Source organism: Shewanella woodyi ATCC 51908 (genome assembly GCF_000019525.1).
Lineage (GTDB): Bacteria > Pseudomonadota > Gammaproteobacteria > Enterobacterales > Shewanellaceae > Shewanella > Shewanella woodyi.
In genome coordinates, this window is record NC_010506.1 from 5,767,151 (window position 1) to 5,882,493 (window position 115,343).

The window sequence follows — 115,343 nt, forward strand, 5'->3', positions numbered from 1 at the left end:
ATCGCCACTAAAAACGACTCAAGTTCACCAATTGAATAAACAGTACTCATAAAACTCCTAATACCAACAAAATCGACGATCGATACTAAAGCCTTTCACCTGGTCATTCAGAGGTAGGGTCATTGTGATGCCCTTTTCACCTGTGACGAAACAGTCGAACATTCTGCCACAAGAGTTGAGATTTACGACTAATCTAATTTCGTATAAACGACTGATTTACGATGATTAAGATAGAGGTCACACTCTTGAGGGCTCACAGTTTGATCAAACAGAGGTTTTATCACTACAAATACACTCAATTGGCTAAATTTCACGCTCAACAAGCATAACAAAACCAGCTCTAAAGTAGAGCTGGCTTAATTAAATAAGCAAAATAGGCAGGTTTAGCCAATAAAACTGAGGTAACCCTGCAAGATAATGGCGTTAACGATATCGATAAAGAAGGCGCCCACAATTGGCACAACCATAAAGGCCTGAGGCGATGGGCCCGTCCTCGAAACAAGTGCTCCCATGTTCATCACAGCCGTAGGTGTAGCCCCCATACCAAAACCACAGTGGCCACCCGCCATCACAGCGGCATCATAGTTTCTACCCATTAACCTAAAGGTGATGAAGTAAGCGAACAACGCTAAGGTTACTGTTTGCACCAACAAAATAGCCAATAGAGGCAGTGCAAGGTCAAATATCTCCCACAGCTTTAAATTCATCAAAGCCATGGCTAAAAACAGCGACAAAGAGACAGTACCGAGTACATCGACACTCTCACTCTTTATTTTATAACCATGGGACAGCTCAGTAATATTGGTGATCACCACCCCGATAAACAGGGCATAGACAAATTCAGGCATCTTTAGCCAGCTAATGCCCGAGCTAGAGATAAGCGTCGCAACCCATTTAGCACCAGATACACACAGAAGCAGAATAAACATCACCTCCAAAATGCTTTTGGCTGTCACCCTATCCTCTTCCAACTGATCATAGGTCACTAGATCTGGATGATCTTTATGGTGATTACCACCGACACCGTAAGAGGAGACCAAATTATTCTTATTGATCAACCTTTGAGCGACTGGACCACCGATGATCCCGCCCATCACTAAGCCAAAGGTTGCCGCCGCCATTGCGAACTCTAAGGTATTGATCCCATAGTTCTCCTGGAAGGTATGCGCCCAAGCAACTCCAGTTCCATGGCCACCGGACAACGTAATAGAACCGGCAATCAGCCCCATTAAAGGCTCTAAACCCAACGCGGTCGCCATACTGACACCGACAGCATTCTGAATAAGAATAAACAGAGACGCGATCCCTAGAAATAGAAAAACCTTAGAGCCACCTTTAAGCAACAACTTATAGTTTGCGGCCAAACCTACGGTACTGAAAAACATCAACATTAATGTTTTCTGCATCGAAAGAGTAAACGCGAGGGTAATATTGTTGAAATGCAAAATGGTGATAATAGCCGCGACAATCAAACCACCAACGATGGGCTCAGGAATATTATACTTTCTGAAAAAAGGCACATGACGATTAATAGAGTGCCCAATAAAGAGCACTAAAATTGCGACTAAAAACGACTCAAGCTCGCCAATTGAATAAACTGTGTTCATGAAACTCCTATTTGAAGCTCTGCAGTTTTACTCCCTTCTATCAATCCCAACGCGGGCTCGATAAATAGATAAGTAAAATGCCGTTCTCCATTCGGTCATACTGAATACAAAAAATATACTCAGCACATAAGATGAGACAGCAGCACAAGGTGCTATAACTACTCGTTTTACGACATTGAATTTATTTGAGGAGAGGGGCGCTATATCTCAAATTGTGAGACCATCTTTCTCGGCCTCCGCGATACGTGCACGTTCAGCTTTAGAGATATATTTAGGTTTATTACTCGAATGAAGTTTGGCATTAGCTTTTTTAGCCTTACCCTTCAATGTTTCATTGATCTTCTTCTTTCTATTCATCTCTAACCCACTCTATTTGATTTTTACTCAATCCATCAGGATAGAGGTAAAGGCCGCGCATTATAGCGCATTTCACTGCCAGAATCGAAATTCAACCGAGTTCAAAGCCAATATAGACTCAATTTAACATGGAAAAACATGAGGCTAATTCTAGAGAAAGTTAATTAACTATTTAAAAAAATTGAAAAATATCCCTTAGATAATTAAGGGCAAAGTGATGCTTATCCCTGCAAAAAAAACCGCCACAGCAAGACTGAAACAAAGGCGCAAAAAAGACTTGTTTAACCTTACAATTCAAACAGGTAGCCAACAAAACAAAAACGCAGCCAGTTGGCTGCGTTTTTGTGTCTAAATAACTTAATTACCTATTGGTCTATAAGTTACTTAGTCACAACCCAAAGCGCATGTAGCAAACCTGGGATGAAGAATAATAGACATAGGATGATATTGATCAAAAGATCTTTACCCACACCTGATTTTAAAAATACAGCCACAGGTGGTAACAAGATGGCGATCACAACAAGTAACAGCTTATTGGTGTCCATTAACTAACTCCTTTAATAATTATTTCTGTTTAGGCCAATCTAACTTCTCAGGCTCTGACCACATTTGCAACTGCTTTATTGTATTAAGGGCAGTAAAACTCACTCCCTCACTAGGGTAATTGATGTATTGATACTCTTTACCGCTAAAAATAAAGTGCAAACTAAAGGCGTGCAAGTAGCCTCTGTCCGACTCCTCACCACCATAAAGTGTATCACCTAAAATAGGCACACCTATACTCGCAAGTGCAACTCTTAACTGGTGAGTCTTGCCACTTAACGGCTTTAGCAGATACAGACGTAGCCCCTCTGCCACCGACTGAGAGAAGAACTGCGTTTTAGCCGGATTATCCATAGTTCTCATCAATTTATACATGCTACGGCGAGACTTAGCCATATCACCAATAATCGAGCCTTGCTTCTTCTTTGGCTTTCCTTTCGCTAAAGCTAGATAATACTTCTGTACTCTATGCTCAGTAAACAAACGGGTAAACTCAGCAGCTGCTTGACTCGACTTAGCAAACAACAAAAGCCCCGACGTCAAGGTATCTAGTCTATGCACAGAAAAGAGTTTAACCCCTAAATCTTGCTCAAGCTTCGCCATCACACCAGCACTACCATCTTGACTATGAAAATGAACATTATGGGACTTAGCGATCACGATAAAATCGGTTTCATCGGCAACTATCTGGTACATCTATCTCTCATTAATTTCCAACTTTCAGTTAAAAAGTGATACTAACAATCAAGCCAGGCTCGTTATCCATCAGCTTAACTTGCGCATTGTGGCGAGCAAAAATTGCCTTCACCAAAGATAAGCCTAAGCCTGTACCCTGGTTATGACGACTGGGATCTAATCTCACCAAACGCTCGAACACTCGCTCCTTCTCACTATCTGGGATACCAGGGCCATTATCACGGATCTGGATCTCACTTCCCTGCTGAACAATCTCAATTTGAGCACCTTCGCCAGCATACTTAATCGCATTATCGACCAGATTAAATAGTGCCTGAAACAACAGAAACTTGTCCCCAGTCATCTCAACATCATCAGAAGTGGTTAAGCTCAATGTCTGCTCATTACTCTCCGCCATCACCTCAGCCATCTCATAGAGATCTTCACACAAAACCTTAAGATTAAAGTCCTGCAACTCCAATGTTTGTTGCCCCTCTTCGATACGGGTCAATGAGAGCATGGCATCAAACGTGGCTAAACAGTGATCTAACTTCTCAGTCAAAATGGCGCACGCTTCTGGTAATTCTTGCGCAGTTTTATCTGGCAACTGCTCTAAGCCTATTCTTAGATGTGATAATGGGGTTCGTAAATCGTGGGCAATATTATCGGTCGCTCCTCGAACAGCCAGCAAGTTATTCTCTAAGGTATCGAGCACCCGATTAAACTTACCCGCCAACATATCAAACTCATCTTGACGCCAACTCACCGGCAGGCGCGTGGAGTATTCCCCCTTCTCAATCAAACGACTCAGACGGTTGTACTGCACTAAACGGCGTAATATCGCTTTAGAGAATAGATAACCTAGGGCTAGTGTAAGTACGATAGTCAGCATCAATGCAGTGATCGCGGCGTTCACGAAGCGATCAATCAAGGTCGCAAGCTGATCCGTTCGGGTAGCAATAAGCACTGGGCCATAACGGGTCATCACTAAACCACCCGTTAAAATATGCAGTTTATCGGGGCCCGCTGTTAAGATGGGGAACTCTCGGGTTTTGGGCAGCATGGGCATATCATCGGGGATCAAACTTAACGCTCCCACGAGATCTAACGAGCTACGCCACACGACCAAAGCAGTTTTAGGATCGGCAGCCTTAACCTGCACAGCAAAGCTGCGCTTATCTAAGGTCAGCGCCATCTGTTGATAACGCGCCTTCTCTGCTGCCAAATGTTGATTGGTTTGTAGCTCTTGTTCATTCATCAGCTGACGATACATGCCAAGCAGTAAGGTACCTATGATGAGCGTAACAAGAGCCGAAAAGATAATAGTAATGCGCCAAGCACTACTCTGGTAGGGCTTAATTCCCTTGACGGAGACGATAGCCAGCACCCCTGACTGTTTCAATCAACTCGCCAAAACCTAGCTCTTCGAATTTACGTCTAAGTTTTGCAATATGAACATCAATCACATTAGTACGAGGATCGAAGTGGTAATCCCACACAGCTTCAAACAGCAAGGTACGGCTAATCACTTGATTCGGGTGTTCCATCAAATACTTTAATAACTGAAACTCTTTTGGCTGCAGCATCAACTCGTTCCCATCTAAGGTCACTTTGCGAGTCAACAGCTCCATCACCAGATTACCTACGGTTAATCCAGTTTCGGCTGGTTGTGATAAACCACGCTGCATCAATTTTTCGGCTCTAACCAATAGCTCAGAAAAAGCAAAAGGCTTAGTCATATAATCATCGCCACCAGCGCGCAGGCCTTTTACCCGCTCATCCACATGGCTTAAAGCCGACAAGATCAATACCGGAGTCTGGCTCCCTGTGGCTCTCAATGCCGCCAACAGCTTAAGACCATCGAGCTGTGGCAGCATACGGTCAAGCAAGATCAGATCATACTTCATGCTTGTAGCAAGCAGTAACCCCTGGTGACCATCTGAAGCCGTCTCAATATTGTGACCCTGTTCGGTAAATCCTTTAACCACATATTCGATAGTGGTTGCGTCATCTTCTACGAGTAATATCTTCATATGCTAATTTAATCCCAGGTTAGCAGCGGCAATGGGCGTTGATTTTGAATATCGAAGGCCAGCCTGTGCTTGCCAGTTTCGTCGATAAGTTTAATCTCAAGGTAACTGATCCCAAGATCATGATCGATTTGGGCTTCTAAGATATGACCATGACGACCGTCCATCGCCTTGTGGACTAAGGAGTAGAAACTCTGTCCGATATCTTCCATCAGGTTAACAGCCTTAAGACCGTCTTTATCATCAGCCTCTAAGGTTTCCACCTTTTGGTTGATTAGGTGACCGTCTTTAGCTTTAAATTCAAACTCGGTGATCGTCTCTCTTTGGGTATCGATAATCGACACCTCGTAGATCAACTCACCGTTCTCAACATCGATCTCAAATTCACAGATAACACCTGAGTATTGCTTCTCGATTTTGAGCATAAGGGACTGAGGAGAGAGGTTTTGTCGATCTGACAGCAGCTCTAGTACCGATTTTTCAGCCCAAGTTGGTGCTGAAAAACCTACACTTGAAAAAAGCACTAAACCCACTAACCAACGCGCCATGGATCCTCCCTTAATCATCACTATAACCTTCATCTTATCTCAATCGAAAAAAGCCGTCACCACGAAGCGGCTCTACCAAGGATTTTACTCACTTTACCCACATTATTGAAGATAAAGGATTTATATTTATCTGACCAGTACGCAATCTATACTAATGCATAGCTTCGTATTATTGAGCCACTAGCTTTAAGCTATCGATCTCAATCTCAATACCTTGCCACTCATCATCAACTTCGCCTTTAAGAGTCACTTTAGTATCACTGTTGACCTCGATATTACGCCAAAGTGCATTATCTATTTCCACTTCAACATCACCAGACTGATCGCGGAAAAGGTACTTCTCATCACCTAAGCTCTTAACTAGGTATCCAGTCAACTCAACAGGGGTATCATCGGTCGCGTGACTTGCATCTTTCGCACTCTTAACTAAGGTTTCGACGCCAGGGCCATTGTATGCAGCGAATGCTGGCAGAGTTAATACGCATGATAAAATAATTGAACCAGCTAATGCTTTAGACATCTTATTTCTCCTTTAGAAATTAACAGATATCTTAAAGGGTCGACCATATTGTAGAGATGGAATAAAGATTAACCTTTGATCATTAATTGTTACTTCTATCGCACTGCTCTTAAGGTTCTAAAATATGGATCAGCTCAGACTTAAACGCGACCTCTGTCACCACACCAACCACTAAGCCAATTTTATTAGAGTAATGCAGAGGAACCTCAGCATGTAACTGATGTTTAACCCCTTTAACACTGGCAATCAAGCGAACTGTCTCTCCCATGGTTAACATGGAATCTATAGTGATCTCTAGCTTATTAAAGCTGCGACAAAGACGCCCCTGCTTAATAGAGTTAAAACGTATCCCCTGATTAGGGATAACCCAACGCACTTTGGCGCCGACCTCTAAGCTATCAAAATAAGTACTAGCTATCAGATGCTCACCAAACTTCAACCAAGTGATCTGACGCTCCTCCTCTTGGGCGATAACGTAAGCATCGAAGATATTTCTCAGACCCATCTGTTTCGCCACAGCTTCGGTGCGCGGCCTAGTCAGCACTTCATGGGGGATCCCCTGCTGAAGCATCTTACCTTGGCTAATTAAGATCATATTATCGGCGAGCAGTAGTGCTTCATTGAGATCGTGAGTCACCATGATCACAGGAATAGAGAGCTGAGATTTAAGGCGAGCAAGCTCTAGATAGAGACGCTCACGGGTCTCCCTATCCACCGCAGAAAATGGCTCATCAAGTAGCAAGACTGAGGGTTCACGAGCTAGAGCTCTAGCCAGAGCCACCCTCTGTCTCTGGCCACCTGAAAGATTAGCGGGCAAGCGGTCGGGCAAACCATGAAGATTAACTCGCTCTAGCCACTCTTTCGCTCTGGGCTCACGCTCAGCTTTCGGAATATGATCAAGTGCAGCAACAACATTACCTAAGGCGGTCAGATTGGGAAATAGACCGAAATGTTGTGGCACATAGCCTAGGTGACGCTGCTGAGGCGTAAGATGAATTTTATCTCCATCGTTAAACCAATCCCTGTCACCATAGCGGATCACACCAGATTCTGGATGATTCAAACCGGCAATCATACGCAGTAGCGTTGATTTACCGCCACCGGAAGGGCCAACCACAGCCAGTACTTCACCCGCCTTACAGACAAACTCGGCATCTAGACGGATCTGTTTATCTTGTTTGATCTGACAATAGAGATCACCGACGTCTTGAGGCATGTCCTGCTCCCATACGTCTAGACAGACTGGTTGTAAATGCCAGTACCGTAACCGCAAAAATAAGTAATACCAATGACATCTGCCCTGCGCTGGCAAAATCGAAGGCCTGTACACTGTCATAGATGGAGATTGCTATGGTCTTGGTCTCTCCCGCAATATTACCGCCCATCATCAAAACCACACCAAACTCACCTAATACATGGGAGAAGCAGAGTACCAAAGCGGTTAACACGCCTGGCCACACCATAGGCAGCTCAATTTTAAAAAGCACCTTGAGCCGGCTCATGCCGCAACAGGCTGCTGCGTCACAAACATCTTCGGGTACAGCTTCAAATGAGCGCTGAATAGGCTGAATGGCAAAGGGGATATTCACCAAAATAGAGGCGATAACTAGGCCAGAGAAGTTAAATACCAACTGGTGACCAAACAGACTCTCTAGCGTCTGACCAAGCCAAGATTGGCTTCCCAGCCCTACTAAAAGGTAATAACCAATCACAGTCGGTGGCAGCACTAAAGGCACCATGATCAGCGCTTCAACCCAAGATTTACCTCTGAATTGTCGATAGGCTAGAAAGCGGCTCACAAAAATAGCAAAAGGGATCAAGATAAGCACAGTAACGCTACTGAGCTTGACCGATAGAAGTAGGGCTTGCCAATCCATCAACTATTCACCTTTGGCAACACCTGGAGGTAAGCCAAAGCCAAAATCACTGAAAACTTGGCGCGCTTTGTCGGTTTGCAGGTATTGATAGAAGGCCTTCGCTGTTGATCCAGCACTGTTTAGCAGCACCATACGTTGATAGATAGGTTCATGCAGTGACTCTGGCAGAGCCTTATAGCGTCCCAACTTCTGAAATTGTGGCGCTATTGCGAGCGAAAGCGCGATAATACCGCCCTGAGTCGAGCCGCTCACGGCAAACTGTGCAGCTTGCGATACATTCTCGCCGTAGATAAGAGCAGGGGTAATAGACTCCCAAAGACCAAACCCTTTTAGCAAGAAGCGAGCCCGCTCTCCATAGGGAGCATGATCTGGATTTGCAATAGCAAAACGTTTTAGCTCACCGCTATCGATTAAGCGCTTTAATCCTTTTAACTCAGGATCTAACTGAAGTGGAGAGTTTTTTGGCGCAGCTATCGCGAGTCTGCCAACAGCATAAAGTACGCCATCATCGAGCGTTCCGCCAGACTTAGCCAACTGCTCAATATATCTCTCATCCGCCGACAGAAACATCTGAAAAGGAGCGCCATGTTTTATCTGAGCAACAAAGTTACCCGATGATCCGTAAGAGAGACGCACCTTAAGACCTGTGTCTTGGGTAAACGCAGAAGACAGCTCATCGAGGGCAAACTTAATATTTGATGCAGCAGCAATAGCAGGTACATCCGCCGCTTTTGCCTGCATCACACTAAGCCCAAAAACTAAGATTATGCTAGCTAATGCCAGCCCTAATCCCCTCTTCAATCGAATCATGCTCATCCCTTAATTAGATGCTGTTAGGATCTGTCCCACATCTTGGCAGCTTGCTCATCGGCATCTTTAGCTTCAACCCAGCTCTTTCCCGTTTCGCCAGCTTCAAGCTTCCAAAATGGTGCCTTGGTTTTGAGGAAATCTATCAAAAACTCACAAGCAGCAAAAGCAGCTTTACGATGAGCACTAGTCACGCCGATAAATACAATCTGCTCCCCTAGGGACATAGTGCCAACACGGTGAATAATCGTCACCTTGTTAAGGGGCCAGCGCTCACGGGCTTCAGTAGCAATTTGGTTCAATACCGACTCAGTCATCCCTGGGTAATGCTCAAGGGTCAGATCTGTCACCGCACTGCCATCGTTAAAGTCTCTAACTTTGCCGACAAAGGTAACCACAGCACCATCACTATTATCATCAGCTATCAGTGCATACTCCTCAGGAACACTAAAATCCTGAGTTTGGACTCGCACCTTACTTACATTAGCGGACATGATTAACCTCCGGTTACCGGTGGGAAAAAGGCGACTTCATCACCATCTTGCACCTGAGTATCCCAACCACTGATGGTTTGATTGACGGCCACAAGCAGTTTATCTGAAGCTAATACCTTACCCCACTTCTCATCTTTTGATGCAAGCACAGCACGAAGCGTTTCAGCACTGTTTATCTCAGCGGTGGCTTCAACTTGAATAGCACTCTCACCTAACAGCTCTCTTACTTGAGCAAAAAACAAAACATTAATCATATTTTTATACCTTGAAATGACCAGACTTACCGCCACGTTTCTCTAACAGACGCGTCTGTGAGATCACCATATCTTTCTGCACTGCCTTGCACATGTCATAGATGGTTAACGCTGCAACAGAGGCTGCCGTCAACGCTTCCATCTCGACGCCGGTTTTACCTGACAGTTTACATAAACTCGTGATACGCACTCGGCTATGCTCAGGCTGGGCTTCAAGCTCAACTTCAACCTTAGTCAGCATCAGAGGATGACAAAGAGGAATGAGATCTGAGGTTTTCTTTGCAGCCTGTATGCCGGCAATACGCGCCGTTGCGAACACATCACCCTTATGGTGACTGCCACTCATGATCATCTCTAATGTTGCTGGAGCCATCTCGATAAAAGCTTCTGCGCGTGCTTCTCTTTCAGTTACCGCTTTCTCAGTTACATCCACCATATGGGCATTGCCATCGGCGTTAATATGGGTGAACTCATTACTCATTACATAAAACCTTAATCTGTTTCAGCTGTGACTTTACGATTGATTTTTTTACTTAATATTACTCAGCAGGCTTTTTTACATGCATCACAAAATTACACGGTCTGTGTCTGGCATCCAACTGCTCTTTGAGGATCTTTGTCCAGCCGGTTCTGCAGGCACCTGTAGATCCCGGCAGGCAGAAAATAGCCGTTTGATTAGCAAATCCACCCAGTGCTCTAGACTGTACCGTCGAGGTACCTAGCTCAGTAAATGTGATATGCCTAAATAGCTCACCAAAACCCTCAATCTCTCTATCAAACAGAGGCTTAACGGCTTCTGGTGTATTGTCTCGCTCAGTAAATCCTGTACCACCAGTGGTGATAACCACCTGCACCTCGTTGGACGCTATCCATTGAGACAGCTGTGAGCGGATCGCATATTTATCATCTTTGATCAGTTTACGATCAACAAGCTTATGCCCAGCCTCTATTAAGTTATCTTCGAGAAACTGTCCAGAGGTGTCTTGGGTCAAGTCTCTGCTATCAGAAAGAGTGAGTACCGCAATATTCAAAGGGATAAACTGGCTAGTAGTGCAATGGCCCATAGTAACTCTCTGTTTAATTATGTTTCGAAGAAGGCTGAGAAATTATACCCATGACAGTTAGCAAAATAGTTGCACTAGGTCATGGGATTAACTTTATAAACATGAATTTAGCCACCGATAGAAGCTAAATGCTGTGTCACACCTGTAATACCGTCGTGGAGGAAGTGTGTCTCTTTTTTCTGAGCAAGCTGGCCATGAAGCCGCTTAATCAGTTCAGGTCTGTGAGACTCATCTTGCAACAGATCTCTAAGATCGACACCGTTTTCGGTAAACAGACACAGATGTAACTTACCATTCGCCGATACACGTAACCGATTACAGCTGGCACAGAAGTGTTTGTCATAGGGCATGATTAAACCGATACGCCCTTTATGATCATCGCGACTAAAGTTTTGCGCAGGACCATCATCGACCGCAGATTGATCTAAACCCCAGCCATCGGCAAGCAACTGAGATTTAATATCCGCACCGGCAAGATGGTGTGCTTGGAAATAATCACGCCCAAGTCCCGTCTCCATCAACTCGATAAAGCGCAGATCTATGGGAGTATTTTTAATCCAGTGCAGAAAGCGGGGCAGATCTTTATCGTTCAAGCCTTTCAGCAGAACCGCATTGATCTTTACCCGTTCAAATCCGGCGTCTAGAGCAGCGTCTATACCACGCATCACCTCATCGAACTTATTCTCGCCTGTGATCTGATAAAACATCTTAGGATCTAGACTGTCGACCGACACATTGATGCGCCTTAAGCCTGCGTCGTACCACTCTTTAGCATGCTTCTCTAAACGGTAACCGTTTGTCGTTGTCGCGATGGTTTTAATCTTATCGTTATCAGCAACCGCACGAATAATATCGGTAAAGTCTTTACGCAGCGTCGGTTCGCCGCCAGTGATACGAATTTTTTGAGTACCGACTTCAGCAAAAGCTGCGACTAAGTTTTCAATCTCGCTAAGCGCCAAAAACTTAGAACGACCATTAGGTCGATAGCCATCGGGGAGGCAGTAAGTACATTTGAAATTACACACATCAGTGACTGACATGCGCAGATAGTGAAACCTTCGACCAAAATTGTCTTGTAGTTGAGACATGATCACCTTTCCAAGTAAGGGGAGGTGAGAGAATTTCTTATCACACCCCGGTGGCGATATTGCCACGGCTTAGCGTCCATATCTGTTGACGTAGGACAAAAAGCTCGGAGAACCGTCAGTGAGCAATTATAGGCCTATTTGGCCTCTGAACCCTAGCTTTAAAGCGTTATTTCTTGCTCAGGATCAATTGAGCGTTAACATTTTGTGACGACACTCACATTCAAAGCAGAGATGCGGTAGACTCATATCACTGTGCCATCGGCTTATTTTGTTGTAAGGTGGTGAGCATGATTAAAACACCCGTTTAACGGGGAAATGTACCTAGAGGTGAAGTGATGGAACGCGAATCGATGGAGTTCGATGTCGTTATTGTTGGAGCCGGTCCCGCGGGATTAGCCACAGCATGCCGACTAATGCAGGTGTCGAAAGACAGTGGACAGGAGATAACTGTCTGTGTGGTAGAGAAAGGTTCAGAGGTGGGGGCCCACATTCTTTCTGGCGCGGTATTTGAACCCACAGTACTCGAGGAACTCTTTCCCGATTGGCGTGACACAGGCGCACCACTACATACGGCGGTGGAAAGCGACGAGATCCATATGTTGAGTTCAGCCTCAGCTTCACGCGCCATGCCTAACGCGCTTCTGCCCAAAACCATGCATAACGAAGGCAACTATATTATTAGTGTCGGCAATTTGGCTCGCTGGTTAGCCGAACGTGCAGAGGAACTCGGTGTCGAGATATTCCCAGGTTTTCCCGCAAGCGGCCTGCTCTTCAATGAAGATCAAAGCGTTAAAGGCATACTAATAGGCGACATGGGCGTCGGTGCCGACGGTCAGGAGAAAGGAAGCTATGAGCCAGGTATGGAGCTGCATGCTAAGTACACAGTATTTAGTGAAGGTTGCCGAGGTCATTTAGGTAAGCAGTTAATAGAAAAATATCATCTGGATAATGGTAAAACCCCACAACATTATGGTTTAGGGTTTAAAGAGATCTGGAAAGTCCCCAGCGAACAACATCAGCAAGGTAAAGTGGTCCATACTGGTGGCTGGCCTCTCACCGATGGCGCTTCCGGTGGTGGCTTCCTCTACCATCTCGAAGATAATCAAGTGGCTGTGGGTCTTATTGTCGACCTTAACTACCAAAATCCACACCTTAGCCCGTTTGATGAGTTCCAGCGCTATAAAACACACCCAGTTATCGCTCAATACCTAAAAGATGGTGAGCGTCTAAGTTATGGGGCGCGAGCCATCACTAAGGGCGGCCTAAATTCACTGCCTAAGATGAGCTTCCCCGGTGGACTTATCATAGGCTGTAATGCTGGCACCCTGAATTTCGCCAAGATCAAGGGCACACATACCGCCATGAAGAGTGGTTTGCTCGCGGCAGAAACCATAGGTCAGGCAATTCTTGCTGGCGTTGAGGGTGGCAAAGATCTCGACTGCTTTGCTGAGAAGTTTGAGCAAAGCTGGCTACAGGAGGAGTTATATAAATCCCGTAACTTCGGTCCAGCTATGCACAAGTTCGGTACTTACTTAGGTGGCGCCTTTAACTTTATCGATCAGAACTGGTTCGGTGGTAAGTTCCCTATCACCTTAAGGGATGAGAAGCCCGACTATGCTCAGATGGCCGATGCCAGCGCTTACAGTAAAATTGATTACCCTAAACCCGATGGTAAGTTGAGTTTCGACAAGCTCTCCTCTGTGTATCTGTCCAATACCTTCCATGAGGAAGATCAGCTCTGTCACCTCAAACTACAAGACGTGCGTATCCCTATCGATGTCAACTTAGTGAAGTTTGATGAGCCAGCTCAACGATACTGCCCAGCTGGTGTCTATGAGGTGATCGAGGAAGAGGGTGAACAAAAGTTTGTCATCAATAGTCAAAACTGTATCCACTGCAAAACCTGTGATATTAAAGATCCAAGCCAGAATATCACTTGGGTAACACCAGAAGGTGGTGGTGGACCAAACTACCCCAACATGTAAAAAGCAGATAAACGCACTCTTATGAGTGCGTTTTTACTTTGCAATTGTAAATAAAACATTGCACTCATGTCAGAAAATAATCATAATCCAACTCTCTAATAAAGCGTAAATTTCATACCAAACGCTAAGTTTCTACCGAAACAACACATCCTACATTGTCACTCTATTTACTTTCGCCAACTGAGATAACATCAGCAGGTCGCTAACTATGAAATTTAATATGCTCACCATTAAACAGAAGATACTCCTCACGGTTACACTTGCCGTACTCCTATCAACCGCTTTAGTTGGCGTACTCAGCCAGCGCAGCGCAAAACACGTGGTGGAACAGCGAATGCTGACCTCTGAGCTGCCCAATATGCTGCAGCAGATCCGCAACAAGGTTGAGCTGGATATCAATAGTTTAATGAACGCTGCCGAACAGCTGGCTAATAACCATATGTTGATCCAATGGTTAGAGAATGATCGCCCGGTTGAAAGCGAGCATTTAGTCACCAAACAGCTACAGAGAATTAAGAGTCAATATGGGCTCGCTCAAGCTTCATTTGCCGATAGAGAGACAGCAGCTTACTACACGCAAGATGGCTTTTTACGCTTATTAAACCCCTCTCAGGACGGCTGGTTTTTCGATTATAAAAACAGTGGCCAAGAGCGCATGCTCAATGTGTTTACCGAAGCCAATGGTGAGGTAAAACTCTTTATCAATTATCAGCAACCCAATGGCCGTGGACTGGTGGGATTAGCTAAGTCTCTCGATGATATGGTTGCCCTTTTAGAGTCATTTAAAATTGAGGAGACGGGCTTCGTCTATCTTGTAGATGCCCAGGGACAGGTAAAACTGCATCCCGACACCAAGCAGATTGGAAAAAACTCTCTAAGCAACTTCTACCGTGAAGGGAACACTAATAGTTTACTCAACCGCAGTGATTTTAGCCTGCTAAAAACTGAGGTTGATGGTGAGTCCATGCTAGTAGCCAGTAGTTATATTCCTTCGATGAACTGGTACCTTGTTGCTCAAGTCCCAGAGGCTGAAATTTTCGCTCTACTACAGGAGTCTGCTTATCAGATCTTAATCTGGACCCTATTGATTGCATGCGCATTTATTATTTTAGCCATATTTGTCGCAGGCTCAGTAAGCCGACCAATCTCAGTTGTCGCCTCCATGTTGCAAGATATCGGAGAGGGTGAAGGAGATCTTCGTCAGCGTCTTCCTGTAGAGGGAAATGATGAGCTGACCTTACTGGCTAAAGGTTTTAACAGCTTTATCAGTAAGATCCAAAGCTCAATTATCGAAGTAACCGAAACCAGCGAACAACTAAGCCTCTCGGCAAAAGATGTCGCCACTCAGGCGCAGAAAACCCTCAGTGATAGCCAGCTACAGAAAGATCAAACCCTGATGGTCGTCGCTGCAATTAATGAGATGGGCGCAACGGTAAATGAGATTGCAGGTAGTGCCGCTCAAGCAGCAGATACCGCAAGAGATGCCGATACAGAATCCAGTTCAGGTCAGGTGGTTGTACTGCGCGCTAAAGACACCATTAATCAGCTTTCTGGCGATGTTGAATCTGTTGGCGAGGTGATCGAGTCTTTAGCCGTTCACACTAAATCCATCGGCGGTATTTTAGATGTCATTCGCGCTATATCTGAGCAGACCAACCTACTTGCCCTGAACGCAGCTATTGAAGCTGCCCGTGCTGGTGAAGCGGGTCGTGGTTTTGCAGTGGTGGCCGATGAAGTTAGAAATTTAGCATCACGCACAGCAACATCCACCAACGAAGTTCAGATTATGATCGATAAGCTACAAGCTGAGGCAAGCAGAGCAGTTGATGCTATGTCCCTGAGCCGCTCTCGCTCTCAAGAGGGAGTTATCGCGGTTGATGAAGCCAGTATGTCTCTTTCAGGGATCAGTGAGCAGATTGGTCAGATCACAGACATGAACATTCAAGTTGCAGCAGCAACTGAGGAGCAATCAACGGTTGTTGAAGATATTAATCGCAATGTCACAGAGATCAATGAGATAACCCAAAGAACTGCCGACACGTCAGAAGCCGTAGCCCAAGCAAGTCAGTCGTTGAATCAACTGGCTCATCGTTTGGATAGTTTAGTGGCAGGTTTTAAGGTGTAATAACATCGGAATGATATTGCCAGTTCCTAGACTCTTGAGCCTAGGAACTCGGCACTAAACCGATTAGTTTCGAGGCTTTAAAAACTTAATCGACATGGGATATTGATAACTTATCCCTTCGCTGGCTTTCATGGCTGCAATAATCGTAAACACGATATCGGCCACCGCAAGTATACCGATCAAGATAAACCCAATACCCACAAACATCAAAATGGCACTGATCATCATGTAGATCATTAAGCTTATCTTAAAATTTAAGCAGTTACGGCCACATTCATCAACAAAAGCTATCTCATCACGCTTCATCAACCAGACAATTAGCGGGCCGAGTATGCTACCAAAGGGAATGATATAACCTGCAAAACTTGAGGCGTGCACTGCAATCCCCATATTGCGTTCATCTTGGCTAAGCGCTTGTTGATCTTCTTGTACCTCTACCTGTGCTTCTTCTGTCACCTTTCCTCTCCTTGAATGATTTAACTCGCTTGTGGACCAAACAGACGCATCTGCCAGTTCTCAATCTTTTGGCTATCCAACCTTCTCTGTAAGCTATTCACCCAGGAGGTGGCGAGCCCTTCACTACTAATCAGACGATCATAAGCTGATGCATCAAACTCAGGTGCAAAGTAGATAGCCATAGCATCACGCACACTCATCTGTGTACGTCGCTCTAACAGGGTTACACTATCATCTTGTTGGATCACACCTGGTTTGAGCACTCGGTAAAACCAGCCGCACAGGCCGCTAGTCTGCATCGCAAGTGCAAACTCCTTATGGCCAAACTGTTGGTTTAACTTAAAACATGGCGATCTAGGTTGAGTCACCTGTAGCTGAACTTCACCGATAGCAATAATATCACCGATATTTACCTGAGCCTCATCTAGCCCCACGGTACTAATGTTTTCACCCATGGCAGGTCCATCCTTGAAGCCATTCATCATATCCCAGCGGCGGTACTGACCATAATGCTCTCGAGGAAAATGATGCAGCACCCTGTCTAATCCACCATGATGCTTAGGGTCGGCTTGAGCATCACCACTAACACGATCAATATTGACTTCTAACTTGATGGAGGACTTTTTATTGGCTATCCCACTAATAATCCCTGTCGACTCACTGAACTCTTCGCCCAGATATAGACCCGATAAACGTTTAACCAGTAATTGTTCCGACATCTAACCTACTCCTCAGTCACTTCTTCCCAAAAAGCTAACATGGCTAATGAGATAGCACCACCTGATCGCGTCCTCTATCTTTTGCCTGATAAAGTGCAACATCTACTCGGTTGATCAGATCGGCTCTTGGCTCACCTAGCTTATATTGTGCAACACCTGAGCTGACAGTTATGCCGATCTCATGTTCATTAACACTGATTTTTCGCTCGGCTATCGACTCCCTAATTCTCTCCGCCATATCCGCGGCATGACTAAGGTCGATATTAGGTAGAAGCAGTAGAAACTCCTCTCCGCCCCAGCGACAGACAATATCTTCGCTCCTTAATTGACGCCGGATTATATTTGCCACCGTCTTAATCACCAGATCACCAATACTGTGGCCAAAGTTATCATTCACACTCTTAAAGTAATCAATATCCAATAAAATAACCGACACAGGTGTGGCTGAGATTTCGGCGTTTTGTAGGGAGTGGGAGAAATACTCCTCAAACATCTGCCGGTTGGTAGCGCCAGTAAGCTTATCTGTCGACGCCATCACCTCTAACTTTCTCTGGTAACGACCTAAGGTCAAATTCGCAATCACTAAAATCACAACAATAACCATCAAGCCAAGCACTATGTTGACCCAGAAGGTATTTAAAATCTTCTTCTCTCCCTCTGCCTCCTCCTGCTCAACCATCAAGTACCATTTAAAATCAGACACCATACGTGAGTTCAGATAGACAGTTTTATTATCTCTAACATAGGAGAAAGAGGCGCTAGGGCTGGTCAAAATACGGGTGGCATACTTCTCGAGTCCCGGTGAGTTTTGCAGTGTCTGACTGCCTGAATACTGCTCTCCATGCAGGGTTACGTGCCCCTCGGTATCGACAAAATAAACTCGGCGGTTATAACGTTGCTGATAGAGTTTTATCAGCTTTTGCACCCGCTCTACCGCTAATCCAACACCAGTCACACCGATAAAATTCCCTTCAAAGTCATGTACTTTATAGTTAACGTAGACAACGGTACGGGTTCTATTTGCTGTATCAAGATCGATATTCACCTCATAGGATTCAGATGTTGGCAGCGAGCGAACACGAAAATACCAAGCATCATTGGGAGCTGTATCTTCAATCTTTTTTAGCACACCTGTGGAGTGGTAATACTTTCGACTTTTCTCTGAGACAAAAAAACTAGTGACGGTATCGTATTTATTTTGAATCTCTCTCAGATAACGGATCAACTGCTGAGGGTCCTCCTCATCATTGATGGTCCAATCTCTAACAAAGGTGTCTTGCGCCATTAATGAGGAGATAAAGATAGGTTGTAATAGATCTTGCTGGATCTCTGAATAGATATTGTCGCTGGTGAGAGGTAAAGTATTCTCTGAAATCTGCTCACTCAGAGAGTCGTGAGCAACTTTATAACTGATACCACTAGTAAAAATAAATGCCGTTAGCAAAAGAACCGATAGGATCCAGATAAACCGCTTCTTATCACTCCATACTGCCTTTCCCATTTACACCTACCCAATACTTTTAATTCATAGCCCTTATATCTGAGCTTTTAATTAACAACGCTTTGAAGCTTAACTTAAAAACAGAATTAATTGCATCAAAATTAAGCGAATAGTGAATTTAGAATAAAAAATGCCCCGCTGTTAGCGAGGCAAAAATAGGAAGGAAACCTAGGATAATGATCTGCATTGAGTAGATGTCATTAATATAAAAGCTAAACACTACAAATTGATGTCAGCGATATAACAGATTAATGACACTGATTCCTAATTGTTCAGATACTGCTTCAACCCCTCCCCAGGTATCGAGCTTTGTGTCGCAACCGCAAACCCAGCCCACACTCCGGCTTCTTTCATGGACTCAAGAATACCTAACCCTGTAGTAAGGCCATGTATCAAACCAGCCGCATAAGCATCTCCAGCGCCAGTCGTATCAATCACTTCAGACGGCGTAGCTTCCACCTGTTGGCAATCGTTCTCGGTATACAGATAGGCACCATCAGCACCATCGGTCACAATAAAATATTTAAGAGAGTCTCCAGCGATGGTTAAACCATATTCCCATGGAGAGAGTTGACTACGCCCCTGCATATCAGTTTTCGACGCAATCAAGATATCACAGGGCCTAGGACGTTCATCCTTGGCTAATTGAGCTAGTACCAAGCAGTTTTTCAGTGCTGTTTTAGCCCAACTAACACTTCCCTCAGCCGAGGAGTTGAAATATACCGCATCCCATTGCTGCCACACTGGTGGTGATGCCAGTTCAAATACAGGCCTTTGAGGGCGAATAATCGTGCGCTCTCCATCGGGAGTCATCACAAGTAGCATCTCACAGGAGTTCTCTTTATGACGTTGAATAAGGTGACAATCTATCCCTTGAGTGCTCGCTTCAGCAAGCAACCAGTCCCCCACCTTATCTCTGCCAACTTGACTCACAAGGGCAACCCTATGTTTGGCCCAAACCAATCCAATCCCTGTGTTGGCTCCACCACCACCCAGTCTTTGTCCACCATCTTGATAATGAAAACGCCCGCCCATCTGCAAGGGTCTATCCAGATTCAGAATACGATCACAGTTGAGGTTAGCCACGAGAAGAATATTAGCCATAATAGTTCCGAGAAGTTGGCGTCAGAAATCTATAATAGAGTAATACAGGCATAAACCGCATCCTCTTTTAGTCGAAAGGGTAGACTAGCGCTTAATGATAAACATACCTTCACTGGCTGGACGGCTAAGTTTAAAACCGAACTTTTCGTACAACTCAGGAACATCAGCCATTAAGGTAATATAGGCGCCCTTTGGTGCATCTCTTTCAAGGTATTCCATGATGGCTTGCATAAGCATTCTGCCATAACCTCTACCTTGATACGCAGGATCCACCGCGACATCGACAATCTCAAAATTCAGTGCTCCGTCACCCACAACTCTTCCCATACCAACGACATGTTGATGAACCAGCACCTGTACCCCAAACAAACTGCGCGGTAGACCCACTCTAGCGGCTTCAATTGGCCTTGGTGATAATCCAGATATATCTCTTAAACGGGTAAAATCTTCTGCTGACACAAGGGTTTCAATTAACTTTGCATCCATTCTGATCAACTCACTAACCTCCGTTACCACTACGCCATTCCGACGCTAACATCGCATACTGAAACTCACTGCCCCAAGCACCTTTAAAGAAGACGTTTTCGATAAAATGTGCCTCTCGTCGAAAGCCCACTCTTTCCAATAACAACCAAGAGGGAAGATTTTCGCAGTCAGTAGTCGCTATCACCCTATGAGGTTTTAAGGTTGAAAAGAGGTAAGTTAGCAAGCCAATTACCGCTTCAGATGCGTATCCTTGTCCCTGAAAATCTGGGGCAAACGTAAAACCAATCTCAATCTGCTCTCCATCAATAAAATGAACGGCCAGATCTCCCAACATCTGTTTAGAATCCTTAGTTAATATGGCCAGTTGGAACCAATGACCTAAACAACCAAACTCAACTCCCTTGATCTCATCAAATAGCGTAAGTGCATCCTGATAACTGTACTCGCTCCAACTTTGGTATTTGGCCACCTCAGGGAGAGCACGATAATCGGCAAACGCCTGTAGATCACCAGACTCAAATTGGCGACAGGTAATACGTTCTGTTTGAAATAACGGCTCCATGCACGGCTCCTCACTCACGGTAATATGTCCCTTTTGGCGCAGCACCAAAAAGTGGCATTGCAGCTTGCATCTGCTCAGGTGGAAAACCCTTTACCGACAGTTGATGATGCTCAACTGAATCCCACCTTTCTATCACTGCAAACTCATTAACCTCTCCCTCTTTACGTAACACTTGATAGGAGAGGCAGCCTTTTGAGCCTTGAATGTAAGGCGCAAGTGAAAGTAGAAACTGGTACAGAGCCTCAGCTTGTCCCGCTGCTGCTTGAAACTCTCCAACTCGAACAATCATACTCTCTAGCCTCATCTTAAAACTGATATCCACAAAACTACCTTAAATAGTCTCTTAAGCAAATACCTTAGGAAGTAACTCAAGCTTTCGTACTGCTAATTTTTTACTCGGCCATTTGGCTTGACGTGAAAGCCAATCGTTATGTAAGAGATCTCTCAAGCTTGTGTCAGAAAAAAGGCTGTCTTAAATATCCACATCGACCAAAAAACGATAAAGCATTGTTTTTAAATAAATATTACCACTGACTTATCTAAGTGAAAAAAATCACATCACATTCACTTTTTAACAGAGAATAACTCTTGATAAAATACAATCAAATATCAGGGAAGGTTAAGGTTATTGAATGGAATCAATAATTAGCATAGATGAATTACTGGGTAATATAGGCACACCAGAGAGTAAGTTAAGACGATACCAGGCCTGCCTTAATGAGTTCGACCGACTCAATTACGATGATCCCTTTATCAGACAGATCCGTGAGGAAGCAACGAGGTTAGAGCAGAAGATTAAGGAGTCTAAGACGCAAAATACTTGGTTCAAATTTAGGGAGTAGGGCGAATTTGCAATTGGCCACCAAACCTCTACTGCTCACACAAAATCACCAAGAGTGACGAAAATAATCGATAAAAGCACGGGTCTTCGCCGGCAGATAAGCCAACTGCTGGTAATAACCCCACATGGAAAACCGCTGACTTTCTACATAAGTTAAAACAGACATAAGCTCTCCACAAGCAAGCTCCCTCTCAATAATCATCCTAGGGATATAGGCAATCCCCATCCCCTGCACCGCAGCTTGAATGATGACCTCTGTATTATCACTCACCAACCTCCCTTTCACTTCGACACTCTCCTCACCTAAACACCAAAGGTAAGAGCGATTCTCCTTTCCATAACAGAGGCAACTATGTTGAACCAGCTCCTCAACCTTATGGGGGCTGCCATGCTTGTTAATATATTCAGGTGAAGCAAACAGGCCATTACGGTATTCACACAGCGGCACACCAACAAAAGTACCTGAATCGAACGCTTCTATATGCCTTGCAAGAGAGATATCGGCGCTGCGCAGTGGTAAGTCATCGTAATCAACCGACAATAACTCCAACTTAATCTCAGGGAAATTAGCATTAAAACCGGGCAACATAGGCATTAACACTCGACTTAAAACAGGGGCTGGTGCGGCTACAGTCAAGCGACCACTGGGGCTCTCTCCTAATGTAGCGGTTTCATCAACCAAAGACTGCCAACGTCCACTAAGTTCTCTCACTTCCTGATAAAAGTGCTCACCCGCTTCTGTGATTACAATGCTCCGTGTCGAACGCTTTAGCAGTTGTACCCCGAGCTGAGATTCCAACTCAGCCAAACGCTTACTTACCGCCGATGGACTGATGTTGAGAGCCTTAGCTGTCGCTACCATGGAACCCAGTTCAACGATTAACTTAAAGAGCTGTGCTCTCTCAAATGCCCCCACATTATTTCCCTTTAAGAAATTAATACTTTATGAAACCGTAGATTATCTACTTCAGAATAACAATTAAACTCTACAAAACATTGAAAAGATAAGTAAGGAAGATTACAGATGCTTATAGTGGAAACCGTTAGCTGGACAGCTAAAACTGGTGTAGAGGCAGAGCAGATGATTGACGCTGTAGAGAAAATGGTACCGGACCTACAAAAGGTGCCGGGGTTCAGGTACCAATCTCTCTGCTTAAAAGAACTGATGCCGGAGAGTGATGCAACAGACTCAAAAAGTCAGTGGCTACAGCTCTACTACTGGGACACGGTAGAGGCTGCACATAAATCCAATGCCATCATGGCACCTACTGACTCACTAAACCATTTAATCAGCCTAATAGAGCCAGATAGCATAGCCATTGATATCTTCACCCCTTTGCAGCAATCGTCCCCACTCACAATTGATTAGTAACAGACAACAAAAAAGGTTGAAGCTCAGCTTCAACCTTTTAATCAAAAAAATCTTAAAGGAAACTACATATCGCAAGGCTTCAGCGGTTTACGCAGCTGAGCGCGGACATTATCCATGCCCGAGTAAAACTCCTTCATCATCAATAGCCCCATCATCTTGCCGTTATCGGTCACAATCAGCTTATCAGGGTCGGTTGGGTCATTCTTAATTGCACCGATCACCTTCATCGAGGTCATCTCTTTAAAGAGTGCGGTATCTAAGTTTACACCAAAAGTTTCACGGAAATATTTACGGGACAAACGGCCTGAGAACATCCCCAGTAGGAAGCGATACTGCATCACATCCTTCTTGCTGTAATTCTTCTGCTGCTCAACACCCATGCGTCCTGCATTAATATTCTCATGGTACTTTCTAAGGGAGAAGTTATTCACATAAAGGGTGTCATCCAAGAAGCTAAATGACCCAGAGCCCACACCTAAATACTCATCATAATCGATAACGTACTCATCGAAACCTTCGTTGTTAGCCTTACCAAACGCCCATGCAGACAGTTGATTGTATTGTCCATTTAAACTATTGAGGATCTGGCGATACTGACGAGCCATATCTCCTTGGGACGCTGCCAGTTTACCTTTCACACTCTTACGTGTCTGATGCGTGATCATCAAGGGATAAGTGGTGATCTGACGAGGATCTAACTTAGAGGCCATATCTAAGTCATGTTGAATGATCTCATCGGTTTGGCCACGGAAACCAAAGATCAGATCGACGTTGATGATAGGAAACAGCTCTTTAGCCGCCATGATCTTATCAAATGTCTGTTGACCCGAGCCGAACTTATCCAGCCTATCTGTCATCGCTAGAATATCATCATTAAAGCTCTGCACCCCGATAGACATGCGATCCACTAAACCCTCGAGCTGTTTAAACTCTGGACTATCTAAATGTTGAGGATCCGACTCACATGAAACCTCTTTAATATTTGGAAACAGGGTTTTCGCATGCTCAATGGTACGGGCTAGCTCATCTTCCAACACCGTTGTTGTGCCGCCACCGATATACATGGACTCAAAGTCATAACCCAGCGCCTTCACCATATCCATCTCTTTACGCAGAGAGATAAAGTAAGCGCGAGCCTTATCTTCTTTAAACAGGAAACGGTGGAAGGTACAGAAAGAGCAGAGCGTGTGACAGAAAGGCACATGGGCATAAAGCATATACTTCTTACCCTCTACTGGTGCAGGCATCATATCTGCCGACTGAGTATCGAGTCGCAAGTTTCTATCAACATAGAACTGCATCACTCGCTCCATAGAGCTAAGCATCCAGTTAGGGACAGTAATATCAGCCTGATAAGGCTTAATAATTTCACTGCCAGCTGATTGAATAATTGACGACATATAGATCCTTAAATTAGCAGTTACAGAGTTTATCAACCGTGAAAAAAGTAGAGCTTATGCGATGGCACGGCCAAAATGCAGAGCACAAAAATACCACTTTAGAGTTAATCAAAATGTGAACTGGTTATAAGTTACTGCCACCTAACAGAGAAAACTGAGGAATTTTGTTAAGCGAGTCATGTTTTAGTTATTGCTCAATAAATAGCTAAAACCCAGATATAAAAACACCCCGCAAGTTTCCCTGCGAGGTGTGTTAAAAAGCTCTTAAGTACTCAACACTAAAGACTAGTCTTTGTATTTAAGCGTACCATTTTCTTTGATCTCATCGAACCAAAGGTTGTGGTGCTGACTTGCCCAAGTTTCGTCACAGTAGCCAGACACCATACACTCCATACCACCTTCAGACATAACCGTTGCCATAAAGATATGTACGATTGAGAAAGCAGTAATGATGATAGCAGCAACAGAGTGAAGCACTAATGCAATTAAGCTTAATGTACGGCTAGGCTCGAACAAGTTCGGGAATAGCAACAACATACCAGAGGCAGAGATCACTAGACCAAATAGGGCAAATGCCCAGAACCATAACTTCTCACCGGCGTTAGCAAAACCAGCATCAGGGTGTTTACCTTTGAATGGACCGAAGTTGATGTAACCACCAACCACCATCATCCACTTAAGGTCATACATCTTAGGTAGCTGATTCTTAGCCCATAAGGTGACCATCAATGCCCAACCTAACATGAACGGAATCGCCATGAAGTCATGCACCTGTTTGGCACCGTAGACTAAGCCTGCCCATAGACCTTCACCTATGTATGGCTGGAAGAAGAAACGCCCTGCCAACAGAGTCAGACCAGTCAAGATCAACAGCAGACATGGGATCGCACCTAACCAATGGATTGAGACATCAAACTTAGACCAGCGGTAGACCAACTTACCTGAGTAGCCACCATGTAGCTTAGAGATACCGTTAATCTTTATGAAAACCACAAAGATGATGATCATGCCAAATAGCGCAGCCATTAACGCTGGCGCTAATAGGTCGCTACGTAGCTCTAGAACACGAAGATCATAGGTATTGATCGGCTGGTTGTGGAACTCACCGTGAGAGGTAGTCTCACCTGTGGCGCCCGCTTGTAACTGAGACCAGATCTGACCATCAGTAGCAACAGGCTGCTCTGCTCCAGCTTGAGCTAGGCCGATAGCACTGAACATTAGCACTAAGATCAAGCCAATCTGTTTGAACCAATTGTTCATATTACATCCTTATCTTCCACACCATGTCGCCATGGTGTGGATAATTGGGCTGAATACAGGCTAGGGATTAACCCCAGATTGCATTTTTAGAGCCACGGTATGCAACACGCTCACGGAAGATTGAAGAGATAATCTCTGCATCACCCGCAAGTAACGACTTAGTCGCACATAGCTCAGCACACATAGGCAGCTTACCTTCAGCGATACGGTTAGAACCGTACTTCTGACGCTCAGCATCTGAGAAGTTCTCTTCTGGGCCACCGGCACAGAAAGTACACTTGTCCATCTTGCCACGGCTGCCAAATGCACCCTTCTTAGGGAACTGAGGCGCACCAAATGGGCAAGCGTAGAGACAGTAACCACAACCGATACAGGTATCTTTGTTGTGCAGTGTTAAGCCATCTTCAGTCTTGTAGAAGCAGTTTGCAGGACACACAGCCTGACAAGGAGCGTCGGTACAGTGCATACATGCCACTGATATAGATGCTTCACCTGGCACACCATCATTGATGGTAACAACGCGGCGACGTTGAATGCCCCACTCTAGAGCTGAGTCGTTTTCGTTCTTACATGCTGTGACACAACCATTACATTCGATGCAACGCTTGGTATCACACAAAAATTTCATTGTAGCCATAACGGCATTTCTCCTAGCTAATTCTGCACTTAGGCTTTAGTGATCTGACAAAGCGATGCTTTCGTTTCTTGCATCTGAGTCACAGGGTCATAACCATAAGTCAATGCAGTGTTAGCTGACTCACCAATAACATAAGGAACAGTACCTTCTGGGTAGTTAGGTGCTAAGCTTTCGCCGTGCATCTCACCCGCAAAGTGATAAGGCATCCATGTCACACCAGGTTTAACGCGAGGCGTCACCATGGCCTGGATCTTAATACGGCCACCTTCAGCACCCTCTAACCACACAGTGTCGCCGTTACGGATACCGCGATCGGCAGCATCAGCAGGGTTGATCTCAACAAACATCTCTTGTTGAAGCTCTGCAAGCCATGGGTTAGAACGAGACTCTTCACCACCACCCTCATACTCAACCAAGCGACCAGAGGTCAGACCTAATGGGTACTGAGCTGTGTTGTCATTGTCTTGCAATGTCTTGTACAGCGTCGGCAGACGGTGTACTTGCATATCAGCGTAAGTTGGATACTTAGCCACAAGATCACGACGTGGCGTATAGATAGGCTCACGGTGAACAGGTACTTGATCAGGGAAGGTCCACACAATACAACGCGCTTTAGCGTTACCAAATGGGATACAGCCGTGCTTCATAGCCACACGCTGGATACCACCAGAAAGGTCAGTCTTCCAGTTCTTACCGTCAGCTTCAGCTTTCTCTGTCGCTGTTAGGTCATCCCACCAGCCAAGCTGCTTAAGCATCTCTGCGGTGAACTCTGGATAACCGTCTTGAATTTCGCTGCCCTTAGAGTAGCTACCATCGGCAAGAATGTTCTCACCCTTATATTCCACACCGTAACGAGCACGGAAGTTACCACCACCCTGAAGCACATGTTTGTTTGTGTTATACAGGATCTGTGTACCAGGGTGCTTCTGCTCAGGCGTACCCCAACATGGCCAAGGTAGACCGTAAGTTTCACCCTTAGCAGGACCGCCCTCAGCTTCAAGTGTCTTGTTGCTGAACGTACCCCAGTTCATGGTGTGCTGCTTGATACGCTCAGGACTTTGACCTGACATACCAATTGTCCACATACCACGGTTAATCTCGCGAGTAATATCTTCAATAACAAGCAGATCGTTAGCATTCTTAGCGATACGCTTAGTGTACTCATCGGCGAAACCAAGTTTCTGAGATAGACGGTACATGATCTCAAGATCGGTCTTAGACTCGAACAATGGCTCGATAACCTTCTCACGCCACTGCTGACTACGGCCAGAGTTAGACACAGAACCTTCAGTTTCAAACTGAGTTGCTGCTGGTAGTAGATAAACACCATTTTGACGACGGTGCATAACACCCGCCATCGTTGGGAATGGATCCACAACAACCACAGTGTCCATCTTATCTAGTGCATCACGTACATCACTCTGACGAGTCGCAGTGTTCACTGACTGACCCCAGAAGAATGCCATACGAACACGGTCTTTCTGAGCTAGTTTCTCAGGTGTCTCAAGTACACCATCATACCAGCGAGAACATGGGATACCAGGAGTGTTCATAGGAACGCGACCTAGGTATTCATTTTGGTCAAAACGATTCTTAACCCAGTCAAAGTCCAGATCCCAAACATGGGTCCAGTGCTTCCAAGAACCAGTCTTAAGACCGTAGTAGCCAGGTAGCGTATCGAATAGCAGACCTAAATCGGTTGCACCCTGCACGTTATCGTGACCACGGAAGATGTTAGTACCACCACCAGACACACCCATGTTGCCAAGAGCAAGCTGAAGGATACAGTAAGCACGAGTGTTAGCATTACCCACGTGATGCTGAGTACCACCCATACACCAAACTACAGTACCTGGGCGGTTGTCGGCCATAAGCTTAGCGGCTTGATAAACTTCAGCTTCGCTAACGCCAGTAACATGCTCAACCTCTTTAGGTGGGAACTTCTTCGCTTCTGCGCGAATTGACTCCATCTCGAACACACGCTCTTTGATGAAAGTCTTATCTTCCCAACCATTTTCAAAGATGTGCCAAAGCATACCGTAGATAAATGGAATATCAGTACCTGGACGCAATGCACAGTGAAGATCAGAGTGAGCGGCAGTACGAGAGAAACGAGGGTCAACAACGATAATCTTGGCGTTGTTCTTCTCTTTCGCGAGCAGAATATGCTGCATAGCAACAGGATGCGCTTCAGCAGGGTTCGCCCCGATGAAGAAGATTGCGTTTGCATTCTGAATATCGTTGAAAGAGTTAGTTTGCGCACCGTAGCCCCAAGTGTTAGCAACACCGGCTACCGTGGTAGAGTGACAGATACGTGCAGAGTGATCGACGTTGTTCGTACCCCACATAGCTGCAAATTTACGATACATGTAGCAGCCTTCGTTCGAGAACTTAGCACTACCCATAAAGTAAACAGAGTCAGGACCTGATTCTTTACGAATGGTCTGCATCTGGTCGCCAACTTCGTTGAAAGCCTGCTCCCAAGATAGTTTCTTCCACTTGCCATCAACAAGCTTCATTGGGTACTTAAGACGCTTCTCACCGTGACCATGTTCACGAAGAGCTGCACCTTTTGCACAGTGACCGCCCGCGTTGAATGGGTGATCGAAAGCAGGCTCTTGACCTGTCCATACGCCATTTTGAACTTCAGCATATAGACCACAACCTACCGCACAAGCACTACATACAGTACGCTTGATCTCGATTGGTGCATCATGTGGGATATCTTTAGCTTCAGCTTTACGCATCATGCCAGTACCCAAAAGTGAAGCTGCAGCAATACCACCAGATGTGATACCAGCATGCTTCATAAACTGACGACGGCTAATACCTAGAGTCTTTTTCTCAACTTTAGGTGCCTCGTTGGATTTGCGAGTTAATTGCATCGCTCGAACACTCCTAATTTAGCTACGTAGGCTGTTGTAATAACTGCGAATATGATTTGTTTCGTGATAGCCGTCTGTGCTTTTGGCGCTCACATTACTCTCTGTTGCTTGCGCAGCACTGATACCAGTAGCGGCTAGGGCGACAGTCGCCGTTCCGCCAATGGTGAGTGCTTTCAGCAAAGATCTGCGGTTCAGATCAGGCTGTTGCTTTTTCATTCTTGCTCCTGGTGTGAATAGGGTTACTTTTTGTTATTTGTAATAGCCAGAACATCTTTATCGATTAACCTCTAGCGCGGTCACTTGTTATCCAAGTGTTATCTTTTAACGAATTGCTATGTACAAAGTTTTGATTATTAAAAGCATCCATAAATTTCATGGGCAATATAAGAGAATTGATAAGCGGAAAAATTGATCTAACCCCGATTCAGATCTCGAAAAAGAGGTTATTACCTCTAAAGTGTTAACCGAATCATGTTTTATAAAATACGAGTGGGGAGGAGGGTCAAAAGTAGCAACAAGAAAGCAAATAAAATGTTAACAACGGTAATAAGTTAAGTTGTTTTTAATTAAGGTAAATGGCAATTGAGAGTGATTACTACTTAACCGATTTACAGCAAAAATAGAGCCTAAAAACTTAGATAAAAGAGGGATAATAGATAAAAATATACCTGCTCTCTTGTGTACTCATTGATTAATAATACAGCTCCCATAAAAAAGCCCCAGCTAATGCTAGGGCTTTTGATCTTCAATTAAGACTGATAGCGTATAGCTAGTCTTTATACTCCAATGTGCCGTTCTCTTTGATCTCGTCATACCAAAGATTATGGTGCTGTACAGCCCAGTTTTCATCACAATAACCGGACTTCATACACTCCATACCACCCTCACTCAATACCGTCGCCATCCAGATATGCACGATAGTAAACGCGATGATAATAATGGCACTTAAGCCATGGATAAGCAGAGCAGCCATCGAGGCTTCGCGAGGAAGCTCTAGGCCAGGCAATACCAGCATAATACCGGAAACACTGATAAACAGACCGAAGATAGCTAAGGTCCAGAACCACATCTTCTCACCCGCATTGGCAAAACCACTGTCAGGGTGCTTCCCTTTAAATGGTCCAAAGTTGATGTAACCACCAACCACAAGGAACCATTTCAGGTCATACATCTTAAGCGTCTGCAGCGGCATCCACTTAACCACACATAAGATCCATGACACGATAAACAGCGGACCCACATAATCATGGATAGTCTTACTGCCGTATATCAGTGCGGCCCACACTCCTTCACCCACATAAGGTTGAAGAATATGTTTGCCCAGCATGATATTGATACCCGTGAATATTAACCCCAAACATGAGATGGCTAATACCCAGTGGATAATCAGATCGGCCTTCGACCAACGCAACACCATTTTACCGGAGAAGCCTTTGGTTAGCTTTGAAGGGCCGTTAACAAAATAGAAGATTAAGAAGGCAGCAAATACCCCAAGTACCGCCACTCCCATGGCAGGTGTCAGGTATTCATTCTTAATGTTTTTGCCTTCATTACCGACAACATTAATTAGTACGCCGGCCTCACTCCCTTGGGCAACGGTATAACCGGAATCACCGGCCTTAACAGCACGCCAAAGATCCGCATCACTGGTTTTTGCATTCGCAATTTGTTGGCTGTTTTGTCCATCTGCGGCTAAGGCTGATGTACTCAAACCTAAACCCATTAAGATAACGAGCGGTAAAACAAGCGAAGCAAACAGGCTGCGTAGTGATGTTAATTTCATAGTCACTCCTTTAAGAGTTGAGTTGTGAGCTAAGCTCACAACTCACTTCACTTACGCGCCAACCTTGGGAGTGTAACCCCAAATAGCACCTGGGTTACCACGTGCAGCAACACGCTCACGGTAGATGTTAGATACGATCTCAGCATCACCAGCGAGAAGAGACTTAGTGGAACACATCTCTGCACACATAGGTAACTTACCCTCTGCAATACGGTTTGCACCGTACTTTTCACGCTCAGCTTCTGAGAAGTTCTTCTCAGGGCCACCAGCACAGAAGGTACACTTGTCCATCTTGCCACGGCTACCAAAGGCACCCTTTTTAGGGAACTGAGGCGCGCCAAACGGACATGCATAGAGACAGTAACCACAACCGATACAGGTATCCTTGTTGTGAAGTACTATGCCGTCGTCGGTACGGTAGAAACAATCTGCAGGACAGACTGCCTGACAAGGTGCATCAGTACAGTGCATACAAGCCACTGATATTGACGCCTCACCTGGCTCACCATCATTGATTGTCACTACGCGGCGACGTTGAATTCCCCACTCAAGAGCGGAATCGTTTTCATTCTTACAAGCTGTGACGCAACCGTTACACTCGATGCAGCGTTTGGTGTCACACAAAAATTTCATGACTGCCATATTGGCTATCTCCTCATCAAGTTCAGTTAGGCTTTAGTGATCTGACACAAAGATGCTTTTGTTTCCTGCATCTGAGTCACCACGTCATAGCCATAGGTCAGTACCGTGTTAGCTGACTCGCCAATCACATAAGGTACGGTTCCTTCAGGGTAGTTTTTCTCTAAGCTCTTACCTTCGAATACACCTGCGAAGTGGTAAGGCATAAAGCACTCTCCCGCGATAACGCGTGGCGTCACCATGGCCTGAACTTTAATTTTGGCGCCTTCTGGACTGTGAACCCAAACTTCATCACCGTCACGAAGTGCACGATCCGCTGCATCAGCAGGGTTGATCTCGATGAACATCTCCTGTTGCAACTCGGCAAGCCAAGGGTTAGAACGAGTCTCTTCACCACCACCCTCATACTCAACTAAACGACCAGAGGTCAGTGCAATTGGGAAGTCTTTGGCAAAATCCTGCTCCTGAATAGACTTATACAGGGTAGGAAGACGCGCAACCATACGGTCATCATAAGTCGGGTACTTAGCCACCAAGTCACGACGAGGCGTATAGAGTGGCTCACGGTGCAACGGAATATCGTCAGGGAAGTTCCAAACAATACAACGCGCTTTAGCGTTACCGTAAGGGATACAACCGTGCTTAATCGCCACGCGTTGAATACCACCAGAGATATCTGTCTTCCAGTTTTTACCTTCGGCAGCCACCTTTTCTTCAGCTGTCAGATCGTCCCACCAGCCAAGCTGCTTAAGCATATCGGCGGTAAACTCAGGATAACCGTCTTGGATCTCACTGCCTTTAGAGTAAGAACCTTCCGCAAGAATGTTATTGCCGTTATGTTCAACACCATAACGAGCACGGAAGTTACCACCACCGTTTTTCACTTCACGACCTGTGCGGTACAAGATCTGCGAACCAGGGTGCTTCATCTCTGGCGTGCCCCAACATGGCCAAGGCAGACCGTAGGTTTCGCCCTTAGCTGGGCCACCTGGTGCTTCAAGGGACTTAATGTCGAAGGTACCCCAGTTTTCCTGATGCATCTTCAAACGCTCAGGGCTCTGGCCTGTGTAACCAATGGTCCACATACCCTTGTTGAACTCACGAGTGATATCTTCAATCAGTGGCTCGTCACCATTGACCTTAATATGCTTAAATAACTCTTTATCTATGCCCCATTTCTTGGCGAGCTTGCACATAATCACGTGATCAGGCTTAGACTCGAATAGAGGTTCGATAACTTGTGAGCGCCACTGCAGTGAGCGGTTAGAAGCGGAAACAGAACCGTAGGTTTCAAACTGAGTAGAAGCAGGAAGCAGATACACACCATCGGTACGTTCATGCATCACACCCGCCATAGTCGGGAACGGATCAACGACCACAACTGTGTCCATCTTATTCAGTGCTTCACGCACTTCACGACCACGGGTTTCGGTGTTAACTGATTGTCCCCAGAAGAAAGACATACGGATATTATCTTTCTGGGCAATCTTAGACTTGTCTTCAAGCACACCATCATGCCAGCGAGAACAAGGGATACCGGTTGAGTTCATTGGAACCTGACCTAAGTGCTCCTCTTGATCGAAGCGGTTTTTAACCCACTCATAATCAAGATCCCACACATTACACCAGTGCTTCCAAGAGCCTGTTTTCAGGCCGTAGTAGCCAGGAAGTGTATCAAACAGCAAACCAAAGTCGGTGGCGCCCTGAACGTTATCGTGACCACGGAAGATGTTAGTTCCACCACCAGAGACACCCATGTTACCCAGTGCAAGCTGGAGAATACAGTAAGCACGAGTATTGGCATTACCGACATGGTGTTGAGTACCACCCATACACCAAACAACGGTACCAGGCTTAGTCTCTGCAAGCATCTTAGCCACGCGGCGCATCTGCTTCTCTGGTACGCTAGTCACTAGCTCAACTTCGGCAGGGTTCCACTTAGCAGCCTCTTCGCGAATACGCTCCATACCGTACACACGTTGGTCGATAAAGGTTTGATCTTCCCATTTATTTTCAAAAATATGCCAAAGCAGACCATAGATGTATGGGATATCGGTACCTGGACGAATATGCACATATTCATCCGACTTAGCCGCGGTACGGCTAAAGCGAGGGTCAACGACGATAATCTTAGCGCCGCGCTCTTTACCCGCCAGAATATGCTGCATGGCAACTGGATGCGCTTCACATGGGTTAGACCCGATGAACATCATCGCCTTAGCATTACGGATATCGTTAAAAGAGTTAGTTTGCGCACCATAGCCCCAAGTGTTTGCAACACCGGCTACAGTGGTAGAGTGACAAATACGCGCTGAGTGATCGACATTGTTAGTGCCCCACATCGCTGCGAACTTGCGGTACAGATAAGCTTGCTCGTTTGAAAATTTCGCGCTACCCATGAAGAACACAGAATCTGGGCCTGATTCCTTACGGATATCTAATGCTTTTTGACCTACCTCTTCAATGGCTTGATCCCAAGAGATCTTCTTCCATTTGCCACCCTCGAGTTTCATTGGGTATTTAAGACGCTTCTCACCGTGACCATGTTCACGAAGGGCCGCACCTTTTGCACAGTGACCACCAGCGTTAAATGGATGATCAAATGCAGGCTCCTGACCAGTCCAAACACCATTTTGCACTTCAGCATAAACACCACAACCCACTGAACAGTGAGAACAGATAGTACGCTTAGTTTCGGTCGGTGCATCATGTGGCACCTCTTTCGCCTGCGCTTTACGCATCATTCCAGCGCCAAGCATAGATGCCGCGGCAATACCACCAGTTGCAAGACCTGCAGACTGAAGGAACTGACGACGATTAAGACCTAAGGCTGGTTTTTTTACCACTTCCGCCTGGTCTGCTTTGCGAGTTAGTCGCATCACACACTCCTCATATTATTATCTTTAGTTAGTGCTACTTAGTCTTTTAACGACGCGTAATAGCTACGAACATGATCCGTTTCCTGATAGCCGTCACCTTTAGCCATAACTGGCTCTTCGCTTGGTGATGCCGCCATAGCCTGTCCACTGACAGTCGCGACTGCACCAGCCGCACTACCTACAGCTAAGGCTTTTAGCAGTTGACGACGACCCATATCGGAAGCTTGCTTCTTCATAGTGTCTCCTAGATATTTGCTTAAATGAGGCCAACCTGAGATTGGCCCTATGATGGTTGAAGGTTACCCTTCGGTTTTTGCAACACCTGTTCTAATCAAGATAAAACAGGTGCTAATACTCAACCCAGCGCGATGAACTTAAGATGCAAGTTCGCTGGTACTAGGTTCAATCTTTTCCACGGCGCTTTCCGCCGCTTTCTTCTCCGCCTCAGAGCCTGGGCAGTTAACAGGAATATCCAGTTGTAGCTGCTCAAATTCGCTCTGTTCAACCTCAAAGAATGATTTAGCCAGTTGCGCCACAGTGGCATAAAACGCGGCGCTCGGAGCCTTGGCTAATGAGTCACAGAAACGCGCTATCCAGCTGCCGATATGACGCTGATAGAAAGCCAGTTGACGGTAACCTGGTGCTTCCAAAATCAACACGCCCATCACTTCACAAAGAGCGGCAACGTGATCCTCTGGCTCTTTAACGTTCTCTTCACGCTCAAAACCCAGTTGCATCAAATCTTGACGCAAAAGAGCTAGGGGCTTATCCATTAAAGAGCCAGTCATAAACCAGCTACCATAAGGCATGATCTCACCACTACCCACACCGTAGAAGATGTTGAAATACTCATCCTCTAGCTGCTCGCCACTAAACTGATTAGCCGCTAACTTAAGGGCTAACCACGCCTTGGTCATCTCACTGTCATCTTCGGTATCGATCTCAAGATCCGATAAAAACTGCAACAGTTCAGGGCTAGGCTGGCTACGTAACAAGGCAGCCAGAAGCTGATAAATATCGGCTCTTAACTGATCGTTTTCTGATACTTCTCTTACTAATTCGGTCATAGCTAAACTCTTATCGAAGTTGCTTTTCAGGATCTTGAAGGATGTCTTCAAACATATCTTTTACCCGGCAGTCGCTGCACATCTTTAATCTTTCGATGTTTGCACTAAAGGCACTATGACCTCCGACTACTTCCAGCATCCGATGCACCATGGATTGGGTGGCGAAAGGGGTTCCACAACGAACACAGTCAAATGGCACCTCCTCTTTCAAGGTTTGACGTTTTTGGCGCTCCGCCTTATCAAAATTCATTTGTGAGGTGAGGCTAATCGCTTTTTCAGGACAAGCTGACTCACACAGGCCACACTGAACACAGTCCTGTTCAACAAAATGCAGCGCTGGCTTATCACCACCATCAGTTAATGCTTGAGTTGGACAGGTAGAAACGCAGGATAGACAGAGCGTACAAGCTTGTGTATTGACACTCACTTGACCATAAGGAAGATTGCTCTGGCTCAAGCAAGTATCGACAGAGCCCGCTTGTTCATTGAGGTGATCGATAGCTGCATACAGGGTATTTCGCTTCGTCGTCGCGGCGAATTCACCTGGCACAATCACAGGCCAATTAGCACTGATCTCCAGAATACGACTGAGATCGCCTATGCTGGTTTCATCGAGAACTGAAACGCGCTGAGGTTGACCCATCTCGTCGAGAATGTCATTTGCCAGCTTATGCTCGCCCTGCAACATCTGGGTCAAGGTCGGCGCTGTAGCCTCAGTATTTAACACTAAGATTTGACGAGCCCCCCAAGCTAGCGCAGACATCCAGTGATCCATGCTGGCCACAGTGATCTCTTCTAGTTCAACAGGGATAACACTGCCGGGCAGATCTTCACCCACCAACTTGGCCCCGTTAGCGGCATCGTGAAATAGAATAACAGGCGCTATTTGTGCCTGCTCGCGAAAACGTGTCACTAACTTATGAAGGTAGGAGTGCAATGCTTGTGGTGTAGGTAGATCGTAGCTAATCGCCCCTGTAGGACACGCGTTAGTGCAACTACCAGCACCGTGACAAAGATAAGGGTCTATCTCAATCATCTTGTCGATGCTTTGAATCGCATCGGCTGGACAGAAGTTTAAGCAGCGGTTACAACCATCGATACCGTTACGATTATGAGCACATACCTCACTGTTAACCTTAACGTAGCGAGGCTTGTCGAACTCACCAATAAGATCTGGCAGTTGTGCTATCGCCTCTTCGAGCTTAGCTTCATCCTGACCTACGTAGAAGTAGCCAGGTGGTAACATCTCAAGGTTAATACAGGGAGATTGGCTTAAGTCTAAAATGAGATCGAAGTGGGCCTTTCGGATAGCGGCAAGACTCAAGTCTGTTGTCTTAGCGTCTCCCTCATCACCAGAGTCGACCTTAACCTGAAACTGACCTAAGAAACCTTTGATCTCTATAAGCTTGTTATAAAAGCTCTCAACATCCTCAGCCGCAGCCATTACTTTTTCAAGGTGGTCTTCATCTTGACTGGTGATCGACTCGTTGGCCAGAATCGCCAGCTTGCCCATATTAGAGAGTTTACCCGCCGCTAAACGAGCCAGATCTTCTGGCCCGATAACTAACACGTTTCCCTCAGTGGTATAGCTCACGGTTGGCGGGATCAGATTTTGGAGGATCTGAGTCTTTGCCAACACCTGTTGTCGAACTTCTTTAAGTTCAACGGTATCATTATTCAAATGTTTGCTCACGTTGCATTCCCGAACAGTTTTTGGCTGTTTCAGTCAGCTAGGCAGCTAGTTCTAATCATTAGTGCGCAATACTTATCTACGCTAGCTTACCTACTTCCCAAATATTGGCTCATCACTTCCAATACTCTAATGCCGACCTTGCTGCTTCTCTTTTCTTATACAGTTCGTACTTTTATTGATAGAAAGATAGCAATTCACATACCAAAGTTATGGATATTAAACTTCTCTAAAGTGACGTTAAGAAACACTCGGCTTCACTTCGTCACATGGCTCTGGTTCATTTTGGGACACCTGAACATGATCGCCGTCCAAAATGTCCTCAGTGGTTTCACTTAGTAAATTTGTCTCTTCAGCAGTTTCCTGCGCCAACTCTGTTTCCGTCGCTTCAACCTCTTCATCATCACTCTTGGTAACGTGACGGAAGATCTTCTTGGCTATCTCGGCTGAATGTTCAGGAGTCAGTTTAGGCTGGTTGCTGTAATCGAGGGCATATTCAAGCAGACCATCGATCTCATTGTATTGAGGCTGTTTCCACAGCGCCCTAAGCGCAGCCGCCTTGGCAGTTGGATCAACATTGGCCCCCATAAAACTGGCAAAACTTCCGCCGATCTCAATCTTCTCAGGATCCGGTAACTCTTCGGCAGTAATAGGTTGAGATTGGGCTTCAAGCTCAGTCTCAAGCTGCTGCTCATCAACCGACTCAGTATCAAGAGATTTCTCAATAGGCTCTGCCTGCTGAGAGACTGCCTCACTCTCCTCAGCTAACTTCTCATCCTCAACCTTCTGACGGCGAAGGTTCCAGCGTGATAAAAATCCACCCGATCCGCTCATTAGGAGTTCTGCCCAAATTGATTGTTATTACTCGGCCCTTCATTTTTACGGCGATTCACATGCTTACGACGATGAGCACATATCTCTACCTCTCCATGACGGGTAATGAACGCCTCAATCCAGCAAGCTACCGCTTCTGGCATCGACAAATTCAAAACAGGGGTATCACCCTCTAGACAACCTGCTGCGACATTTTGATCGGCTGATATCATGGCGGGTATCCAAGTGCCATCTTCAAGCTCATCGCAAACGACATACAGCATGGCGTTATCCATATCCAGATTGATACGGTAGCTTCCACGCTCATCTTTATGCAGCTCAAGCATAATGAGCTTAGATCCCTCAGGAGCTTCGCAAGTTGCTGGAAGTACTTGATCAAGTTCCCAGCTGATAGAGGTCCAGCGTCCGACTTGTTTCTCAATTCGTTTAAGAGAAACGTGCATAGGCCATTGGCTTTCGGTATGTTGCATTCAATCTCACCTTAGATATAGCGGGCGATTCATCAGAGATAGAGCCTGCTAATAACGAGTATTTACGCGCTTTTCACCACAATTTAACTATATCAAGCAATTTATATGCCACCGTAAAAGCTAAACTTTTTTGAGCTAGATCATCAAATCCCTTATAGAAGTAGGACAATTTGTCCACACTAGTGTTTTATCTAGGACAGAAAAGGGCTTTTTTAGCCTAATAAAGAATAGAAAATGAGGGAGATCACGCATTCAATCTAGGGATCTAAACCTAGGAACAAAAATTGCTATGCTGCTAGAGTCCATAACTAATTGTGAGTTACCAGCCTTGAGCCAGCATAAACCTAGCTTAATAAAAACCGATGCAGAGGTGCCATTAACTATCTCAGTGAACGCCATCGATGAAAATGGTGAACAAGTAGAGAAACATATCGCCTGCGAGCGCCCTCTCACCGTTTACCTAAACTGGCGCCCCATTGTGACCCTGATGACCTTAGGCGCAAGAGCCGAAGCATTAGCATTAGGCTATTTAAAAAACCAAGGATTTATCTCAGATCTTGAGCAACTTGAATCGGTTATTATCGACTGGGATGTCAGCTCTGCCGCGGTATTAACTAAGGAGTCGACTCAAGACCTTGAGGAGAAACTCTCAGAGAAAACCGTGACTACAGGTTGTGGCCAAGGAACTGTTTATGGTGGATTTATGGATGGGCTCGATGAGATAACCCTTCCCCAACCTCAATTAAAACAGAGCATGATCTACAGCTTGCTCAAAAACATCAGTGCCTACAATGAAACCTACAAAAATGCTGGCGCAGTTCATGGTTGCGGCCTATGCCAGGACGATAAAATTGTTGGTTTTGTCGAAGATGTCGGTCGTCATAATGCGGTAGATACCCTCGCTGGCGAGATGTGGCTGAGACAAGATGTCGGCCATAATAAGATGTTCTATACAACGGGCCGCTTAACCTCAGAGATGGTCATTAAAATTGCCAAGATGGGGATCCCGGTAGTGCTATCAAGAAGCGGCGCAACCCAGATGGGGCTTGAGCTTGCTCAAAAACTTGGGATCACTATGATAGCCCGTGCTAAAGGTAAACATTTCCTTATCTATAACGGCGCAGAAAACATCGAATTTGATGCTATTCCACCTAAGCGTCCTAAAAAACCATTAGAAAATATTTAATGCACAATCAACTCAATACAAGTGATTTTTGCGGGAAAAACAGATGACAGAGCCAAGTGAGCTCATCTACATGAGTGCTAAACAGGTCGCCGAATACTTAGATCTTAATGAAAAAAAGGTCTACTCAATGGCGAACGATAGAGTATTACCTGCAACCAAAATAACAGGAAAATGGTTATTTCCTAAGATCTTGATCGACCGCTGGATCATGGACTCCTGCCACAGTGGTATGCTCTCAGACCGCATGCACATCACAGGCAGCGATGACCCTCTGCTTTCCATGTTAGTGTCTCGCCTAATGACACAGATAGGCAAGAGCGATCTGGTCAGTTATAGCTCCACAGGCTCACGCATGGGATTAGATCTGCTCTCCCGAGGCTATGCCGATGTCTGTACTCTACACTGGGGCAGTGTCGATGAGCGTAATGTCCGCCATCCGGCGTTACTGAAAAGCTACCCTAACCATCAACAGTGGGTCATGGTACACGGCTACACCCGTAAACAGGGATTGATGGTGCGTAACAACATGCTACAGCAGTGTCAGGAGGAGGATAAAATCGTCTCCCTACCATGGCGCTGGGTCGCTAGACAAACCGGTGCAGGTAGCCAACAACACTTAGAACATTGGTTGATGAAACAGGGAGCAGCCCTGTCGCACCTCAATGCCAACGTTACCGCTTACAGTGAACGTGAACTCGCCGCATACGTAGCACGGGGCGATGCGGATATCGGTTTTGGTTGTCAGTCGGTTGCTATGGAGAGTGGCTTAGGCTTTATCCCACTCGTCACCGAGTCATTTGACTTCGTGATGCCACAGGGGATCTATTTCCGCCGCCAGTTACAGCACCTATTTGATATGCTCGGAAGTACTCAAACTCGTCAATTAGCAGCCACTTTAGGTGGGTACGATCTAACAGATTGTGGGCAGTTGTTGTGGAACCCTTCATAAACGGGATTGTCGGTTAACAATCTGCCTCAAATAACCTTTATTGTTGAGCCTAGGGTTATTGGTTTTGGGCAAGTTTGAATTGGGTCGATTGAACATCGGCCCTTTTTGTTGTTTTCTTTTTAGCGTGAATCGGCATGGTTACTTAGCGAGATTTGAAACCTTATGAAGTAAGGCCACAACTTCTATCTTTCTTGGTATTTGATAGATTACTGCTACTCAAACCTTCACTTATATCTATAGCCTGCGGCCCGCTGAATGTGCAGCTACTTCTACGAGACGCTGTGAATATGTCCCTATACGCTCTACGGTTTCATCCCTGAAACCGAAGCTCGCAGCAGTATCTACACCTAGTTATCACTCTCTTCGACTTAGTTTTATTAGTAGATCATCCAACCAATACTATCGGTATCCATTAGAGGGCAAATAATTTGCTGCAGCAACTGTGCTTATAGCGAGAGAGATATCTAACTAGCCTTGAAAATTGGCTTACATGCTCCCCCCCACGGGCGAGCGATTAGGCAAACAAGATTATGCCAGCTTTAATACTGGTGATTAGTATCAAATAGATAAACAGGTTGATGGATTTTCGACGGCGTAGGTAGAGGAGCTCCTTGATGACAACTCCTTGGCTGTTTTCTAGCTTAGATTGCCACAAGATAAGCCAGCGTATTTTCAGGGTGAATAACTGATTATTTATGGATAACTCTTTATTGCGTATAGGTATAAACATAAGCAGAGAGGAGTGTAGGACCTCCTCTGCAGCTTTAATGGTGAAACGAGTGGTAAAGCGATCGTAAGAGACGGTGAGCTCTGAATCTGCAACCTTGTGACTCTGTTTCTGTACTCGTTCAAACACCATAATAATAATCTAACTCTATCACTTTCCTATTCTCGGAAACGAAAATAGCATACACCTAAATTCGTTTCCAAGCAGATGAAAATAGATAATAAAACTAACTATCTAATAGACTTACCACTATTACCTGTGATTCCTCAACAGCCGTTAACTTAGTATCAAGTTGAGCCTGAGTGCTTCGCACTAATGTCCCTGCTGAGACAGTCTCATTGGCTAGAGTGACACTGCCATCACTGACATAGATAAGTGCAGGTGTTGGCAATGCAATCTCGTCTCCTGAGTTTAAGTTAGCAACACTCACTTGAGTTCGGCTATTGAAGGTTTGTGCTGCACCGCCGTAAATTGGGGTGAGCTCGCCATCAACAGGGGAGTACAGGCGATAATCCGCTCTTTCACCTAATGTTTCCGGCATAACCCAAAGTTGGATCATCTGATTCTCAACGTCATCAGGGTTAATCTCGTTATGGGAGAAACCTTCACCACCAGCCCTTTGTACTTGTACCTGCTTAGCCACTATAGATTGACCATGCTCAAGGGAGCCTTCATGGGCTATCTGTCCCTTAACCATCACAGAGATCACATCAACCTCTCTATGACCATGCATCATGGTCTCGCCTTTGGGCATAAACCTTGCGTCCGCCAGATAAACAAAGTGACCGACACCATCCCAAGTCTTTGGCTCCTTACCTCGTCCAAATACTCGGCTGTCCATCACGAATCTATGCTCTTTTAGGCCTGCAAATCCGCCCTCTCTAAGATCAACCTTTGATAGTTTTTCCATGATTCTGTCCTCACTTTTCAATACAAAAGCTATCCAATAAAGCTTTGCGATGAACCAAGATTAACTTGTCACCAAATAAGGATAAACAGGAGAAAATGAAAGATACTGTTGACAAAAACAGAACAATAAGAGGGAGACTTCAACAAGCTAGTCAATGTTATTGGTGGGATGAAATTAAATTTAAAAAAGAATTAAGGCGTTATTCACTAACACTATAAACCTCTGGCTGCCAAACTTGCATTAAGGTTTCGGGATTCGGTACAGTCTCGAAACCAAACTTAGCATATAAGCCATGGGCATCTCGTGTGGCCAATACCATACGCCGCAGTCCTTGAAGATCTGGATGAGACACTATGTTTGTCATCAATGCTTTGCTCAAACCTAATCCGCGATACTCATCGAGAATAAATACGTCCGCGAGATAAGCATAGGTGGCCCTGTCAGTGATCAAACGGCCAAAACCTATCTGTGCGTTATCGTCAGTAAACACACCAAAACAGAGTGAATTCATCAGTGCTTTTTTCAATACAGACTTAGGAATACCTTTAGCCCAATAACTTTCAGAGACAAAACCATGGATCACATCGATATCCATCTCACTTAACTCGGTACTTATCCTATACCTCTGCATCCAACACTACTCCAAAGCCATAAATGAATATATGAAACTAACAGCATAAGCTATTTTTTCAACCCCATATTTGAGGCATATTCAATATGAAAATGATTAGAGGATAAAAGCAGTAACAGCACTAAGCGCATGTTTAAGTGTTAGTTAACTACGATACTTTGCCCATAACCCCCTTTGTGATGGTGTTAAAAAGCTCCAAGCCAGCACACGGGTCAGCTTATTTCCCTGAGCCATATCTATGGTCTTGACGGTGATAGCTCCCACCCTTTTAAGTTCGGTATAACAAGCCTCTAAATTCTCCTTCTTAGAGACTAAGCTTGTAAACCATAAACATTGAGTCGCAAACACTTTGCTTTCACAGATCATATTATGAAGAAACTGCTTCTCACCGCCTTCGCACCAAAGCTCCGCCTTTTGGCCACCGAAATTAAGCTGAGACTTATCTTTTGGAGCTTTAGGTTCAAGCTTGTGTCCCTTGGACGCTCTATTCTCAGCTAGGTTTTTCAGTTTACGTTGGCTACCCTCACTCGCCTCCTTAAGTGAAGCGTGAAAAGGTGGGTTGCACAGGGTGATATCGAACCTATCATCAGGCTTGATGATGCCGCTAAATACCTTCTGATGATCGTTCTGCAGACGGACTTCCAATTTACCCAGCAAGCAGTTGTTCCCCTCTACAATAGCTTTAACGTTAGCCAGTGAGATAGGGTCGACATCACTTGCAACAAAGCGCCAGCCATAGGTCTGGATCCCCAGAAGTGGATAGATAGCGTTAGCCCCAGTGCCTATATCTAGCGCCTTAATCTTCATCTTTTTAGGCTTGATAGTGTGGGAGTTCACAGGTGGGACATTTTGTCCTTCCATCTCAGTTTCACTTTTATTTTCAAACTCCTCCACGCCTGCTAAGAGATCATAAATATAGTGAAGATAGTCGACTCTTCCTGGAATTGGCGGACAGAGAAAGCCCTCAGGGATATCCCAATTATCTATCTGATAATCTAGTTTCAGTATTGCTGCATTCAGCGCTTTTACGGCTTGGGGATCGGCAAAATCAATAGAGAGATTACCGTAAGGATTTGGCTGAACATAGGGGGTTAATACAGGGCTTACCTTAGTTAACTTATCAAAATCATAACCATCACGGTGCAAGTTACGCGGATGCAGGCCAGGCTTTTGATTATTGATGGCTCGAGCAACCTGTGCATCTCCTTTACTACTGCCAGAGCGAGATCTCTTTGAGTTTCTGCCCGATTTAGTCACTGGCTTTCGGCTTGCTTTAGAGCTTGGCTTCGTCATAAAAAATTTACCAATTAAATGAATCAGCGAAAATTTAAAGCGCTGAAGACAAGGCGGATTATACCGTTAACTGGGGAGCTAACGGCAATCATAGAGGGGAAATTAACGATTATTTAAATTTTTGAGCGACTAATCGTAGAGGTATTTAGTAAATAGCATATTCACAACAAGAGGCTTACCGGTTTCCTGCTCAATAAGACGATTAACTGCCTCATAGCATTCACGACGGATCTCTTCACGTCCAGTAAGAGATTTAACCTTGTCAGCAGTCTGGCTTCCCAAGATCTCAATAATCGCCGCACGCAATAGAGGATCATGATGTTCAATCGCCACCAGATCTTCCGGCGCTCTCACCATAAGCTCAACGCTTATCCGGACAAAGCCTAACTTTCTTCCAGTTGAAAGGTAATTGGTCACAATCTCAGGCTCAAATCCATAATAAGCGTACTCAGCCTGTGTTTGTTCCTCCTGAGGTTCCTCCTCCTCGGCATTGACACCTAAGCTAAAGATGCTGACAGAAAGAATAAGCAGCAAAGAGGTCACTCTTTTTATCAACAGAGTAGAAATGTCACATTTTTTCATAGCCAAATTTTCCATTTCAAGCGATTGTATGCAGGGCATTGTATTCGATTTTTCAAAAAACTGTGCTCGCGGATTTTACATGCTAGACTGCAGCAGTTTTCAAGTCAGTATTGTACCGAGAATCAGATGAGCGTAATTAGGTTAAGCTTTCCATATGGTGAATCAATTCAGTGGTTTTCACCAGAAAAAATCGACCAACTCCCAAAATCACCTCTAAAAGACTGGTTGCTCTCTAAAGGAAGTTTAACCCAAAAACTACGATCACACTGTGCTGAATTTGAAGTAAAAGTACTCGGAGAGGGCACATTAACCCCTTTTAGCGGTGAATTTCCCTCTCAGAGCCAAGCTTGGGTACGGGAAGTACTACTCTGTCTTGATGGGATCCCTTGGGTATTTGCCCGCACCTTAATTCCAGGAAGTTTACTGCAGCAAAAAGAGTCCGACTTCCTCACTTTAGGCACAAGACCTTTGGGAGAGCTGCTATTTTCCAGTGATGAGTTCTCACCCGGAAGAATAGAGGTGGCCCACTTTACCCCTTGCCATAAGTTGGCCAACTTAATGCGCTCACTCAAACAAGATGCCAATCACGAGCTTTGGGGGCGAAGACGCTACTTCTCCTACCACGAAGAGGAGTTGATCGTCAGTGAGACCTTTCTTCCCGCGGCTCAGCAATTAATTAAAAGCTAGCTACTCGCTCTTCTAATACCTAACCATCCCAACAAACATAGTGTTAACCAACCAAGGCTACCGCCACCAGAACCAGCGTCATCAGAACTCGCCGCGTTTGTTGCTGGCACAACTGGAGCGGTCACAGTGACAGAGCTAGTACTGCTACTCTGCACATTCAGGCTATCGGTAACGGTCAAGGTAACACTGTAGGTGCCAGCAGAACCATAGGTATGTGTTGGTGACTGAGCACTGCTGGTTTGTCCGTCACCAAACTGCCAAGCATAGCTTAAGGCACCTTCTCCTCCCGTCGTCCCATCGGTAAAGGTCACTGCCAAATTGTTGTTTGAAGAGGTAAATCCAGCAACAGGGACAACGGGCAGTGTAACCGCAATAGTCTGATTGCTCTCTACAGTCGAGCCTAGGCCGTCAGTCACCTTAAGTGTCACCAAATAACTGCCAGATGCACCATAGGTGTAGCTAGGTTCTACCTCTGCACTGATGGCTCCTGTAACACCGAAGCTCCATAGGTAGGAGTAATTACCATCACCACCTGTCACTGTTGGGGTAAAGAGCACTGTTCCTTTAACTTCCTCAGTAGTACTGAATTCAGAGCTAAGATTAGATGTTGGAGGCGGCGTAGTTGATCCCGCAAAATTAAACTCGAGCTTAGCAAGAGATGAGTCGACATTTTGCTCTACCACCTCCATGGTTAAACCAAGTTTCGGCAAAATAATGCCCGATTGAGGTTGAAGTGGCGCACTGTAGTCTAGGCTATCATCGAAGGTGGAGATGGCAGATAGGTTCTCATCACCAGAAAAGCTCGACTGATTAAACAGGCTAAAAGTAGCATCACGAATTTGCGTATCAGACCCTCCATTACCACCGAGAATCATCTGCTGATCCGCATCGACAACCCCAATCAAACCGACTCCAGGGTGTGAGTTAGAGTTATTATCTGCATAGCTAAAATTCTCTAACCATAGCAGCACACCAGGCTCATAGGAGTGACTATCAAGCCCTGCATCGACACCATTATGGCTACGCAACTGTACGATATAACGACGCGCAGCCCCTGGGCGTTGATTATCTATTCTAGAGAAACCAACAAGATCCATTCGGCCTGCAGTTTCAGCATCATCTGAATAAACAGAGCTCGCTCCTTGAGTCAGCTCAAGGTTATCGATAACTATCCCATACTCGCTTAAGCCCACGTCAGTTTTATAGATTAAACTTATCCTAACTGAGCTCCCCGCATAACTACTGAGGTCATACACCAGATCAACCCAGTTATTGCTGCCTTCGGCTCCCGCAATATCTGCTGAGCTTGCGGTAATGATGTTTCTTGCATCGTTAATTAAGTTACTGGCTTTAGTATGGTTACCTTCAATTGGCACACCATTGACCATTAGCTGAGCATAATCGTAATCTTGCTCAATATTCCAATGGGCCTTCATGGTTAAACTCAGTGGCGTTAAGCTCGGCAAGCTAACATCAAATGAGAGCGCATTATTAATCAGATTGCCCTGATTGGAGTAGTATTGGTACTCTCCAGCATAAGGGGCTTTAAAAGGGATAGGTGTTGCAGGCAAAGGAATAGAGAGTTGATTAACAAAGCCGTGATTTACCGCTTCATTGAGTACGACCTCAACCCCTGAATCATCAATCGTATTAAGCTGAATCTCCTGCTCATTAACCCAACGCCCTTTATATCTCTCCTGAAGATAAGATCTTGCATAGGGACTAAAACCTGTCGGTTGAGTTCCAGCAATGCTACCAGTCCAACTACCACCAGACATCACAGACCATGAACCTACGGGAGAGCCGTCCCCTTCATAACTAGTGTCATACTCGTCTGGCAAACCTAGATCGTGACCAAACTCATGAACAACCACACCCGCCGCTGCATCAATAGGCTGAACAGTATAGCCAAACACCTTCATTCCTGTGCCAGGTATGGTATATCCAGGGTTACTGCCTGTGTAAACAAAGAATCGATGGGACCAGATAGCGTCTTTACCACCATTAGACATCACGCCACCACCCGCCTCCTCACCGATACTGGAGTGAAACAACATCACATGGTCGATATTACCATCAGGTTCATCGAAGTTACCGTCACCATCGAGATCCATTGGATCTTCGACATCATAGCTAGCAAGTTCAGCACTGGACATGCCTGCAACAGCTTGGGTGACAGCCTCTTTAACTAGCTCTGGTACCGCTTTATCATCACCGTTATCATCATTCCCACCGTAATAGGCTGCATTGTTTTCAGCAGTAAACCAACCCTTTGTCTCACCAGTAAAGAAGAAGCTCTCACCAGACACTGCCTGATAATATTGATACCCGGTTTGCAAATTCTGTCCCTGAGGGCCAGTAAAACCTGTAGTAGAAAACATCAAATCATCATAATGGGAGTTAGGATAACTAGGGTAATACATATCAGTATCGCTGGCAGAGAGGCGATTATTATCATAGGGGAGATCTGGAAAATCGATTAAAACTCCCAACACTTTGACGGTTTTAGTCACGTCACTATCAGCCTGAGCCTCTGCTTCTAACTGCTGAGCACTAAACCCTTTACGACTTTTCTGCACCTTATGCTTTTTAAGCGCTTTTAACCGTTTCTGCTCAAATTTGGCATTCAGTAAATCGCCTTTATTCCTGCCCCCAAATTTGCGATATGAGTATGCGTCTACGGCGGCGGCTTTTTCATCAATAGATGCATCTTCGGAGATCTCTCCACGCTTAATTAGCCAGTATAAGATCTGCTCCTTATTCACCACTCCAGCATCAGCCAAAGTCGCGTTAGCAAGATCCAGAGGTTTAGCCATCAAGGTCGAGCCCATTAAAGAGAGCGTAATAGAGAAACATATTTTGGAGAGTATGCCTCCGTTGCTTTTCGATATCATAACCTTGACTTCCTTTCTATTTATTAAGGGTTTTATCACTCTTGATAAGAGCTGAGCACCCACTTAACAGAGCCACCACTTTAATGCCACTTTCAATACAGCTGATGTCGATTAAGTTTAGTACGGTTAACAAGCTGCATAGGTTCATTTTTTTGGTAAAACAGATCTTAATTTATGACAATTCAAACAAAATAAGATTCAAAAAAATCAGCATAAACACAACAGGTGGGCAGCAAAACCATAACTAAACAATACGATTTATTTAGCTAAGCCTTATGAATTATCAATGCAGCGGAGGTAGAGTAATTGAAGTACTCACAACTAGGCCTTTGTTGTTCAGTCTCTATTTAACCTGACCAATGTGCGCCATATAGTTTGCAATGCCATCGAGGAACATCTGCACAGAGATCATCACAAGCACCATTCCCATCAGACGCTCCACCGCAGTTAAGCCCTTCTCACCCAACACCTTAGTGAAAACCTTGTAGAAGAGAAGAATAACGGCACTCACGCCCCAGGCAGCAAGCAAAGCAATAGTCCAATCTAACATTCGTGTGCTATCGGTATGAGCCAGCAGAATAAGGGCAGCAAGCACCGATGGACCAGCCATCAATGGAATTGCCATTGGAACAATAAAGGGCTCCTCACCTGCTGCAAGACCAACCACACCACCAGGCTGCGGGAAGATCATCCTAATCGCGATGAGAAAGAGAATAATACCGCCAGCGATGCTGACAGACTCTGATTTTAAGTTAAGAAAATTAAGGATCGCTTCTCCGGCGAACAGAAACAGCAACATAATGATCAGAGCGAAGAAGAGCTCTCTGATTAGTACCTTACGCCGCTTCTTTGGATCGATATGACGTAAAATGGAGGAAAAAATCGGCAGATTACCAAGCGGATCCATGATCAGAAACAGCATAACTGCGGCGGAAAAGGTATCCATAGGGGCGAAAGCCTCTCTTTTAGGGTAAGGAATAACTATATTCTATAACTATTTAGTAACAATCAGACAGAAAAATTACACAATAATGCCCACTTAATCTCTTATCAATGGCTCAACCTAAAGTCAGTTAACTGTGTTTCAGCCCTATTGAGGTGAAATATGATCACACTTGATGTAAATAATGCGAGCTTAACTGCTTATTTTATAGAAACTGGTATACTAGCCCGTCTTTTTTAAAGGTCCCAGCTAAACAAATCATGCTTTATCTATTAGCCAGCTGTATCGCTCTACTTTTAGGCCCACTCTTCTACCGATATCTTTCGACAGAAAACGGGCTACAAAAAGGCCTGGACGGATTTATATTCGTATCCCTGGGCGGCTTAGTGCTGGTGCATATTCTACCTGAGCTACTCGAGCATGGCGGGTTTCTGGCTATTATCTTCGTTATCATAGGTTTGTGGGGCCCCACTGCCAGTGAAAAACTCTTCCATCGCTACTCTGAGGTCACCCATAATCTAACACTGACTTTAGGCATAGGCGGACTACTCCTGCATACCATCACAGATGGCAGTGCCATGGTATTGGCTCAGCATGATGACAACTCCATACTGCTAGCATTGGGCGTGATACTACATAGATTACCGGTCGGCTTAGCTATCTGGTGGTTACTCAAGCCTCAATTAGGTGCTCGCTGGGCTATGGCGGTATTGGCCGCGATGATGCTACTAACAGGCTTTGGCTATTTTGCCGGAGAGCAGCTATTAACCCAATTAAGCTTAGATAACACTGTCTACCTGCAAGCCTTTGTCACCGGCTCTATCTTGCACGTGGTGTTACACCAGCCCCATGGTGAAAGCCATGAAGATAAGCAGGGAAAGTATGAGTATCACGCAGGGATAGGAAGCTTACTGGGTATCGCTCTGCTTGGACTACTATTAATGGTCGATTCTGGCGGACATGAACATCACAACCACAGTCACAGTACTGAGCAGCTAGCCGATTGGTTACTGACTCTCGCACCTGTGCTGCTACTTAGCTACGTCGCAGCTAGCCTTAGATTCCACTTTGGCTTATCACCCGATAATACTTCGTTAGCCAAAAGATGGTTACAGCGCTTGGCGGGGCCAGAAGCATTGATCATCACGGCACTTTTGCTTGGTCCAGTGTTCGCCCTATTGCAACTTATCGGACTTGTGATGATAGGCACTGCGCTCACCTTAACCAAAGTTGAGCCCACAGATCCCCATCTTCACCTGCCAAAATCTGCGCTGCGTTTCGGTTTTTCACACTTGGTCGATCGCAGTGCACCTTGGATAATATTGAGCTTGATTTTAGCGAACCTGATTGGCCACCCATCAGTACCCTTAGCTAACCCTGTCACTCAAGTTGCGGTTCTGCTGTTAGTATTTTTACCGATGCGATTCTGTAATCTAGGTGGAGCAGTATTAGCTCTTTCTCTAGCCTATAGCGGCTGGAGTACCGAGGCTGTGATGCTGGCACTTTTAGTCGCCCCTATTTTCAATCTCGCTCAACTGAAACTGATGAACTGGTCTCAGCGCGGTCTGTTATTTGGATTAATACTGGCAAGCTTAGTGATCATCAATATGCTCCAACCACAATGGCACGCCTTGATGATCATCCCCGATAGCGTCAATACCCTATCGTTAACAGTACTGGCCTGCCTGTTTGCTGCGAGTCTGCTGCGTTTGGGACCGAGAAAGTTTATGGCTAGGATCATGCACCTTCAGCCCAAAGCCCACTCACATGATCATGGCCACGACCATGGACACAGCCATAAGCATTAAATAGATAGCAATCAGCTTAAATAGGGTTTAGATTCAAAATATCACCCTTGGATCTAGACCGCCTATGTGCATCTTGTTTATCGCGCTAGAGCAACACCCTAAATACCCACTTATCGTCTGTGCTAATCGTGATGAGTTTCATCACCGGCCCACACAACAAGCCCACTTCTGGATGCCAGAAAACGAGTTACTCGCAGGGAAAGATCTTCAGTCAGGTGGAAGTTGGCTTGGAGTAAACCGGCTCGGTGACTTCGCCGCGCTAACAAACTTTAGAGATCCACAAGCGCAGCAAGATGGAATGAGAAGCCGTGGTGAGTTGGTCATCAATGCCCTTAAACACCATGAACCTATGACCACTGCTTGGCTTAGGGAGCACAGCCAAAACTACAACCCCTTCAATCTGGTCTTCGGCAACAGAAAAGAGCTCTATTGCTATAACAGTAGCCAGAAAGCACTAACAAGGTTAACTTCAGGATTTCACTCTATCAGTAACGGCGCACTAGATGATGTCTGGCCAAAAATGGCACGGGGCACCATTGCATTAGAGACGAGTATTACACAACCAGATGAGCCGGATATCCAAGCGCTGCTCGCCATCATGAAAGATGAAACTCGCGCAGAAGAGAGTGAGCTTCCCCAGACGGGAATCGCTATAGAGTGGGAGCGTCTACTCTCCTCTATCTATATCCGTCACCCTGAGTATGGAACCCGCTCCACCAGCATCATATTGCAAGATACATCAGGGAACACCCGCTTTATTGAGGTCAGGTATGACGGTAAAGGACGCAACTTAGGCCAACAGGAGTTCTATTTAAGAAAGTGAACAGATACCAATGACATTAAGTACCTTTTCATTTGGCGAGAATTCAAAGTGTTGAAGACAAGGCGGATGATTGAAGCTAATAGTTACTCTATATCTAAATCATTCAACACAGTATCCAGCACTTTGAAACCCGCCATAATTTAATCTGAGGTGTGGTCGTGGGTAATAACCCAACGATCATCTATCTTCTCAACCAACAGGGTAAACACACCACTAGGTTTATCTTTCGCACGAGTCAGCTGCCAGCGGCCAACGACCATGGCTCCATAGTTACTCAGCATCTTGATCTCCTTGATGGTGAACTTCAACGTGCCTAAGGTCGCTTTATCTGGGTAATTCCTCTTATAAGCAGCTAAGGTCTCCTCCCAGCCATAGCGAAACTTATCACCAGAGACAAAACGCATCTTCTCGTTATTCCAATAACCTTGCATATAAGCATCGAGATCACCACGATTCCACGCAGCTTCCTGCGCTTTCAATACCTGAGCTATATCATCGGTAGGCACGGCCGAGGCACTAAACGCGACCAGCAATAAGATAAGAGAAAGTCCTTTTTTAAACATGATATATCCAGAAGTGAGCGATAATGTATACTAACCTAATTCATGGTCTCACGCCTCGAAATTCCTGTTTTGAGGTCGATCTCTACTTTCAAGGCTTAGAGTCTCTCTATATGTTTCAAAAGTTTTGCAAATTAGTTTTAAAATTAACAGGTTGGAAAATATCCGGTGCACTACCTACCGAGCACCAATATGTTGCGATTGTGGGCCCACACACTAGCAACTGGGACTTTATTATTGGCGTATTAGCCCGTGGAGCTTTAGGGGCAAAAGTTAACTTTCTCGGTAAACATCAGCTTTTTATCCCACCTTGGGGTTGGTTTTTCAAGGCAATAGGCGGCACCCCTGTCGACAGACGAAAGAGCAACAACTTAGTCGATGGCGTTGTGCACCTGTTTCAAGATAACCCTAAGTTTTCACTCGCCTTAGCGCCAGAAGGTACTCGTAGCCCAGTAAAACGTTGGAAAACAGGGTTTTATCATATCGCCAGCAAGGCCAATGTTCCCATTGTTACCGTAGGCTTAGATTTCGGCAGCAAAACTGTATTGATCGCCAATGGCATAGATACCACAGACAATATGCTGCAAGATATGGATAAGATCATCGACTTTTACCGCTCAATAAAGGGTTGCCATCCTAAGGTTATCCCTGACTTTATTCCGGGAAAATAGACTGGCAAATCCTATCGGCGCTCGCTATAGTGCCGATTCCGTCTGACAAACAATATTATCCCTATGCTCTTTGATACTTGGCTACTCTACTTTTTTGCTGTCCTGCTGATCGCCGTTTCTCCGGGAACCATGGCGGTATTATCGATGAGCCATGGTATCCATTTCGGTAAGACTCGCAGTTTGGCAACCGCATTGGGTAGTGTCACTTCAGCACTTATTTTGATGGCGGCATCGGCAGCGGGGCTCGGCGCTCTACTGAGTGCAACAGAGTATGGATTTACGATTTTAAAATACTGCGGCGCAGCCTATTTGCTGTTTCTTGGTATCAAACTACTGCTAACAAAAGCCAGCTCTCAAGGGCTAGATCTACAACAGATCAAGAGTAAAGGCACACCAGCGCAGATGTTTAAACAGGCCTTTCTAGTGGGAATTAGTAACCCGAAAGACCTGCTTTTTTTTGGCGCACTCTTCCCACAGTTTATCGATATCTCAGCCCCTCAAGCACCACAACTGGCCATTCTTGCAATCACCTGGGCTGTTATAGATTTCAGCTTTGTGATGATCTACGCCAGCATGGCTAATGTGTTAGCCCCAACCCTGAAAACCAGCAATAAACTGCACTGGTTCGATCGAACCAGTGGCGGTGTGTTTATCAGCTTAGCGGCAATCTTAGTCACTCGAGAAAACTAATAGCGAGCTAGAAGCATAAAAGCTGGATTCTGAAATCAGTTCAGAATCACGGCTAACGCACTTAGCTTAAAAGTTTCCACTTCTAACTCTTAACTTCCCCCTTCAAGCTTCGAATATCTGAGCCTGTTGGCCCTTGGAAAACTTTCAAGCCAAACTCAGGTAAGATTGCAAAGATATGATCGAAGATATCACCTTGAATATCTTCGTAATTGTTCCAGCGAATATCGGTAGTAAACACATAGACCTCAATAGGAACACCTTCGGATGTTGGTGCTAATTGACGCACTAGCAAGGTCATATCATTATGGATCAGCGGGTGTCTGGTCACATATTCAATCAGATACGCCCTAAAGGTACCGATATTGGTCAAGTGACGACTATTTACCGGCATATCAGCATCTTCAACACCTTGATTAAAGAGCGAGATCTCCTCTCTTTTTGAGGAGAAATACTCTTTTAAACAGTTAATTTTACTTAACTTGACCTGCTCCTCTTCAGAGAGAAAGTGTATGCTGTGAATATCGATGGAAACCGCACGTTTAATGCGCCGACCACCAGACTCAGACATACCGCGCCAGTTCTTAAATGCATCAGAAACCAAGGCATAGGCGGGGATCATCGTCAGTGTATTGTCCCAGTTTTGCACCTTGACTGTGGTTAACGACACCTCAACGACCGAGCCATTGGCACCATACTTATCCATCTGGATCCAATCGCCCGTGCTCACCATGCGGTTAGCGGCCAGCTGAATTCCAGCGACAAAACCTAATATGGTGTCTCTAAACACTAACATCACCAAACCGGTCGCAACACCTAAGCCGCTGAGGAAGTAGACCGGAGATTGATTCGCCAGAACCGAAATAGAGATGATGATGGCTACAAAGAAGAGGAAGAGCTTAAATAGCTGAACAAAACTCTTAATCGGTAGACGCCTACTCACTAAATTGACATCGGCAATCTCATTCACCGCATCCAGTGCACTATAGATAGCGCGCACCAGCATCACCACAATCCAGACACTCAGCAGACGATCCACCAGTGAGCTTATTAGTTGATGCTCTTTCAATGCCAATGGGATCAAGAGGTTCATTACAAGGGCTGGTACAACATAGGAGAACTTCTCCAGTACCTTATGCCTCATAAAGATATCATCCCAACTCACTTTAGAGCGGTGGATCACGATATTCATGGCGCGCACAACACCACGCCTGACAAACAGGTAAGCGATAATGGCCAACACAAGGCTCACCACGACAAGCAATGAAGTTGACACATCGTCCGATGGTGTGCTGTTAACTCCCCAGTCGGATAACCACTTTGAGATCCGCAATCTTAGTTCTTGATCCACTATCAATCTTCCTTAAAAAGTATTAGCACCATGTTAAACGGATAACACCCCGAGAAACAACTCGCCACAAAGGCAAAACAAATCAATCACAACTCTTTATTTTTCAATAGGTTTAGTCATTCTTAATTGACTGAGGGACAAAGATTACCAACAATTTACCTTTAATACAGTCAAAAGTAGGAGTATGTTGATGTTGAGATACCTAATTATGCTAAGTGCGTTAACAGTCAGTCTCAATGTCATGGCTAATCAGGCCGAAGATGATACATCAACGCTTTTTAAGCCCAAAATGAGTATCAGCCTGGATTATATACCAGCTGAAAACAACATGTACGGCATCACGTTAGCCCCCTATCATTTCGACACAGACTACTCCAGTTGGGGCTACTACATAGGTTATGCCGCTAGCCAAAAGGAAGATCTGGCACTGATCAAACCCGCCGAGGGTTACACTCAAGATAAGATGTGGCGATTTGGTCTCAGCTATAGCCTAACTCAGCAACTGAGTCTCTATGGTGGCGCAGTTCACTATAGCCTTGAAAAGCACTTCACCACAGGTAAGACTCCCAAGATTGTCGATGGTGAGCCTATTTGGGAAAAAGAGTCTGACACCTCCTGGGGAGGCGAGCTAGGCGTACGTTATATGATGGATATGGGCTTGATGCTAGGTGTTGGATATAACACCTCAACAGATTCCGCGGTCATTAGCGTAGGCTATGTGATGTAAACAGTAACGCAGGTTCAACTCTAGGGTATTTGTCTATGACAACTCCATGAAATATCTTTCCATTCAGTTTATGCTAGAGCCAACTTATCTATTTGGGTTCAAACCTATGCGTAAAACACTTAATACCCTGATTGGGTTCGCGCTCCTCACTCTAGCTATACCAGCCATGGCGGCAGAGGTAACAACAGTCACATTAGACAACGGCACTAAGGTCAGACTTAATGATGACTTTACTTGGGAATATGTAATTTTAGAGACAACAACTCCAGCAGTCGACACAGTGACCACAACGAGTGCCCCGACTTCACAGGCCTCGACTCAAGCAGCAGTCATATCAGCTCCCACCTTAACAGCCAGAGCAATGTCACAAGCTGAGTTACTTAAAAGTACCGCCAAGGGTGGAGTCAAAGTCAGTTTTCTTAACAGTCAATGGGATGAAGATGGCCGCTTAGGCCTGACATTCGATCTCGCCAGCAGCAGCTCAGAACACTACGTTTTGATCAACCTCGATGTCACCCTGTTTGACGACACAGGTAAGCTATTAGAGACCAAAACTATTAAAGTCTGGAAAGCGATTTTCAGAATGCCTGATACATACCTGCGCAAGGGGCAACAACGTGAAAGTAAGATCTTCTGGTTCGAAGGTATAGACCCTAACCTCTGGACCAAAGAGCTAGTGAGCCTGAAGATAGGTGAGATGGACTCAAGAATGTAGGTTCTACACATCATTGTTAAACGAAAAGCCTGAAGGGTTTGCTCCCTTCGGGCTTTTTCGTATTAAGTCCCATAAAAAACTAGCTTTAGCCACCAACCCTCATGCACTTACGGCCTTAGGCACATGGATGTTGCCGCAGGTAATAGATAACAATGAAGGGTAAGCCAGAACAAGAACGACCCGATCACAATGAAATCCCCCCCTAAAACTGGCAGCAAAAAGGGCCCGAAGGCCCTTCATATCATCACAGCGTAATCGACAAAATTTCTACTAGTTTAATTAGAAACTAGCAAGAATCCCTGCTGGCAGATAGCTATTGAAGCTAGAGGTCAGTAGCAAGTCTGTCGACGCTTCGATATCTGGGCCGAAGAACCTGTCCTTATCATAGTAGGTTACTACTTCACGTAACTCAGCTTTCGCCTTAGCCACGGCAGCACTTGGTTGCAGTGGAGCACGGAAATCAAGCCCTTGCGCCGCAGCCAACAACTCAATCGCAAGTACGCCGCGAGTATTTTCAGACATATCACGCAGACGACGAGCAGCGAAGGTTGCCATAGAGACATGATCTTCTTGGTTTGCTGATGTCGGTAAGCTGTCTACTGAAGCTGGGTGTGCGTAAGTCTTATTCTCAGAGGCCAATGCGGCAGCAGTAACCTGAGCAATCATAAAGCCAGAGTTTACCCCGCCATTTTCAACTAAGAATGGTGGCAGTTTAGACAGGTTAGGGTCGATAAGTAGCGCAATACGACGCTCAGCAATCGCACCGAGCTCAGCAAGAGCAATCGCTAGATTATCGGCCGCCATCGCGACGGGCTCGGCGTGGAAGTTACCACCTGAGATGATGTCACCAGTATCTTGGAACACGAGTGGGTTATCAGTTACGCCGTTGGCTTCAGTACCTAACACTTCTGCAGCCTGACGAATTTGCGTTAGGCACGCTCCTAAGACCTGCGGCTGACAACGTAGTGAATATGGATCTTGCACTTTCTCACAGTCTACATGGCTTAGGCTGATCTCAGACTCATCACCCAAGAGGTGACGGAACAGTCCAGCAGCATCCATCTGACCCTTCTGACCACGGGCTGCATGAATACGTGGATCAAATGGGCTGCGACTGCCCATGGCAGCTTCGACGCTCATCGCGCCAATAACAGAGCTTGCCGCAAACAGATCTTCAGCATTAAACAGGCCTTCAAGCGCTAATGCAGTAGAGGCTTGCGTACCGTTAAGCAGGGCGAGTCCCTCTTTTGCAGCCAGCTCAATCGGCTCAAGACCAGCTATCTCAAGCCCCTCTTTAGCAGACATGATCTGGCCCTTATAGCTCACTTCACCTTCACCAAGTAGCGTTAGGCTCATGTGTGATAATGGGGCTAAATCACCCGATGCGCCAACAGAGCCCTTCTCTGGAACGCAAGGGTAAACCTCTGCATTAACCAACTGAATCAGGAAGTTTATCACCTCTAGACGAATACCAGAGAAACCACGGCTTAGTGAGTTGATCTTCAAGACCATCATCAGGCGCACTGTTGCATCTTGCATATATTGCCCAGTACCAGCAGCATGGGAAAGTACGATTGAGCGCTGCAGTAGCTGCAGATCTTTATCTTCAATCTTGGTATTCGCTAACAGACCAAAGCCTGTGTTGATACCATAAACGGTGCGGCCCTCATCGATAATCTTCTGCACTATGCCAGAGCTGATATTGATATCGGCAATCGCTTCATCGGCAAGCTCAAGTGTTAACTTATTACGGCTAATATCGCGGATCTGCGACAGGGTCAGGGTACCTGGCTTTAATACTAAATGGCTCATCTCTACTTCTCCAACATTGGCAGGTCTAAGCCCTGCTCTTTAGCGCAGTTTTTAGCGATATCATATCCAGCGTCAGCATGACGCATCACACCCGTTGCAGGGTCATTCCAAAGCACGCGACCAAGACGAGCAGCGGCATCATCTGTGCCGTCGGCAACAATCACCACACCTGAGTGCTGACTAAAGCCCATACCTACACCACCACCATGATGCAGCGATACCCAAGTAGCACCACTTGCTGTGTTAAGCAGAGCATTCATTAATGGCCAATCAGATACTGCATCCGAGCCATCTAACATAGATTCAGTTTCACGGTTCGGGCTGGCAACAGAGCCAGAATCTAAGTGATCACGACCAATCACAACTGGCGCAGAAAGCTCACCATTTTTCACCATCTCGTTAAAGGCCAATGCCAAACGGGCACGATCTTTTAAGCCAACCCAACAGATACGAGAAGGCAGCCCCTGGAAGGCGATACGCTCGCGGGCCATATCTAACCAGTTATGCAGATGGGGGTTATCAGGAATAAGCTCTTTAACTTTTGCATCTGTCTTATAGATATCTTCTGGATCCCCAGAAAGCGCTGCCCAACGGAATGGACCGATACCTTCACAGAACAGAGGACGAACATAAGCAGGAACGAAACCAGGGAAGTCGAATGCATTCTCTACTCCCTCTTCGAACGCCATCTGACGAATATTGTTACCGTAATCGGTTGTTGCTGCACCCGCAGCTTGCAGCGCTAACATAGCTTTAACCTGCACCGCCATAGACTGCTTAGCCGCTTTTACCACTGCCGCTTCATCTTTCTTACGCATGTCGGCTGCTTGCTCTAAGCTCCAGCCCTGTGGCAGGTAACCGTTGAGAGGGTCATGAGCAGAGGTTTGGTCAGTGACCACATCTGGCGTGATACCACGTTCAACTAACTCAGCAAATACATCGGCAGCGTTTGCAAGTAAGCCAACAGAAACAGGCTTACCGCTCTTGTTCGCTTCATCGATCATCGCTAAGGCTTCATCAAGTGATGTCGCTTTCTTGTCGACATAGCGAGTACGCAATCGGAAATCGATACGAGTCTCGTCAACCTCACAGGTGAGAACAGAGTAACCAGCCATAGTTCCTGCAAGTGGCTGAGCGCCGCCCATACCACCTAGGCCACCAGTTAAGATCCACTTACCAGCAGATGAACCGCCAAAATGCTGCTTAGCCATAGCTACGAAGGTTTCATAAGTACCTTGTACTATCCCTTGGGAGCCAATATAGATCCAAGAACCCGCTGTCATCTGGCCATACATGGCCAAACCTTTCTTATCCAGCTCGTTGAAGTGCTCCCAGTTAGCCCAATGTGGTACTAGGTTTGAGTTAGCAATAATAACGCGGGGCGCATTATTATGGGTCTTGAAAACCCCAACAGGTTTACCCGACTGCACCAGTAAGGTCTCATCCTCTTCAAGGCGCTGCAGCACTTCGATAATCTTGTCGTAACACTCCCAATCACGGGCTGCACGGCCAATACCACCATAAACAACCAGATCCTCAGGGCGCTCGGCTACATCTGGGTGGAGGTTGTTCATCAACATGCGCATTGGCGCTTCGGTGGTCCAGCTTTTACAACTTAACTTGCTACCGTGTGGGGCAATAATGCGACGGCTAGGGTTGTGTCTCTTATCCATCTTAGTTAACCTCTTTCAATTTATCTGTTTCTTATCACTCTCTTTTAGAGAGCTTTGGTTTTATTTGATCTATTGTTTTTTGCTTTAAATCTACTTGTATATACAACACTTAATCTGACTTCTTCGCGCTAGTTCTACTGCTTTCACCACAGATTTAACGCTTTACCCAATCACTCATTCTCTTCACCACGCAGTGGTATTCATCGAAATGCGCAGCAGAGCTATTCTTAAGATGTCAAATGGTTAGAACGTCAAGTGACCGCCCAATCTAAAGCGACTTCCAGGGTGTATTAACTTGGCAAAACTCACCACGCCTTGACGTGACCAGGTACGACGTAAAATCTGTAAACAGGGCTCTGTTGCCTCAATACTCAATGCTTGTTGATTATGTTGATTGGCGACAACGGCCTCTAAGGTATGCCTAGCTTCAGTCAGCGGAGCTACCTGGGATAAGTACTCATGGGGAGTTTGAGTGGTAAAGTCTTGGGCTAAATACTCAGGCACTAGTTTAGGATTAACAAAGCGCTCCTCTAGCTGCAGAGGCACGCCATCTTCACAGTGAACCAGCACTGAGTAGTACACTTGGCTTCCCGCTTCTAACCCAAGCGCGATGGCGATAGGCGCTATCGCTTCTATGCTAGTGAGCTCCAGCTGTTTCACGCTGTAACCGTGTCCCCTGTCTTTAATTTCATCGGCAATATTGCGGATCGCCATCATGGAAGATTGAGACTTAAGCTCTGCAACAAAGGTTCCCAAGCCTTGAGTTCGCTCAAGCACGCCACTCTCCACCAGCTCAGTTAACCCTCGCCTAGCCGTCATTCGGCTACACTCAAACTGTTCAGCCAACTGGTTTTCAGAGGGGACACGAGTGTGCTCCTCCCACTCACCAGACTCGATGCGGGCTAGAATATATTGTTTGATCTCAGCAAACTTTGGCGTGGCCACTGGCGCTCCTTATATTTGAATATTGCGCTAAGCTAAAAGGAACGAGATAAGCTGTTACCTTTGCTCCCTACTTAAGCGGGCAGTTTTGGTAGTTTTCAGTGCTTATTTCCCTTTTAGGAACAACCGCGCTTTTCAAACGATTAAAATTACCGCTATAATCCTAGCTTGTATATACAAGTAAATACAAGTTGGATCACACTTTTATTTTATTTAGTATTGATTCAACAAAACGCAGTTATCAATAAGAGAGCACATCATGTCTTGGGATCAGGTCTGGATTGACGTCAACGTAGCAAGTATGGACCCTTCTGTATCAGCACCTTACGGCGCAATAATAGATGCAGCGCTAGCTGTAAAAGATGGAAAAATTGCCTGGGTGGGACCCAGAGGAGAGCTGCCTGAGTTTGATGTGATGTCAACGCCACTTTACAGAGGTAAAGGTGGCTGGATCACACCCGGACTTATCGACGCCCACACACACCTAGTCTTTGCCGGTAACCGCGCGAACGAATTCGAAAAACGCTTACAAGGTGCTAGCTATGAAGAGATAGCTCGTAGCGGAGGCGGGATAATCTCCACCGTTAAAGCCTGCCGTGAAGCCAGTGAAGCAGAGCTATTTGAGCTTGGAAGAAAACGCCTTAATGCGCTTGCAAAAGAGGGAGTGACTACAGTTGAGATAAAGTCTGGCTATGGTTTAGACACGGCAACAGAGCTGAAACTTTTACGTGTCGCCCGTGAGCTAGGCAAGCACCACCATGTCGATGTGAAGACCACTTTCTTAGGTGCCCACGCTATTCCACCAGAGTATAAAGATGACGTCGAAGGCTATGTTGATTTAGTCATCAACGAGATGTTGCCCGCTGTTATTGCTGAAGATTTAGCCGATGCCGTCGATGTATTCTGTGAAAACATCGCATTCAATATTGAGCAAACAGAGCGGGTACTCACTGCAGCCAAAGATGCGGGATTGGATATCAAGCTTCATGCCGAGCAACTCTCAAACTTAGGCGGCTCAACCATGGCCGCCAAACTTGGCGCTAAATCAGTGGATCACATTGAATATCTTGATGAAGATGGAGTGGTAGCACTAAGTAAAAGTGGTACCTGTGCCACCCTATTACCTGGGGCGTTCTACTTCCTGCGTGAAACCCAGATGCCACCGATAGATCTACTACGTAAACATAAAGTGCCTATGGTACTGGCCAGTGACTATAACCCAGGCTCGTCACCACTATGCTCAAGCCTACTGATGCTAAATATGGGTTGCACTCTATTTCGCTTAACACCGGAGGAAGCTTTAGCAGGCATGACTCGCAATGCCGCCAAGGCACTCGGTGTTGAAGACAAAGTTGGCGTGTTAGCTGCTGGTATGCAAGCGGATTTCTGTTTGTGGGATATCAGTACACCAGCAGAGCTTGCCTACTCCTATGGCGTTGGAGTGTGCCTTGAAGTGGTGAAAGACGGTCACTTAGTACATCAGTAATTTATCACCTCTCTTACGATAGAGGTTAGCTCGTTTTAGATGGTTTCATCTGGCGTTATGGGTACTTGGTGGTTTTATGGTATCCATAACTTTGCTGGTATGAATAACCTGCAGTTCGCTGATGTGCAGATACTTCTGTGACACGGCACGAGTATATCCCTATAGCCTCTACGACAGCATCCTTGCTGTCGAAAGGTCACAGCCACATCTGCACTGGTTGATTAACAAGAAAGTTATCTCTTCGATTTAATTTCAGACTTGAACATCATCTAGTTACTTTTAAAACTGGTACGATGCCCCTTACAAATGTAGTAAATCAACAGGACTGATATTGATGCAGTGAGTGATGATATTGTTGATGCGCTGCTAGCAAGTGAGCTGAAATCATATGCTGGGCGCAAGAGGTAGAGGCACTGATAGGCTATGGGGAGTTGCATTAAAATGGCTGAAAACAGATCGTCTGGCAGTTGTGAGAGAAACTTTCGGTAGCCAAAGTAAACGGAAGCTGAGAGGATAAACACTAAGCTAACATCATGCAATATCAGCCACAGATACTGAATGCCATTTTCATTGAGATCTGCTGCAGCACTTAAGTAGCCCAAGATATAACTTGAAGCCAAACCAAACAAAGTCAGTATCATTTGAGCCAGCAAAAAGCCTATAGCCAGTGCAGGTAGATATCGGACTAGCTTCATCTTCTCATTTCCGTAAGACACTCACTTTGATTGAACAAACTTAAATTACTTTTGTCTTAATTAAAAATGGAATTTAGAGATAGTGATCATGATTCGGATTATATTAATTTTAGCTTCGGTGTTATTACTCGCCTACCCACTCTGGGGCGTATTGCAACCAACAACCTACTTAACTGAATTATTGGAAGAATACCCTCTTGCAATCGAAACAACTTCAGTTCAAATACAGCAAGCGAGTGCACTACTTTGGATTAGTAATGGCATTTTAGCTACTGCCTTTTTGCTTATGGCCAAGTTTATAGGATCTCCTTCCACTTATCTTGCCGCTAAGTGGGGGGCCCTCTTACTTATCCTATACCCCATAATAAAAACGGTTATTGAAGTGTCCTCCGCAACTGTTTTGTACAGCCACCTCGAACACTCCCCTATTTCACTTGAGTTTTCATCAGTAAAACTATTCTACATTCTTTTCGGACTTGCCCTTTATGGCATAATTAAATCCCAACAAGGATTAACTCAACCAGCAAACTAAACTTAGAAAACTCAAACTTATGATCGATCCATAAGTGCCTAGAAACGATAATGCAAGCCTATGCCATATTGGACTAGGCTGATGTCGGCATAATAATTATCCAGCTCGCTGTTTTCAGGCTCTGTTTCATTAATCTCATAAAACACCCTTAGCGCCAAAGATTCAGTGATAGTGACATCGACGCCAGCACCAAACAGCCAACCAGTGCCTTGATAACTCTCATCAACCTCGTCATCATCACTGTAGATTCGGTTAAGCACGAGTCCCGCTTTCAAATAGCCAGTCACACTGTCAGTAAAAGCATGCCGTATGACTGGAGAGAGAGAAAACGCCGCCATACGAACATCAACCTCATCGACAAAGCTATCGGTTGCAAAAAAACCCGCCTCTATACCAAAGCTGTCATTGAAGTTATAACCACCATAGACTCCTAGACCCTTAGCAGACTCATCTAAAACACCGATGTTATCCTCAAGGCTAGTTTGATTCGCTTGACCACCTAGATAAAAGCCCAGATCTTTAGCGGCAAAAGCAGGTGTTGATACTGCCAGTAATATACCAGCAGTTAACAGAGAGTTGAGTTTCATTACTATCCCTAAATTTATCCGTTTGCCATATCCATTTAACAGCAAACATATTTAAAATCGCCGAGATATTAACCTTTTACCTACAAAAAAACAAAAAATGGAAAGGTTGAGAGCTACCGCAGTAACCTTTTAAAACTCAGAAGAATAGAGAACCTAGTAGTCTACTGCCAGCATATATGTTCAACTGGCAGCAGACAGGTCAATTATCGTGTTAAGTACATAGCGTTTTCAGTTGAAAATGTGAGTCTATTTCGGTCAAAAGAATCTGTTTTATTTATAAAATGAAGTGACCGAGGATATATGGGCCCGAGTAAATTTGGTCCTTGCCAAATTATTTTTCCCGTAGTTAAGTCAACCTCTGAAATATAAAACTTTTCTTCATTGCTATAAACACCACTCCTTGATGCCACCAATGCATTGTCATCGACGACAATAAAGTCAGTAACTTCTTCATCAAGGGCAATACTTACACGAGGTACCAAATCGAGATCGTAGCTAGTTATTTTATTGTAGCCAGTACCTTCACTACAAATAAGACTTGCATCAGAAGTTCGGTAGCCAATTCGTTCGCAATAAATGTTTTCTCTGGTCCTCTGTATGAGCTTGCTGTTACTCACTTCATAAATGATTACTTCTGAATAGGTACTGACTGATAAGTAATTAATACCGTCTCTTTCAAAAATCAATAGATCAGTTATATGGCTGCCAAAAACCTTCTCATCAAATAATCGCTGCTCTGTAACGTCAAGTAATTGAATACGTGTTCCGCTCACCGCAAGCAGATCTTCTTGACCATCACCATCGACATCTAAGGATTCTATAATACCATAATCTTTTGATTGCTCTCCCTCTCCTCCCCAAAGCGTTCTAAAGGTATCAAGTTCTTTTACCAATAAAAAACCATCATAAAGGTCAGATGAACCCAAGAAAATATCAGCATAACCATCATGGTTATAATCGATCACTTTGGCATGCTTGGATCTATTCCAGTTAGAGGCAGTTTCGTCACTGAAACGTAATTCTCCCAGGTTATCCATCACAATAATTCGCTGGCCAGAATGGCTGCTAGAACTCGGTGCAACAAAAACGGTACTAAAATTACCTGGAGAAATTTGACCCCAACCCGATGAGGTAAACCTTAATAATTGTTGCTCTATCTCACTACTCCAAGCAATTTGTGGTTCCACCCCAAGATCTGCAACAGCTATAATATCAGGACCACTTGATGTATGTCCTGAACCCCAAACAATTTCATCCGCACCATCATTATCGATATCACCTGTAACAATTGAAGATGAACTATGCTCAATTAAATCTAAACGCCACACTTCTACAGGCTTTTCTTCTTGAACATCTACCGCATAGATGTATCCCCACTGGCAGTTACCAATGAGAATTTCACTATCAGGATCACTGTCAATGTTAGCTGTTTTTACCGTACAAATATTATCTCTCTCAGTTGTCATATCAAAAAGTAAAGACTTAGATATAACACTATAAACACTGACCTTGCCCCAACGCGGTGCCCCGACAATTTCAGCAACTCCATCACCATCTATATCGCCAAGTGAGATATCATCTCCAAACCCGGAAAAAAATAGCCATTCATTCTCACCTGAAATGCTATCAAAAACATAGCCAGAGTTAGTCACTAGCTCTAATTGCTCGTCTTCATCTACGTTTGCCAATCTAACTTGTGTTGTTGCAGCAGACACGCTGTAGCTAAATTTTATTTTACCAGTATTTGCGTTTATTAAGTGAACCTGATGCCCCATCGTCCCAAATGTGAGCATAACTAAATCATCTGAACTCGCGTTTGAATTATCATTACCACCGACATCTAAAAATGTGAGCGTCTCGTCCTCATATATTGTCTCCATTGGTTTAGACAAATCAGTTATTCTATAAAGACCATGATCGGACAAAACAATAATATCAGTTCGATTATCGTGATTAATATCCTGCGCTACAGTTTTGAGTGTCCTAGAATCACCTATAGGCGCGTAGGGATAAACCCACTCTTGCCTATAGCTCGCACCAGTATGAGACAATAAACTTATCACCCCCTCCGAACTGCTAGATAACAATTCATTTTTACCATCCCCATCAAAGTCAGCGACCCATAAGTTATTACTCGAATAAGGGATTTCAATGCCAGTTCTTACTAACGGTTGCTGCGCCAAATCGTCAACAACCCTAACAACTAATAGTTTGTCTTCAATACTATTTTCAGCAGAAATTGCAAAATTATATTCTTGTTCACGAGTAAAAAATAAGTTGTCTGGTTGCCAATGAATCACACCATTAGCATCGAATGTCATCCCCTGTGGGCCATAAAGTAATTGCGGGTTTATTAACTGATAGCTTTCTTGGATAAGGCTTATACTTGCCCGTTCACCTGCGAGAATAGCCGTAGATAGTGGATTCGTATCAATTGGCACATTACGATCTAGTTCAGTAATTACCTCTACAGCATCTACTGATGCATAGAAGCTGAGTTGATGATCACTGTTAAATTTAATAAACAATGTCGCTATTTGACCCACGATATTTCCGCGGTCGCCTTGGCAATCAGCTTCCCCATTTTGACTTTCAAAAGTCAACTCCAGTTTATGCGCCTGACCAGTTGAAACTGTATTCTCAAAAGTAAATACTCCCTCAATAAACTCCCCACCTGTTTGTACGCTAAATGTGCTATCAGAATAAAATTGATAGACCTCTTTACAGTCAAACTCTTCAACGTACTCTAGCCAGGTTCCTGTAATATCATTTGTTACACTGACAGGTGTAGTAGTACCACTGTTAGAACCATTATCAGATGACTCCCCACCGCCTCCACATGCTGCAGTGACTAACAATAGTAAACTTAAAGCCGTCTTCCTTAACATTTCCACACCTCTTACTAACTAATGACCATCACCCAAAAATAAAACACATTGCAAACAACAATTAAAATCATTTTTCACCACAACCAACAACTCATCAACAATTAATTGTGGAGGATCATAACTTACAGACATATTCACCAGCCAACAACTTTAGTAGCTAATAAATTCCGGCCTATAGACCTAGCATGATCATGAATAAACGCTCAATGTATCAAAGTAGCTATACAGACCTTCATCGTAAACACCACCTAAAGTTTGCAATTCATTGAAACCAAATTTATTTACATCGCTTTTTTTCTTACTTCCAATTCGACTAACCTCTCGGTGTATTTATTCCTCCAAAAGGGGTGGTCTGTATTTTTCAAAGCTAGCTTTTCATGCGTAACAGCCCTTTCAAACTCTCCCACTTCAGCATAAGCTTGTGCAAGAGCATGGTGGGCAGTATGTGAGTGAGGATATGCATCCACGGCAACTTGATAGATGGCTATCGCTTTATTTTTTGCCGTTTTACCGCCTTTATCAGCTTCATACTTAGCAAGGGCAATGAGAGAGGCCGTTGCAGGCACTTCGAACCCATACTTTTCATCAGTAAGATATTGATAATGAGCAAGTATCGCTTGTGGGCCTTTACTTGATATCTCTGAATCAGGCTCAAGCATCTTATGGTAATCATTAAAGAGTAACTCAATACCATAGGCTGTCGCCAAAATAGGTTGAGTCATGTAATAGCTGCCATCAAAACGTTTAATATGGTATTCCAACGCTGGCGAAGCCGTGGCTTTTATTATGGTCTCCATCTCAGCAAAGCTAGCCAATTGCCTCTGCTCAAAGCCACTGTCACTAGTGCTCATAAACAGAAAACGTGGCTTCCCTTTCATTGCTGCCAGTTTTTTCGGTGCATCTTTAATAACAAAAGCAAAATCTTTGCTTAATACAGGGCTTGCGACAAAGTATGCATTAAACAGCTCTGGTCGGTTAAGCAAGGTATAGAGGCCAAGTCCAGCATTACCAGTAAAGCCATTCATGATCCGAAAGCCATTGGTTCTATACTGCTTATCGATAGTCGGTAATAGTGCCAACTCCATAAAGTCGAGCAGCTTAGTATCGCCTCTCTCCTCAATGGCTAACTCTTTTAATTCACCCAGAGTTTTATCGCCATCGGGCGCGGTGACGATAATCGTTTCCAACCATGGCCAATCACCATTGTGGCTCATCCAATCGTGCATACCATTAAGATATGCCTGACTACGGGGATGAAAGTCAAATAGCACAAGATAACGTTTATCTTTGTTATTAAAGTAACTCGGAGGTAAGGTCACATTAAAAGTGATAGGCTTATCAGAGTATGAAGTGGCGACATCAAGCGTAGTGATTAGCTCCTGTCCAGCACTGCTTTGAGCATTAACCGAAGCGATATTTAGCACAAGTACAAAAAGTAAGCTCAGGCTAAACATTAGCGTTTTTAGCATGTTGTTATCTTCCATGATTTAGGTGATTTTGAATCAATCAGAAACTATCGATACTAAATATCTTACGTAATAGCTGAACCTGTCTTCGACTAACATCGATCTCTTGCCCATTGTTCATATGCACCTGCAAGCTTCCAGATGCCATTCCCTCCTCAATTTTGTCAATTTGATCAACACGGACAATATCGCTACGACTGGCTTTAAAAAAAACTGCGGGATCAAGCTTCTTCTCTACTTTAGAGAGTGAGATATGGAGGTAAGATTTACCTGAATCAGAGTAAACAGCCACATGATTTCCCAAAGACTCAAAACGGCAAATTTCATTGATTCTGACAATCTTATAATCGGAACCAAACTTCAATAACAGGCCATGATTATCTGGTAAGCACTGAATATCATCCTGTTCAGTCTCATCATGGGTTTCCTGTATAAGACGGACTTTATTTAATACAGCCTCTAGCCGCTCAGGCATAATTGGTTTAACAATATAATCAAATGCATTCAGCTCAAACGCATCTACCGCATGCTCACTAAATGCGGTACAAAAAACTAACTGAAACTGCTGAGACTCAGCCTGCTTAGCAAACTCAAGGCCATCCATCTCCGGCATCTGTATATCAACAAAGGCTAAATCAACAGAGGTTTTTTTTAATAGTTCTAGTGCCTGATGTCCATCTTCCGCCTCGCCAACAATTTCAATATCGACATACTTACTTAATAGACGGGTTAGCTCTAAGCGAGCTAAATACTCATCGTCAACGATTAGTACTTTTAACATGGGGAAGCTCCATTGAAACGGTAAATTGCTCATTATCTAAAGCACTGGCAAACTTATATTGTCTGGCAAACATCAACTCTAATCGTTTTTTTACATTGTGTAGGCCAACTCGTGTACCAGGTTGATCTTTAGGGGAGTAAACACTATTTGTAACAGACAAGCGCCACATATTTGGCGTTATAGTCTGACTCTTAATATGGATAAAACCAGGCTTGCTACTAGTTGAGATACCATGTTTTATGGCATTCTCCGCTAATGTCAGTAAAGTTAGTGTCGGGATCTGCTCCAGCAGAGTACTCTCATCAAGATCCACGGTTAACTCTAATCGCTTATCAAAACGTACTTTCTCAATAGCTAAATATTTAGAGGTGAGTAACCAGTCTTGCTCTAAAGTTGACTGAATTTGAATTTGTGACTGCATCTGATTTCGTAGAAGATCAGAAAGAAGAGTAATAACTTCAGCTGCTTTTTCTTGATCAGCAAAAATTAACGCTCTAATGCTATTTAAGGTATTAAACAGAAAGTGCGGGCTTAATTGATTAGTTAGCTGCTGAATTTGACTTTCATTAACTTGAACCTGCAACTCCTTCTTATTCTTATGAAACTGCCATACAAGGTAAGCAACACTCCATAAAAATAGGGTCGCGAAAGACTCTAAAGTACCGATAATAGCGATGGCTAATAGGGTTACTTCTCCACCCAACTCTCCTTTTTGAGTAATCACTTGGATTTGACTAATATCTGTTCCTTTTAAAAAGCTCATCTGTCCCATACTGTAGGAAGACAAAAAATAGATAAAGGAGATTAAAGCGACATATAGGAGTCCTTTAAGTGAACCTTTAATATCCACACTTGAACCGATTAAATTCATTCTGAGATAGGGTCTAATCAAGCAATGGCATACAGCGACAAGTAATGAAGCTTCTAGAAAAGAGCGGAGGATAATGTCGTTATAGTGGCGATCTGGAACCTCGATGAGCGAAAGCATCACAGACCAAGTCAAAATAAAATGCAGCCAAAACATAATAAGCATGGCTGCACGGTAACTCTTACTTGTATTACGGCTATTTCGGTAATAGTTTACAAACCAATTAGGTTCAACAGTGCTACTCATAGCGTAAGGCATCTATCGGATCCAGTTTTGAAGCTTTAATTGCAGGAGCAATACCAAATACAACACCAATTGTTCCACTAAAACCAAGTGCAAGCCAAATAGCCCATGTAGGTACTGACAAAGAACCAATGACAGGCATGAACATAAATACAACACCAGCAAGCAGGTAACCTAATAAGATACCGACAATCCCTCCAAAAAGAGCTAATACACTGGCCTCAACTAAAAATTGAGTCAAAATAATTCTGGAGGTAGCACCAAGCGCTTTTGCTATCCCAATCTCTTTGGTTCTCTCTGTAACAGATACAAGCATGATGTTCATAATCCCTATGCCACCAACAATTAGACTAATACCAACAACTCCGGCAGCAACGTAGGTAATAGAATCTGTAATATCACTAAATTGTTTACGTGTTCTCTCAGCGGTTTCAAATTCAAAAAAATCTTGGTCTTGCTCGGTTAATCGATATTTGCTTCTTAATAAATTACGAACTCTTTCATTTAGCAAAGTTAAATCAACCCCCGCTTCAGGGCGAAAAACAATATCAATATTATTGGTGCGATCCGATCCATTTAATGAACGTATAGTGCTGAAAGGTGCGATAATATAGTTATCTTGATCGAAGCCAAATAAGCTTCCTCTAGTTTCTGCAACACCAATAACTTTGAACCATTCACCTCCCAACAATATAAATTCACCAACAGGATGTTGCGGAAGATTTAACTTTTTTAACACGGAACTACCAACAAATACAACTCGTCTACGTTTTATGTCATCAGTATTCGAAAGAAAACGCCCCTCGAGTGGAAAAATATTCACTACATTTTGATAATCACTTTCTGTACCAATAACTTGTGTATGAGTACTGTATTGACCAAACCTCGCCTCTGAACCAAAACTAAATGCTCGCATTTTAGCTGCAATCTCTTTAATACCAGGCACCTTACTCTTAATTAACAGGTAATCGTCATAGGTTAACTGATTCGTTACCCCAAGCATCTCTAGTTCTGTATTGGTGTGGGCTTTTATGGTCACCATATCACTGCCTAAATCCTTAAGTTGGTTGCCAACACCTTGGCTCAACCCCTCCATAATAGAAACAACAGTAATTACAGCAGCAACACCAATGATAATACCTAGTGTGGTCAGTGCACTTCTAAAACTATGGGCAAAAATAGACTCAATCGCAGCCACAGTGCCCTCATATGCGCTATGAAATACTCTATTTAGCATGCTAACCCCCACTCCACTTTACTCTTTGATACATCCGATGCTAATAGCCCATCGACCAATCGAATCTCTCGCTGACAATGCTCTGCAATATCTTGCTCATGGGTCACCAATACAATTGTTTGACCTTGAGCGTGTAGCTGATCAAATAACGCCATAATCTCCTGGGTTGTCTTACTATCCAGGTTTCCTGTTGGTTCATCACCTAACAATATTTCAGGCTCCGTCACTAAAGCTCTCGCTATGGCAACTCTTTGTCTCTGTCCTCCAGACAACTGACTCGGAAGTGACTTAACTTTATCTCCAAGTCCAACCTTCTCTAAAGCATTCAAAGCTCGGCTTTTACGTTCTTTCGATGACATAGCACGGTACTTAAGAGGATGTATCACGTTTTGTAATATGCTCTGTCTAGGTAACAAGTTGAAACTTTGGAAAATAAACCCGATAGAATAGTTTCTAACGTGAGCTAATTTATCCTCATCATAATTAGCCACATCTTGACTATTAAGTTGATAAGCACCAGTTGTTGGCGTCGACAGGCACCCAAGAATATTCATCAAGGTAGACTTTCCTGACCCCGAAGGACCAGTAATAGCAACAAACTCATTAGTATGAATAGAGAGGTCGACACCTTTCAACGCGGTGTAACCTTCATCACCAATTTGATAAGTTTTAGTCACACCTTTTAATTGGATAACAGGTTTAGAGTGATGCATGGTAACTCTCCTTATGCTGTACCTCTGCGCCCTCTTTTAACGCTTTGACTTGGCGACTAGGCCCAACAATGACAACTTCTTTATTGCTCAGCCCTGATAGCACTATCTGCTCAGTGTCAGTAGACAAACCAAGCTGAATATTTCGTCTTACAGCTTTATTCTCCTCAACCACCCAAACATAACTTTTACCATCAAACTGTTTTACCGCAGCGATAGGTATAATTAATTCAACATCTGAACGGGCTAAAACAATCTCGGCACGACAGCTCATACCTGGGTATGCGAACTGCTCTTTTTGAAGCATCACCTCTACCTTGTAGTAAAGGCCCTTATTCACACCATCTTTTCTGGCAGATGTACTAATTGAGGATATCCGTCCCAAGGAAGCCATTTGTGGGGTTGCAGCAGCAAATACCTCGACCTCCTGACCAAGTTCAATGTTAGCAACATCAGCTTCATCCACTCTGATCTGAGCGACATAAGAGTCAACATCAGCCAAAGTCATTAGCGGGCTACCTATAATATTGGTTGTCCCAGCAATAACCGTTTCTCCCTCTTTAATATCAACAGTAGAGATCAAACCATCAATTGCGGCATGGAAACGAGACTTATCAAGGCGGCTCTGACTTTGAGCTAAGATAGCTTTATATTGCTCCAATCCCTGTTTTGCCGCTCTCACATTAATCTTGGCAACTTTCAACTGGCTCTGTAATTGTGCCGCAGTATCTTGATCCGTTAACCCTTTACCCAATAACTCTCGATACTGCCCAGCACGTCGAGCGGCCTCATTGGCTAGCTCCTCTAATCGTTGGATCTCAATGAGCTGAATCTCAACAGAAGCACGAGCTTTTCGAACCTCAGCAATAAAGATTTCTGGATCTAACTCCATAAGAAGGTCACCTTTTTCTACAAGTTGCCCCTCCTTAACGTAAACTTGATCAACAATGCCAGTAACCTCTGAACGGATCTGAATTTCACTGGCAAACCTTAAGTTGCCAGATGCCAAAATGGTGTCATTAATTTTATCTTCTGAAACAACATGAGTATCAACAACAAGACCGTCAGATAGAGATTTCTCTTTACTTACCAAGATCAAAAGAGAGACGCTAAGTAAAATAAATGCAAACGATAATATTTTTTTCATCTTAAACTCCAAGCTCTCATTAAGAGCAAGTTAAATAAACAGAAACCAGATCCCAAAGAATGCAAAATATGGGAAAGCAGAGATAAATATCGCCATCATTGGCTTCATGTTAAAACACTTCCTCAAACCTAAAACTGAGATAGTTATCGACCAAACTAAAAACAGGTTCAATGTGGTATACAACCCATATGCAGAGTCGTTAGCACTCAGGTTGAGAAATAGCTGCTCCAAAGATGCATAGTGCATTAACGATAAAGGCAGATCTGATGCTGAAGAGCTTAAGAAAAGAAATGAAAACCCAATATAGTTAACGATCCAGGGTAGCTGACACCAAGAGATAAAGTAGAACCAATCTCTAAAAGTAAACTTGCCGATACCTATGCTCGGCACCTTTGCTATAAGAGTGAAAAAAGCACTCAAGCCTAGGACAGTGAAAAGATGGCCGACAATAGTCATTCCACCAACAAAGGCCCAGGTATATGGTAAAGTTTTCGTCATCATCTCCTGTGCAATCTCTCGCTCCTGAATGCTCAAATCACCAACTTGCCCCAATTGTTGAGCGAGTAACCACTCATCTGTCATCCCTGCAAAAAACAGGTAATAACTAGCTAGGATCAGCCCAAACAGAATCACTAAAACAATACTGCTTTGCCGCTGGTTATACTCAAACCTTTCAAATAGAGCACTAGGTGCAACGAATGCATCCAATACTGTGTTTACTGTTGTCATAAGATTTTTCTCTCAACTAAAAGTACATAAAGGAAAAATAGCAAAAACAACTCAATACAATGTCTGAAAAGTGATAAACGGTCACATAAGATGATTTTCGGTAAAACGGTAAGAGTGAAATATTAGCTGAAGAAAAGATGTGGAGGGATTATCGACTAAATATGGAACAGAGAAGTAAGAAGAAAGCCGGTTACAACAAAAATAAATAAGCGCTTAAACTTCACATTCAAGTTTAAACGCTTACTAGAATTATCTTCAAAACTTTACCTTTTCTCTACCTGAAATAGCCCATGCTAAAATCCCAAACCATACTATCCAAGATATCCCTGCAGGAATGTTTGCAGCCATAATTTTTCCTTTATGCTCGCGGTTAAGCAATACCGCAATAATTGATGGTAAAAAATAGATAGCAAACAATAGCGGTAAAAGTAAAACCATTTTTCCAGAACCAAAATTCGATATAAACATAGTATTATCCTCAATAAAATATATTAAACTAAACCTAAAACAGATTGGTGTTGACGGCTAAGCTCAGCAACAAGCTTAGACTTTGACTTAATACCTAAAGACTCCAGCAACTCAGATTTTTTATCTGCATCACTCTCTACTGAAACTAATGCCTTAACGGCTCTAAACCTATCCTCCTCAACACAAGTGGTTACGGCATAACGCTCCATAAACTCACGACTTTTATCGTCTCGCATCTCTGCAATAAGATGTAAAATAGGCTCAACAGAAGAGTTAGAGGTCACTGTACTATTAGCAATTTTTGAACAGGTCTCGTCAAACACATATTGAGGCCTTAAATGAGCAAACATAGTTGATGGCATTATATTTAGAGAAACAGATAACTCGTCAGCAGGCAGTTGATTATGAACATCCTTATATGCTCGATATAACATCACTTCACCTTCTGTTAAATTCTTTCTCTCTATAAAACGAAGATCAACAGGCTCGCCTGGGTACCCAACAACATCATAGTAATCATACTCATAGTAATCACTAGCATAGCCAGGCCCTGTATAACCTGAAGTTAGAAAGCTGAAGTTATGATCATGTGGTACATGATAGAAGAAAGACTTTTCACCAGATGTAGTCAGTAATGGATCATTCTTTGCTAGCCAAATATTAGCCCTCATAAAAAAGTTGATACCTTTTGAGGCTGGTTTAAGCATAATAACTTGAGGGGTATATTTGTTAGTTTGCTTTTGCACATCACAGTGCTTCTCAAGCTCTGCCATTAATATCTCAGGTAAAAATGTTTTATTGTTATTTAACTTCTTTAAAATTGGAGCTACTGTTTGAAAACTTTCATCATCTGATGAGTCGAATTTGCTCTCAACTAGCTGTTCATAGCAGTCATCTAACTCTATTGACTCTGTGATTTCATTTAAATCAAATTTCAACGGCATAATAATATTCCCTACTTTTATTTGGCTAATTACAGAAAATAGTTTCAATAAAAAAGTAACAATTAATCTGTGTATTTGGATTAATATAAGACTATCAATCATTTCTGATACGTATTGTTGAAAAGTGAAAATCGGTCTATTTAAATGATTTTCGGTAAAGAAAGATTTAACCTAAGATGTTGTACATAGAGACCGTGATGATGTAACCCTTTATAAAAAGTTAATAAAATTAGATACTAAATAATACAAACAAAGGCGCGGCCATCAAGATAGCCGCATTTATAAACTAAGACTTTTCTTAGCATAAGCCTATTATGATGCCTTTTTTAGTAACTGTTCCTGAACTAAATTCCAAGTCTGTGTGGCTGCAAATCGCACCTCTTCATGCACATCAGATTTAGCCATAAGCTCTAACTCTTCAAGAACTAAAAGGGCATCTAACCCAAGCAGTTGCTGCATCGCATACCAACGTATGTAATGTTGTGGATGAGATAAAAACTTCTTAATTGTCGGTACAGCTTCAATACAGTTCATGGCTTTCAATAGTGAAATGTGCAGCTGTACTCTAGAATCAACCTCATCCGATGGGTTTTGAAATTTCAATTGATAATCATAGGCAGAGAACATTAAGCTTAATGGGGATTTATTTCTCTTTAACTCCAATGAGATAGCAATAGCATTATCAGTTGATGACTCAAACATATATGTTTCATTTGCCTTTTTATAAACAACATCGCCATCATTAACTTTTCTATCACCATCTGACTGACAACTAGCATCTTTTAAATCTTTAGTTGGAGTATCATGTGACCAGTTAGAGATATTCATACCGCCAGACTTTATAAAGTAAGTAAGAGTCTCCCTTCCATAAAATGAAATCCCTCTCTCTTTAAGGTTCATCTTACTCTGTGCTTTGTATTTATTTAACAAACCACTATCTATAATATCAATACTTAAATCAAAGTGATCATTACTATCCAAAATGATCCTTTGAGCAAAAAATGTGGTGTGCCCAGCAATAGGATAAACATAAAAATCATCGACTCCCATATTATTGAGCCCCTCTGAAATTATGCTATCAATAACGGCACCATAACTTTCCTTGATGGCATTTGAAACTTTATCTATATCCATCTCCTTCTCTTCAACAATAATCTCTTTTAATTTATGTACAAGTTCGAAATCAAGGTTAGTTTTACGACTCTCCTCCATGCGATGAACAGTACCTTCCCAGCTAGACGGATTGTCCATAAAGCTTTCTAATTTATTATTAAACTTCACTTTATCTCTCCTTATAATAAATATGAGGGGGGAGCTAACTTGCAAACATAATGTAAACGCAAGTCAGCGACCCATTTATTGTTTATGCTTGAATCAGTACAACCATGACACCGATACAGATTGGGCCACCAACCACTTGCAGTTGAGAGGTTCCCGCCACACCAAATTGCGACTTAAGTTCTACTGTATTTTCAATTTTCATTTTATGGTCCTTAGTTAAATTATTAGTGTGCTATTAGCACTACCATTATACCGATACAGATTGGGCCACCAACTACTTGCAGTTGAGAAGTTCCCGCCACACCAAATTGCGATTTAAGTTCTACTGTATTTTCAATTTTCATTTTATGGTCCTTAGTTAAATTATTAGTGTGCAATTAGCACTACCATGATACCGATACAGATTGGGCCACCAACTACTTGCAGTTGAGAAGTTCCAGCCACACCAAATTGTGATTTAAGTTCTGTTGTATTTTCAATTTTCATTTTATTCTCCTTAATTAACTTATTAATGTGCAATTAAAACAACCATCACACCGATACAGATTGGGCCACCAACTACTTGCAGTTGAGAAGTACCCGCAACACCAAATTGTGATTTAAGCTCTGTTGTATTTTCAATTTTCATTTTATTCTCCTTAATTAACTTATTAATGTGCAATTAAAACAACCATTACACCGATACAAATTGGACCACCAACTACTTGCAGTTGAGAAGTTCCCGCCACACCAAATTGTGATTTAAGCTCTGTTGTATTTTCAATTTTCATTTTATTCTCCTTAGTTAAATTATTAATGTGCAATTAAAACAACCATCACACCGATACAGATTGGGCCACCAACTACTTGTAGTTGAGAAGTTCCAGCGACACCAAGTTGTGACTTAAGCTCTACAGTATTTTCAATTTTCATTTTTATATCCTTAAAGTAATAGTTATTTGACTTTCATTTAAACTAAGCTTTCGCTTGAGTTAGATAATATTAATTAACTAAACTTATTTTCTTAAAACATGACAAACGGTAAATAAAAGTGATAAGCGGTAAAATACCTTTTAATGGACCTTATTAACTGCAATAGCAGTAGAGGCTACATAAAATTGAATAAAAGCAGTCTCAAAAGCTTAAATACATACTAGCCAGAAGACATAATTCACTAGCAATAGTCGTCGTTTCGGCTTAGGATCTGAGCAGTGCCAATATGAGCACTTAACAGAATCAGATTGTGGAGTAAGCAGACATCATGGGTATCAGAGCCATAGTTGTAGATACAGCAGGTACGACAACCGATCTTAACTTTATTAAAGACACGCTTTTTACGTATTCAGCTAAAGCCTTACCCGACTTTCTAAAAGAAAATGAAACCAATGTCTTAGTCGATAACTGCATCTGTGATGTTAGAGATATTGCCCTTGAGCCAGATGCTTCACTTGAACGTGTGGTTGAGATCCTACAACAATGGGTTGAAGAGGATCGTAAGGCAACTCCTTTGAAAACACTTCAAGGTCTGATCTGGAAACAAGGTTATGCCCGAGGCGAGTTTACTGGCCATATCTTCCCTGACTTTATCGATACGATTGAGTCCATAAAGCAGCAAAACATCCGAATCTACAGTTTCTCTTCTGGTTCAGCAGAAGCTCAAAAGTTACTCTTTAGCCACAGCGATGGCGGTGATTTAACGCCACACTTTGATGGCCACTTTGACACCCGCACTGGTAATAAACTGTTTAAGCAAGCTTACTGCAATATAATTAATACCATCAGCTTAGCCCCTAAGCAGGTACTCTTTATCTCAGATGTGATTGAAGAGCTAAAAGCGGCAGAAGAAGCTGGAATGCGCACTCTGCAGATGGTTCGCTCAGCAGATCAACGCACCGGCAACTTTAAGCAGATCGCAAGCTTTAAAGAGCTTACATTTTAAGAGTGGAATGAATAAAGATTGAATTTATATAAGGCACTCAACATTGAGTGCCTTTTTTTATGGTTAATTTTTAGGGGAAGAAACACGATAGCGACTTTTTAGCCTTTCCCAATTTTCAGCCTGACGAAAATACTCCTCTTCACAATAGCTATCTCTTTGAATATAAATCTGATCTCTAGGGATAAGATCAACGTAGCGTTCAGGATCACTACCATATATTAGGCATAGAGTACTAAAATAGCGCTGGGCATCTAAGCTATGCTCCCCCCAGAAATGGTCATCTACAAACTCCTGAACCTCCTCATCTTCCAGCGAAAACAGATCCGCTGCGCTTAGCGCTATGTCTGTGCCATTTTCAAAAGTATGGAGTAGCAACAGGGTCGCCAATGTATCAACAGCATCCTCTTCACGGCCCAAAACGATGACTTGATTAGCGAAAATAAAAGCATGGCCATATTCATGCCCTAAAGTGTGCAGTAGTGCATCTTGTGTTGCCTCATAGGGCATGACACCTGTTTCTTGGTAATTGTCTTTCTCAAAGCGCTTCAATACTTCTGTCACAAACTCATAGGGGATCTCTATTCTCATCGACTCAGGATCAAACAATGGCCCATCCTTAGCGCCATAACGGATCTCAAGATTTGAATTAATAGGGAGCTCACCGACTAACTGTAGTATCTGAGCTTCAACCGATTTAATCACCTCTCGTGCTTGCTTATCAGCACTATTTTTAACGGGTAAATAGATTTGTGTTGTCTTAGCTGAAGCCTGAGAGGAAAGCGAGATAACCACACAAAGCACTGATATAATTATAAAAATATTTTTCATTTTTCCAGCCTAAGTAACTAACTTGTTGACACTATGCCATGCTGTTATGCTAAGCCTCAAGTCAAACGCATGTTTGAATACCTATCGAGAACAGTGACGAGGCAAGAAGATGGATGACTTTATCAAGCAATACCCAATCTATACTGAGATACCCGTAGCTTGGGGAGAGATGGACGCCCTTCAACACGTCAATAATGTTGTCTATTTCAGATATTTTGAATCAGCCCGTATCGATTTTTTCAATCAGATAAATCTCTTCAGTGAACTGCAAACCGCCAATATAGGCCCAGTATTAGCCGATAACCATGCACGCTATAAGCGCCCAGTAACCTATCCAGACACTCTACTTGTTGGGGTAACGATAAGCGACGTACAGTCAGATCGTTTTATGATGCACTACACAGCATTTAGTCAGGCTCAGCAAGCAGTAACAACCTTAGGCAGCTCTCTAGTCGTCATGTTTGACTTCAAAACAGGCAAAAAATCTAAGCTAACGGGTAAACTACTAGACTCACTAAAAAGCCATGAAAAACAGGTTTAGTGCCAATCAATACAAGCATTAGTGGAGAGTTATAATGACCGACATAAAGGTATTACATCAGCAAGATAAAGAGCAATTTGTTATTAATATCAATGAGCAACAGGCGCTATTAACATATAACCTTTATGATGACCGAGTCGTTTTTACCCACACATTTGTGCCCGATAGCTTACGTGGTCAAGGCTTGGCAGAGAAGTTAGTAAGAAGTGGTCTATCTTGGGCTAATTCAGCTAACCTCAACATTGAAGCCAGCTGCTGGTATGTACAGAAGTTTCTATGATTCTATTTACAGTTAAACCCCAGTCAGTTGAGAGAGCTGGGATTTAACGTCGGCAAAGATAGGCTGACTCTTATCGATGGCGTAATCGTAGTGTACCAGTGTGGTTTTAGCTTCAGCCGTCATCTTTCCCTCTTGCCAGCTTTGCTGCGTCACCTCAAAACTTGAGTTCCCCACACGACTGATCCAGGTCTTAACCGATACCAACTTACCGTAATTAGTAGGAGAGGTATAAGCGATGGTAAAACCTGCAACGATCAAGTTCCATTTAGTCAGATCTAAACTGGGATTAAAGATCTCAAATACTGGTTCACGCGCCGCCTCAAACCATACCGGGATAACAGTATTATTGATATGACCTAAGCCATCGGTTTCATTAAATCTGGGCTGAATATCTAAGCTGAAGAAGGTCTCTGACACGGTAATAACCATCCTATTTTATTGAGTATTATTTTTATCCCAAAGACGTTAACTGAGTTTTTAAACAGAAGCAATAATAGGACAAAAACCTAGTCGCAAAATACCATCCACTAGAATCAAAAAAGGATGCCTAAGCATCCTTTCTGTTGTTTTATATGGGAGACTTATCTCGCATACATCTTATCGATCTCGCACGCGTACTTATTATAGATGACCTTACGGCGTAGCTTCATCGTGGGTGTGATAAGTCCCGCTTCCATCGAAAAAGCCTCAGGTAAGAGTGTAAACTTTTTAATCTTCTCAAAACCAGCTAACTCACTCTGTAGTGTCTTTAAACGCTGCTCAAAGTGCTCAATCACACGATTGTTACGTAGCAGCTCTATCGGGGACTCATAATGAATCCCCTTCTCTTTAGCCCACACTTCCAAAGTTTCAAATGCAGGAACAATCAAAGCTGAAACATAATTCTTCGCATCGGCGACAATGGCAACCTGCTCGATGAAGGGGCAACAACCAACCTTCCCTTCGACACGTTGAGGCGCAATATACTTACCATTGGAGGTCTTCATCAGCTCCTTAATACGGTCGGTGATAAACAGATTTCCCTGTTCATCGATACGACCCGCATCACCAGTTTTCAACCAGCCATTCTCGAAGGTCTCTGCGGTCTCTTGCGGACGGTTATAGTAACCGCGCATCACAGTATCACCACGGACTAATATCTCGTTATCTTTGCCTAGTTTTATCTCAACCTCAGGGATCACCTTACCGTTAGAGCCAGGTACACGATTACTTAAGGTATTACAGGTTGCCGTCGCTGTGGTCTCCGTCATTCCATAACCACAAAGCACCGGAACATCAATACTCTGGAAAAATGCACTCACATTAGGATCTAGTGCAGCACCACCAACAGGCATGAATTTAAGTCGACCACCTAATACTTGCTTTAACTTACTGAAAACCAGTTTGTTCGCCAATCTCCACTGTAAGCTTAAGCCTAAAGATGCTTTATGCCGCCCTTGACCTACTTCTGACTGCTTATGGCCAACAGACATAGCCCAAGTAAACATCTTCTGTCTAAGCTCAGGGGCTTTAATCACTTTATCCTGAACTGCGCTATATACCTTCTCAAGGAACCTAGGCACAACACATAAGGTGTGAGGACGTACTTGCACAATGGCCTCTTTTACTGCCATAGGATCTTTAAGATAAACATTATGCCCTCCACGACAGAGCACGTAGAAGCTCCAGCCACGCTCAAATACATGACTCAATGGCAAAAATGCCAGTGAAACATCACCCGGAGTAAAAGGTAAAAAGTTATCATGCTGACGCACCATAGAAGCAATGTTACGGTAATCCAACATCACGCCTTTAGGGTCACCCGTAGTGCCAGAGGTATAGATTAAGGTCAGCAGATCATCAAGATTGGCATCTTCTAAGCGTTGATTCAGTTCAACTAACACATCTGAAGAGTATGCATTTTCAATAAGATCATCAAAATAGTAATGACCTGGCTTATCTTGAAGTGAAATATTTTTATCAAGTACAATGATATGAACTAGGCTGTCACACTGCTCAGCAAGCTCACAAGCCATCTGATAGTGAGCTTCATCACCAGCAAAAATTAACTTAGCTTTTGCATCATCAACAATATATTTAGCTTGTTCAAAGGTGCTCGTCGGGTAGATAGGTACCACGATCACCCTTGCCTTAAGAGTGGCCACATCCGCACAGGTCCACTGGGGACAGTTTTGTGACAGGATAACAGCTCGGTCTTGTACTTCTAGGCCTAGATTGATCATCGCCTGAGCAATTTGAGAGCTGATGCTATCAAAATCATGCCAGCTAACCTGATGCCATGGGGCCGCCATTTCGAATCCTTCGAGCGCGATAGCATCACCCATTTCATGGCTTTGCTGTTTAATTAAACGTGTTACGTGGTATTGCTCGAGAGACATATTTTGGGACCTTTTAAGCGTACAGGTGTACCTCTTTTTTCGCTATTTTACTTGAGTGTGCAGGAAAAAATAAGAGTATTTGCTCAAATAGTGTTAAACCGATCACAGATACTCTCAATTCAGCCTGTTAGAAAAAGTCACCATCCCAAAGCTTTTTACTTCCCCACCATAGAGTTACAAAAGAAAAAACCATAAGAATGATATCAATACTTAACCAAAGCCAAATTTCACCACCATCGCTAATTTGACCTAAAGAGGTCGATATCCACACAGATTGGCAGATAATAATCAACATCAATAACGAAAGCTGCAACGCATTTTTACACCCGCTACCAACACCTAAAATAAGGCCGCAGCCAAAAAGTGTACTTAATACGAGGTGAAACCAAACACCTATAGTAATCAATGGCTCAAATAGGCTTATCACAGCTGCCACTAACCCCATCATAGAGACCAATAAAATTAGCAGCTTAACCTGGCCAAGATTAAAGGCATCTCTCATCCCCTGTTTACCGTCAAATCCCGGCAACATGTAAAGCGACTCCACTGCACGCCAGCGATGAATGCGACTCCAATGCACCATACTACAGGCTACACAAGCAAACTGGGTATAGAGAAACAGAGCGGGAATATCTCCTCCAATCGCGCTAGATAAGCCCGCAACGACCAAAGTCACAACAGGCATAGCGAGCAGCAATATAGTCAATAAAGGCCCCATAAAGAAGTTGACTGGATGTAACCAAAGCTCAAACTTAACTAATTGGGGATTTGATTTAAGCCCTGGCAGCCAAACTCCTCCCATCTCTTGTGCATTGAGATAGACAGATCTGGCATCTGGGTGCCAAGGGTTTCCATTCGCTTTTTGCCATAACAACCAAGCCAGTACGCCATTAGCCACAAATAGGGGAATATTGATCTCAGTAGGTATTTGGCTGGCTAAAGATGAGAGTGACATCAGAAAAAGATAGAGCAGAACAGACCAATAGTAGGTTTGCACTTTAATCAAACAAAGGTAGATAAAAATTAACCCTGCTGCGGTAGCCAACTGAAGTTGCGTAAAACTACCATCAGCTCCTGAAACCAGCGATATCAGAGCGCAGATAAGAAAAGAGACAAGAAGAAGAGTGGCTGCCTGAAACAGAAGGTTACCTCGGTACCGAGGAATAAGTATCGACCACTCTGTCGCGGCTAATCTGTTTAACTGCCAAGCGACTGAAATAGAGACAGAAACTTGAAACATACTGAGCATTAACGGGATGACATCAAACTTTTCAAACCAAAAGATAGGCAATAGCAGGAGCAACCCGAGCAGCGCTACCCCAAAAAAACTGGCACAGACTACATCAAACAGCCAGAGCCTCACCGCTCCATCGAAGCGATTAATCGTCAACTTTATCACCGAAGACCTGCTCATTGGTGAAGCGCCATAAAGAGTTGCTCAAGATTCATCGACTCTGACTTAATATCTGGATACTGAGCAGCGCAAAAATTGTCCACCAGCACTTTATTACCCAGTCTATTCAGAACCCGTATATCTGCTTCTAATACCTCACCATCAGCTAAAGTAAGTAACTTCACCTCCTCTCTTACGCTATCCATCTCCTTAAAGAGAACCAACTCCCCCTCTCGCATTAACGCTAAGTGGCTGGCAACACGTTCGAGATCTGAGGTGATATGGGATGAAAACAGCACTGCTGAACCTGATTCTATCGCTAACTCAAACAGATCAGACATAAATGCTCGACGTGCAATGGGATCTAAACTCGCCACTGGCTCATCTAGAATAAGTAACTTGGGGCGATATGCCATCGCCATGATCAGCGCTAAAGATTGACGTTGTCCCACAGAGAGTCGCTGAACTTGCTGCTTAGTATCTAAGTCAAAACGCTGCAACCACTCCCGCTCTAACTCTTTATCCCACTCAGGGTAAAAACTTCTATGCAGTTCTAATGCTCTGGAAATGGAGAAGCCTTCATAACCGAAGGGCTGCTGTGGCACATAGCCAATTTGAGTCTTTGCCTCTGAGCTCAGTTGTTGAACAGGCTCACCTAAAGTGGTTATTTTGCCGCTGCTCGGCTCAATAATCCCCAAAGCACAGCGCATTAATGTCGATTTACCTGCACCATTTTGACCAAGTAGCCCTACGACCATACCTGGGTACAACTGGATACTCAGCTTACTAATCGCTGTTTTATCGACAAATTGTTTAGTTACATCACAAAGTTCGAGGAGCGGTTCTAGCTTGATATCCATCAATTTAATCCTTTTTCTTTTCTGCTTTAACGACTTTTCCAGCAGCTCTCTATCAAGCTAGTTAACTCATCAGGCGTAATGCCTAACTGCTTAGCCTGAGACACTAAAGCGGTAACCTGAGGCTTTACTAACTCAAGACTAGAACTGTTCTCGTCAACTTCTCGAGTGGCAACTCGAGTCGCCTGTCCCCGTCTTCGCTCTAACCATCCCTGCTCAACCAGTTGCTGTATCGCTCTGGACACAGTCATAGGGTTAACAGAAAGATGCTCAGCCATCTGCCTTACCGAAGGCAACACTTGCTCAGCTTGCAGTTGGCCACCCACAATCAAACGCACAATCTGCTCGCTCAATTGTCGATATATGGGTTCACCACTACTGGGGTTGACATTTATTTGTTCTAACATTAGCCTTTAGATACTGTATTAATACATTGATACACCGATACAGTATTAATTTAGCATACATTGAATAAATTTCAACTAAGGATATCGGCATGACATATCACGGACAGCGAACGAGAGAACACTCTCTCCTCTCCCGTTTTGGCCATCAAGGGAGAGCGCTCCCCACACTGTTAAGTGCACTCGTGATCACAGGGCTCATCTCAAGCCTGCCTGCTCTTGCCAGTAGTTCAGCTCAGAGTGATAACAAGCTTAACGAGCAGAGCAGCTGTTACCTTGAGGGGTTGTCTGAGCAGCTCACTTGCGGCTTTGTCACAGTGCCTGAAAATGCCGATAAACCTGAAGGCAAGCAAATCCAGATCCATTACGCTGTACTTCCCGCCATTAAAAACAGCGATCACAGTGAAGCTTTTCTTGCCATCGCTGGCGGACCGGGGCAATCGGCCATGGATAATGCCGCTTTTTTCGATCGCACCTTTAGCAAAGTCAGACAGCAAAAAGATATCTTACTTATCGACCAGCGCGGCACTGGACGCTCTAACATTCTCAACTGTGAGAGTGAGGGCTACCAAGGTTCACTAGCAGCCAATGAAGCTGACTTCGATACCACTAAAGAGACTCAAGCCTGCTTAGATAACTTAGCCAGTAGCGATGTGACTCAATACGGCAGCCTAAATGCACTAAAAGATTTTGAGGCAGTAAGGGAGCACCTAAATTACCAGAAATTACATGTTTACGGGATCTCCTACGGCACACGCATGGCACAACTCTATATGCGCCACTATCCACAGGTCCTCTCTACTGTCACCATCGACGGTGTTGTGCCTATGCAGCAAAACGTACTTGCAATAGGGCAGGCTATCAGTCGCTCCTTTGACCTCCTCCTTCAAGGCTGTAGTGATAACACCCTGTGTAATAAACAGTTTCCTCAACTTAGAGCGGAGTTGGAAGCCGTCGATGCTAAGTTAGCCATCGCACCAGTTATCACTCAAGTTCGGGATCCTCTCACAGGTGAAAGCACGCAACTCACCATGACACGAGGTAAGTTTATGGGTGCCATTCGCATGGCACTTTATGCGCCCAATATACGCGCACTTATTCCCCATGCCATACATCAAGCCGCCAATAATAATTTTCAACCAATTATGGGGTTATACGCACTTAACCTCGACAGCACAGGTATCGCCATGGGGATGCATGCTTCAGTTGTCTGCGGTGAAGACTGGCAAAGACTAACAGCCGATGAGCGAGAAGAGGTGGCAAGTACCTATTTCGGTCAGGAGATGATCACCACATTCGAGCAATCATGTGACATTTGGCAGATGCCTGCAGTTGATAAAAGCTTCTCAGATGCGATCAGCAGTGATATTCCCACTCTTGTTTTATCCGGGCAGATAGATCCAGCGACACCACCAAGTTGGGGTGAGCTTGCCATGGAGAAACTCACCAATGCAAAACACTTTATCGCCCCCTACGCCAGTCACGGTGTGGCAGGCCAGTCATGTGGTAATGAGCTTATTGCTCAACTTGTCGATAGCGGCAGTGTTTCCGAGCTCGACAGTGAGTGTTTAAACAATGATGTCAGTCGTAACTTCTACCTCAACGCCAGCACGGTTGAGGCCATCCCTCTTGATGAATCAAAACACGCTATTGAGCAAGGAGATAGCCATGATTAAGGTCTGTAATCTGTCGAAGAAGATCGGCGATGTTCAAGCGCTCAATAACTTAAGTTTCGAAGCTAATGATGGCCAGATAACCGGGTTACTCGGACCTAATGGCGCAGGTAAAACCACATGCTTGCGTACCGTTTTCGGCCTATTACAAGCTGACGAAGGTCATGCCGAGATAGATGGTATCGATGTGGCTAAATCTCCTATTCAAGCGAAGCAACAACTTGGTCTGTTTCCCGATCCCTTTGGGCTCTATGAGCGACTCACCCCAAGGGAATATATCAGCTACTTCGCCGAGCTAAATGGTTTATCACGAACTCAAGCTAAAGACGCCACGCAAAAAGTGCTAACCGAGCTGCATATGGATGATATCGCCGATCGCCGCTGCAAAGGCTTCTCTCAAGGTCAACGCATGAAAACAGCACTGGCTCAAGCTATCGTCCACCAGCCGACCAATATCATTCTCGATGAACCCACTCGCGGATTGGATGTAATGAGTACCCGTGTACTTAGAGACTTACTGAAAGCACTAAAAGAGCAAGGCCACTGCGTGCTTTTCTCCAGCCATGTGATGCAGGAGGTCGCTGCGCTATGCGATCAAGTGATCGTAATGGCAGAGGGAAAAGTTGTCGCCGTTGGCAGCCCAGATGAGCTTTGTCAGCAAACAGGAAAGGATTCATTAGAGGACGCCTTTATACAATTAATAGGCACGGATGAAGGGATAGCAGCATGATAAGCAATATAATCACTATGGTTAGAAAAGAGCTGATCGATGCAGCAAGAGACAAACGCTCCGTCATGGCTGGCCTCTACTACGCTATCGGTACACCTTTATTGATGTGCGGCATGTTTATGTTGCTGATTGGGCAGATGACCAGCCCAGAAGATCTAAATATCAAAATAGAGAATGGCAACAATGCACCAGATCTGGTTAAGTACCTTTCTAGCCAAGGGATCACCCATGGCGACAGCCTAAGCATCAATGAAAATGGTGACAAGTTGGATGTTAAGGATATCCGCTTAGTGATCAGCGATGATTACGCCGCACAGATGGCTAAAGGCTTAAGTGCAGAGATCACCCTTATTGCAGATAACTCCAATGAAAAACTGCAAAACTCTATTCGTCGCCTCGAGCGAAACTTGCAGGCCTACAGCAGTGAGATGGGTAGTTTACGCTTAATTGCCCGAGGGATTGACCCAAGGGTTGTGCAGCCGATTAAGGTCAATGTAGAAGATGAGGCGACACCTGACTCTAAAGGCGGCGTCATATTAGGTGTGGCGACCATGACCATGATCTACGCGGTATTTATCTCAGGGATGAACTTAGCCATCGACACCAGTGCAGGAGAGCGAGAGCGTAACTCATTGGCGCTACTTCTCAGCCATCCAGTTTCAACTCGTAATATCGTACTGGCCAAAGTTATCGCCGTGACTGTTTTCGCCATGGTTGGTCTACTACTCACCCTGATAATCTCCAAGATATCCTATGCCTTTGTGCCATGGCAGGAGCTTGGCTTTACTGTGTCAATCAGCACAGAGTTTATCTTACTTATGCTACTGACTGGACTGCCTATCGCCTTGATGGCCGCTAGCCTACAGCTATTTGTTTCTTTTATGGCGAAAACCTTTAAGGAGGCTCAGTCATACCTAACCTTAGTGCTTATTGTTCCTATGATGCTGTCGATGGCAGCCAGCTACAACATAGCGCCAGATACTCTGCAGTGGTTACCAGTATCTGGTCAACAACAAGCATTAATCGCCTTTATCAAGGGACGTGAAATCCCAATGCTACAACTTTTACTCTCCTCATTGACCACGTTTATTATCGCTATCGGATTAGCTTTCGGCATGGAGAGATCACTCAAAAGCGAGAAAATTGTATTTGGTTTATAGCCAGCTTACACCCCAGAGGGCTGGTCACTCTGGGGATATATAGCAAGTCGTTTAGATATAGTAAAAAGGAGAGAGAAGATGGAATTTATAGATAAGATTTTAGCCCAAGAGAATTATGCCTTTATGGCGCTGCTAGCCGTTGGAGTGCTCATTATCTGGTTTCTACCTGCCATGCTCGCACTGATATTTAACCGCAAGCATTTTAAGCTGATTTTACTGGCCTGTATTCCGGCAGGGCTATCATTTATAGCTTGGGGCGGTGTCTTGATATGGGCGACAACAGGCAAGGTTGTCGATAAATACGCAAACAAAACTAAAACAGAAAGTTAATAAGGAGTTTATGATGGATAAAGAGATTATTATTATGGTTATTATGCTGGCACTTATCATCAGCACAGCAATTAGCGAAGGCCTTAAACACTACTTCAGAATGAAGAAGATCACCAAGGCGGATATCAAACTCGATGAGCTTGAGCTGCTTCGCAAGCAAAACCGCCATCTAGAAGACAGAGTACAGACACTAGAGAAGATAGTGACAGATAGCAGTTACGATCTAAAACAGCAGATTAATGCCCTTTAGCTCTAAAAGGGCTATTAATGTAATTGGTATAAATCAACAGCAAGCATGAGTGTTGAACTTCTGTCGATATGCGCGGGGAGAAAGGCTGGTCAGTTGGATAAACAACTTTCGAAATGAGCTAACATCCTCATAGCCTACCCGCTCAACTATCTGCTCCAGAGCTAACTCTGTCGTTTCAAGCAGGCGTTTAGCCTCATCAACACGCAAACGCTGCATATAGCTGGCAGGTGTTTCATTTAGCGCCTTCTTAAAGCGCCTAATTAAGGTACGTTTTCCCACAGCAAACTTATCGGCAACCTCATCAAGCAGAAAGCTTTGCTGAATATGCTGCTGCATCCAGTTTTGAATCTTAGTGACCAATTCATCTTTATGATTATGGCCATCCACAGCCAACGCCATATTCATAAAGGGCTGTTGTGAGCTCCTATTCGGTGAGATCAACAGTATCTTAGCCATCTGGTTGGCAACTTGCTCTCCCGCCAATAAACCTATGATGTGCAATGCCAAACTCAAATTGGAGGTGGTTGCCCCCGCGGTATGCAGATGACCATCGGAAACAACCAAGTGTTCAAGGCAGAGGCTCACCTTTGGAAAGTTACGCTCAAACATCTCACTCAACCACCAAACAGTAGTCGCCCTCCTACCATTGAGTAAACCTGATGCGGCTAACATCATGGTTCCAGAGCAGTATGCAGCAAGGGGCTTTTCAGAAGCAGCAAAGAGAGTTAAGGGTTTAAAAAGAGGTGTAAAATCTTCAAGATAATGCTGAAACTCCTCGCGGTTAGTCACAAAGGCTGAAGCTAAAATAACCGCATCCGCATTTAAGATATCTTCCGGCTCCTCCAATCCAATTGCTGGAACCTGTATCCCTTGATTGGTATTAACAGGCTTGCCGTCAGGCGAAATCACATGGCAGTGAAACAGATCTTCACTAATGCCAGGGTTCATACGCCGCCAATAGGTATTACAGAAGCTGAACACATCCAAGAAACTGATAATACCACCAGCAACGACATTACCAGCCGCCAATATATAGATAGTCTTCACTTAAGCTCCTCACTATTGCCCAACAAGCAAATGTCACTAATCACCCTTATTTTGTCAATAATGACACTTCTGCTTTTTTTGTCCAGTTTTTATACTTATTACCAATCAAAACGGAAAAGTTAAGCAATGTGATCGTCGGAGGATGTATGAGAAAACCACAAAGTTATCTATTGAGCCTGAGTTATTTAATCCTAAGTTGGACGCTGCTTCTCTGGTTACACTTCAGTACTGAGCCCAATGGCTTTGCACATTTAGTCGCGATCCCCAGCTTACTGCTGTTTACTGGCTTTAGCGCTTATCATCTCGCAAGTAAGAAAAGCTCATGCTGTTAAAGCGAAGAGATATTGAAGCAGATATTGGAACAGATAGATTTATTGAAAGTGATAGAGCGCGCATCTAAACGCGCTCTTGAGCAGACTACTAACTACTTAGCTTTCGGGCGAAATGGCTTAATCACTGACTCATCACACTCTAAGAATGGGCCATCCATCAGATCGATACAGTAAGGGATAGCTGGGAACACAGCATCTAGACACTCACGAATCGATTTTGGCTTGCCAGGCAGGTTTACAATCAATGAATCACCACGCAGACCTGCAGTCTGGCGAGATAAAATAGCAGTAGGCACAAACTTTAAAGACTCTGCGCGCATCAACTCACCAAAGCCAGGCATCATGCGATCACACACAGCTTCGGTTGCTTCAGGGGTAACATCGCGCTTAGCAGGACCAGTACCACCAGTGGTGACAATTAAGCTACAGTTCTGCTCATCGGCCATCTTCATGAGTGTCGCTTCAATCACATCCTGCTCATCTGGGATCACCTCATAAACAGGCTCCCACTCAGAAGTAAGGTACTCGTTTAATACATCGATAATCGCCTTACCGGAAAGATCCTCATAAACACCAGCACTGGCTCTATCACTCACAGTCACGATACCGATCTTAGCTTTAGTCATCTTCAATCCTACTCAAGTGTGGTTTGTTAGCCCTTAAAAAGGCTCAATTAGTTACATCTAAACTAGCATAATTGGTCGTTATTATATCTGGCTTATCATCAAAAATGAGAGCTGTTTCGCCCTTTATTATCATTGAAAAGTTAATGGAATCGTAAATCTAGGTAGGAAATGACAAACGTCTGGATTGCCAATACTTCTGCTTCCAGTAACTATTATCTAAACGTGAGATCATCACACCTTGGCTGGTTGAAGCATGTAAAAAACGATTATCACTCAAATAGATCCCCACATGTCTTGTAGACCATCCGGTCTTAAAAAACACTAAGTCACCGGTTTTTAATTGAGATTTACTAACCTTACGACCGAGCTCCACTTGATCTGCAGTGGTCCTAGGAAATGCGCTGATGACCTGTTTAGTCAATAGTTGCTGATATGCCAGATAAACAAAACCTGAGCAATCCACTCCTCGCTTACTCATACCACCCAAACGATAGGGAACACCCTTCCATCCCTTGTAAAAAGTCAGTAATTGCTTCTCTAACGCACTTTGGCTAATTTGCGCATTCGTTTTAGCTCCCCCAGAGCCTGTTGATGGGCTAGGTGGAGCGCTTGAGCAAGCTGTGATGAGCAATATAAACAACAAGCTTAAGAGCGGCTTCAACAAAAAATTTATCCAAATAGTAAAGGGAAAGTTTAATGATACTACCATTACATAAAGACTAGCCGCAGTAATTTAAACCGACTTTACCAACCACTATTCTAGATATTTTTTCAGAAGAAATACTAAACAATAACCTATATTTATTGGAGTTTGGTTAGTATAAACAATTAAACAGCCTGTCCTGCTGCCACACCAGATGACCAAGCCCACTGGAAGTTGAAACCTCCCAGCCAACCGCTGACATCCATCACTTCACCGATAAAAAATAGGCCAGAGACAGTTTTAGCCTCCATGGTTTTCGATGACAACTCATCGGTATCGACGCCACCTAAGGTGACCTCCGCAGTGCGGTAACCTTCAGTGCCATTCATCAAGATCTCCCAAGACTCGAGAGAGACGGCAACTTGCTCCAACTCACTATGAATCAGTTGATTCATCGACTTGTTAAGCAAAGTTTCTTCAAACAGAGCCTCAACTAAACGCTTTGGAAGCCAGTGGCTTAGGCTATTTCTCAGATTCTGCTTAGGATGGTTAGCTAGTATTAGCCCGATAGCAGCGCGGACATCGATGCCGGGCAGCAAATTGATGCTAATGGTTTCACCAGGCTTCCAGAAGTTTGAGATCTGCAATATGGCAGGGCCAGATAAACCTCTATGAGTAAAAAGCAAAGCTTCGCTAAATTGAGTGCCATCTTTAGCAGTGATCGTGCTTGGCACAGCTATTCCTGAAAGAGGTTCGAACTTTATCTTTTGATCGCTATGCCAAGTAAAAGGAACTAGGCCTGCATGAGTCGGTAACACTTTAAGGCCAAACTGCTCTGCTAGATGATAACCAAACGGACTGGCACCAAGCTTAGGCATAGAGAGGCCGCCAGTAGCGATAACTAAAGAGTCACAGACGAATTCACCTTTATCTGTCATCAGCTGAAACTGACCAGACTCTAACTTTACGATGGCGTTAATCTCTGTTCTTAGCTTAACTTTAGCCCCAGCCCACTCGCACTCGGTCATCAGCATGGTGACGATCTCTTTAGCTGAGTCATTACAGAATAGTTGGCCGTGATCTCGCTCGTGATACTCAATGCCATGGCGTTCGACCAACTCAATAAAGTCGCTCGAGCGGTAACGAGCTAAAGCGGATTTTACAAAGTGATTATTACTGCAGATAAAGTTATTAGGCTCAACTTTTTGATTGGTGAAGTTACAACGCCCACCACCACTGATCAGTATTTTGCGACCCGCTTGCTTAGCATTATCGAGAACAAGTACATCACGGCCTCGGTAACCTGCGGTAGCTGCACACATAAGACCCGCAGCACCTGCACCGATAATGATTACGTCATGATGTTTCACTTGCTTTACCTCAACAACTCACGCAATTAGCGTTCGTTTACTTAAATAGCACCAAAAAATAAGGGCGCTATTTTAGCACCCTTTTAGATTCTTGTATGAGTTAAAGATCAGCGTTACTCGCTATCTTCAGTCTCAGATTTTTTCTCTCTAGCTAACAGAGACTTAGCCGCTTCATGAGGCGTTCCACCTTGATAAAGCACCTTGTATACCTGCTCAGTGATCGGCATCTCAACACCTAATCGCTTGGCTAAGGTGTACACCTCTTTGGTATTTCGATAGCCTTCAACCACTTGGCCAATCTCAACCTGTGCCTCTTCAACGCCTTGGCCTTTACCTAATGCTAAGCCAAAACGACGATTTCGAGATTGATTATCGGTACAGGTCAACACTAAATCACCGAGTCCAGCCATCCCCATAAAGGTACTCGCTTGAGCACCAATCGCTTCACCGAGCCTGGTTAACTCGACTAAGCCGCGGGTAATAAGTGCTGTTCTAGCATTAGCGCCAAAACCAATTCCATCAGACATACCTGCGCTGATTGCAATCACATTTTTCACAGCGCCACCTAGCTGAAGACCGGTAAAGTCATCATTGGCGTATACACGTAAACGGTTAGAGCTATGAAGTAGTTCGACAAGATCTTGAGTGAAACTCTCATCAGTACCCGCAACCGAAATAGCCGTTGGCATGCCAGCAGCCAGCTCTTTAGCAAATGTCGGTCCAGACAGTACAGCCAGAGGATATTTATCACCTAACACTTCGCGAGCAACCTCTTGCAGCAACCTGCCTGTTTCAGGCTCAAGGCCTTTAGTTGCCCAAACGATACGAGAGTCTTCACGCAAAAGCGGTTTAGCTTGCTCAAGCACCAGGCCAAATACGTGGCTAGGAACAACAACTAATACATTATTAGACGCTGCAAGTGCCGTTGCTAAATCAGCTTCGGGAACAAGTAGATCAGGAAGAGTGATACCAGGCAAAAACGCTTCGTTAGCGCGATCACGCTTGAGGTTTTCGATATGCTCAGGGTCATGGCCCCAAAGCAAGGTTCTGTGTCCGTTACTGGCTAAAGAAATAGCAAGGGCGGTGCCATAAGACCCCGCCCCCAGTACCGTAATATCGGCAGTGTTTTTCATATAACTACTCGCTTATTGCCATTTCGTCACTAAATAAACGAGGACGAAATGGCGCTATCTGAGCAGCGACTGAAAAATGCTGAACAGATATGTTCAGTTTTTAATTAAGCGCTTGCTTCTTCAGTTTTAGCAGCAGCTTCTTCAGCACCAGCTTGACGTTGGTTAACGTACTGAGCGAAAAGCGCATCGAAGTTAACTGGTGCAAGGTTTAGCTGTGGGAAAGTACCACGAGCAACCAAGCTACCCACAGCTTCACGAGCGTATGGGAAAAGAATGTTAGGGCAGTATGCACCTAGAGAGTGAGCAAGTTGCTGCTCAGTCAGACCGTTAATTGCGAAGATACCAGCTTGCTGAACTTCACATAGGAATGCAGTTTCTTCACCATTCTTAGCTGTAACAGTAAGAGATAAAACAACTTCGAATACATTGTCAGCTAACTTAGCGCTACGAGTATCAAGATCTAACTTAACTTCTGGAGTCCACTCTTTTTGGAATACAGCTGGGCTGTTTGGCGTTTCGAAAGAGATATCTTTCGTGTAAACACGTTGGATGTTGAATTGCGGATCTTGTTGTTCGTTGTTTGCTACTTCAGCCATAATTTTCTACCTATCCAAGTTATTGGTTCCTAAATTGAAACCTATTCTTTAAGGGCTTTTGTTACTTGAGGAAATAGCCCTCAATCACCATCCCGGTTTTTAGTTATTTCTACTTCTTACTTTTCGTTACTGGCAGATTATTTGATTGCCAGTCACCCATGCCGCCTTTTAGGTTATTAACAGATTCAAAACCTGCTTTGACCATCAGTTGCGCTGCTTGAGATGACACCATACCAGCATTACATACCATTATAATGGGACTAGCTTTAAACTTTTCAAGGGCAGAAATTTGATTATTTTTAATTTCTGACAAAGGAACATTGATTGCATCAATGATATGTCCCTTTTTAAACTCAGCTTTTTCCCTTACATCGATCACTTTCGCATCTTGTTTATTGATCAATAAAGTCGCTTGTTGGTGATCAACCGTTGTCACTTTTGAAACACTTGATTTGAAAACGCTAACGATAAGACCAATGAATAGACCTATCCAGGCTAAGCTAAGCATTGGGTTAGCTTTTAAAAATTCAATATATTCTTGCATGGTAAACTGCCTACTTCTAAGGGCTGAAAATACAATAAGGGCACAGAGTATACCATCGCAGCAGTAGATTGCAGCAAGTTGTTCCCCCAATAAACTCCTCAAAAGCTGAGCATAAACCATACAAAGCCAATTTCGATAAGCTCAATCTAGGTAAATTGCTTTTTCCACCTAGTGTTACGTAGTAATATTTAACCAATTCAATTTTAACTTACCCACTTTATCAAACTTAAAGGTACTAGTATGACGACACGCAAACGCCCCTTGGCATTGCTGATCCTCGACGGCTGGGGTTACCGTGAAAATACGCAAAAAAATGCTGTATTTCACGCAAACACTCCAGTCCTAGATCGACTCAACGCCCAATACCCGAATAGCCTGATCTCCGGTTCTGGCTTAGATGTAGGCTTACCCGATGGACAGATGGGTAACTCTGAAGTTGGCCATATCAACATAGGCTCAGGCCGCATTGTTTATCAGGAACTAACCCGAATTGGTAAAGCAATCGATGACGGTGAATTTGATGAAAATCCAGCACTTATCGAAGCTGTAGATAAAGCCATTGCAAACAATGGCGCAGTTCATGTGATGGGGCTTTTGTCACCCGGTGGTGTCCATAGCCATGAAAGCCATATCGAAGCCATGTGCCGCCTAGCAGTAAAACGTGGTGCTAAGCAGGTTTATCTGCATGCTTTCCTCGATGGACGTGATACCCCCCCTCGTAGTGCAAAGTCCAGCTTAGCTCATTTTGATGATCTTTTTACTACATTAGGCACTGGTCGTGTGGCCTCGATTATTGGCCGTTACTACGCCATGGATCGCGACAATCGCTGGGATCGAGTATCTCAAGCCTACGATTTAATCACTCAAGGTAAGTCACTACATCAGTACTCAAATGCTGTTGAAGCACTTGAAGCCGCATATGGCCGTGATGAAAATGATGAGTTTGTTGGCAGCTCTGCAATTACTGATGCTCAAGGCAACTCAGCTAAGCTCAATGATGAAGATGCCCTTATCTTTATGAACTTCCGTGCAGATAGAGCACGCCAGATCACCCGTAGTTTTGTGGACAGTGATTTTGATGGTTTTACCCGAGAGGTAACACCTAAAGCTCATTTTGTGATGCTGACAGAGTATGCCGCCGACATTAATGCCGCTATCGCTTACCCATCTACTGATCTGGTCAATACCTTAGGGGAAGTGCTACAAAAAGAAGGTAAGACCCAGCTACGCATCTCAGAAACAGAGAAGTATGCTCATGTGACTTTCTTCTTCAATGGTGGCAAAGAGCAGCCTTTTAATGGTGAAGATAGGATCCTTATCCAATCACCTAAAGTCGCCACTTACGATCTGCAACCAGAGATGAGTTCAGAAGAGCTAACCGATAAGCTAGTCGGGGCGATCGAATCAACCAAATATGATGTAATTATCTGTAACTACCCGAATGGTGATATGGTAGGTCATACGGGGAGTTTCGAGGCAGCGGTACAAGCCTGTGAAGCGGTAGATTCCTGTATTGGTCGTGTTGTCGATGCCTTAGCAAAAGTCGATGGGGAGTGTTTAATTACTGCTGACCACGGTAATGCTGAGCAGATGACGGATGAATCAACAGGTCAGGCTCATACGGCTCACACAAGTGAGTTAGTGCCATTGATCTATGTTGGACGTAACGGCACTATTCAGGAGGGCGGACGATTAAGCGATCTTGCCCCAACCATGTTAACCTTGATGGGACAAGATGTGCCATCAGAGATGACTGGCCGCTCAATAATAAAACTCGATGAGTAAATAATAATTGGTAAACTTTCGCTTTCTTTCTAAAGCCAGCATTTTTGCTGGCTTTATCATGCTTTCCACGCCACTGCAGGCTTCCGATCTGCAGCAACGTCAATCTGATCTGAAACAGCTTCAATCCCAAATAAGTAAGCAACAATCTGATCTGAAAAACACCAGTAAGCAGAGAGAGAAACTGGTAAATCTGCTTAAGAAAGATGAGAAAGCGATCGCCTCAGCGGCGAAAAAAGTCAACGAGACTAAAACCTCATTAACCCAAACAGATAAGCAGTTAAGTAAGCTCAATAATCGACAAGCTGAATTAAATAAACTCAAAAAGATCCAACAGGAATCTCTATCAAATCAATTAGCCAGTGCCTACTTAGCTGGTAATCATGATTACAGTAAGATGCTATTAAATCAGCAGAGCCCAGCAACAATCGAGCGACTGCTAACTTACTATCAATACCTGAATAATGCCCGTATGGCATCCATCAACGAGCTTCAGGCAACCATGATTGAGCTAGAGGAGATCACTCAAGAGCAAATTAGCCAAAAAGATCGCCTCAATAAACTGATCCTAAACCAACAGCAGCAGGCTAAGCAGCTGACCCTTGAACAGAGCCAGCGCCAAAATACCCTGTCATTACTGCAAAAAACATTAAACAGCAGCGGCGCTAAGCTAGAGCAACTCCAAATAGAGGAGGCAAGCTTAAAGCGAGTCGTAGAGCAAGCGATCACTGCGATGAGAAACAGTCCAAAGATGGACGGGTTATCGAGTAAAAATAAGCTATCATGGCCGACCAAAGGTCGTATAAAGTCCGGTTTTGGCAGCCAGAGATCGGGACAAGTAAAATGGAAGGGGGTCACAGTTTCAGCACCTGAAGGGCAGACAATTACCGCAATTGCGCCGGGAAAAGTGATCTATGCTGACTGGTTAAGGGGCTTTGGTATGGTGTTAGTTGTTGACCATGGAAAAGGCTATATGAGCCTATATGGTCATGCTCAGACACTACTTAAAAACGCCGGAGACCTTGTAAATAAAGGCGAATCAGTTGCTTTGGTCGGACGATCGGGTGGACAGACAGAGCCTGGCCTATACTTTGAAGTAAGGCATAAAGGGCAAGCTGTCGATCCGGCGAGATATTGTAAACGCTAAAAGATGACATCAGCCCATATATAGGGGCTGCTATGTCACAACTTATACGTTATCTATCCTTCACTCTGTTAGGCTTGGCGTTGGGCGTTTCTCTAACCCTATCAAGTCAAGAAAATGCAGAACAAGCTCAATCGCGTCTAAACTATCCACTGCTTCTCGATATCATAGATACAGTTGAAACTTACTATGTCACAGAGTTCACCCAAGATGAGTTAATCGCGGCGGCCATTGAGGGGATCTTTGCTAAGCTGGATCCCTACTCAAACTTTCTCGATCAACAAGAGTTCTCCAACATCAGGGATGCCAATAAAGGAGAGTACTTTGGCTTTGGTGTCGAAATTGCCACTGAAGATAATAAAATCACCATCATCACCCCATTTGCAAACTCCCCGGCGGATCTTGCTGGTATAGAACCAGGCGATCAGATACTCAAACTTAACAATGAGCCCGTCGACTCCAACAGATTAGATTACCTGTTAAAAGAGATTAAACGGCACAGTCAGAATAACTTGCCAATCTTGCTGACCTTAAGCCATACAGGTATGGACACTGAGTTTGAAGTGACTCTTATCCCTAGCGTTATCTCAATCCAGTCAGTTAGCGCCAAAGTTATTGAAGATCAAATTGGCTATATAAGATTAGCCAGCTTTCAGGACAACTCTACAGAAGAGTTAGTTAAACAGTTAACTCAGTGGCAAGATGTCAGACTCTCCGGCATTATTCTCGATCTAAGAAACAACCCTGGCGGTCTATTAGATCAAGCCATAAAAATTGCAGATATCTTCCTATCTAAAGGAAGAATAGTATCAACGGAGGGACGTTTTTTTGATGCCAATTCAGAGTATTACGCCTCACCACAGACCATGTTATCCAATATTCCAATGACCATACTCATCAATAAAGGCTCAGCCTCTGCCTCAGAGGTACTTGCAGCAGCGCTGCAGGAAAATCACAGAGCAAAAGTGATAGGTGAGACCAGTTTTGGCAAGGGAACCGTGCAAAGTTTAATTCCCACGCTAATTGAGGGAAACGCTATTAAACTCACCATAGCGAAATACACGACGCCAAATGGTCGTGACATCAACAGCAAAGGTATAGAGCCTGATATAAAACTGGATCTTACGACTGTTACAAACAACAAAAATGTGCCTATAATCGACGAAATCATAATTCAAGATGAAAGCACACAAGATAAAATTCTGAATTCTGCAATTACTTGGATTAAAACAAAACAATAAATACCTTTAATACCACGAGTATAAGGTACTAAAAGATAATAATTATAGTGCGCTTAACATTAATCTTTTTAGCAGTTTTTATAAGTAGTTTTACACATGCAGCTCAAGTCGCGATCATCATTGACGATATCGGTTATCGTCAATCCGATGAAGCCGTTCTGACACTCCCTGAAAACATTACTCTCTCAGTATTACCCCACACACCACTAGGTCATTCAGTGGCAAGTGCTGCCCATGAGAGAGGCCATGAGATTATGGTACACCTCCCAATGCAAGCCCTTAACGGAAAAGCATTAGGTCCCGGAGGGCTAACGAATACGATGGGGGAGAGTGAACTAAAAAAGAGTATTCAATCAGCCTTTCTCAGCGTACCTTTTGCTAAGGGAGCCAATAATCATATGGGGAGTTTATTGACTCAACTTGAGGAGCCTATGCTTTGGGTAATGGAGAGCCTAAAACAGCAAGATCTCTACTTTGTAGACAGTATGACAACACGCTTTACTAAAGCGGGAACAACAGCCGATCAGCTAGGTATACCTCAGTTAAAACGCGAGCTATTTCTAGATAACGATATATCAGCAGCGGCTTTAGACAGACAGTTCTCAAAACTAATCACCTTAGCCCATAACCAAGGTCAAATAGTTGCCATCGCTCACCCTTACCCAGAAACTATCGAATTTTTAAAACTTAACCTACCTAGATTACAAAAAGCGGGTATTAAGCTAGTAAAAACCTCTGAGCTGCTCCCTTACAGACTTGCTAGTAAGGAGAGACTAAAAGCAGAGGAAGAGCTAAGGCTATAATGTCACTCAATCTAAATGGATATAACTAGCCAACCAGCTCTAGCACTGGGATTTTGTGTTCAGGAAGAAGCTTCAATAATTGCTGACGATTACTGACAACATCCTCCAAGCTATGCTTATCTAATACCGCAAGATAAGCTGAAACAGCCTCAGCGAGTACGCCTCTAAGCTTACAAGCTGGCGTGAAAAGGCAATAAGGTTTATTGCAATCGATAGGAGCCAGAGAATTTTCAAGCACCCGCACTAATTGACCAATATTGATCTCACTCGCGGGCATGCCTAATCTAAATCCACCACTCTTACCTCTAACCGTCTCCAAATAACCTAGCTTGCCAAGATGGTGAACGATTTTAGAAACATGATTAGGCGATAACTCAAATACTTCAGTGATCTCAGCAATGCGAAACAGAGTTTCTCTTTCTGGCTGTAACGCTAGATACATTAAGGTACGAATACCAAAGTCGGTATAACGAGTTAACTGCATAATTGACCTACTTAAAATTTAACTAGTTTGACACTCTAATGTTGAAATTAGATAAAGCGCTTCGGCATTGGTTTTTCCGCACACATCTAATGCAGCAGAAAAAGAGCTACATACTTCTGGGCGTTCATCCATACCAAATATCTTACATAAATTATCATCAGAAAGCTGTACACAGCGCTCACCAGCCAACTTTCCATTTGGCATACCAGGAATAGGACTAGTGATTGATGGGGCGATACAACATGCTCCACATCCGAGACGACAATTCATGAGTGACTTCTACTCTTCTAGATATACACAATAATCAGAAAAAATACTGATCTCAGTATAGCAATATAAAAATTTGGAACGCAGTGTACACCATAACAGCATAAGCAACCTTATTCTCAGACAAGTATTACAAATATATTCTGAAACAGCTAAACAAAGAAAATAACAGGAACCGACGGACGAAACAAAACCAGAAGTTATCGTCATGTTTGTGGGTGAGTACAGCGATAGCTGTGAGTTTACGAAGCAGAGCTGGGTCGGACTTGCTCTTATCAAGAGACGAACCCGTGTGCCTTCGGCACGTGAGACAGGCCGACTATCTCTAATTAAAAGCCCTAATATCTCCATGGATGGAGTGTATGCTAAAAATTGTCTGGAACAATTTTAGTCCAACTGAACTACGAAGTGCATGGATGTACAAATGTCACGTAGACCATGGATGGTTGAAAGTGACCGCTCCTTTTTCCTCAAAACGAAAAAAGCCTCTGCATTCTTGTAATAAGAAGTGCAGAGGCTTTCGTCTTTGTGTTGGCGGAGCGGACGGGACTCGAACCCGCGACCCCCGGCGTGACAGGCCGGTATTCTAACCAACTGAACTACCGCTCCTTTAGACCGAAGTCTAAATTCTTTTACCGTCGCTAACTTGTCATGGTTAGGAGACGTGCTCTTTCGAGCTTATTAGGCGCCTGGAAATGACCTACTCTCACATGGGGAGACCCCACACTACCATCGGCGCGATTGCGTTTCACTTCTGAGTTCGAGATGGGATCAGGTGGGACCACAATGCTATTGTTTCCAGACTAATTCTTACTGGCTAATTATCCGTCTGACGGTATTGTTTCCTCACTCTAGTGCTCATGTACTGGAGTACACTGCGCGCTTCGTTCGTCACGGCTTTGTCAGCCAAACAATTACCTGCGTAATTAACCAAAATTATAAATTTAGAAAGCTTTAAATAATTGTCTCAAACTTAAATCAAGTTCGTATTCTTTTGTGCTTATGAAGTAATCACACTAGCTACTCATAAAACCCATCTGGGTTGTATGGTTAAGCCTCACGAGTCATTAGTATCAGTTAGCTCAACGCCTCACAACGCTTACACACCTGACCTATCAACGTCCTAGTCTCGAACGGCTCTTTAGAGGAATTTAATTCCTAGGGATGACTCATCTTAGGACTCGCTTCCCGCTTAGATGCTTTCAGCGGTTATCGATTCCGAACGTAGCTACCGGGCAATGCTATTGGCATAACAACCCGAACACCAGCGGTTCGTCCACTCCGGTCCTCTCGTACTAGGAGCAGCTTCCTTCAATCATCCAACGCCCACGGCAGATAGGGACCGAACTGTCTCACGACGTTCTGAACCCAGCTCGCGTACCACTTTAAATGGCGAACAGCCATACCCTTGGGACCGACTTCAGCCCCAGGATGTGATGAGCCGACATCGAGGTGCCAAACACCGCCGTCGATATGAACTCTTGGGCGGTATCAGCCTGTTATCCCCGGCGTACCTTTTATCCGTTGAGCGATGGCCCTTCCATTCAGAACCACCGGATCACTATGACCTACTTTCGTACCTGCTCGACGTGTATGTCTCGCAGTTAAGCTGGCTTATGCCATTGCACTAACCGTACGATGTCCGACCGTACTTAGCCAACCTTCGTGCTCCTCCGTTACTCTTTGGGAGGAGACCGCCCCAGTCAAACTACCCACCAGGCACTGTCCTCAACCCCGATTCAGGGGCCAGAGTTAGAACATCAAAGCTACAAGGGTGGTATTTCAAGATTGCCTCCACAAGAACTAGCGTTCCTGCTTCAAAGGCTCCCACCTATCCTACACATGTAGGTTCAATGTTCAGTGCCAAGCTATAGTAAAGGTGCACGGGGTCTTTCCGTCTAGCCGCGGGTATACGGCATCTTCACCGCAATTTCAACTTCACTGAGTCTCGGCTGGAGACAGCGTGACCATCATTACGCCATTCGTGCAGGTCGGAACTTACCCGACAAGGAATTTCGCTACCTTAGGACCGTTATAGTTACGGCCGCCGTTTACCGGGGCTTCGATCATGAGCTTCTCCGAAGATAACCCAATCAATTAACCTTCCGGCACCGGGCAGGCGTCATACCGTATACTTCCTCTTGCGAGTTTGCACAGTACTGTGTTTTTGATAAACAGTTGCAGCCACCTGGTATCTGCGACTCCCAACAGCTTAGAGAGCAAGTCTCATCACCGTCGGGAGCGTACCTTCTCCCGAAGTTACGGTACCATTTTGCCTAGTTCCTTCAGCCGAGTTCTCTCAAGCGCCTTGGTATTCTCTACCCAACCACCTGTGTCGGTTTGGGGTACGATTCCTGCTAACCTGAAGCTTAGAAGATTTTCCTGGAAGCATGGCATCAACTACTTCAGTCCCTTAGGACCTCGTCATCAGCTCTCAGCCTAATGTTCACCCGGATTTGCCTAAGTGAACAGCCTACAACCTTAAACGCGGACAACCAACGCCGCGCTAGCCTAGCCTTCTCCGTCTCTCCATCGCAGTTAGCAGAAGTACGGGAATATTAACCCGTTTCCCATCGACTACGCCTTTCGGCCTCGCCTTAGGGGTCGACTCACCCTGCCCTGATTAACATTGGACAGGAACCCTTGGTCTTTCGGCGAGGGAGTTTTTCACTCCCTTTATCGTTACTCATGTCAGCATTCGCACTTCTGATACCTCCAGTGTGGGTTACCCCTTCACCTTCAACGGCTTACAGAACGCTCCTCTACCGCTTGCACCCAAAGGTGCAAACCCGTAGCTTCGGTGTATTGCTTAGCCCCGTTAAATCTTCCGCGCAGGCCGACTCGACTAGTGAGCTATTACGCTTTCTTTAAATGATGGCTGCTTCTAAGCCAACATCCTAGCTGTCTAAGCCTTCCCACATCGTTTCCCACTTAGCAATAACTTTGGGACCTTAGCTGACGGTCTGGGTTGTTTCCCTTTTCACGACGGACGTTAGCACCCGCCGTGTGTCTCCCGAGTAGTACTCATTGGTATTCGGAGTTTGCAAAGGGTTGGTAAGTCGGGATGACCCCCTAGCCTTAACAGTGCTCTACCCCCAATGGTATTCGCTCGAGGCGCTACCTAAATAGCTTTCGAGGAGAACCAGATATCTCCCGGTTTGATTGGCCTTTCACCCCCATCCACAAGTCATCCGCTCATTTTTCAACATAAGTCGGTTCGGTCCTCCAATTGATGTTACTCAATCTTCAACCTGCCCATGGATAGATCACCGGGTTTCGGGTCTACACCTTGCAACTAAACGCGCAGTTAACACTCGGTTTCCCTACGGCTCCGCTATTCGCTTAACCTCGCTACAAAATGTAAGTCGCTGACCCATTATACAAAAGGTACGCAGTCACGGTCTCAAGAACCGCTCCCACTGCTTGTACGTATACGGTTTCAGGTTCTATTTCACTCCCCTCACAGGGGTTCTTTTCGCCTTTCCCTCACGGTACTGGTTCACTATCGGTCAGTCAGGAGTATTTAGCCTTGGAGGATGGTCCCCCCATGTTCAGACAAGATGTCACGTGTCCCGTCCTACTCGTTTTCACGTAAAGTTAGTTTTCATGTACGGGGCTATCACCCTGTGCCGCTGAGCTTTCCAACTCATTCCACTAACACCCTCTACGCTTAAGGGCTAATCCCCGTTCGCTCGCCGCTACTAGGGGAATCTCGGTTGATTTCTTTTCCTCCGGGTACTTAGATGTTTCAGTTCCCCGGGTTTGCCTCATTAACCTATGTATTCAGTTAATGATACTTACTTATGTAAGTGGGTTTCCCCATTCGGACATCGTTAGCTCAAATGCTTGTTACTAGCTCGCCAACGCTTTTCGCAAGTTACTACGTCCTTCATCGCCTCTGACTGCCAAGGCATCCACCGTATACGCTTAGTCACTTAACCATACAACCCACATAGGTTTTATTTCGCTTGTCACTGCACCGCTATGCTGCGTTCATAAGTCGCACTCGTCAGTTATGTAGTGAACTACACGCCTTCCTCGTTTACCTTATCGCCTTGCCTAGCATCACATTGACTGCGCTAATCTTCTCTATTGTTCAAACGGGTAAGTTTGAACGAGATGTATCGCAACTAATGGTGTTTACTTTCGCCAAAAGAATACTCATGAACTTCATTATTAATTGCTATTAAATAGCGTTCATAATGTTGTTCGGCACTTGATTTAAGTGTTTGAGAACTCAATTATTTATTTCGCATTAATGCTACAAACAACAACCTACAAGTAAGTCACTGTCCCTTTCACATTAACACTATCAGCTTTCCAAATTTTTAAAGAACAAGCATCACCGTAAAGGCGTGCCACTCGCTCTAACAAGAACAAGTTATCTGTGTGAACACTCAGCAAATATCGAGTTAGTCGTATAGGTAAGGAGGTGATCCAGCCCCAGGTTCCCCTAGGGCTACCTTGTTACGACTTCACCCCAGTCATGAACCACACCGTGGTAAACGCCCTCCCGAAGGTTAAGCTATCTACTTCTGGTGCAGCCCACTCCCATGGTGTGACGGGCGGTGTGTACAAGGCCCGGGAACGTATTCACCGTGGCATTCTGATCCACGATTACTAGCGATTCCGACTTCATGGAGTCGAGTTGCAGACTCCAATCCGGACTACGACCGGCTTTCTGGGATTAGCTCCACCTCGCGGCTTCGCAACCCTCTGTACCGACCATTGTAGCACGTGTGTAGCCCTACTCGTAAGGGCCATGATGACTTGACGTCGTCCCCACCTTCCTCCGGTTTATCACCGGCAGTCTCCCTAAAGTTCCCACCCGAAGTGCTGGCAAATAAGGATAAGGGTTGCGCTCGTTGCGGGACTTAACCCAACATTTCACAACACGAGCTGACGACAGCCATGCAGCACCTGTCTCACAGTTCCCGAAGGCACCTATCCATCTCTGGAAAGTTCTGTGGATGTCAAGAGTAGGTAAGGTTCTTCGCGTTGCATCGAATTAAACCACATGCTCCACCGCTTGTGCGGGCCCCCGTCAATTCATTTGAGTTTTAACCTTGCGGCCGTACTCCCCAGGCGGTCTACTTAATGCGTTAGCTTGGGAGCCCAGTAACTAAGTTACCAAACTCCGAGTAGACATCGTTTACGGCGTGGACTACCAGGGTATCTAATCCTGTTTGCTCCCCACGCTTTCGTACCTGAGCGTCAGTCTTTGTCCAGGGGGCCGCCTTCGCCACCGGTATTCCTTCAGATCTCTACGCATTTCACCGCTACACCTGAAATTCTACCCCCCTCTACAAGACTCTAGTTTGCCAGTTCCAAATGCAATTCCCAGGTTGAGCCCGGGGCTTTCACATCTGGCTTAACAAACCGCCTGCGTACGCTTTACGCCCAGTAATTCCGATTAACGCTTGCACCCCTCGTATTACCGCGGCTGCTGGCACGAAGTTAGCCGGTGCTTCTTCTGCGAGTAACGTCACAGCTAACGGTTATTAACCGTTAACCTTTCCTCCTCGCTGAAAGTGCTTTACAACCCGAAGGCCTTCTTCACACACGCGGCATGGCTGCATCAGGCTTTCGCCCATTGTGCAATATTCCCCACTGCTGCCTCCCGTAGGAGTCTGGGCCGTGTCTCAGTCCCAGTGTGGCTGATCATCCTCTCAGAACAGCTAGGGATCGTCGCCTAGGTGAGCCATTACCTCACCTACTAGCTAATCCCACCTAGACTCATCTAATCGCGAAAGGCCCGAAGGTCCCCTCCTTTCCCCCGTAGGGCGTATGCGGTATTAGCAGTCGTTTCCAACTGTTATCCCCCACGACTAGGCAGATATCTAGGCATTACTCACCCGTCCGCCGCTCGACAGCGAAAGTAGCAAGCTACTCTCCTGTTTCCGCTCGACTTGCATGTGTTAGGCCTGCCGCCAGCGTTCAATCTGAGCCATGATCAAACTCTTCAATTAAAGTTTTTTGTTCTCACCCGATTAAGGATGAAGAACCGCTCAATGAATTATACTGTTTATATAGTGAATCGAACTAAGTTCGATTCTATGAACACTCATTCATCGAGTAATATTTTTGATTGCTTACATCCCGAAGGACAAGAAAGCAATTTCGAATAACTCAACACCTGTGAGTGTCCACACAGATTTCTTGTTTTGAATTGTTAAAGAGCGTTCGCATCAATCTTTCAGATGCCGCCGTTGACGCTAGGTCGTTGGCTTGAGGAGGCGTATTCTACACTCTCCGTGGTTGGCGTCAAGCGCTTATTTGAAGAAGTTTTTCAAGCGATGATTTCTTAATCAGCAGAGTTAACACTCTCGTAAAAAGAAACAAAACCCGAAGCCCTTAAAGCGTTTGTCACCTAAATCAAATCTCCAAGGAGTTTTGATTCAACCTCGACTCTTTTTTATAAAGAGAGAAGAGGTACCGACTATGCTGCAAGTCCCATTCTATCTAGCGTTTGCTAAGAGCGAGTGGCCTGCTGTGCCGTGTCAGTGGATGCGCATTATAGGGATTACTCGCAACTGTGCAAGGCCTTTTATTGAGAAAAACGAAATAACAAGATCGGATGCGTAGTTATCAAACGATACGTACAAAAAAGGGGCTGAAAGCCCCCTTTAATCTCAATAAACCCTGCTCAAAGGCAAAGATTAGTTACTAAAGAAGCGTGACTCTTGAGTTGCTTCAATCTTCTCACTATTAGAATCTGTAGATGAGGGCTCGGCCACCACCTTAAAGTTTATCTTGGTCATGGTTCTGGAAAGGTCCACTGGATCAACTGCGACACTAATGGGCAGGGTTAACACCTCTCCCCCGTCAATCTTAACCTCTTGTGCTCCATACCAGATATATTCAGGTAAGCCCTCTACAGATAGTTGGTAGTGATGCTCTTGCTCTGTTTTATTCAGGATTTTTAGGGTAAAGGTGTTTTCTATTAAACCTTCATTGTTTTCCCTAAACAGCTGATTACGATCGCGAATAACATCGACACGCACAGGTGCGATTGTGGCACTGGCATAAACGAAGATAAGGATCATAACCGTAAGCACGACCCCATAACCAACTAACTTAGGACGTAAGACCTTCTCTTTTATACCATCAAGCTTATTTTCAGTAGTATAAGCAATTAAGCCTTTGTCATAGCCCATACGCTCCATCGTGGTATCACAAGCATCAATACAAGCTCCACAGTTAATACACTCATATTGCAGACCATTACGGATATCTATCCCAGTAGGACAAACCTGCACACAGAGATCACAGTCAATACAATCACCTAAACCCATCTCTTTAGGATCAGCTTTACGGGATCTCGGTCCTCGACTCTCACCTCGTTTAGTATCGTAACCGACTATATAGGTATTCTTATCGAACATAGCAGCTTGGAAACGAGCATAAGGGCACATATGGATACACATGATCTCGCGCATCCAGCCTGCATTCCCATAAGTAGCTAGAGTAAATAACACCACCCAGAAGTAGATACCGCCACTGGCACTAAGGGTAAAGACATCAATATAGACTTCACGAGTGGGCACAAAATAGGACACGAACGTCATTGCAGTAATTAGAGAGATAAGCACCCAAGAGGCATGTTTGGCTGTTTTACGCCAAAGCTTATTAAAGCTCCATGGCATCTGATCTAGCTTCATTCGCTTATTACGCGCACCTTCAAGCTTTTCTTCAAACCAGATAAAGATAAAGGTCCACACAGTTTGTGGGCAGGTATAACCACACCAGACACGTCCGAGGTAGGTTGTCACAAAAAAGAGGCCAAAAGCGGCAATCATCAGAAGTGCGGCGAGAAGAGTAAGATCTTGCGGCCAGATGGTTAAACCAAATATATGAAACTTCTGCTCAGCTAGGTTAAACCATACCGCCTGTCTATCTCCCCAGGGGATCCAAGGCAGAATGAGGAAGAACAACATCGCAACCCAACCAAGTCGGGTGCGTAAACGACTCCATAGCCCCTCTACTGCTCTAACGTAGATACGATTACGAGGATTAAATCTATCGGCTTTATTAGCATCAGGTTGGTGGATTTTAATCCTGTTAGCCTTTGAATAATCCTTTTTATTAGACTCTGTGCTCATCTTTAGCAGCCTTACTACTTTAATATTGCTCGAAAATTAGCTTATTATACCTCTTATGATACTCGTTATTCACCAAAGTTGGATCTAAAATGAGAGGCTGGGTTATATTAGGATTAGGTGTCGGTTTGCTCTATTACGTAGCAACCGAAACCAATAAACTGGATGAGCCTATCGCTCAATCTGAGGCTATGCTTGAAGAAACTGTACGAAAAATACAGGGAATGACAGGCACCACAGCCATTAAAACAGATAATAAAGTCCCTCAATTAAAAAGAGAGATTGCTGAACGTTTATCCCCTAGCGAGTTAAGCACACTCGATCAAATACTTAGCTCTCCCTCTTCATTACGGAGCTTTAAAGAGGAGTACTGCTCCGGTATCACGCCAAAACACGACAGTTTAAGCCAAGAAAATATCTATTTTGTCTGTGATAAGCTGAACTAGCTTTCTATACAATTAATCAATCCCAAGCGGCAATTATCTATAGCTGTGATTGACCTGAGTTCTGTTTAGGCCTAGCCTTTGCTCAATCTAAATTGGGTATAAAGGCTAAATATTATGTCACAACAGGTCTCAGACATTTTCGATCCTAATCTATGGGATCAGGTATCCGGGTTTGATTTTGAAGATATCACCTATCACAGAGCCAAAGATCAAGGCACTGTGCGTATCGCAATTAACCGCCCAGAATGTCGCAACTCATTCAGACCTAAAACCGTCGATGAGCTTTTTACTGCTCTAGATCATGCAAGACAATGGTCAGATGTAGGCTGCGTACTTCTTACTGGCAACGGTCCATCAGCTAAAGATGGTGGCTGGGCATTCTGCGCGGGCGGCGATCAACGTATTCGTGGTAAAGATGGTTATAAGTATGAAGGTGAAGAGGCTAACAGTGCCGATATTGCCCGTATGGGACGCTTACACATTTTAGAGGTTCAACGACTCATACGTTTTATGCCTAAAATCGTTATTGCCGTAGTCCCTGGCTGGGCTGTAGGCGGCGGCCATAGTCTGCACGTGGTTTGTGATCTGACATTAGCCTCTAAAGAACACGCCATCTTTAAGCAGACCGATCCCGATGTGGCTAGCTTTGACTCTGGTTACGGCAGTGCTTATCTCGCGAAGATGATAGGGCAGAAGCGGGCACGTGAGATCTTCTTCCTTGGTTTTAACTACAGTGCCGATGAAGCGTTTGATATGGGAATGGTGAACCGCTCTATTCCACATGCCGAACTAGAAACTGAAGCGCTCAACTGGGCCCGTGAGATCAACAGTAAATCGCCAACGGCAATGCGCATGCTCAAGTATGGTTTCAATATGGCAGACGACGGTTTAGTTGGACAGCAGCTATTTGCTGGTGAAGCGACACGTTTAGCTTATGGTACAAGTGAAGCTCAAGAGGGACGTGATGCCTTTCTGGAAAAACGGGATCAGGATTTCTCTAAATTCCCTTGGCACTACTAATTTACAGCTAATAAGATAAAAGCTTAAAACTTGTAAACCCATTAATATATTCACTTTATTGATGGGTTTATAACTATTAAACCTTTCTAATCGACAACTCCTATCAAACTAATCTATCTAAACCTCTTTAAAATACAAATGAGAACCATTATCATTTGATTATCGACTTAATAGAGGCAACCCATCATGACTAAAACACTTACCTTTGCAATATTACATTTCAGCGTAGCTTTCACTATTACCTACTTGTTGACTGGTAGCATAGTTATCGGTGGAGCAGTTGCCCTTATTGAGCCTAGTGTTAATACCGTTGTTTTTTACTTCCATGAAAAGGTATGGAAGAGACTTGAAAAAAACAGTAATAACACCATTACCGCATGAGAAAGCGAACATGAGTTTGAGAGCTCCTCTCTCTTAAGTAGAAGAGGAGGCTAGAATCACCGCTATGCACTAGCTAGATATCTGGTTGGCCTTAATCTCTCTGAGGTAGCGATAGATGGAGTGAACAGAGATATCCAACCGAGTAGCGGCAACTTGCGCACTATCTTTAAGCTCAAACACACCGAGATCATAAAGTTGTGTCACAATCTCACGACTCTTTTTAGAGGGAGCAATATCCACATTGCCTCTCACGTCACTATTAACACTATCAATCGTACTATGCAGTGCTTCATCAATATTACGGGCAAACACCTCTGGCGTGCTGGTCATCTCAGTATTAACCATATTGTCTGGCATCATAGTGCGCAGTACAGATTGCAGAGGTGCATCCATATCGGTATTGATACACAGCAGTCCAATAGCCCGATTCTGACCATTACGGATTATGGTCGTAATTGAGCGTAGAGTTTTACCCGTAGCGCATTTAGTTAAATAGGAGTTAGAGATATCCTGGCCAGTTTTTAACTTTAAAAGGGCTAAATTGGTGACAGGTGCACCCAGCTTTCTCCCAGTGACATGACCATTGGCAATCTTTATCACCGAAGGGTCACGAGAATCTAAGCTATGAAGCACGACTTCGGTATGCTCACCATACATGGCAGCAATCCCTTCGACGACATTCTCCATCGACCTCAATATCTCAAAATCACTTTTTGTTAGCTCTTGCAGTTTCACATCTAACCCTTTTATTTATCCATTTCTATCTACGGTAACGAACTATGCAGACATGATATTGATGATAGTGGTGTCCGTTGATGGCATACCATGACTGATCATCTGGCCAATGTTGATAATCGTTTGTTCAACATCCTTAGCAATAATCCCCTGCCCAGAAACAGAGCGGGAGTTCATCGCCATTAAGAAGGCTCTTACAGCGGCGCAAGATGAAGTACTAACCTTCATTGCACAGGAAGCTTTAGCACCGTCGCAAACCATACCTGAGCTATCACTGATAACATTTTGGATAGCAAAACAGGACTGCTCAAAACTTCCACCAGCCAAGTATACCATGGCCATCGCAGCCGCAGCACTGGTCACTGTATTGCCACAGAAAGCCGATAGAGGAGGATAATGAGACTTAATATAGATAGCGCCAAGGTGACTTAAAATTAACGCTCTCGCCAATTGTTCATCACTGTTTTTATAATGCTTTGCAGCGATAACGACAGGGATCGTCGCAGCAATACCTTGATTACCACTGCCAAGATTACTCATCGCAGGAAGTGTTGCTCCGCCCATACGCGCATCTGATGCAGCAGCGGTTTCCATCACAATTTTATTCAGCAGATCGTTAGATAAAATCCCTTCATCGATACTCTTCTTCATTGTACGACCGACTTCAAGTCCGTAGGAGTTTGTCATCCCCTCATCTGACAACTTGGTATTGAGATCCGCGGCCTGAAGGATAAATGCTATCTTCTCCAGCTCTACTTGAGTGGCAAACTCATAGATAGAGGCGATATTAATATCGACCCCTTCACAGATAGAGCCTGTAGAGGTTGCACTTGATTCATCGGCTATAAAATTAATTTTTCCGTTCAGTTGCTTCTCAACAATTAAGGTGTGACCGCCGCAAATTTTAACCAGCGACTCTCTGCCCTCAAACTTTGCGATAACGCAGCAATAGATAAATTCATCGGTAACGGTACGCTTAACAGACACTTTGCCAGCATCTATCATCTCCTGAGCCTGTAAAACCTGCTCAGGTGTTATCGCTGCTAATACTTCAAGGCCAGCATCAGCATTGCCGCCAATCGCTCCCGAGGCAGCTGCAATTGCAAGACCTATCTTTCCTGTTCCAGGAACAAATACTCCCATTGAGTTTTTATAAAGGTTATCCGAAACAAAAACCTCTAATGAGTCAGGCACGGAACAACCTAACTCCTGAACAGCAACCGCTGCACCATAGGCGGCTGCAATAGGTTCGGTACAGCCAAGCGCAGGTTTAACAACTTGGTTAATGATCTCAATATACTTTTGCCACACTGGTTTCATGGGAATACCTTCAAATATTTTTTCATTTTAGCGCTAGCTAACATTGCAACATTATTTTCATTATCAAGTAAAAATGCAACTTAATTTTAGTTTTATATCGAAAAACAGTAGAGAGAAACGCTATAGATCCCATATACAAAGCAGTTTAAGAGCTTTGTCTCGCATTACAAATAAGTTAAGTGATTTTGGTTGTGGAGTTTAAAATGTTCAAATATATTTGCGCAATAAAATAAAACAATATCAATTAGGGTGATGTATGACTGCAAGTATTGCGACAGTAGAGATATCCCGCGACACCTCAACGGCTGCGGAATGGAAAGAAGCGACTCGATTTGACAGTACCGATTGGGGCTGGATTGTAATGAGTATAGGTATGGCCATAGGTGCAGGTATCGTTTTCTTACCTATACAAGTTGGCGTAATGGGTCTTTGGGTATTTTTACTCTCCTCCATTATTGGCTACCCAGCCATGTACCTATTTCAAAAACTGTTTATTAATACATTAGCTGAATCTAAAAAGTGTACCGATTATCCTGGTGTAATTTCAGGTTATCTTGGTAAAAACTGGGGAGTTGCATTAGGGGTACTCTACTTCTTAATGTTAGTGATCTGGGTGCTGGTTTACTCACTCGCAGTCACCAATGACAGCGCCTCCTATCTCCACTCATTCGGCGTTACCGAAGGAGATCTAAGTGATAATGTTTTCTACGGTTTAGGCCTTATCTGCGTACTAGTTTTCATCGGCTCTAAAGGCGAAAAGCTGCTGTTTAAACTGTCAGGCTTTATGGCTGTAACAGTTCTCTGTCTCGTTGGCGTGATGGGTGTACTTCTGATCGCTCGTTGGGATATCAACAATATTCCTGAGATGGGCCAATTTGGCTCTATGATGAAAGATGCGATTATCACCTTGCCATTTACCCTAACCTCAATTCTCTTTATTCAATCATTGAGCCCTATGGTTATCTCATACCGAGCCCATGAAAAATCAATTGAGGTGGCACGCTATAAATCAACACGTGCAATGACAATAGCCTTCTCTCTCCTCTTCGTTATTGTGTTCTTCTTCGCGGTATCGTTCACCTTTGCCATTAGCCAAGAACAAGCCACAGAAGCGATGAATAAGAACATCTCTGCTCTTGCTATTATTGCGCATTACTTTCCAGGGAGCTGGGCAACGATTACAGGTGTGGTGATTAATATCTTCGCCATTGTGACCTCATTCTTTGGTGTATTCCTCGCATTCAAGGAAGCCTGTAAAGGTTTGGCGATGAATCTACTGCTACGTAAATTCAAAGAGTCTCAAGTAAATAAGGCGAAAGTAGATAAGCTAGTTACTGTCTTTATTATCTTACTCGCATGGTCAGCTATCGCACTTAATGCGCCTATCTTGTCATTT

113 protein-coding genes, 1 tRNA gene, 3 rRNA genes and 1 riboswitch (2 of these 118 running past the window's edge) are annotated in these 115,343 nt (G+C 44.3%); of the genes, 32 read left to right on the plus strand and 85 right to left on the minus strand.

Annotated features, from left to right (window positions below; genetic code table 11):
• From gltS (SWOO_RS24530) to moaA, 17 genes are all read right to left on the minus strand, one after another.
• Window positions 1–50: the 5' portion of a sodium/glutamate symporter gene (gene gltS / locus SWOO_RS24530; protein WP_012327343.1), read on the minus strand. The gene continues 1,174 nt to the left of window position 1, outside the view; only the first 50 of its 1,224 coding nucleotides appear in the window; its start codon is at window positions 48–50; its stop codon lies beyond the left edge, outside the window.
• Window positions 51–383: 333 nt separating this feature from the next.
• Window positions 384–1,607: a sodium/glutamate symporter gene (gene gltS, locus SWOO_RS24535; protein WP_012327344.1), complete on the minus strand. Its 1,224-nt coding sequence runs from the start codon at window positions 1,605–1,607 to the stop codon at window positions 384–386.
• 207 nt (window positions 1,608–1,814) lie between these two features.
• Window positions 1,815–1,964: a DUF2986 domain-containing protein gene (locus SWOO_RS26180; RefSeq protein WP_012327345.1), complete on the minus strand. Its 150-nt coding sequence runs from the start codon at window positions 1,962–1,964 to the stop codon at window positions 1,815–1,817.
• A gap of 380 nt (window positions 1,965–2,344) precedes the next feature.
• Window positions 2,345–2,509, minus strand: a complete 165-nt coding sequence (locus tag SWOO_RS26185; protein WP_012327346.1) for a YqaE/Pmp3 family membrane protein — start codon at window positions 2,507–2,509, stop codon at window positions 2,345–2,347.
• 19 nt (window positions 2,510–2,528) lie between these two features.
• Window positions 2,529–3,203, minus strand: a complete 675-nt coding sequence (locus SWOO_RS24545) for a TIGR01621 family pseudouridine synthase (RefSeq protein WP_012327347.1) — start codon at window positions 3,201–3,203, stop codon at window positions 2,529–2,531.
• Between the two features lie 28 nt (window positions 3,204–3,231).
• Window positions 3,232–4,455, minus strand: a complete 1,224-nt coding sequence (locus SWOO_RS24550; protein WP_195743012.1) for a sensor histidine kinase — start codon at window positions 4,453–4,455, stop codon at window positions 3,232–3,234.
• A gap of 82 nt (window positions 4,456–4,537) precedes the next feature.
• Window positions 4,538–5,215 carry a response regulator transcription factor gene (locus SWOO_RS24555; RefSeq protein ID WP_012327349.1) on the minus strand — a complete coding sequence of 226 codons (678 nt, stop codon included), beginning with the start codon at window positions 5,213–5,215 and terminating at the stop codon, window positions 4,538–4,540.
• Window positions 5,216–5,223: 8 nt separating this feature from the next.
• Window positions 5,224–5,760, minus strand: a complete 537-nt coding sequence (locus tag SWOO_RS24560; protein ID WP_012327350.1) for a PepSY domain-containing protein — start codon at window positions 5,758–5,760, stop codon at window positions 5,224–5,226.
• A 169-nt stretch (window positions 5,761–5,929) separates the two neighbouring features.
• Window positions 5,930–6,280, minus strand: a complete 351-nt coding sequence (locus SWOO_RS24565; RefSeq protein ID WP_012327351.1) for a NirD/YgiW/YdeI family stress tolerance protein — start codon at window positions 6,278–6,280, stop codon at window positions 5,930–5,932.
• A gap of 109 nt (window positions 6,281–6,389) precedes the next feature.
• Window positions 6,390–7,496 (minus strand): ABC transporter ATP-binding protein, encoded by a 1,107-nt coding sequence (locus SWOO_RS24570; RefSeq protein WP_012327352.1) that lies wholly within the window; start codon window positions 7,494–7,496, stop codon window positions 6,390–6,392.
• A complete protein-coding gene (gene modB / locus SWOO_RS24575; protein WP_012327353.1) occupies window positions 7,477–8,157 on the minus strand; it encodes a molybdate ABC transporter permease subunit in 681 nt (226 codons plus the stop codon). Before modB ends, SWOO_RS24570 begins: the two co-directional genes overlap by 20 nt.
• Window positions 8,158–8,160: 3 nt before the next feature.
• Window positions 8,161–8,967 (minus strand): molybdate ABC transporter substrate-binding protein, encoded by an 807-nt coding sequence (gene modA / locus SWOO_RS24580; protein ID WP_012327354.1) that lies wholly within the window; start codon window positions 8,965–8,967, stop codon window positions 8,161–8,163.
• A 23-nt stretch (window positions 8,968–8,990) separates the two neighbouring features.
• On the minus strand, window positions 8,991–9,458 hold the full coding sequence (gene moaE, locus SWOO_RS24585; protein ID WP_012327355.1) for a molybdopterin synthase catalytic subunit MoaE: 468 nt from the start codon (window positions 9,456–9,458) through the stop codon (window positions 8,991–8,993).
• Between the two features lie 2 nt (window positions 9,459–9,460).
• The gene (gene moaD, locus SWOO_RS24590) at window positions 9,461–9,712 is read right to left on the minus strand and encodes a molybdopterin synthase sulfur carrier subunit (RefSeq protein ID WP_012327356.1); all 252 of its coding nucleotides are present in this window, start codon (window positions 9,710–9,712) and stop codon (window positions 9,461–9,463) included.
• Window positions 9,713–9,716: 4 nt separating this feature from the next.
• On the minus strand, window positions 9,717–10,193 hold the full coding sequence (moaC, locus tag SWOO_RS24595) for a cyclic pyranopterin monophosphate synthase MoaC (protein WP_012327357.1): 477 nt from the start codon (window positions 10,191–10,193) through the stop codon (window positions 9,717–9,719).
• 58 nt (window positions 10,194–10,251) lie between these two features.
• Window positions 10,252–10,776 (minus strand): molybdenum cofactor biosynthesis protein B, encoded by a 525-nt coding sequence (gene moaB, locus SWOO_RS24600; RefSeq protein ID WP_012327358.1) that lies wholly within the window; start codon window positions 10,774–10,776, stop codon window positions 10,252–10,254.
• 107 nt (window positions 10,777–10,883) lie between these two features.
• Window positions 10,884–11,864: a GTP 3',8-cyclase MoaA gene (gene moaA, locus SWOO_RS24605; protein WP_012327359.1), complete on the minus strand. Its 981-nt coding sequence runs from the start codon at window positions 11,862–11,864 to the stop codon at window positions 10,884–10,886.
• Window positions 11,852–11,986, minus strand: a riboswitch (molybdenum cofactor riboswitch). (Overlaps the previous gene by 13 nt.)
• A gap of 213 nt (window positions 11,987–12,199) precedes the next feature.
• Here moaA and SWOO_RS26570 point away from each other — a divergent pair.
• Together SWOO_RS26570 and SWOO_RS24615 are read left to right on the plus strand one after the other, a co-directional pair.
• Window positions 12,200–13,849: an electron transfer flavoprotein-ubiquinone oxidoreductase gene (locus tag SWOO_RS26570; RefSeq protein ID WP_012327360.1), complete on the plus strand. Its 1,650-nt coding sequence runs from the start codon at window positions 12,200–12,202 to the stop codon at window positions 13,847–13,849.
• A 208-nt stretch (window positions 13,850–14,057) separates the two neighbouring features.
• Entirely contained in the window at window positions 14,058–15,974 is a 1,917-nt protein-coding gene (locus SWOO_RS24615; protein ID WP_012327361.1) for a methyl-accepting chemotaxis protein, read from the plus strand.
• Window positions 15,975–16,037: 63 nt separating this feature from the next.
• On the opposite strand, the gene SWOO_RS24620 is transcribed toward SWOO_RS24615, so the two are convergent.
• The 7 genes from SWOO_RS24620 to SWOO_RS24650 all read right to left on the minus strand — a co-directional run bounded on the left by SWOO_RS24620 (window position 16,038) and on the right by SWOO_RS24650 (window position 21,124).
• Window positions 16,038–16,364, minus strand: a complete 327-nt coding sequence (locus tag SWOO_RS24620) for a DUF4870 domain-containing protein (protein WP_041418411.1) — start codon at window positions 16,362–16,364, stop codon at window positions 16,038–16,040.
• A gap of 86 nt (window positions 16,365–16,450) precedes the next feature.
• On the minus strand, window positions 16,451–17,149 hold the full coding sequence (locus SWOO_RS24625; RefSeq protein ID WP_012327363.1) for an MOSC domain-containing protein: 699 nt from the start codon (window positions 17,147–17,149) through the stop codon (window positions 16,451–16,453).
• 43 nt (window positions 17,150–17,192) lie between these two features.
• Window positions 17,193–18,650 (minus strand): sensor domain-containing diguanylate cyclase, encoded by a 1,458-nt coding sequence (locus SWOO_RS24630; RefSeq protein ID WP_012327364.1) that lies wholly within the window; start codon window positions 18,648–18,650, stop codon window positions 17,193–17,195.
• A 264-nt stretch (window positions 18,651–18,914) separates the two neighbouring features.
• Entirely contained in the window at window positions 18,915–19,754 is an 840-nt protein-coding gene (locus SWOO_RS24635; protein ID WP_012327365.1) for a PfkB family carbohydrate kinase, read from the minus strand.
• Between the two features lie 84 nt (window positions 19,755–19,838).
• Window positions 19,839–20,240, minus strand: coding sequence for a GNAT family N-acetyltransferase (locus SWOO_RS24640; RefSeq protein WP_012327366.1), 402 nt, complete (start codon window positions 20,238–20,240; stop codon window positions 19,839–19,841).
• 13 nt (window positions 20,241–20,253) lie between these two features.
• Entirely contained in the window at window positions 20,254–20,802 is a 549-nt protein-coding gene (locus tag SWOO_RS24645) for a GNAT family N-acetyltransferase (RefSeq protein WP_012327367.1), read from the minus strand.
• 10 nt (window positions 20,803–20,812) lie between these two features.
• Window positions 20,813–21,124 carry a putative quinol monooxygenase gene (locus tag SWOO_RS24650; RefSeq protein ID WP_229377273.1) on the minus strand — a complete coding sequence of 104 codons (312 nt, stop codon included), beginning with the start codon at window positions 21,122–21,124 and terminating at the stop codon, window positions 20,813–20,815.
• Window positions 21,125–21,434: 310 nt separating this feature from the next.
• Here SWOO_RS24650 and SWOO_RS24655 point away from each other — a divergent pair, with 310 nt between their 5' ends.
• Complete coding sequence (locus tag SWOO_RS24655) at window positions 21,435–21,644, plus strand: hypothetical protein (protein ID WP_012327369.1); 210 nt, start codon at window positions 21,435–21,437, stop codon at window positions 21,642–21,644.
• A 45-nt stretch (window positions 21,645–21,689) separates the two neighbouring features.
• Here the strand turns inward: SWOO_RS24655 and SWOO_RS24660 are convergent, their stop codons facing one another.
• Entirely contained in the window at window positions 21,690–22,559 is an 870-nt protein-coding gene (locus SWOO_RS24660) for a LysR family transcriptional regulator (RefSeq protein WP_012327370.1), read from the minus strand.
• Window positions 22,560–22,667: 108 nt separating this feature from the next.
• On the opposite strand from SWOO_RS24660, the gene SWOO_RS24665 reads away from it, so the two are divergent.
• A complete protein-coding gene (locus tag SWOO_RS24665; protein ID WP_041417848.1) occupies window positions 22,668–23,012 on the plus strand; it encodes a hypothetical protein in 345 nt (114 codons plus the stop codon).
• Window positions 23,013–23,077: 65 nt separating this feature from the next.
• Here the strand turns inward: SWOO_RS24665 and SWOO_RS24670 are convergent, their stop codons facing one another.
• The 13 genes from SWOO_RS24670 to SWOO_RS24730 form a co-directional block, all read right to left on the minus strand.
• Window positions 23,078–24,415 carry a coproporphyrinogen III oxidase family protein gene (locus SWOO_RS24670; RefSeq protein WP_012327372.1) on the minus strand — a complete coding sequence of 446 codons (1,338 nt, stop codon included), beginning with the start codon at window positions 24,413–24,415 and terminating at the stop codon, window positions 23,078–23,080.
• Window positions 24,416–24,700: 285 nt separating this feature from the next.
• Window positions 24,701–25,675: a formate dehydrogenase subunit gamma gene (locus tag SWOO_RS24675; RefSeq protein ID WP_012327373.1), complete on the minus strand. Its 975-nt coding sequence runs from the start codon at window positions 25,673–25,675 to the stop codon at window positions 24,701–24,703.
• Window positions 25,676–25,742: 67 nt separating this feature from the next.
• Window positions 25,743–26,312 (minus strand): formate dehydrogenase FDH3 subunit beta, encoded by a 570-nt coding sequence (fdh3B, locus tag SWOO_RS24680; RefSeq protein ID WP_012327374.1) that lies wholly within the window; start codon window positions 26,310–26,312, stop codon window positions 25,743–25,745.
• A gap of 29 nt (window positions 26,313–26,341) precedes the next feature.
• Window positions 26,342–29,197: a formate dehydrogenase subunit alpha gene (locus tag SWOO_RS24685; RefSeq protein ID WP_012327375.1), complete on the minus strand. Its 2,856-nt coding sequence runs from the start codon at window positions 29,195–29,197 to the stop codon at window positions 26,342–26,344.
• 18 nt (window positions 29,198–29,215) lie between these two features.
• Window positions 29,216–29,413 carry a formate dehydrogenase region TAT target gene (locus SWOO_RS24690; protein ID WP_012327376.1) on the minus strand — a complete coding sequence of 66 codons (198 nt, stop codon included), beginning with the start codon at window positions 29,411–29,413 and terminating at the stop codon, window positions 29,216–29,218.
• Between the two features lie 553 nt (window positions 29,414–29,966).
• Complete coding sequence (locus SWOO_RS24695) at window positions 29,967–30,980, minus strand: formate dehydrogenase subunit gamma (protein WP_012327377.1); 1,014 nt, start codon at window positions 30,978–30,980, stop codon at window positions 29,967–29,969.
• 51 nt (window positions 30,981–31,031) lie between these two features.
• Complete coding sequence (gene fdh3B / locus SWOO_RS24700; RefSeq protein ID WP_012327378.1) at window positions 31,032–31,622, minus strand: formate dehydrogenase FDH3 subunit beta; 591 nt, start codon at window positions 31,620–31,622, stop codon at window positions 31,032–31,034.
• A 26-nt stretch (window positions 31,623–31,648) separates the two neighbouring features.
• Window positions 31,649–34,498 (minus strand): formate dehydrogenase subunit alpha, encoded by a 2,850-nt coding sequence (locus SWOO_RS24705; RefSeq protein ID WP_012327379.1) that lies wholly within the window; start codon window positions 34,496–34,498, stop codon window positions 31,649–31,651.
• Window positions 34,499–34,536: 38 nt separating this feature from the next.
• Window positions 34,537–34,734: a twin-arginine translocation signal domain-containing protein gene (locus SWOO_RS24710; protein WP_012327380.1), complete on the minus strand. Its 198-nt coding sequence runs from the start codon at window positions 34,732–34,734 to the stop codon at window positions 34,537–34,539.
• 138 nt (window positions 34,735–34,872) lie between these two features.
• A complete protein-coding gene (locus tag SWOO_RS24715) occupies window positions 34,873–35,565 on the minus strand; it encodes a TorD/DmsD family molecular chaperone (protein ID WP_012327381.1) in 693 nt (230 codons plus the stop codon).
• A 10-nt stretch (window positions 35,566–35,575) separates the two neighbouring features.
• Window positions 35,576–37,246 (minus strand): 4Fe-4S binding protein, encoded by a 1,671-nt coding sequence (locus SWOO_RS24720; protein ID WP_041418412.1) that lies wholly within the window; start codon window positions 37,244–37,246, stop codon window positions 35,576–35,578.
• Window positions 37,247–37,495: 249 nt separating this feature from the next.
• The gene (locus tag SWOO_RS24725) at window positions 37,496–38,089 is read right to left on the minus strand and encodes a DUF3306 domain-containing protein (protein WP_012327383.1); all 594 of its coding nucleotides are present in this window, start codon (window positions 38,087–38,089) and stop codon (window positions 37,496–37,498) included.
• Entirely contained in the window at window positions 38,089–38,559 is a 471-nt protein-coding gene (locus tag SWOO_RS24730; RefSeq protein ID WP_012327384.1) for a DUF3305 domain-containing protein, read from the minus strand. Before SWOO_RS24730 ends, SWOO_RS24725 begins: the two co-directional genes overlap by 1 nt.
• 289 nt (window positions 38,560–38,848) lie before the next feature.
• Between SWOO_RS24730 and SWOO_RS24735 the strand changes: the two genes are divergently transcribed.
• Both SWOO_RS24735 and SWOO_RS24740 read left to right on the plus strand, forming a co-directional pair.
• Window positions 38,849–39,745 (plus strand): formate dehydrogenase accessory sulfurtransferase FdhD, encoded by an 897-nt coding sequence (locus SWOO_RS24735; protein ID WP_012327385.1) that lies wholly within the window; start codon window positions 38,849–38,851, stop codon window positions 39,743–39,745.
• 43 nt (window positions 39,746–39,788) lie between these two features.
• Window positions 39,789–40,694 (plus strand): helix-turn-helix transcriptional regulator, encoded by a 906-nt coding sequence (locus tag SWOO_RS24740; protein WP_012327386.1) that lies wholly within the window; start codon window positions 39,789–39,791, stop codon window positions 40,692–40,694.
• A 514-nt stretch (window positions 40,695–41,208) separates the two neighbouring features.
• Here SWOO_RS24740 and SWOO_RS24745 read toward each other — a convergent pair.
• The 5 genes from SWOO_RS24745 to SWOO_RS24765 form a co-directional block, all read right to left on the minus strand.
• Entirely contained in the window at window positions 41,209–41,553 is a 345-nt protein-coding gene (locus SWOO_RS24745) for a hypothetical protein (RefSeq protein WP_012327387.1), read from the minus strand.
• A gap of 94 nt (window positions 41,554–41,647) precedes the next feature.
• Window positions 41,648–42,331, minus strand: coding sequence for a pirin family protein (locus SWOO_RS24750; protein WP_012327388.1), 684 nt, complete (start codon window positions 42,329–42,331; stop codon window positions 41,648–41,650).
• 199 nt (window positions 42,332–42,530) lie between these two features.
• Complete coding sequence (locus SWOO_RS24755) at window positions 42,531–42,962, minus strand: GNAT family N-acetyltransferase (RefSeq protein ID WP_012327389.1); 432 nt, start codon at window positions 42,960–42,962, stop codon at window positions 42,531–42,533.
• Window positions 42,963–43,106: 144 nt separating this feature from the next.
• The gene (rlmF, locus tag SWOO_RS24760; RefSeq protein ID WP_012327390.1) at window positions 43,107–44,255 is read right to left on the minus strand and encodes a 23S rRNA (adenine(1618)-N(6))-methyltransferase RlmF; all 1,149 of its coding nucleotides are present in this window, start codon (window positions 44,253–44,255) and stop codon (window positions 43,107–43,109) included.
• A gap of 129 nt (window positions 44,256–44,384) precedes the next feature.
• Window positions 44,385–44,837: a flagellar basal body-associated protein FliL gene (locus SWOO_RS24765; protein WP_012327391.1), complete on the minus strand. Its 453-nt coding sequence runs from the start codon at window positions 44,835–44,837 to the stop codon at window positions 44,385–44,387.
• 126 nt (window positions 44,838–44,963) lie between these two features.
• Here SWOO_RS24765 and SWOO_RS24770 point away from each other — a divergent pair, with 126 nt between their 5' ends.
• Entirely contained in the window at window positions 44,964–45,524 is a 561-nt protein-coding gene (locus SWOO_RS24770; protein WP_012327392.1) for a chorismate--pyruvate lyase family protein, read from the plus strand.
• Here SWOO_RS24770 and SWOO_RS24775 read toward each other — a convergent pair.
• Window positions 45,521–48,418 (minus strand): immune inhibitor A domain-containing protein, encoded by a 2,898-nt coding sequence (locus SWOO_RS24775; protein ID WP_012327393.1) that lies wholly within the window; start codon window positions 48,416–48,418, stop codon window positions 45,521–45,523. The two genes, SWOO_RS24770 and SWOO_RS24775, sit on opposite strands and share 4 nt — an antisense overlap.
• Window positions 48,419–48,761: 343 nt before the next feature.
• Complete coding sequence (locus SWOO_RS24780) at window positions 48,762–49,364, minus strand: YhgN family NAAT transporter (RefSeq protein ID WP_012327394.1); 603 nt, start codon at window positions 49,362–49,364, stop codon at window positions 48,762–48,764.
• A gap of 257 nt (window positions 49,365–49,621) precedes the next feature.
• Between SWOO_RS24780 and SWOO_RS24785 the strand changes: the two genes are divergently transcribed.
• Both SWOO_RS24785 and SWOO_RS24790 read left to right on the plus strand, forming a co-directional pair.
• Entirely contained in the window at window positions 49,622–51,169 is a 1,548-nt protein-coding gene (locus SWOO_RS24785) for a hypothetical protein (protein ID WP_012327395.1), read from the plus strand.
• Between the two features lie 64 nt (window positions 51,170–51,233).
• Complete coding sequence (locus SWOO_RS24790) at window positions 51,234–51,992, plus strand: NRDE family protein (RefSeq protein ID WP_012327396.1); 759 nt, start codon at window positions 51,234–51,236, stop codon at window positions 51,990–51,992.
• A 140-nt stretch (window positions 51,993–52,132) separates the two neighbouring features.
• Here the strand turns inward: SWOO_RS24790 and SWOO_RS24795 are convergent, their stop codons facing one another.
• The gene (locus SWOO_RS24795; protein WP_012327397.1) at window positions 52,133–52,555 is read right to left on the minus strand and encodes a YybH family protein; all 423 of its coding nucleotides are present in this window, start codon (window positions 52,553–52,555) and stop codon (window positions 52,133–52,135) included.
• A 110-nt stretch (window positions 52,556–52,665) separates the two neighbouring features.
• Here SWOO_RS24795 and SWOO_RS24800 point away from each other — a divergent pair, with 110 nt between their 5' ends.
• The gene (locus SWOO_RS24800; RefSeq protein ID WP_041418415.1) at window positions 52,666–53,223 is read left to right on the plus strand and encodes a lysophospholipid acyltransferase family protein; all 558 of its coding nucleotides are present in this window, start codon (window positions 52,666–52,668) and stop codon (window positions 53,221–53,223) included.
• A 63-nt stretch (window positions 53,224–53,286) separates the two neighbouring features.
• Window positions 53,287–53,913 (plus strand): LysE family translocator, encoded by a 627-nt coding sequence (locus SWOO_RS24805; RefSeq protein ID WP_012327399.1) that lies wholly within the window; start codon window positions 53,287–53,289, stop codon window positions 53,911–53,913.
• An 82-nt stretch (window positions 53,914–53,995) separates the two neighbouring features.
• Here SWOO_RS24805 and SWOO_RS24810 read toward each other — a convergent pair whose 3' ends face one another.
• Window positions 53,996–55,261, minus strand: a complete 1,266-nt coding sequence (locus SWOO_RS24810) for a mechanosensitive ion channel family protein (protein WP_012327400.1) — start codon at window positions 55,259–55,261, stop codon at window positions 53,996–53,998.
• A 190-nt stretch (window positions 55,262–55,451) separates the two neighbouring features.
• Between SWOO_RS24810 and SWOO_RS24815 the strand changes: the two genes are divergently transcribed.
• Both SWOO_RS24815 and SWOO_RS24820 read left to right on the plus strand, forming a co-directional pair.
• The gene (locus SWOO_RS24815) at window positions 55,452–55,988 is read left to right on the plus strand and encodes an outer membrane beta-barrel protein (RefSeq protein WP_012327401.1); all 537 of its coding nucleotides are present in this window, start codon (window positions 55,452–55,454) and stop codon (window positions 55,986–55,988) included.
• Between the two features lie 46 nt (window positions 55,989–56,034).
• Window positions 56,035–56,703: a DUF3157 family protein gene (locus tag SWOO_RS24820; protein WP_012327402.1), complete on the plus strand. Its 669-nt coding sequence runs from the start codon at window positions 56,035–56,037 to the stop codon at window positions 56,701–56,703.
• Window positions 56,704–56,982: 279 nt separating this feature from the next.
• Here SWOO_RS24820 and hutH read toward each other — a convergent pair whose 3' ends face one another.
• From hutH to hutC, 3 genes are all read right to left on the minus strand, one after another.
• The gene (hutH, locus tag SWOO_RS24825; RefSeq protein ID WP_012327403.1) at window positions 56,983–58,515 is read right to left on the minus strand and encodes a histidine ammonia-lyase; all 1,533 of its coding nucleotides are present in this window, start codon (window positions 58,513–58,515) and stop codon (window positions 56,983–56,985) included.
• A gap of 2 nt (window positions 58,516–58,517) precedes the next feature.
• A complete protein-coding gene (hutU, locus tag SWOO_RS24830) occupies window positions 58,518–60,188 on the minus strand; it encodes a urocanate hydratase (protein ID WP_012327404.1) in 1,671 nt (556 codons plus the stop codon).
• Window positions 60,189–60,431: 243 nt separating this feature from the next.
• Window positions 60,432–61,133, minus strand: coding sequence for a histidine utilization repressor (hutC, locus tag SWOO_RS24835; RefSeq protein WP_012327405.1), 702 nt, complete (start codon window positions 61,131–61,133; stop codon window positions 60,432–60,434).
• A 256-nt stretch (window positions 61,134–61,389) separates the two neighbouring features.
• Here hutC and hutI point away from each other — a divergent pair, with 256 nt between their 5' ends.
• On the plus strand, window positions 61,390–62,616 hold the full coding sequence (hutI, locus tag SWOO_RS24840) for an imidazolonepropionase (RefSeq protein ID WP_012327406.1): 1,227 nt from the start codon (window positions 61,390–61,392) through the stop codon (window positions 62,614–62,616).
• A 269-nt stretch (window positions 62,617–62,885) separates the two neighbouring features.
• On the opposite strand, the gene SWOO_RS24845 is transcribed toward hutI, so the two are convergent.
• On the minus strand, window positions 62,886–63,311 hold the full coding sequence (locus SWOO_RS24845; RefSeq protein WP_012327407.1) for a hypothetical protein: 426 nt from the start codon (window positions 63,309–63,311) through the stop codon (window positions 62,886–62,888).
• A gap of 88 nt (window positions 63,312–63,399) precedes the next feature.
• Between SWOO_RS24845 and SWOO_RS24850 the strand changes: the two genes are divergently transcribed.
• Entirely contained in the window at window positions 63,400–63,843 is a 444-nt protein-coding gene (locus SWOO_RS24850) for a hypothetical protein (protein ID WP_012327408.1), read from the plus strand.
• Window positions 63,844–63,881: 38 nt separating this feature from the next.
• On the opposite strand, the gene SWOO_RS24855 is transcribed toward SWOO_RS24850, so the two are convergent.
• The 12 genes from SWOO_RS24855 to SWOO_RS24910 form a co-directional block, all read right to left on the minus strand.
• Window positions 63,882–64,430, minus strand: a complete 549-nt coding sequence (locus SWOO_RS24855; protein WP_012327409.1) for a porin family protein — start codon at window positions 64,428–64,430, stop codon at window positions 63,882–63,884.
• 203 nt (window positions 64,431–64,633) lie between these two features.
• A complete protein-coding gene (locus SWOO_RS24860; protein WP_012327410.1) occupies window positions 64,634–67,318 on the minus strand; it encodes an FG-GAP and VCBS repeat-containing protein in 2,685 nt (894 codons plus the stop codon).
• A gap of 281 nt (window positions 67,319–67,599) precedes the next feature.
• Window positions 67,600–68,787: an alpha/beta hydrolase-fold protein gene (locus tag SWOO_RS24865; RefSeq protein WP_012327411.1), complete on the minus strand. Its 1,188-nt coding sequence runs from the start codon at window positions 68,785–68,787 to the stop codon at window positions 67,600–67,602.
• Window positions 68,788–68,824: 37 nt separating this feature from the next.
• Complete coding sequence (locus SWOO_RS24870; protein WP_012327412.1) at window positions 68,825–69,565, minus strand: LytR/AlgR family response regulator transcription factor; 741 nt, start codon at window positions 69,563–69,565, stop codon at window positions 68,825–68,827.
• Complete coding sequence (locus SWOO_RS24875) at window positions 69,543–70,679, minus strand: sensor histidine kinase (protein WP_195742837.1); 1,137 nt, start codon at window positions 70,677–70,679, stop codon at window positions 69,543–69,545. The genes SWOO_RS24870 and SWOO_RS24875 overlap by 23 nt, the downstream gene beginning before the upstream one ends.
• A complete protein-coding gene (locus SWOO_RS24880) occupies window positions 70,672–71,874 on the minus strand; it encodes an ABC transporter permease (RefSeq protein WP_229377274.1) in 1,203 nt (400 codons plus the stop codon). Before SWOO_RS24880 ends, SWOO_RS24875 begins: the two co-directional genes overlap by 8 nt.
• Before the next feature lie 32 nt (window positions 71,875–71,906).
• Entirely contained in the window at window positions 71,907–72,626 is a 720-nt protein-coding gene (locus tag SWOO_RS24885) for an ABC transporter ATP-binding protein (RefSeq protein ID WP_012327415.1), read from the minus strand.
• Entirely contained in the window at window positions 72,613–73,770 is a 1,158-nt protein-coding gene (locus tag SWOO_RS24890) for an efflux RND transporter periplasmic adaptor subunit (RefSeq protein ID WP_012327416.1), read from the minus strand. The genes SWOO_RS24885 and SWOO_RS24890 overlap by 14 nt, the downstream gene beginning before the upstream one ends.
• A 30-nt stretch (window positions 73,771–73,800) precedes the next feature.
• Window positions 73,801–74,499 carry a YIP1 family protein gene (locus SWOO_RS24895; protein WP_012327417.1) on the minus strand — a complete coding sequence of 233 codons (699 nt, stop codon included), beginning with the start codon at window positions 74,497–74,499 and terminating at the stop codon, window positions 73,801–73,803.
• A 255-nt stretch (window positions 74,500–74,754) separates the two neighbouring features.
• The gene (locus SWOO_RS24900) at window positions 74,755–74,967 is read right to left on the minus strand and encodes a superinfection immunity protein (protein ID WP_012327418.1); all 213 of its coding nucleotides are present in this window, start codon (window positions 74,965–74,967) and stop codon (window positions 74,755–74,757) included.
• A 23-nt stretch (window positions 74,968–74,990) separates the two neighbouring features.
• Window positions 74,991–76,013, minus strand: coding sequence for a transposase (locus SWOO_RS25685; RefSeq protein ID WP_195742838.1), 1,023 nt, complete (start codon window positions 76,011–76,013; stop codon window positions 74,991–74,993).
• 210 nt (window positions 76,014–76,223) lie between these two features.
• Complete coding sequence (locus SWOO_RS24910; protein ID WP_012327420.1) at window positions 76,224–77,192, minus strand: hypothetical protein; 969 nt, start codon at window positions 77,190–77,192, stop codon at window positions 76,224–76,226.
• Between the two features lie 1,240 nt (window positions 77,193–78,432).
• On the opposite strand from SWOO_RS24910, the gene mtnC reads away from it, so the two are divergent.
• Complete coding sequence (mtnC, locus tag SWOO_RS24915; RefSeq protein WP_012327421.1) at window positions 78,433–79,110, plus strand: acireductone synthase; 678 nt, start codon at window positions 78,433–78,435, stop codon at window positions 79,108–79,110.
• A gap of 63 nt (window positions 79,111–79,173) precedes the next feature.
• Here mtnC and SWOO_RS24920 read toward each other — a convergent pair whose 3' ends face one another.
• Entirely contained in the window at window positions 79,174–79,938 is a 765-nt protein-coding gene (locus SWOO_RS24920) for a DUF4344 domain-containing metallopeptidase (RefSeq protein ID WP_012327422.1), read from the minus strand.
• A gap of 109 nt (window positions 79,939–80,047) precedes the next feature.
• Here SWOO_RS24920 and SWOO_RS24925 point away from each other — a divergent pair, with 109 nt between their 5' ends.
• Window positions 80,048–80,479 carry an acyl-CoA thioesterase gene (locus SWOO_RS24925; RefSeq protein WP_012327423.1) on the plus strand — a complete coding sequence of 144 codons (432 nt, stop codon included), beginning with the start codon at window positions 80,048–80,050 and terminating at the stop codon, window positions 80,477–80,479.
• Between the two features lie 34 nt (window positions 80,480–80,513).
• Window positions 80,514–80,759, plus strand: coding sequence for a GNAT family N-acetyltransferase (locus SWOO_RS24930; RefSeq protein WP_012327424.1), 246 nt, complete (start codon window positions 80,514–80,516; stop codon window positions 80,757–80,759).
• Window positions 80,760–80,771: 12 nt separating this feature from the next.
• Here SWOO_RS24930 and SWOO_RS24935 read toward each other — a convergent pair whose 3' ends face one another.
• The 5 genes from SWOO_RS24935 to SWOO_RS24955 all read right to left on the minus strand — a co-directional run bounded on the left by SWOO_RS24935 (window position 80,772) and on the right by SWOO_RS24955 (window position 85,794).
• The gene (locus SWOO_RS24935; protein WP_012327425.1) at window positions 80,772–81,176 is read right to left on the minus strand and encodes an acyl-CoA thioesterase; all 405 of its coding nucleotides are present in this window, start codon (window positions 81,174–81,176) and stop codon (window positions 80,772–80,774) included.
• A 164-nt stretch (window positions 81,177–81,340) separates the two neighbouring features.
• Window positions 81,341–83,137 carry an AMP-dependent synthetase/ligase gene (locus SWOO_RS24940; RefSeq protein ID WP_012327426.1) on the minus strand — a complete coding sequence of 599 codons (1,797 nt, stop codon included), beginning with the start codon at window positions 83,135–83,137 and terminating at the stop codon, window positions 81,341–81,343.
• A gap of 127 nt (window positions 83,138–83,264) precedes the next feature.
• Entirely contained in the window at window positions 83,265–84,551 is a 1,287-nt protein-coding gene (locus SWOO_RS24945) for a hypothetical protein (protein WP_012327427.1), read from the minus strand.
• On the minus strand, window positions 84,548–85,390 hold the full coding sequence (locus SWOO_RS24950) for an ABC transporter ATP-binding protein (protein ID WP_012327428.1): 843 nt from the start codon (window positions 85,388–85,390) through the stop codon (window positions 84,548–84,550). The genes SWOO_RS24945 and SWOO_RS24950 overlap by 4 nt, the downstream gene beginning before the upstream one ends.
• A 26-nt stretch (window positions 85,391–85,416) precedes the next feature.
• Window positions 85,417–85,794, minus strand: coding sequence for a GntR family transcriptional regulator (locus SWOO_RS24955; protein ID WP_012327429.1), 378 nt, complete (start codon window positions 85,792–85,794; stop codon window positions 85,417–85,419).
• Between the two features lie 89 nt (window positions 85,795–85,883).
• On the opposite strand from SWOO_RS24955, the gene SWOO_RS24960 reads away from it, so the two are divergent.
• The 5 genes from SWOO_RS24960 (at window position 85,884) to SWOO_RS24980 (ending at window position 89,934) form a co-directional block, all read left to right on the plus strand.
• Window positions 85,884–87,467, plus strand: coding sequence for an alpha/beta hydrolase (locus SWOO_RS24960; protein ID WP_012327430.1), 1,584 nt, complete (start codon window positions 85,884–85,886; stop codon window positions 87,465–87,467).
• Window positions 87,460–88,194 (plus strand): ABC transporter ATP-binding protein, encoded by a 735-nt coding sequence (locus tag SWOO_RS24965; RefSeq protein ID WP_012327431.1) that lies wholly within the window; start codon window positions 87,460–87,462, stop codon window positions 88,192–88,194. The genes SWOO_RS24960 and SWOO_RS24965 overlap by 8 nt, the downstream gene beginning before the upstream one ends.
• On the plus strand, window positions 88,194–89,354 hold the full coding sequence (locus tag SWOO_RS24970; protein ID WP_041418419.1) for an ABC transporter permease: 1,161 nt from the start codon (window positions 88,194–88,196) through the stop codon (window positions 89,352–89,354). Before SWOO_RS24965 ends, SWOO_RS24970 begins: the two co-directional genes overlap by 1 nt.
• Window positions 89,355–89,432: 78 nt before the next feature.
• Window positions 89,433–89,684, plus strand: coding sequence for a superinfection immunity protein (locus SWOO_RS24975; protein WP_012327433.1), 252 nt, complete (start codon window positions 89,433–89,435; stop codon window positions 89,682–89,684).
• A 10-nt stretch (window positions 89,685–89,694) separates the two neighbouring features.
• Window positions 89,695–89,934: a phage shock protein B gene (locus tag SWOO_RS24980; protein ID WP_229377275.1), complete on the plus strand. Its 240-nt coding sequence runs from the start codon at window positions 89,695–89,697 to the stop codon at window positions 89,932–89,934.
• 33 nt (window positions 89,935–89,967) lie between these two features.
• Here SWOO_RS24980 and SWOO_RS24985 read toward each other — a convergent pair whose 3' ends face one another.
• Window positions 89,968–90,981: a GlxA family transcriptional regulator gene (locus SWOO_RS24985; RefSeq protein WP_012327435.1), complete on the minus strand. Its 1,014-nt coding sequence runs from the start codon at window positions 90,979–90,981 to the stop codon at window positions 89,968–89,970.
• A 146-nt stretch (window positions 90,982–91,127) separates the two neighbouring features.
• Here SWOO_RS24985 and SWOO_RS24990 point away from each other — a divergent pair, with 146 nt between their 5' ends.
• The gene (locus SWOO_RS24990; RefSeq protein WP_012327436.1) at window positions 91,128–91,313 is read left to right on the plus strand and encodes a hypothetical protein; all 186 of its coding nucleotides are present in this window, start codon (window positions 91,128–91,130) and stop codon (window positions 91,311–91,313) included.
• A gap of 92 nt (window positions 91,314–91,405) precedes the next feature.
• On the opposite strand, the gene mog is transcribed toward SWOO_RS24990, so the two are convergent.
• The 6 genes from mog to SWOO_RS25020 all read right to left on the minus strand — a co-directional run bounded on the left by mog (window position 91,406) and on the right by SWOO_RS25020 (window position 96,225).
• Window positions 91,406–91,939 carry a molybdopterin adenylyltransferase gene (gene mog / locus SWOO_RS24995; protein WP_012327437.1) on the minus strand — a complete coding sequence of 178 codons (534 nt, stop codon included), beginning with the start codon at window positions 91,937–91,939 and terminating at the stop codon, window positions 91,406–91,408.
• Between the two features lie 157 nt (window positions 91,940–92,096).
• Window positions 92,097–92,648, minus strand: a complete 552-nt coding sequence (locus tag SWOO_RS25000; RefSeq protein WP_012327438.1) for an NlpC/P60 family protein — start codon at window positions 92,646–92,648, stop codon at window positions 92,097–92,099.
• Between the two features lie 119 nt (window positions 92,649–92,767).
• Window positions 92,768–93,952 (minus strand): BaiN/RdsA family NAD(P)/FAD-dependent oxidoreductase, encoded by a 1,185-nt coding sequence (locus tag SWOO_RS25005; protein ID WP_012327439.1) that lies wholly within the window; start codon window positions 93,950–93,952, stop codon window positions 92,768–92,770.
• Window positions 93,953–94,065: 113 nt separating this feature from the next.
• Window positions 94,066–95,085 (minus strand): NAD(P)H-dependent glycerol-3-phosphate dehydrogenase, encoded by a 1,020-nt coding sequence (gene gpsA, locus SWOO_RS25010; RefSeq protein WP_012327440.1) that lies wholly within the window; start codon window positions 95,083–95,085, stop codon window positions 94,066–94,068.
• A 104-nt stretch (window positions 95,086–95,189) separates the two neighbouring features.
• Window positions 95,190–95,681 (minus strand): protein-export chaperone SecB, encoded by a 492-nt coding sequence (gene secB, locus SWOO_RS25015; RefSeq protein WP_012327441.1) that lies wholly within the window; start codon window positions 95,679–95,681, stop codon window positions 95,190–95,192.
• Between the two features lie 109 nt (window positions 95,682–95,790).
• Entirely contained in the window at window positions 95,791–96,225 is a 435-nt protein-coding gene (locus SWOO_RS25020) for a rhodanese-like domain-containing protein (protein WP_012327442.1), read from the minus strand.
• Between the two features lie 240 nt (window positions 96,226–96,465).
• Between SWOO_RS25020 and gpmM the strand changes: the two genes are divergently transcribed.
• The 4 genes from gpmM to SWOO_RS25040 are packed head-to-tail and all read left to right on the plus strand — an operon-like array spanning window position 96,466 to window position 101,195.
• Window positions 96,466–98,010, plus strand: a complete 1,545-nt coding sequence (gpmM, locus tag SWOO_RS25025) for a 2,3-bisphosphoglycerate-independent phosphoglycerate mutase (RefSeq protein ID WP_012327443.1) — start codon at window positions 96,466–96,468, stop codon at window positions 98,008–98,010.
• A 58-nt stretch (window positions 98,011–98,068) separates the two neighbouring features.
• Window positions 98,069–99,154, plus strand: a complete 1,086-nt coding sequence (locus tag SWOO_RS25030) for a murein hydrolase activator EnvC family protein (protein ID WP_049774517.1) — start codon at window positions 98,069–98,071, stop codon at window positions 99,152–99,154.
• Window positions 99,155–99,186: 32 nt separating this feature from the next.
• The gene (locus SWOO_RS25035; protein WP_012327445.1) at window positions 99,187–100,392 is read left to right on the plus strand and encodes a S41 family peptidase; all 1,206 of its coding nucleotides are present in this window, start codon (window positions 99,187–99,189) and stop codon (window positions 100,390–100,392) included.
• Between the two features lie 47 nt (window positions 100,393–100,439).
• The gene (locus SWOO_RS25040) at window positions 100,440–101,195 is read left to right on the plus strand and encodes a divergent polysaccharide deacetylase family protein (protein WP_012327446.1); all 756 of its coding nucleotides are present in this window, start codon (window positions 100,440–100,442) and stop codon (window positions 101,193–101,195) included.
• 25 nt (window positions 101,196–101,220) lie between these two features.
• On the opposite strand, the gene SWOO_RS25045 is transcribed toward SWOO_RS25040, so the two are convergent.
• The 7 genes from SWOO_RS25045 to ccoG all read right to left on the minus strand — a co-directional run bounded on the left by SWOO_RS25045 (window position 101,221) and on the right by ccoG (window position 110,048).
• Window positions 101,221–101,679: an Rrf2 family transcriptional regulator gene (locus SWOO_RS25045; protein ID WP_012327447.1), complete on the minus strand. Its 459-nt coding sequence runs from the start codon at window positions 101,677–101,679 to the stop codon at window positions 101,221–101,223.
• Window positions 101,680–101,697: 18 nt separating this feature from the next.
• Entirely contained in the window at window positions 101,698–101,949 is a 252-nt protein-coding gene (locus SWOO_RS25050; RefSeq protein WP_012327448.1) for a YkgJ family cysteine cluster protein, read from the minus strand.
• A gap of 529 nt (window positions 101,950–102,478) precedes the next feature.
• Window positions 102,479–102,555 (minus strand) — tRNA-Asp (locus SWOO_RS25060).
• A gap of 78 nt (window positions 102,556–102,633) precedes the next feature.
• A 5S ribosomal RNA gene (gene rrf / locus SWOO_RS25065) occupies window positions 102,634–102,749 on the minus strand.
• 243 nt (window positions 102,750–102,992) lie between these two features.
• A 23S ribosomal RNA gene (locus SWOO_RS25070) occupies window positions 102,993–105,887 on the minus strand.
• Window positions 105,888–106,371: 484 nt separating this feature from the next.
• Window positions 106,372–107,915 (minus strand): 16S ribosomal RNA (locus SWOO_RS25075).
• The 16S, 23S and 5S rRNA genes sit together here with 1 tRNA gene alongside, the layout of an rRNA operon.
• 690 nt (window positions 107,916–108,605) lie before the next feature.
• Entirely contained in the window at window positions 108,606–110,048 is a 1,443-nt protein-coding gene (ccoG, locus tag SWOO_RS25080; protein ID WP_012327450.1) for a cytochrome c oxidase accessory protein CcoG, read from the minus strand.
• Window positions 110,049–110,137: 89 nt separating this feature from the next.
• On the opposite strand from ccoG, the gene SWOO_RS25085 reads away from it, so the two are divergent.
• From SWOO_RS25085 to SWOO_RS25095, 3 genes are all read left to right on the plus strand, one after another.
• A complete protein-coding gene (locus SWOO_RS25085; protein ID WP_012327451.1) occupies window positions 110,138–110,491 on the plus strand; it encodes a hypothetical protein in 354 nt (117 codons plus the stop codon).
• 114 nt (window positions 110,492–110,605) lie between these two features.
• Window positions 110,606–111,511: a 1,4-dihydroxy-2-naphthoyl-CoA synthase gene (locus SWOO_RS25090; protein WP_012327452.1), complete on the plus strand. Its 906-nt coding sequence runs from the start codon at window positions 110,606–110,608 to the stop codon at window positions 111,509–111,511.
• A 186-nt stretch (window positions 111,512–111,697) separates the two neighbouring features.
• The gene (locus tag SWOO_RS25095) at window positions 111,698–111,892 is read left to right on the plus strand and encodes a DUF2061 domain-containing protein (protein ID WP_012327453.1); all 195 of its coding nucleotides are present in this window, start codon (window positions 111,698–111,700) and stop codon (window positions 111,890–111,892) included.
• Between the two features lie 69 nt (window positions 111,893–111,961).
• On the opposite strand, the gene SWOO_RS25100 is transcribed toward SWOO_RS25095, so the two are convergent.
• Both SWOO_RS25100 and SWOO_RS25105 read right to left on the minus strand, forming a co-directional pair.
• Window positions 111,962–112,627 (minus strand): helix-turn-helix transcriptional regulator, encoded by a 666-nt coding sequence (locus SWOO_RS25100; RefSeq protein ID WP_012327454.1) that lies wholly within the window; start codon window positions 112,625–112,627, stop codon window positions 111,962–111,964.
• Window positions 112,628–112,669: 42 nt separating this feature from the next.
• On the minus strand, window positions 112,670–113,947 hold the full coding sequence (locus SWOO_RS25105) for an L-cysteine desulfidase family protein (protein WP_012327455.1): 1,278 nt from the start codon (window positions 113,945–113,947) through the stop codon (window positions 112,670–112,672).
• Between the two features lie 256 nt (window positions 113,948–114,203).
• Here SWOO_RS25105 and SWOO_RS25110 point away from each other — a divergent pair, with 256 nt between their 5' ends.
• On the plus strand, window positions 114,204–115,343 hold the 5' portion of the coding sequence (locus SWOO_RS25110) for an SLC5/6 family protein (RefSeq protein ID WP_012327456.1). It continues 162 nt past the right edge of the window; the window shows 1,140 of its 1,302 coding nt (coding positions 1–1,140); it begins with the start codon at window positions 114,204–114,206; its stop codon lies off the right edge, out of view.

Excerpts from the sequence above, each read along its gene's own strand:
- gltS (WP_012327344.1), bottom strand. The coding sequence starts at position 1,607 with ATGAACACAGTTTATTCAATTGGCGAGCTTGAGTCGTTTTTAGTCGCA.
- SWOO_RS26180 (WP_012327345.1), bottom strand. The coding sequence starts at position 1,964 with ATGAATAGAAAGAAGAAGATCAATGAAACATTGAAGGGTAAGGCTAAA.
- SWOO_RS26185 (WP_012327346.1), bottom strand. The coding sequence starts at position 2,509 with ATGGACACCAATAAGCTGTTACTTGTTGTGATCGCCATCTTGTTACCA.
- SWOO_RS24545 (WP_012327347.1), bottom strand. The coding sequence starts at position 3,203 with ATGTACCAGATAGTTGCCGATGAAACCGATTTTATCGTGATCGCTAAG.
- SWOO_RS24550 (WP_195743012.1), bottom strand. The coding sequence starts at position 4,455 with ATGTATCGTCAGCTGATGAATGAACAAGAGCTACAAACCAATCAACAT.
- SWOO_RS24555 (WP_012327349.1), bottom strand. The coding sequence starts at position 5,215 with ATGAAGATATTACTCGTAGAAGATGACGCAACCACTATCGAATATGTG.
- SWOO_RS24560 (WP_012327350.1), bottom strand. The coding sequence starts at position 5,760 with ATGGCGCGTTGGTTAGTGGGTTTAGTGCTTTTTTCAAGTGTAGGTTTT.
- SWOO_RS24565 (WP_012327351.1), bottom strand. The coding sequence starts at position 6,280 with ATGTCTAAAGCATTAGCTGGTTCAATTATTTTATCATGCGTATTAACT.
- SWOO_RS24570 (WP_012327352.1), bottom strand. The coding sequence starts at position 7,496 with ATGCCTCAAGACGTCGGTGATCTCTATTGTCAGATCAAACAAGATAAA.
- modB (WP_012327353.1), bottom strand. The coding sequence starts at position 8,157 with ATGGATTGGCAAGCCCTACTTCTATCGGTCAAGCTCAGTAGCGTTACT.
- modA (WP_012327354.1), bottom strand. The coding sequence starts at position 8,967 with ATGATTCGATTGAAGAGGGGATTAGGGCTGGCATTAGCTAGCATAATC.
- moaE (WP_012327355.1), bottom strand. The coding sequence starts at position 9,458 with ATGTCCGCTAATGTAAGTAAGGTGCGAGTCCAAACTCAGGATTTTAGT.
- moaD (WP_012327356.1), bottom strand. The coding sequence starts at position 9,712 with ATGATTAATGTTTTGTTTTTTGCTCAAGTAAGAGAGCTGTTAGGTGAG.
- moaC (WP_012327357.1), bottom strand. The coding sequence starts at position 10,193 with ATGAGTAATGAGTTCACCCATATTAACGCCGATGGCAATGCCCATATG.
- moaB (WP_012327358.1), bottom strand. The coding sequence starts at position 10,776 with ATGGGCCATTGCACTACTAGCCAGTTTATCCCTTTGAATATTGCGGTA.
- moaA (WP_012327359.1), bottom strand. The coding sequence starts at position 11,864 with ATGTCTCAACTACAAGACAATTTTGGTCGAAGGTTTCACTATCTGCGC.
- SWOO_RS26570 (WP_012327360.1), top strand. The coding sequence starts at position 12,200 with ATGGAACGCGAATCGATGGAGTTCGATGTCGTTATTGTTGGAGCCGGT.
- SWOO_RS24615 (WP_012327361.1), top strand. The coding sequence starts at position 14,058 with ATGAAATTTAATATGCTCACCATTAAACAGAAGATACTCCTCACGGTT.
- SWOO_RS24620 (WP_041418411.1), bottom strand. The coding sequence starts at position 16,364 with ATGGGGATTGCAGTGCACGCCTCAAGTTTTGCAGGTTATATCATTCCC.
- SWOO_RS24625 (WP_012327363.1), bottom strand. The coding sequence starts at position 17,149 with ATGTCGGAACAATTACTGGTTAAACGTTTATCGGGTCTATATCTGGGC.
- SWOO_RS24630 (WP_012327364.1), bottom strand. The coding sequence starts at position 18,650 with ATGGGAAAGGCAGTATGGAGTGATAAGAAGCGGTTTATCTGGATCCTA.
- SWOO_RS24635 (WP_012327365.1), bottom strand. The coding sequence starts at position 19,754 with ATGGCTAATATTCTTCTCGTGGCTAACCTCAACTGTGATCGTATTCTG.
- SWOO_RS24640 (WP_012327366.1), bottom strand. The coding sequence starts at position 20,240 with ATGGATGCAAAGTTAATTGAAACCCTTGTGTCAGCAGAAGATTTTACC.
- SWOO_RS24645 (WP_012327367.1), bottom strand. The coding sequence starts at position 20,802 with ATGGAGCCGTTATTTCAAACAGAACGTATTACCTGTCGCCAATTTGAG.
- SWOO_RS24655 (WP_012327369.1), top strand. The coding sequence starts at position 21,435 with ATGGAATCAATAATTAGCATAGATGAATTACTGGGTAATATAGGCACA.
- SWOO_RS24665 (WP_041417848.1), top strand. The coding sequence starts at position 22,668 with ATGCTTATAGTGGAAACCGTTAGCTGGACAGCTAAAACTGGTGTAGAG.
- SWOO_RS24670 (WP_012327372.1), bottom strand. The coding sequence starts at position 24,415 with ATGTCGTCAATTATTCAATCAGCTGGCAGTGAAATTATTAAGCCTTAT.
- SWOO_RS24675 (WP_012327373.1), bottom strand. The coding sequence starts at position 25,675 with ATGAACAATTGGTTCAAACAGATTGGCTTGATCTTAGTGCTAATGTTC.
- fdh3B (WP_012327374.1), bottom strand. The coding sequence starts at position 26,312 with ATGGCTACAATGAAATTTTTGTGTGATACCAAGCGTTGCATCGAATGT.
- SWOO_RS24685 (WP_012327375.1), bottom strand. The coding sequence starts at position 29,197 with ATGCAATTAACTCGCAAATCCAACGAGGCACCTAAAGTTGAGAAAAAG.
- SWOO_RS24690 (WP_012327376.1), bottom strand. The coding sequence starts at position 29,413 with ATGAAAAAGCAACAGCCTGATCTGAACCGCAGATCTTTGCTGAAAGCA.
- SWOO_RS24695 (WP_012327377.1), bottom strand. The coding sequence starts at position 30,980 with ATGAAATTAACATCACTACGCAGCCTGTTTGCTTCGCTTGTTTTACCG.
- fdh3B (WP_012327378.1), bottom strand. The coding sequence starts at position 31,622 with ATGGCAGTCATGAAATTTTTGTGTGACACCAAACGCTGCATCGAGTGT.
- SWOO_RS24705 (WP_012327379.1), bottom strand. The coding sequence starts at position 34,498 with ATGCGACTAACTCGCAAAGCAGACCAGGCGGAAGTGGTAAAAAAACCA.
- SWOO_RS24710 (WP_012327380.1), bottom strand. The coding sequence starts at position 34,734 with ATGAAGAAGCAAGCTTCCGATATGGGTCGTCGTCAACTGCTAAAAGCC.
- SWOO_RS24715 (WP_012327381.1), bottom strand. The coding sequence starts at position 35,565 with ATGACCGAATTAGTAAGAGAAGTATCAGAAAACGATCAGTTAAGAGCC.
- SWOO_RS24725 (WP_012327383.1), bottom strand. The coding sequence starts at position 38,089 with ATGAGCGGATCGGGTGGATTTTTATCACGCTGGAACCTTCGCCGTCAG.
- SWOO_RS24730 (WP_012327384.1), bottom strand. The coding sequence starts at position 38,559 with ATGCAACATACCGAAAGCCAATGGCCTATGCACGTTTCTCTTAAACGA.
- SWOO_RS24735 (WP_012327385.1), top strand. The coding sequence starts at position 38,849 with ATGCTGCTAGAGTCCATAACTAATTGTGAGTTACCAGCCTTGAGCCAG.
- SWOO_RS24740 (WP_012327386.1), top strand. The coding sequence starts at position 39,789 with ATGACAGAGCCAAGTGAGCTCATCTACATGAGTGCTAAACAGGTCGCC.
- SWOO_RS24745 (WP_012327387.1), bottom strand. The coding sequence starts at position 41,553 with ATGGTGTTTGAACGAGTACAGAAACAGAGTCACAAGGTTGCAGATTCA.
- SWOO_RS24750 (WP_012327388.1), bottom strand. The coding sequence starts at position 42,331 with ATGGAAAAACTATCAAAGGTTGATCTTAGAGAGGGCGGATTTGCAGGC.
- SWOO_RS24755 (WP_012327389.1), bottom strand. The coding sequence starts at position 42,962 with ATGCAGAGGTATAGGATAAGTACCGAGTTAAGTGAGATGGATATCGAT.
- rlmF (WP_012327390.1), bottom strand. The coding sequence starts at position 44,255 with ATGACGAAGCCAAGCTCTAAAGCAAGCCGAAAGCCAGTGACTAAATCG.
- SWOO_RS24765 (WP_012327391.1), bottom strand. The coding sequence starts at position 44,837 with ATGAAAAAATGTGACATTTCTACTCTGTTGATAAAAAGAGTGACCTCT.
- SWOO_RS24770 (WP_012327392.1), top strand. The coding sequence starts at position 44,964 with ATGAGCGTAATTAGGTTAAGCTTTCCATATGGTGAATCAATTCAGTGG.
- SWOO_RS24775 (WP_012327393.1), bottom strand. The coding sequence starts at position 48,418 with ATGATATCGAAAAGCAACGGAGGCATACTCTCCAAAATATGTTTCTCT.
- SWOO_RS24780 (WP_012327394.1), bottom strand. The coding sequence starts at position 49,364 with ATGGATACCTTTTCCGCCGCAGTTATGCTGTTTCTGATCATGGATCCG.
- SWOO_RS24785 (WP_012327395.1), top strand. The coding sequence starts at position 49,622 with ATGCTTTATCTATTAGCCAGCTGTATCGCTCTACTTTTAGGCCCACTC.
- SWOO_RS24790 (WP_012327396.1), top strand. The coding sequence starts at position 51,234 with ATGTGCATCTTGTTTATCGCGCTAGAGCAACACCCTAAATACCCACTT.
- SWOO_RS24795 (WP_012327397.1), bottom strand. The coding sequence starts at position 52,555 with ATGTTTAAAAAAGGACTTTCTCTTATCTTATTGCTGGTCGCGTTTAGT.
- SWOO_RS24800 (WP_041418415.1), top strand. The coding sequence starts at position 52,666 with ATGTTTCAAAAGTTTTGCAAATTAGTTTTAAAATTAACAGGTTGGAAA.
- SWOO_RS24805 (WP_012327399.1), top strand. The coding sequence starts at position 53,287 with ATGCTCTTTGATACTTGGCTACTCTACTTTTTTGCTGTCCTGCTGATC.
- SWOO_RS24815 (WP_012327401.1), top strand. The coding sequence starts at position 55,452 with ATGTTGAGATACCTAATTATGCTAAGTGCGTTAACAGTCAGTCTCAAT.
- SWOO_RS24820 (WP_012327402.1), top strand. The coding sequence starts at position 56,035 with ATGAAATATCTTTCCATTCAGTTTATGCTAGAGCCAACTTATCTATTT.
- hutH (WP_012327403.1), bottom strand. The coding sequence starts at position 58,515 with ATGAGCCATTTAGTATTAAAGCCAGGTACCCTGACCCTGTCGCAGATC.
- hutU (WP_012327404.1), bottom strand. The coding sequence starts at position 60,188 with ATGGATAAGAGACACAACCCTAGCCGTCGCATTATTGCCCCACACGGT.
- hutI (WP_012327406.1), top strand. The coding sequence starts at position 61,390 with ATGTCTTGGGATCAGGTCTGGATTGACGTCAACGTAGCAAGTATGGAC.
- SWOO_RS24845 (WP_012327407.1), bottom strand. The coding sequence starts at position 63,311 with ATGAAGCTAGTCCGATATCTACCTGCACTGGCTATAGGCTTTTTGCTG.
- SWOO_RS24850 (WP_012327408.1), top strand. The coding sequence starts at position 63,400 with ATGATTCGGATTATATTAATTTTAGCTTCGGTGTTATTACTCGCCTAC.
- SWOO_RS24855 (WP_012327409.1), bottom strand. The coding sequence starts at position 64,430 with ATGAAACTCAACTCTCTGTTAACTGCTGGTATATTACTGGCAGTATCA.
- SWOO_RS24860 (WP_012327410.1), bottom strand. The coding sequence starts at position 67,318 with ATGTTAAGGAAGACGGCTTTAAGTTTACTATTGTTAGTCACTGCAGCA.
- SWOO_RS24865 (WP_012327411.1), bottom strand. The coding sequence starts at position 68,787 with ATGCTAAAAACGCTAATGTTTAGCCTGAGCTTACTTTTTGTACTTGTG.
- SWOO_RS24870 (WP_012327412.1), bottom strand. The coding sequence starts at position 69,565 with ATGTTAAAAGTACTAATCGTTGACGATGAGTATTTAGCTCGCTTAGAG.
- SWOO_RS24875 (WP_195742837.1), bottom strand. The coding sequence starts at position 70,679 with ATGAGTAGCACTGTTGAACCTAATTGGTTTGTAAACTATTACCGAAAT.
- SWOO_RS24885 (WP_012327415.1), bottom strand. The coding sequence starts at position 72,626 with ATGCATCACTCTAAACCTGTTATCCAATTAAAAGGTGTGACTAAAACT.
- SWOO_RS24890 (WP_012327416.1), bottom strand. The coding sequence starts at position 73,770 with ATGAAAAAAATATTATCGTTTGCATTTATTTTACTTAGCGTCTCTCTT.
- SWOO_RS24895 (WP_012327417.1), bottom strand. The coding sequence starts at position 74,499 with ATGACAACAGTAAACACAGTATTGGATGCATTCGTTGCACCTAGTGCT.
- SWOO_RS24900 (WP_012327418.1), bottom strand. The coding sequence starts at position 74,967 with ATGTTTATATCGAATTTTGGTTCTGGAAAAATGGTTTTACTTTTACCG.
- SWOO_RS25685 (WP_195742838.1), bottom strand. The coding sequence starts at position 76,013 with ATGATTGATAGTCTTATATTAATCCAAATACACAGATTAATTGTTACT.
- mtnC (WP_012327421.1), top strand. The coding sequence starts at position 78,433 with ATGGGTATCAGAGCCATAGTTGTAGATACAGCAGGTACGACAACCGAT.
- SWOO_RS24920 (WP_012327422.1), bottom strand. The coding sequence starts at position 79,938 with ATGAAAAATATTTTTATAATTATATCAGTGCTTTGTGTGGTTATCTCG.
- SWOO_RS24925 (WP_012327423.1), top strand. The coding sequence starts at position 80,048 with ATGGATGACTTTATCAAGCAATACCCAATCTATACTGAGATACCCGTA.
- SWOO_RS24930 (WP_012327424.1), top strand. The coding sequence starts at position 80,514 with ATGACCGACATAAAGGTATTACATCAGCAAGATAAAGAGCAATTTGTT.
- SWOO_RS24940 (WP_012327426.1), bottom strand. The coding sequence starts at position 83,137 with ATGTCTCTCGAGCAATACCACGTAACACGTTTAATTAAACAGCAAAGC.
- SWOO_RS24945 (WP_012327427.1), bottom strand. The coding sequence starts at position 84,551 with ATGAGCAGGTCTTCGGTGATAAAGTTGACGATTAATCGCTTCGATGGA.
- SWOO_RS24950 (WP_012327428.1), bottom strand. The coding sequence starts at position 85,390 with ATGGATATCAAGCTAGAACCGCTCCTCGAACTTTGTGATGTAACTAAA.
- SWOO_RS24955 (WP_012327429.1), bottom strand. The coding sequence starts at position 85,794 with ATGTTAGAACAAATAAATGTCAACCCCAGTAGTGGTGAACCCATATAT.
- SWOO_RS24960 (WP_012327430.1), top strand. The coding sequence starts at position 85,884 with ATGACATATCACGGACAGCGAACGAGAGAACACTCTCTCCTCTCCCGT.
- SWOO_RS24965 (WP_012327431.1), top strand. The coding sequence starts at position 87,460 with ATGATTAAGGTCTGTAATCTGTCGAAGAAGATCGGCGATGTTCAAGCG.
- SWOO_RS24975 (WP_012327433.1), top strand. The coding sequence starts at position 89,433 with ATGGAATTTATAGATAAGATTTTAGCCCAAGAGAATTATGCCTTTATG.
- SWOO_RS24980 (WP_229377275.1), top strand. The coding sequence starts at position 89,695 with ATGATGGATAAAGAGATTATTATTATGGTTATTATGCTGGCACTTATC.
- SWOO_RS24990 (WP_012327436.1), top strand. The coding sequence starts at position 91,128 with ATGAGAAAACCACAAAGTTATCTATTGAGCCTGAGTTATTTAATCCTA.
- mog (WP_012327437.1), bottom strand. The coding sequence starts at position 91,939 with ATGACTAAAGCTAAGATCGGTATCGTGACTGTGAGTGATAGAGCCAGT.
- SWOO_RS25000 (WP_012327438.1), bottom strand. The coding sequence starts at position 92,648 with ATGGTAGTATCATTAAACTTTCCCTTTACTATTTGGATAAATTTTTTG.
- gpsA (WP_012327440.1), bottom strand. The coding sequence starts at position 95,085 with ATGAAAAACACTGCCGATATTACGGTACTGGGGGCGGGGTCTTATGGC.
- secB (WP_012327441.1), bottom strand. The coding sequence starts at position 95,681 with ATGGCTGAAGTAGCAAACAACGAACAACAAGATCCGCAATTCAACATC.
- SWOO_RS25020 (WP_012327442.1), bottom strand. The coding sequence starts at position 96,225 with ATGCAAGAATATATTGAATTTTTAAAAGCTAACCCAATGCTTAGCTTA.
- gpmM (WP_012327443.1), top strand. The coding sequence starts at position 96,466 with ATGACGACACGCAAACGCCCCTTGGCATTGCTGATCCTCGACGGCTGG.
- SWOO_RS25030 (WP_049774517.1), top strand. The coding sequence starts at position 98,069 with ATGCTTTCCACGCCACTGCAGGCTTCCGATCTGCAGCAACGTCAATCT.
- SWOO_RS25035 (WP_012327445.1), top strand. The coding sequence starts at position 99,187 with ATGTCACAACTTATACGTTATCTATCCTTCACTCTGTTAGGCTTGGCG.
- SWOO_RS25045 (WP_012327447.1), bottom strand. The coding sequence starts at position 101,679 with ATGCAGTTAACTCGTTATACCGACTTTGGTATTCGTACCTTAATGTAT.
- SWOO_RS25050 (WP_012327448.1), bottom strand. The coding sequence starts at position 101,949 with ATGAATTGTCGTCTCGGATGTGGAGCATGTTGTATCGCCCCATCAATC.
- ccoG (WP_012327450.1), bottom strand. The coding sequence starts at position 110,048 with ATGAGCACAGAGTCTAATAAAAAGGATTATTCAAAGGCTAACAGGATT.
- SWOO_RS25085 (WP_012327451.1), top strand. The coding sequence starts at position 110,138 with ATGAGAGGCTGGGTTATATTAGGATTAGGTGTCGGTTTGCTCTATTAC.
- SWOO_RS25090 (WP_012327452.1), top strand. The coding sequence starts at position 110,606 with ATGTCACAACAGGTCTCAGACATTTTCGATCCTAATCTATGGGATCAG.
- SWOO_RS25095 (WP_012327453.1), top strand. The coding sequence starts at position 111,698 with ATGACTAAAACACTTACCTTTGCAATATTACATTTCAGCGTAGCTTTC.
- SWOO_RS25105 (WP_012327455.1), bottom strand. The coding sequence starts at position 113,947 with ATGAAACCAGTGTGGCAAAAGTATATTGAGATCATTAACCAAGTTGTT.